The following is a 98417-nucleotide window of genomic DNA, read 5'->3' as shown; positions in this document are numbered from 1 at the left end:
CTCTCCTTCGCACCGCTCTTCCCCTCCTCTCTTCCTCTGCTCGTCCCGAACCGGTTGGAGCCCCCATGACCGTCATCTCGATCGATCCCGACCCGCGCCCGGTCCCCGTCGCCGGCTCCCCCGGTGGGTCGATCTTCCGGGCGGCGCTCGGCGCGGAGTTCGAGCGCTTGCATCCGGAGTTGCGGCGGCGGTTCGGGTTTTCGAGTGCGGACGGGATCGCCTGTCTGGGGACGGGGCGGATGGAGCAGGTCGAGCGGGGGGCGCGGTTGGCGGCGCCGTTCCTGCGGGTGGCGGCGCGGCGGAACATCCTGTTTCCGGAGCACGGGCGGGACGTGCCGTTCACGATCGCGAACTACGCGTACCGGGACGGGTACGGCCGGGAGACGGTGACGTTCGTGCGGACGTTCCAGTTCGTCCGGCCGCGGCGGTTCGACGCGACGATGGTGGCGTCACCGCGGGCGGGGACGGTGGTCGACTACCTGGGGACGCACCAGCACCTGGCGGTGGACCTCCGTCTGGGGGTGTCGAAGCGGGGCGGGTTGGTGGTCTCGTCGGCGGCGCAGCGGGTGTCGGGGTGGGTGGGGGCGCCGGTGCTGCCGGAGTTGTTGGCGGGGCGGGCGGAGTTGCACGAGTGGTTCGACGAGGCGGAGGGGCGGTTCCGGATCCGGGTGCGCGTGGTCAATCCGGTGCTGGGCTTGGTGGCGGGGTACCGGGGGTGGTTCCGGGCGGAGTATCCGCGGGTCGGGGCGGAGGGGGTGCCGGGGCACGTGCGTCCGGTGCGCGAGTCGTTCCGCCGTTGAGCACGGCGGGCGGCGGCCCGGACGGCGGAGGGGCGGGAGAGCGGGGCGGACTACGCTGCGGCGCATGAGCGACACACGTGAGCGGTTGATGGACGCGGCGGTCAGCGCCCTGAAGCGGCAGGGGATCGCGGGGGTGTCGGCGCGGAGCATCGCGGCGGAGGCGGAGGCCAACCAGGCGCTGGTGTTCTACCACTTCAAGACGGTGGAGGGGCTGCTGGCGGCGGCGGCGCTGCGCGAGACGGAGCTGCGGCTGGCCCGGTACCGGGAGCGGTTCGCGGGGGTGGGTTCGCTGCGCGAGTTGCTGGCGGTGGGCCAGGAGCTGCACGCGCGGGAGCGGGCGAACGGGAACGTGCTGCTGCTGGGGCAGTTCCTGGCGGGGGCGACGGCGTACCCGCGGCTGGCGGAGGTGTCGGCGCAGGCGCTGCGGCAGTGGACGGTGGAGCTGGAGGCGGTGCTGGAGCGGCTGTTCGCCGGTCACGCGCTGGCGGAGTTCCTGGACCTGCCGGGTCTGGCGCGGGCGATGACGGCGGGGTTCGTCGGCCTGGAGCTGTACGAGGGGGTGGACCCGGAGGGCGCGACGGGGGCGTTCGCGGCGCTGGACGGGCTGGGCGCGCTGGTCGAGGTGGTGGACGGCCTCGGCCCGGTGGTGTCGCGGGCGGTACGGGCGACGGTCCGCCGCCAGGTGCACGGCGGCGCGCAGGACGCCGGGCCCCGGACCGGAACCTGAGCCGGAGCCCGAGAGGCCCGAAGCCGGAGGAACCCGAAGACGGAGCCCGAACGGCCGGAAGGCCGGCCCCCGCCAGGGGACCGGCCTTCCGTCGCGCCGGGGCGCGGTGGGCTTGTTCAGTTGTTGGTGGGGAAGCCCAGGTTGATGCCGCCGTGCGAGGGGTCGAGCCAGCGCTGGGTGACGGCCTTGCCGCGGGTGAAGAACTGGACGCCGTCGGCGCCGTAGGCGTGGGCGTCGCCGAACAGCGAGGCCTTCCAGCCGCCGAAGGAGTAGTAGGCGACGGGGACGGGGATCGGCACGTTGATGCCGACCATGCCGACCTCGACCTCGTTCTGGAAGCGCCGGGCCGCGCCGCCGTCGTTGGTGAAGATCGCGGTGCCGTTGCCGTACGGGTTGGCGTTGATGAGTTCCAGGCCCTCGTCGTAGGAGGGGACCCGGACGACCGACAGGATCGGGCCGAAGATCTCGTCGTTGTAGACGGACATGCCCGGCTTGACGTGGTCGAAGAGGGTGGGGCCGAGCCAGAAGCCGTCGGCGGTGGGGGCGCCGTTGGCGTCCTCGGCCGTGATGGCGTGCTTGCGGCCGTCGACGGCGAGCTCGGCGCCGTCGGCGACGCCGGACTCGACGTAGGAGGTGACCTTGTCGCGGTGCTGGCCGGTGACCAGCGGGCCCATCTCGGAGTCGCCGTTGCAGCCGGGGCCGACCTTGAGGGTGGCCATCCGCTCCTTGATCTTGGCGACCAGCTCGTCGCCGATCGGGTCGACGGCGACCAGGACGGAGATGGCCATGCAGCGCTCGCCGGCCGCGCCGAAGCCGGCGTTGATGGCGGCGTCGGCGGCCAGGTCGAGGTCGGCGTCGGGGAGCACCAGCATGTGGTTCTTGGCGCCGCCGAGGGCCTGCACGCGCTTGCCGTAGCGGGTGCCGTTCTCGTACACGTAGCGGGCGATCGGGGTGGAGCCGACGAAGGAGACCGACTTGATGTCGGGGTGCTCCAGCAGACGGTCGACGGAGACCTTGTCGCCGTGGACGACGTTGAAGACGCCGTCGGGGAGGCCGGCCTCCTTCCACAGCTCGGCGATGAAGTTGGCGGCGGACGGGTCCTTCTCGGAGGGCTTGAGGACGACCGTGTTGCCGGCCGCGATCGCGATCGGGAAGAACCACATCGGCACCATGGCCGGGAAGTTGAACGGCGAGATGATGGCGACCGGGCCGAGCGGCTGGCGGATCGAGTAGACGTCGACGCCGGTGGAGGCCTGCTCGGTGAAGCCGCCCTTGATCAGCTGCGGGATGCCGCAGGCGTACTCGACGACCTCCTGGCCGCGGGCGAGCTCGCCGAGGGCGTCGGAGTGCACCTTGCCGTGCTCGGCGACGATGATCGCGGCGAGTTCGTCCTTGCGGGCGTTGAACAGCTCGCGGAAGTTGAACAGCACCTGGGTGCGCTTGGCGATCGAGGCCTTGCGCCAGCTGGTGAAGGCCTGGGCGGCGGCGGCGACGGCCTGGTCCACCTCGGCGATCTCGGCGAAGTCGACCTGGCCGGTGACCTGGCCGGTGGCCGGGTCGTGGATGTCGCCCCGGCGGGGCGCGGTTCCGGCGGTGGCGACGTACTGGCCGCCGATCCAGTGGGTGATGTGCTTGCTGCTCAAGGGTCTCTGCCTCCGGGCTGTCCACGGATGTCCCGCGCTGGTCTTCCGGTTCCAGTCTGCGCGGGCGGACGGGCCCGCTCAACGAGCACCCTGACGGGGAACCGCGATTCACCCTTACAGGTCGTCGGGAGCTCCCGCCGCGGCGTCCGGGCCCGGCCGGTGCGGTGCGCGCCGGTGGGCGGCGGCGTCGTGCAGGGCGAGTTCGAGGGCGCGCGGGTCGACGAGTCGTCCGTCGGGGTGCGGGGGGCTCAGCCAGTGCGGGCCGCGGCCGGCCGGACGGGCGGGGTGCGGGACGACGATCCAGGTGCCGCGGCCGGAGGCGCGGACGCCGGTGGCGGTCCAGCGTTCGGCGGTGCCGGCGGGGACGAGGAAGCCGACGGTGTCGCCGTCGGGGTCGGCCAGGACGGGTCCGCCGCCGAGCCGTTCGAGCAGCGCGGCGGCGGGGCGGCCGAGCGGGCCGGGGGCGTGCAGGACGTCCCACTGGCGGCCGGCGGGGAGCAGGGCGAGGCCGGAGGGGGTGCGTTCCCAGCTGCGGCGGCAGGCGTCGGGGTCGGGGGCGGCGGCGGCGAGCCAGTGCAGGGCGCTGGGGTGGCGGGTGGTGCTCACGGCGGGTTCCTCGTCTCTCCCGGGGGACGGGCGGCGGGCGGGGTGCCTGCTGCCGTCACCCGGGAGAGCGGGGTACCGGGGTTCTCTTACACGCAATCGCGGGCGGGCCGCAGCCGGCGGCCCCGGTCCCGGGCGGCCGCCGGGGTCAGCGGTCGCCGAAGATCGTCCGGTGCCAGTCCTTGCGGGCGGTCGCGGTGGTGTCGAACATGACGTGCTTGACCTGGGTGTACTCGTCGAGCGAGTACTGCGACATGTCCTTGCCGTAGCCGGAGGCCTTGTAGCCGCCGTGCGGCATCTCGCTGATGATCGGGATGTGGTCGTTCACCCAGACGCAGCCGGCCGCGATCTCGCGGGTGGCGCGCAGCGAGCGGTGGATGTCGCGGGTCCAGGCGGAGGCGGCCAGGCCGTAGGGGGTGTCGTTGGCGAGTCGCAGGCCCTCCTCGTCGCTGTCGAAGGGCAGGACGACGAGCACCGGGCCGAAGATCTCGCCCTGGACGACCTCGCTGTCCTGGGCGGCGCCGGTGATCAGGGTGGGGCGGTGGTAGGCGCCGAGCGCGAGGTCGGTGCCGTCGTGGCCCTTGCCGGTGGCGGCGCCGCCGGTGACGACGGTGGCGTAGGAGCGGGCGCGCTCGACGAAGCCGGCGACCCGGTCGCGGTGGGTGAAGGAGACCAGCGGGCCCATGTCGGTGCGCGGGTCCAGCGGGTCGCCGAGCCGGATGCCCTCGTACAGGTCGGCGACGCCGGCCACGAAGGCGTCGTACAGCGGGCGCTGGACGTAGGCGCGGGTGGCGGCGGTGCAGTCCTGGCCGCTGTTGATCAGGGACGCGGCGACCGCGCCGTGCACGGCGGCTTCCAGGTCGGCGTCGTCGAAGACCACGAAGGGGGCCTTGCCGCCGAGTTCGAGGTGGGTGCGCTTGACGGTGGCGGTGGCGATCTCGGCGACCCGCTTGCCGACGGCGGTGGAGCCGGTGAAGGACACCATGGCGACGTCGGGGTGGCCGATCAGGTGCTCGCCGGCGGTGCGGCCGGCGCCGGTGACGACGTTGACGACGCCGTCGGGGATGCCGGCGGCGGTGCAGGCGCGGGCGAACATCAGCGAGGTCAGCGGGGTGATCTCGGCGGGCTTGAGGACGATGGTGTTGCCGGCCGCGATGGCCGGGAGGATCTTCCAGGCGGCCATCTGCAGCGGGTAGTTCCAGGGCGCGATGCTGCCGATCACGCCGATCGCCTCGCGGCGGACGTACGAGGTGTGGTCGCCGCTGTACTCGCCGGCGGCCTTGCCCTCCAGGTTGCGGGCGGCGCCGGCGAAGAACGCGGTGTTGTCGACGGTGCCGGGGACGTCGAACTCGGTGGAGAGCTTGATCGGCTTGCCGGTCTGCGCGGTCTCGACCCGGGCGAAGTCCTCGGCGTGCTCGGCGAGGAGGCCGGCCAGCCGGTTCAGCGTGTCGGAGCGGGCGCCGGGGGTGGCGCCGGACCACTCGGGGAGGGCGGCGCGGGCGGCGGCGACGGCGGTGTCGACGTCGGCGGCGGTGGCCAGTTCGACCTGCTGGACGGTGGCGCCGTTCGCGGGGTTGACCACGGCGAAGGGTTCGCCGCCTGGGCTCCGGGTCGGGCGGCCCGCGATGTACTGCGCGCCGTCGTTGAAGCTGGTCAGGTCCATGAGTTGCCTCCATTGCCTACTCGACCCGGCCGACGATGCCTCGGTTCGGGTGCCCGGGGCAAGCGTCACTCAGCAACGGCCCGGGCGCAGGGCCTTACAGGCTGCAAGGCTACGTCGGGGCGACAGGGCGTCGCGGCGGAGCATGATTGACTTGACACCTTGAGAAGCCCCCAGGAGGTATCAGCGATGCTCCCCACCGTCGCCCGCGTGCTCGACCTCGACGTGATGCGGCGCGGCCTGCCCCAGGTGGTGGCCGGCTCCGGCGCGCTGGAGCGCCCGGTGCGCTGGGTGCACGTCAGCGAGCTGCCGGACGTGGCGGGGGTGCTGCGCGGCGGCGAGCTGGTGCTGTCGACCGGCATCGCGCTCCCGGAGGACCGGGACGGGCTGGCCCGGTACGTGCGGGAGCTGGCCGAGGTCGGGGTGGCCGGGCTGGTGATCGAGTTCGGCCGGCGGTACTTCGACTCGCTGCCGCGGGCGCTGGTCGCGGCGGCGGAGCGGCACGACCTGCCGCTGGTGGTGCTGCGCCGGGAGCTGAAGTTCGTCGCGGTGACCGAGGCGGTGCACGCGCTGGTGGTGAACGCGCAGCTGGAGCAGCTGCGGGTGTCCGAGGCGGTGCACCAGGTGTTCAACGAGCTGGCGACGGAGGGCGCGGAGCCCGCCGAGGTGGTCCGGCAGGTGGCCCGGATGGCGGGCGCGCCGGTGGTGCTGGAGAACCTGGCGCACCAGGTGCTGGCGCACGACACGGCGGGGCGCGGCGAGCAGGAGCTGCTGGAGAACTGGGAGCACCGCTCGCGCGGCGTCCACCCGCCGGGCCGGACCGGCTACGACCCGCGGTCGGGCTGGCTGGTGACCACGGTCGGGGCGCGCGGCCAGGACTGGGGGCGGCTGGTGCTGGTGGACGAGCCGGTGCCGCTCCCCCGGGACGTGCCGCACCCGCACGCGATGCTGCTGGAGCGCGGCGCGGCGACGCTGGCGCTGAACCGGCTGGTGGTGCGCGACCGGGAGTCGCTGGAGCGGCAGACCCACCGCACCCTGCTGTCGGGCATCCTGACGCACGCGCTGACGGTCTCCGAGGTGGCGCTGCGCGCGCAGGCGCTGGGCGTGCCGCTGGAGGGCCGCCGGCTGGTGGGCGTGGTGCTGCGCCAGCGGCAGGGTCCGCTGCCGGCGGCGCTGGAGGCGCAGGCCCGGCTGCGGGACTTCACCGAGCTGGCGGCCACCGCGATCCGCACCGCCCGGCTGTCGGCGCTGGTCGGCGCGCTGGACGACGAGGGTGTGGGCCTGCTGGTGGCGCTGGGCTCGCAGCAGGACGAGCACTCCTCGCTGGAGGCGTTCGCGGCGGCACTGCGCCGGCTGTCGGCGGAGGCGGGCCGGGACGGCGTGGCGGCCGAGCCGGTGATAGCGGTCGGCTCCTCGGTGGGCTCGGTCCGCGACGCCCGCCGCACCCTGCTGGAGGCCACCCAGGTCGCGGACGCGGCGCTGCACGACGCGCCGGGCGGCCGGGCCGCGTACTACCGGCTGCCGGACGTCCGGCTGCGCGGCCTGCTGCACCTGCTGCGCGACGACGAGCGCCTGCAGACGTACGTGGAGCGCGAGTTGGGCCCGCTGCTGGCCTACGACGCGGAGCACGGCGGCCAGTTGGTGCAGATGCTGCGGATCTACCTGGAGCAGGGCCGCAACAAGTCGGCGGCGGCGGACGCCGCGCACCTGTCCCGCCCGTCGTTCTACGACCGGCTGCACAAGGTCGAGCGGATCCTCGGCGTCGACCTGGACCAGGTGGAGTCCTGCCTGTCCCTGCACGTGGCGCTGCTGGCGCTGGACGCGGTGCGCCGCTGACGGCGCGGTCGGCGGGCGCACCGCGTCCGGGCTCAGGGCGCACCGCGTCCGGGCTCAGCGCGGGCCGAGGGCGACCAGCGCGGGGAGTTCCTTCCCGTCGACCTCCAGCGCGAGCCGCGAGCCGTCCGCGAAGTGCAGGTCGACCCGGGAGGAGATCCAGGTGTGCCGGGGCTCGACCCGGACCAGGTCCGGGTAGGGCAGCTCGCCGAGGACGCGCACGGCCCGCCGGTCGGCGGCGGTCCGGCCGGGGGTGTTGCTGCCGCTGCCGGCCAGCAGGATCCGCCGGTCGGTGAAGAGCAGCAGCACGTCGTCGTTGTCGTGGTCGTTGTCGGCGCCGCGCACCGCGCGGGCGAACCGTCCGGCCCGGCTCTCCCAGCCGCGGGTGAGGCCGCGGCCGCGGCAGAGCCGGCGCAGGCTGCGGATCAGCCCCCAGGTGCAGTCCTCCAGCAGGTCGGCGACGTAGTCCCCGAAGTAGAAGACCACGGACAGGCAGCCGAGGCCGGCCTCGGCGACCCGGCCGAAGCGCTCCTTGCGGTAGCGCCGCGGCGGCCTGCGGACCAGGTCGCACAGGTCGGCGTCGACGACGCCGCGCGGCTGCTCGCCGTACGGCACCAGGTGCCCGACCTCGGGCAGGTGGTGGGCACCGGGCAGCGGCGGGGCGCCGTACGGGGGGTGCTGGGGGTGGCTCATCCGAAGGCTTCCTCGATGCGGTTGTTCGGCACCCGGTAGGGGGCGCCCTGCGGCGGGCCGTCGAGCGCGCCGGCGACGGTGCCCAGACCCTGGTCGCTGAGCAGGTTGTCGGTGAGCACGCCGGCGAAGTCCCCGGCGCCGGTGACGGCACCCAGGCCGCCCTTCACGGCGCCCTTGACCGGGCTGTAGACCGCCCCGACGGCCCGCGCGGTGGCGAACTCGCCGAGGTTCTCCATCGACGGGTCGGTGATCGCCTTCCACAGCGTCTTGCGCTGGCTGCCCCGGCCGCCGATCTTGCGGACGGCCTTGGCGGCCTTGCGGGCCTTGTTGAAGGTGCCCAGGCTGCGGGCCGCCTTCATCGCCTTGACCGCCTCGTGCAGTTCCTTGAGCGCCTTCTCCAGCTTGAGCGAGACCTGGCCGACCCGGGCGATGTAGATGGCGATCTCGCCCTCGACGATGAGCGCCTCGGCGGCGGTGGCCAGGCCCAGGGTGAGGATGTCGACGACCAGGCCGGCGGCCAGCGTGATGATCAGGGTCTCGATGGCCTCGCGGATGATCCCGATGATCAGGGTCTCGGCGAGCTGGCACTCGGCGGCGGCCTGGCTGATGATCTGCGCGACCTGCGCCATGTCCTCGGCGGTGGCGTCGATCGCCTCGACCACGACGGCCATGTGGGCGCCGAACGCGGCGGAGGCCGCGCCGTCCCAGGCTTCGTCGACCCGGGTGCCGGCCGACCGCAGTTCGGCGGCGACCTCCCGCATGGCCTGGGCCTGGGTCTGCCACTCGTGCGCGGCGGCGGTCAGCGCCTGGAGGTCGCCGGTGACCTTCTCCAGCACGTCCATCAGCCCGGTGGCGTCGAGGGCCGCCTTGACCACGGAGTCGAGGCCGGCGTCGAGGCCCTCGCTGACCGGGTTCTCGAAGCTGGGCAGCGGCGGCAGTTGGTCGGTGACCCGGTCGCGGGTCCACTGGTACGCGTCGCCGAACGAGCCGGGGGCCAGGGTGCTCATCGGCCGCCCCCGTAGACCTCGGCGGTGTCCTGCTCGTTGGTCCGGTAGTTGTCGACGGTGGCCCGGACGCCCTCGCCGGTCGCGTCGAGCAGGTCGATCAGGTCGGCGAAGTTCTCCTGCTCGGCCTCGGCGTGCTCCTGGTAGGAGTCGTACAGCTCGCCGGAGCCCGGCAGTTTGCCGAAGGCCTCGGACGAGAGTCGGACGCCGGTCAGGGCCGAGCGGATCCGGGCGATCCGTTCGGCCTGGGCGTCGAGCACGGCGGCGTACGCCGTGAGTGCTTCGGGTTCGACCCGAAATCCCGTGTCCCCCATGGTCATTCCTTTGCTCTCCCAGTCAGGCGGATCATCGTACTGATGGGATTGGCAAAGACATCACGGGGCCCCGGAAGGATCATCCGGAGCCCCGTGAGGAAAATGTGAAGAATCGTCAGACAGTGTGTGCGTCGGTGAGGGTCAGCACCTCGTCCAGCACGGCCAGGCCGGTCTTGGCCTCCTCCGCGCTGACGTTGCACGGGGGCACCACGTGGAAGCGGTTCATGTTGGTGAACGGCCACAGGCCGCGCTGCTTGCAGGCCGCCGCGAGCTGCGCCATCGGCGCGTTGTCGGCACCGGCCGCGTTGTACGGCACCAGCGGCTCGCGGGTCTCCCGGTTCTTCACCAGGTCCAGCGCCCAGAACACGCCCAGGCCGCGCACCTCGCCGATCGAGGGGTGGCGCTCGGCCAGCTCGCGCAGGCCGGGGCCGATCACGGTCTCGCCGATGTGCTTGGCGTTCTCCACGATGCCCTCCTCGGCCATCGTGTTGATCGTCGCCACCGCGGAGGCGCAGGCCAGCGGGTGGCCCGAGTAGGTCAGGCCGCCCGGGAACGCCTTCTGCGCGAAGGTCTCCGCGATCGCCCCGGAGATCGCCACGCCGCCCAGCGGCAGGTAGCCGGAGTTGACGCCCTTGGCGAAGGTCAGCAGGTCGGGGGTGATCCCCCAGTGGTCGGCGGCGAACCACTCGCCGGTGCGGCCGAACCCGGCCATCACCTCGTCCAGGATGAACACGATCCCGTACCGGTCGCAGATCTCCCGCACGCCCGCCAGGTAGCCGGCCGGCGGCACCAGGATGCCCGCGGTGCCGACCACGGTCTCCAGGATGATCGCCGCGACGGTGCCCGGACCCTCGAACGCGAGGGTCTGCTCCAGGTGCGCCAGCGCGCGCTCGCACTCCTGCGCCTCGTTCTCGGCGTGGAAGTTCGAGCGGTACGGGTACGGGCCCCAGAAGTGCACGATGCCCGACACGCCGGTCTCGTTCGCCCAGCGGCGCGGGTCGCCGGTCAGCGTGATCGCGTTGGCGGTGGCGCCGTGGTACGAGCGGTAGGTGGAGAGCACCTTGTGCCGGCCGGTGTGCAGCCGGGCCATCCGGATCGCGTTCTCGTTCGCCTCGGCGCCGCCGTTGGTGAAGAAGATCTTGTCCAGGTCGCCCGGCGTGCGCTCGGCGATCAGCCGCGCGGCCTCGCTGCGCGACTCCTCGGCGAAGCCCGGGGCGATGGTGCACAGCTGGGCGGCCTTCGCCTGGATCGCCGCGACCACCTTCGGGTGCTGGTGCCCGATGTTGGTGTTCACCAGCTGCGAGGAGAAGTCCAGGTAGCGGTTGCCGTCGTAGTCCCAGAAGTAGGAGCCCTCGGCACCGGCCACCGCGAGGGGGTCGATCAGTGCCTGGGCGGACCACGAGTGGAAGACGTGCGCGCGGTCGGCGGCCTTGACGGCCCGCCCGGCGGCCGGATCAGCGGTGGGAGTGCTCATGCGACCAGCGTAGGGAGCCCTCCCGACCGGGGGCAGCTCCATCCTGTCACGCGCGTCGCGCTCCTCCCTGACAAGGTGCAAAGCCGGGGGCGCGAGGAGGGTCTCCCCGCGCCCCCGGCGAGCGTCCTACCGGCCTCAGATGGCCGTCATGCTGCGCCCCACGATCACGACCCGCTAGATCGCGGTCATGACGTGCTTGATCCGGGTGTAGTCCTCGAACCCGTACGACGACAGGTCCTTGCCGTAGCCGGACTTCTTGAACCCGCCGTGCGGCATCTCGGCGACCAGCGGGATGTGGGTGTTGATCCACACGCAGCCGAAGTCCAGCCGGCGGGACATCCGCATCGCGCGGGCGTGGTCCTTGGTCCACACCGAGGAGGCGAGGGCGTACTCGACGCCGTTCGCGTACGCGACGGCCTGCTCCTCGTCGGTGAACTTCTGCACGGTGATGACCGGGCCGAAGACCTCGTTCTGGATGATCTCGTCGTCCTGTCGGAGGCCGGAGACCACGGTGGGCGCCCAGAAGTAGCCGATCTCGCCGACCCGGTGGCCGCCGGCCTCGACCTTGGCGTGCGCGGGCAGCCGCTCGATGAAGCCGGCCACCTGCTTGAGCTGGTTGGCGTTGTTGAGCGGGCCGTAGAGGACGTCCTCGTCGTCGACGCCGCCGGTCTTGGTGTCGGCGGCGGCCTTGGCGAGGGCCTCGACGAAGGCGTCGTGGATCGACTCGTGCACCAGCACCCGGGTGGCGGCGGTGCAGTCCTGGCCGGCGTTGAAGAAGCCGGCCACCGAGATGCCCTCGACGGCCTCGGCGATGTCGGCGTCCTCGAAGACCACGACCGGGGCCTTGCCGCCGAGCTCCAGGTGGACCCGCTTGACGTCCTTCGCGGCGGACTCGGCGACCTGCATGCCGGCCCGGACCGAGCCGGTGATGGAGGCCATCGCCGGGGTGCGGTGCTCGACCATCAGCCGGCCGGTCTCGCGGTCGCCGCAGATCACGTTGAAGACGCCGGCCGGGAGGTCGAGGTCCTTCAGCACGCCGCCGATGATCTCGGCGAGCAGCACGGTGGAGGCGGGGGTGGTGTCGGACGGCTTGAGCACCACGGCGTTGCCGGCCGCGATCGCCGGGGCGAACTTCCAGACCGCCATCATCATCGGGTAGTTCCACGGCGCGACCTGCGCGCAGACGCCGACCGGCTCGCGGCGGACGATCGAGGTCATCCCGTCCATGTACTCGCCCGCGGCCTTGCCCTCCAGCAGGCGGGCGGCGCCGGCGAAGAAGCGCAGCTGGTCGACCATCGGGCCGATCTCCTCGGAGAGGGTCAGCGCGCGCGGCTTGCCGGTGTTGCGCACCTCGGCGTCGACGATCTCGTCGGCCCGGGCCTCGACCGCGTCGGCGACCTTGAGCAGCAGCTTCTGCCGGGTGGACGGGGTGGAGTCCCGCCAGAGGGGGAACGCGGCGGCCGCGGCGGCCATCGCGGCGTCCACGTCGGCCGCGCCGGAGAGCGGGGAGGTCGCGTAGACCTCGCCCGTGGTCGGGTCGACGACGTCGAGCGTGCGGCCGTCCGCAGCGTCGACGAACTCGCCGTTGATGTAGTTGCGCAGCGTACGAAGCTCGCTCACGGTCTCTCCTCGGTCTGGGCCTGCGTCGTTGCAGCCCCGGGCGTCAGGTTACTCCGGGGTCCGGGTCGTCACGGCATGTCTTTGACAAGCCACGATCGGCGGCGTGCAGGCTCGCGCGTGTACGTGGCCAGCGTACCCATGCCACTGCCGTTATCGACAGATCGCCGCATCGGCAGCCACGCTTTCCGTTCCCGATCTTCTGATCGGCGACGAAATCAGCAGCAGCGCAGCTTGCGATTCGGCGGCCGGTCAGGCACAGTGGCGGCGTGGCCAACCGCGACCGGAACGCCAGCGTTCCCCTCGACGCCGCCTCCAAGGCGATCATCGAGCAGCTCCAGGAGGACGGGCGCCGTCCGTACGCCGCCATCGGCAAGGCCGTGGGCCTGTCCGAGGCGGCCGTAAGGCAGCGCGTCCAGAAGCTGCTCGACCAGGGCGTGATGCAGATCGTCGCCGTGACCGACCCGCTCACCGTCGGGTTCACCCGCCAGGCGATGGTGGGGATCCGGGTGGAGGGCGACATCGAGCCGGTCGCCGACGCACTGGCCGCCTTCGACGAGGTCGACTACGTGGTGTGCACCGCGGGTTCGTTCGACCTCCTCGCCGAGCTGGTGTGCGAGGACGACGAGCACCTTCTCGAACTGATCAACAAGCGCATCCGCTCGCTTCCCGGCGTGCGGAGCACCGAGAGCTTCGTTTACCTGAAGCTCCGGAAACAGACCTACACCTGGGGCACCCGATGACAGCCGACCCGGCCCAGAAGGACCTTTCCAAGACCGCCTACGACCACCTGTGGATGCACTTCACCCGCATGTCGTCGTACGAGAACTCCCCCGTGCCGACGATCGTCAAGGGCGAGGGCACCTACGTCTGGGACGACAAGGGCCGCAAGTACCTCGACGGCCTGGCCGGCCTGTTCGTGGTCCAGGCGGGCCACGGCCGCGAGGAGCTCGCCGAGGCCGCCGCCAAGCAGGCCAAGGAGCTCGCCTTCTTCCCGGTGTGGAGCTACGCCCACCCGAAGGCCGTCGAGCTGGCCGAGCGCCTGGCGAACTACGCTCCGGGCGACCTGAACAAGGTCTTCTTCTCCACCGGTGGCGGCGAGGCCGTCGAGACCGCCTGGAAGCTGGCCAAGCAGTACTTCAAGCTGACCGGCAAGCCGACCAAGTACAAGGTCATCTCGCGCGCCGTCGCCTACCACGGCACCCCGCAGGGCGCGCTGTCGATCACCGGCCTGCCGGGCCTGAAGGCCCCGTTCGAGCCGCTGGTGCCGGGCACCCACAAGGCCCCGAACACCAACATCTACCGCGCCCCGGCCTTCCTGGCCGGCCCCGACGGCACGGTCGACCCGGAGGCCTACGGCCGCTGGGCCGCCGACGAGATCGAGCAGGCCATCCTCTTCGAGGGCCCCGAGACCGTCGCCGCCGTCTTCGTCGAGCCGGTGCAGAACGCCGGCGGCTGCTTCCCGCCGCCGCCCGGGTACTTCCAGCGCCTGCGCGAGATCTGCGACCGCCACGACGTGCTGCTGGTCTCGGACGAGGTCATCTGCGCCTTCGGCCGCCTCGGCACCATGTTCGGCGCCGACAAGTTCGGCTACGTGCCGGACATGATCACCTGCGCCAAGGGCATGACCTCGGGCTACTCCCCGATCGGCGCCACGATCATCTCCGACCGCATCGCCGAGCCGTTCTACAAGGGCGACAACACCTTCCTGCACGGCTACACCTTCGGCGGCCACCCGGTGTCCTCCGCGGTGGCGCTGGCCAACCTCGACATCTTCGAGCGCGAGGGCCTGAACCAGCACGTCCTCGACAACGAGTCGAAGTTCCTGGCCACCCTGAACAAGCTGCGCGACCTGCCGATCGTCGGCGACGTCCGCGGCAACGGGTACTTCTACGGCATCGAGCTCGTCAAGGACAAGGTCACCAAGGAGTCGTTCAACGACGACGAGGTCGAGCGCGTCCTGTACGGCTTCCTGTCCAAGGCCCTGTTCGACAACGGCCTGTACTGCCGCGCCGACGACCGCGGCGACCCGGTCGTCCAGCTGGCCCCGCCGCTGATCTCCGACCAGTCGACCTTCGACGAGATCGAGCAGATCCTGCGGACCAGCCTCTCCGACGCGTGGCAGAAGATCTGATCCTCCTTCCCCACCCTCCACCGAAGGGCGGCCCCGGCACCTCACCGCCGGGACCGCCCTTCGGCGCGTCCGCCACCGGTCCGAACCTCCAGCAGGGTGAATCCGCGCCCCGACACGCCGCTTTCGCAACGGTTCGTCCCTGTTCGGAGCAGTGCGGCGCACCCGCGCCACCGCCCGATCGTTCTAATCTGACGACTGTCATATCCCCGTCGGCACCTGGATGGATCTCATGTCAGCGGCCCCGCCCGACAGCGACGTGCTCTGGGCCCGAGGGATCGTCAAGTCCCACCACGGCACCCCCGCCCTGCGCGGCGTCTCGCTGGGCGTCCGCGAGGGCGAGATGCTCGCCGTCACCGGCCCGCGCGGCTCCGGCAAGTCCACCCTGCTGGGCTGCCTCTCCGCGCAGCTCCCGGTCGACGAGGGCGAGGTCTGGTTCCACGGCGCCCCCGTGCACACCCTCGGCCGCTCCGGACGCGAGAAGCTCCGCCGCGAGCGCTTCGGCTACGTCGGCCCCGAGCCACAGCTCGTCCCGGAACTGACCGCCCGCGAGAACGTCGCCCTCCCGCTGCTGCTGGCCGGCGCCGGCCACCGCGCCGCCCACCGCGCCGCCGGCGACTGGCTGGAGCGCCTCGACGTCGCCGCCCTCGCCAAGCTCCGCCCGGCCGAACTGCGGCAGGACCTGCGCCAGCGGATCGCCGTCGCCCGCGCGCTCGCCGCCGAACCGCCGGTGGTCTTCGCCGACGACCCCACCGCGCCGCTGCACCGCGACGACCGCGAACAGGTCCTGCGGATACTGGCCAGCGCCGCCCGCTCGCACCGGCTCACCCTCGTCCTGGCCACCCACGACCCGGCGCTCGCCCGGTTCGCCGACCGCACCGTCCGGCTGGTCGACGGCCGGCTCGCGGCCGACGAGGCCGACGAGGCCGACGAGTCCGCCGAGTCCGCCGAGCCCGCTGAGCCCGCCGAGCCAGCCGCCGACGTCGCCGTCGCCGGGAACTGAGGGGCCGCCGTGTACTACCTCAGACTCGCCCGCGGCTACCGCTCGCTCGACCTGGCCCGCTGGCTGCTCACCGCGACCGCCGCCGCCGTGGTCGCCGCCTTCCTGCTGCGCGCCCTCGGCCGCGCCCTGCACGGCACCGGCGGCAACCTCGAACGGCTGCTGTGGTGCCTGCCGCCGCTCGCCGCCGTCGGCTGGTTCGCCGCCGTCGCCGCCCGCGCCGTCCCCGCCCAGCACCCCGAGCGGGTCGCCGGCCTGACCGCGGCCGGCGCCGGACCGGCCCGGATCCGCGCGCTGGTGGCCGGCGAGACCGCGGTCGCCTGCGCGCTCGGCTCGGCGCTGACCCTGCTGCTGTTCCTGATCCTGCGCAACGACATCGCCGGCCCCGGCCTCGCCGCCGACATCGGCATGGGCGTCCCGCTGCCCGCCGCCGCGCCGGTCGCCCTGCTCGCGGTCCTCCCGCTGGTCGCCGGCGTCTCCGCGGCCGCCGCGATCCGCTTCCCCGAGAGCCTCCCGGGCCGCCCCGCCGAACCCGGCCGCCACCGCTACGGCGCCCTACGGCTGCTGCTGCCCGCCCCCGTCCTGCTGGCCGGCGCCGGCCTCGAACTGTACGGGCTGCGCCCCGACGCCACCGACGCCGAACGCACCCTCGCCCTCCCCGGCGGGCTCCCCGCCACCAGCCCGGCGCTGCTCGTCGGCTGGGCGCTCGCCGCCCTCGCGCTCGCCCTGTGGACCGGCCCGCTGCTCGCCCTGGCCGGCCTGCTGCTCGCACTGCGCCGCCCCGCGCCGCTGCGCCTGCTGGCCGGCCGGACGCTCGCCGCCCAGGCCCGCCGGCTCGGCGCCCCGCTGGCCGTGCTCACGGCGGTCGTCGCGCTGCTGCTGGTCGCCTGGCGCGACGGGGCCCGCACCGGCGCCGACGTGCCCGCGCTCAACCTGGTCGAGAGCCTCCTCGTCCTGGCCTGCGCCATCGCCGCCCTCGCCGCCCGCCTGCACGAGCTGCGCGCCGACCGCCGCCCCGCCCTGGACGCTCTCGACCGGCTCGGCACCCCGCCCGCCCTGCTCACCGGCGCCGCCGCGCTGCGCGTCCTCGCGGCGGGCAGCGTCCTGCTGCTGACCGGCGGACTGACCGTGCTGCTCTGCCCGCTGCGGTAGCGGCCGCCCGCTCCGACCGGCTCGACCGGGACGCCGAGGGGCCCGGGAGGAACGCTTCCTCCCGGGCCCCTTCGCCGCTGTTCCTCAGCCCGCCGCGGCCAGCTGGCCGCAGGCGCCGTCGATCTCCTGGCCGCGGGTGTCGCGGACGGTGGTCGGCACGCCGTGGGCCTGCAGGCGGCGGACGAACTCGCGCTCGTCCTCGGGCCGGGAGGCCGTCCACTTCGAGCCCGGGGTCGGGTTGAGCGGGATCAGGTTCACGTGCACCCGGCGGTTCCGGATCAGCCGGCCGAGCAGGTCGGCGCGCCACGCCTGGTCGTTGATGTCCTTGATCAGCGCGTACTCGATGGACACCCGGCGGCCGGACTTCTCCGCGTAGTTCCACGCGGCGTCCAGCACCTCGTCGACCTTCCAGCGGGTGTTGACCGGCACCAGCTCGTCGCGCAGCTCGTCGTCCGGGGCGTGCAGCGACAGCGCGAGGCGGCAGCTCAGGCCCTCGTCGGCGAAGCGGTGCATGGCCGGGACCAGGCCGACGGTGGAGACGGTGATGCCGCGCTGCGAGAGGCCGAAGCCGTCCGGCGACGGGTCGGTCAGCCGGCGGATCGCCGACAGCACCCGGTTGTAGTTGGCGAGCGGCTCGCCCATGCCCATGAACACCACGTTGGACAGCCGGGCCTCGCCGCCGGGGACCGCCCCGGTCCGGAGGTCGCGCATCCCGGACGCGATCTGCTCGACGATCTCCGCGGTCGACAGGTTCCGGGTCAGCCCGGCCTGGCCGGTCGCGCAGAACGGGCAGTTCATGCCGCAGCCGGCCTGCGAGCTGATGCACATCGTGACCCGGTCCGGGTAGCGCATCAGCACCGACTCGACCAGCGTGCCGTCGAACAGCTTCCACAGCGTCTTGCGGGTGGCGTCGTCGTCGCAGGAGACGTGCCGCACCACGGACATCAGCTCGGGCAGCAGCGCCTCGGTCAGCTTCGTCCGGCTGGCCGCCGGGATGTCCGTCCAGCTCTCCGGGTCGGCCGACATCCGCCCGAAGTAGTGGTTCGACAGCTGCTTCGCGCGGAACGGCTGTTCGCCCAGCTCGGCGACGGCCTCCTTGCGCTCGGCAGGGCTGAGGTCGGCGAGGTGTCGCGGGGGCTTGGCGCCGCGCGGCGCGACAAAGGTCAGTTCTCCGGGCTTAGGCATGGTTGTTCCAGTGTCGCAGATGCCGGACGGCCCCCGGACGGGGTGGCGTCCGGGGGCCGTTCGGGGGCCGGGCGGGGCCGTTCGGGGGCCGGGCGGCTCAGCTGCCGACGAAGGCGGCGAGCAGCAGCCAGACCACGGGGGCGGTGGGCAGCAGCGAGTCCAGCCGGTCCATGATGCCGCCGTGGCCGGGGAGCAGGGTGCCCATGTCCTTGATGCCGAGGTCGCGCTTGATCATCGACTCGGCGAGGTCGCCGAGAGTGGCGGTGACCGCCGCGCAGCCGCCCAGGATCAGGCCCTGCCACCAGGTGCCGCCGTCGATCAGGAAGTGCATCAGCAGCGCGCCGGCGATCATCGACAGGCCGATGCCGCCGGCCAGGCCCTCGCGGGTCTTGCCGGGGCTGATCGTCGGCGCGAGCTTGGTGCGGCCGAACTTGTAGCCGACGGCGTACGCGCCGGTGTCCGAGCAGATCGTGACGACCAGGAAGAGCAGGATCCGCCAGGCGCCGTCGTCCGCGGCCAGGATCAGCGCGACGAAGGTGGCCAGGAACGGCACGTAGAAGGCGGTGAAGACGCCGGCCGTTATGTCGCGCAGGTAGTTCTCCGGCGGGGTGGCCATCCGGGCCACCATCATCGCCAGGCCGGTCACGGCGAGGATCGCGGCGGCCCACTGGCCGCCCGCGAAGTAGCCGGTGACGACCATGCCGACGCCGCCGACCAGCAGCGGGACCTGCGGGACGTGGACGTCCTTGCGCTCGGCGAGCCGGCTGGTGAGCTCCCGGATGCCGACGGCCACGGCGGCCGCGACGACCACCATGAAGACCGCCTTGACCACGAACAGCGAGGCCGCGACCACCGCCCCGAGGCCGACGCCCACGCCTATCGCGGCGGGCAGGTTGCGGCCGCCGCGCGGCTTGCGGGGCTGCTGGTCGGTCTGGGCCACGGAGGTCTCCTGGACGGGGGGCATGAACTGAGTCTGTGCCGCGCCGCCCCCTCGCCATGCCGGGGGCCGCCGCGCGTGACCCGTTTGGGGTCGGCCGGGTCGGGCCGCCGGGCGCCGATCCGGCCGCAGCGGCGGGTTCGGTCCCGGGTGGAGCCGCGCCCCGGGCCGGGCGGTCGGGCCGCCGGTCCGGGGCGCTGCGGGCGGGGTCCGGGTCAGACCTCCAGCAGCTCGGCTTCCTTGTGCTTGAGCAGCTCGTCGATCTGCGCCACGAACTTGGCGGTCAGGTCGTCGAGCTCCTTCTCGCCGCGGCGGCCGTCGTCCTCGCCGATCTCCTTGTCCTTGACCAGCTTGTCGATCGCGTCCTTGGCCTTGCGGCGGATCGAGCGGACCGAGACCTTGGCGTCCTCGCCCTTGCCGCGGGCCTGCTTGATGTACTCGCGGCGGCGCTCCTCGGTGAGCTGGGGCAGCACCACCCGGATGACGGAGCCGTCGTTCGACGGGTTGACGCCCAGGTCCGAGTCGCGGATCGCGGTCTCGATGGCCTTCAGCGCGGTCTTGTCGAACGGGGTGACCATGGCCATCCGCGGCTCCGGCACCGAGAACGAGGCCAGCTGGTTGATCGGCGTCAGGGCGCCGTAGTACTCCGCGACGATCTTGGCGAACATCGCCGGGTGCGCGCGCCCGGTGCGGATGGCGGCGAGGTCGTCCTTCGCGACGCCGACGGCCTTCTCCATCTTCTCCTCGGCTTCGAGGAGGGTCTCATCGATCACTGTGTGCTCCCTGTCCGGTTCATCTGCTGTTGTCCCGTCCCGGTGCTCCGGACGGCTGGTGCTGCTCAGGGCCGCCGGCGGCTAGGCCCGGGCGGAGTCCTCGCTGATGAGTGTGCCGATCTTCTCACCCTTGACCGCGCGGGCGATATTGCCCTCGGCCAGCAGCTCGAAGACCAGGATCGGCAGCCCGTTGTCCTTGCACAGGGTGATCGCGGTGAGGTCGGCGACCTTGAGGTCGCGGGAGATCACCTCGGTGTAGTCCAGCGCGTCGAACCGGACCGCGGCGGGGTTGGTGCGCGGGTCGGCGTCGTACACGCCGTCGACGCCGTTCTTGCCCATCAGCAGGACGTCGGCGTGGATCTCCAGGGCGCGCTGCACGGCGGTGGTGTCGGTGGAGAAGTAGGGCATGCCCATGCCCGCGCCGAAGATCACCACGCGGCCCTTCTCCAGGTGCCGGATGGCGCGCAGCGGCAGGTACGGCTCGGCGACCTGGCCCATCGTGATGGCGGTCTGCACCCGGGTCTCCATGCCCTCCTTGATCAGGAAGTCCTGGAGCGCCAGGCAGTTCATCACGGTGCCGAGCATGCCCATGTAGTCGGAGCGGGCCCGGTCCATGCCGCGCTGCTGCAACTCGGCGCCGCGGAAGAAGTTGCCGCCGCCGATGACGACCGCGACCTCGGTGCCGGAACGGACCACCGTGGCGATCTCACGGGCGATGGCGTGCACCACGTCCGGGTCGACGCCGAGGCCGCCTCCGCCGGCGAACGCCTCGCCGGACAGCTTGAGCAGTACCCGGCGGCGTGCACCGCCCGGCGCGGTCTCCTGCGTCTCCTGCATGGACTTTCTCCTTCTCCGCCTGCTGGTCAGCAGATCTGCAAAGTGCTGTTCACGGGGCCGGGTGTGCGGACCCGGCGCCGCTTACACGAGAGGAGGCCACTGCCGCGGGAACCGGTACGGTCTCCTGCACGGCAATGGCCTCCTCGTCGTTCATGGTGCCGACGCCGCCCCCGCGGGGTGCTGGAGGGCTGGGTCGGCGCGCTCCGCCGTCCTCGCGGACGGGGCGGTCCCTCCTACTTTATGTCCGGCACGGGGCCGGGAGGGGCGGGACGGACCGCGGGAACGGGTCTCAGGCGCCGACGCGGAAGCGGACGAAGCGCTTGAGGGTGACGCCGGCCTCGTCGAGGACCTTGGCGACGGTCTTCTTGTTGTCCTTGGCGAACGCCTGCTCCAGGACGGCGTTCTCCTTGACGAAGCCGGTGACCCGACCCTCGACGATCTTCGGCAGGGCGGCCTCGGGCTTGCCCTCCTCGCGAGCGGTGGCCTCGGCGACGCGGCGCTCGTTCTCCAGGTCCTCGGCCGGGATCTCCTCGCGGGAGAGGTACTTCGGCGCGAAGGCGGCGATGTGCTGCGCGACGTCCTTGGCGGTCTCGGCGTTCTCCTGGTCGAGCTCGACCAGGACACCGATGGTCGGCGGCAGGTCCGGGTCCGACTTGTGCAGGTAGAGGCCGACGAAGCCGGCGTCGTCGAACTGCGCGAAGCGGCGGAACACGATCTTCTCGCCGAGGGTCGCGTTGGCCTCGTCCACGAACTGCTGGACGGTCTGGCCCGGGTTGATCTCGGAGGCCAGGGCGGTCTCCAGGTCGGCCGGGGAGGTGGCGGCCACGTGCGCGGCGATCGCGTCGGCGACCTCGACGAACTTGCCTCCCTTGGCGACGAAGTCGGTCTCGCAGTTCAGCTCGACCAGGACGCCGGACTTCTTGTCCTCGGCGATCAGCGCGGCGACGGCGCCGTTGGAGGCGTCGCGGCCCTCGCGCTTGGCAACGCCCTTCTGGCCCTTGATGCGCAGGAGCTCGACGGCCTTCTGGACGTCGCCCTCGGCCTCGTCCAGGGCCTTCTTGCAGTCCATCATGCCGGCGCCGGTGAGCTCACGGAGCTTCTTGACGTCCGCGGCGGTGAAGTTCGCCATGGTTGTGATCTCTTCTCACGTCTCGCGTGTCTGCGTGGGACAGTGCCGGGGCCCGGGGTGCGGGCCCCCGGCACGGGAGAGAGGGGCACCCACCGGCTCAGCCCGGCCGGTGCCCCTCACCCTGGTGCTGCGTCAGGCCTGCTCGGCCTCGGCGGCCGGAGCCTCGACGACCTCGGCGGCGGCCTCGGCCGGAGCCTCGGCAGCGGCCTCGGCGGGGGCCTCGGTGACGGCCTCGGCGGCGGGGGCCTCGGCGGCCTTCTCGCCCTCGAGGATCTCCTTCTCCCAGGCGGCCAGCGGCTGGTCGGCACCCGGCTCGGCCTTCGCGTCGCCCTTGGCGACACCGGCGCGGGACTTCAGGCCCTCGGCGACGGCGTCGGCGATCACGCGGGTCAGCAGGGTGACCGAGCGGATGGCGTCGTCGTTGCCCGGGATCTTGTAGTCGACCTCGTCGGGGTCACAGTTGGTGTCGAGGATCGCGACGACCGGGATGTTGAGCTTCCGGGCCTCGCCGACCGCGATGTGCTCCTTCTTGGTGTCCACGATCCAGACGGCGCTGGGCACGCGCTGCATGTCGCGGATACCGCCGAGGGTCTTCTCCAGCTTGTCGTACTCGCGCTGGAGGACCAGGAGCTCCTTCTTGGTGAGGCCGGAGCCGGCCACGTCCGTGAAGTCGATCTCGCCGAGCTCCTTGAGGCGCTGCAGGCGCTTGTAGACGGTCGAGAAGTTGGTCAGCATGCCGCCCAGCCAGCGCTGGTTGACGTACGGCATGCCCACGCGGGTCGCCTGCTCGGCGATGGCCTCCTGGGCCTGCTTCTTGGTGCCGACGAAGAGGACGCTGCCGCCGTGGGCAACGGTCTCCTTGACGAACTCGAAGGCGCGGTCGATGTAGTTCAGCGACTGCAGGAGGTCGATGATGTAGATGCCGTTGCGCTCCGTGAAGATGAAGCGCTTCATCTTCGGGTTCCAACGACGGGTCTGGTGACCGAAGTGGACGCCGCTCTCCAGCAGCTCCCGCATCGTGACGACGGCCATGTGCCGTGCTCCTCTGTGTTGCCCGGCGCGCCGTTTGACGGGCTTGCGGCCCTATCGGGGTGCCGGGGTACTCGGTTTTGTCCGTGCCGGTCGGGCGACCGTCACGCCTGACGCCCCGACGTGCCAAGCCGCCCGGCCTGCGTGAGGCTTGCGGCCTCGGCAGGCTCGGCGGACCGAGCGGCACTCGCACCGTCGCGGCCGCTCCCCGAGGGGTCGGACCGCCGGTGGCGGGGCGTGCGAAGTCGACCCGGCAGACCGGGTCGCGTGTGAAGTGTACGGGAAGGCCCGAGCGACGGGCGACTCCCCGCGTGCCCGCCACCCCAGCCGACGGCGCTCCGGCCGCCCGTCGGCATCGCCCCGGCAACCTCGCCGATCACCGTTCACCCCTGCGGGGGACGGCGGTTGTCCACACCCCCCGGTCTGTCCACAGCCCCCGCGCCCCTCCCGCACGACGCACCCCGCCGGGCCCACCCTGGGGGCGGCGCGCACGGGACGCGTGCGCCGGACGCGTAGGTGGAGGTGCGGGAGGTGCGGGAGGTGCGGGAGGTGCGGACGTCGGTGCGCGCGCTGGTGCTGGCACTGGTGCAGGGGGTGGCGCTGCTGCCGGCGGGCGGGGGCGCGGCGGCTGGGGCGACGGCTGGGGTGATGGCTGCTGAGGCGGCGGCGGGCCCGGGGGTCTCCGCCTCCGCGCCTTCCCCCTCTCCCCCTCCTTCCTCCCTCCCCTCCCGCGCGGGCGCGGCGCGCGGGCGGGAGCGGGCCTGGCCGGTGGGTGGGCGTTCCGGCGTGCTGCGGCGGTTCGAACCCCCGCCGGCGCGCTGGGCCGCGGGGCACCGGGGGGTGGACCTGGCGGCGGCGCCGGGCACCGTGGTGCGGGCGGCGGCGCCCGGCGTGGTGGCCTTCGCGGGGCGGGTGGCCGGACGGCCGGTGGTCGTGGTGACCCATCCCGGATCGGGCACTCCCCCGCTGCGGACCACGTACCTGCCGGTGGCGGGCTCCGCGCCGGTCGGCGCGGCCGTCGCGGCGGGCGAACCGATCGGCACGGTGACCGCGGACCCCGGCCACTGCCCGACCGCCTGCCTGCACTGGGGACTGCTGCGCGGCGACCGCTACCTCGACCCGCTCGCCCTGTTCGGTTCCGGCCGGGCCCGACTGCTGCCGCTCACCCCCGGCTGACCGGCCCGGTCAGCTCCCGGCGGCCGCTTCCGGCCCGCACGCCGCCCCGGGGGCGGGCGGGCCGACCGGGCGCAGGCCGTCGAGGGCGAAGCGCACCGCGGCGTCGGCGATCTCCCGGACGGCTTCGGCCGCCGCGGCGTCCTCGCCGCGGACGCGCTCGGTCTGGCGGACCGCCGCCTCCACCACGCCCTGGAGCAGTGCGGCCGCGACCCCGGGCCGGTCGTGGCCGAGGTCCTCCAGGGTGCTCACCACCATCGCGGTCAGCCCGACGTGCGCCGCCCGGATCCTGCCCCGCGCGGCGTCGTCGAGTTCGTACTCGGCGACGGCCACCACGGCCCGGTGGACCGGGTCGGTGGCCAGCGCCACCTGGCCGCGGACGTACGCCTCGACCCGCTCGACCGCGCTGTCGCGGACCGCCATGCCGGCCTCGACCTCGGCGGCCCAGAGCGGCAGGTCGACCGTGCAGAGCGCTTCCACCAGTTCGGACTTGGAGCGGAAGTACTCGTACACCGAGGACCTGGCCAGGCCGGCGCGCGCCGCGAGCGCGCCGAAGCCCAGCGCCTCCCGGCCGCCTTCCGCCAACAGGGCGCGCGCGGCGTCCAGTAGCGCTGCCCGCTGCAACTGTCGATGCTCGGCCACCGTGGCCGCCCGGATTTTCGGCACTCCCCAACTGTACGGACGCCGACGACCGGTGGACACGACATCCCGCACCCACCAGCCACCACGCGCCGCCCGGCACCGACCCTGCGTACGCCCCCGGTCCGCGGCCGCAGGCCCCTGGCCCCGCCCGCAGGCCGCAGGGCCTCGGGCCTCGGGCCTCGCTCAGCGGGCGTCGGACATCTTCGCCCGCAGTTGCAGCACCGACTTGGTGTGGATCTGGCTGACCCGGCTCTCCGTCACACCGAGCACCTGGCCGATCTCCGCCAGGGTGAGGCCCTCGTAGTAGTAGAGCGTGACCACGGTCTTCTCCCGTTCGGGCAGGGTGTTGACCGCGGAGGCGAGCAGTCGCCGCAGCTCCCGGTCCTCGGCGATCTCGACCGGGTTGTCCGCGCCGCTGTCGGGCAGCGTCTCCATCAGGGTGAGCCGGTCGCCGCCCTCGCCCGCGGAGTGCAGCAGCTCGTCCAGCGCCACCACGTTGGCCAGCGACAACTGGCTGAAAATGGTGTGCAGGTCGTCGAGCGAGATGCCCATCTCCGCCGCGACCTCGGGGTCGTACGGGGTGCGCCGCAGCCGGGCCTCCAGCGTGGCGTAGGCCCGCTCGACCGCCTTGGCCTTCTGCCGGACCGACCTGGGGATCCAGTCCAGCGCCCGCAGTTCGTCGATGATCGCACCGCGGATCCGGCTGATCGCATAGGTCTCGAACTTGATCGCCCGGTCGATGTCGAACTTCTCGATCGCGTCGATCAGCCCGAAGACGCCGGAGGACACGAAGTCCGCCTGCTCCACGTTCGCGGGCAGCCCGACCCCGACCCGGCCCGCCACGTACTTCACCAACGGCGAGTAGTGCAGGATCAGCTGGTCCCGCAGCCGGTGGTCACCGCTCTCCTTGTACGAGCGCCACAGCGCCTGCAGCGCCGACTGGTCGGCTCCCTTCGCCCGGTCCTCGCCCTTCCCCTCCTCGCCCGCCCCGGGCGCGGCCGCCGGCGCGGGCACCGTCGCCCCGGTCGGAACGGCCGGCCCGGCCTTGCGCCCACCGCCTTGCGCCGCAGCCTCCGGCTTGGGCGACGGCACGGCCGTCCCCGCCTCGGGTGCGGACGGAGCGACCGCGCCAGTCGCATCGGCCGCCGCCGCCGGCCCGGGGCGCGGCACCGCCGACCCGGCCGGAGAGGGGGGCACCGGCACCCCGGGGCCGGGCCCGGGCCGGGGCACCGGCGGGAGCGGCGGAGTGCCCCGGGTACCGCTCGGACTCTCCGCCGGACCCCGCCCCGGCAACTCGGGTGAGCGCGCGGGTGGCGGCCCGCCCGCCTGGCGGCGGACCTGGGCGCTCCGGGTGGACGACTCCTTCGTCTTCACCCGCGTTCCCCGCTTCTCCTGGCCGCGCCCCGGCCGCCCGGCCGGGGACGCCGCCGGGGCCGCCGACTCGGACCGCCGCCCGTCGGCGCCCTGCTCACCGGTGCTCCGGTCGCCGACCGTTCGGCCCGCGCCGCCCGTACCGGCCCGACCGCCCGCCCCTGGTTGCGCCCCCACTCCCGGCCCGGCGGTGGCGCCGGTGTCCTCGTCTCCGCCTCCGCGCGGGCGCGGCTTCGCTACCGCGCCGGGGGGTGCGGCCTGCGGGCAGGGCAGCACCTGTCCGGCCCGGTCGACCGGTGGAGGCGCCGGGTTCGGTCGGGGCGCGAGCCCCGGCAGGGCCGGTGGGCGCGGGAGGGGAGCGGGCGGGGCGGGACGGACCTGGGGCTGCGGGGTCGCGGCCGGGCCGGTGCCCGGCCTCGTCATTCCCACGACTCCCGCGGACCTGGCCCGCAGTTCCGCGGTGTTGTGGGTCTCGGCCCCCGTCCCGTCCGGGGACCGACCGTCACCGGTCACCCTGTGTCCGGGAATGTGAGTGGGCATGCGTTGGTCTGCGCCGTTCTGCCGAGTCATGTGCTGATAGGGACGCCATGAGCGAGCGTAGCGTGACCGAGTCGCTGCGGAGCGCTACCGCCACTCGGGCGTCGCCCGATCCGGTGGCAGCAAAGGGCGGTACCGGCGCGTCGCGATCGGGCGACCGACCCGCCGGGGCCGTCCCTCCCCGGCCCGGCGGCGGACCCGTGCGGACGTCGCCAACACTGCCGCGCAGCCCGGGCCCGGGCACTCCGCGCGACCTCCCGGCCGAGTCGACCGGTGCGCCATCATCCCTCAACTCGCCTCCTGACAAATCCTGTTGACCGTTTGACCCGATCGGATCCCCGTATCCTGTCCGGCTCCGCCCGGAGGCGATCACTTGCGACGCACCAGCCTCCAATGCGCTCCGTGTCGCTCGACGAAGCCGAGCGAGCTCAGTTCGTGGAGGTGTTGGACGGTCGCCGCTTCGGAGAGCGCGGCGTAGTGGGCGAGTCGTTGCACCGGCGCGCCGTCCGCGCTCGCCGGCACCGCTTCCAGGACTCGGGCCACCGGCGGTTCCAACGCGTCCCTCGGCAGCATCGGGCCGACCCGTTCCGGGGCCAGGTCGGCACCGATCGAGCCGATCAGCTCGCCGACCTCGGCACCGCTGGTGACCATGGTGGCCGCCCCGTTCCGGATCAACGCATGGACTCCGACCGAGAGTTCGGAGGTGATCGGGCCCGGGACGCCCATGGTGTGCCGGTTGAGGTCCAGCGCCCGCCGCGCGGTGCTGAGCGCGCCACTACGCGGTGCGGCCTCGACCACCACGGTGCCGCGGGTGAGCGCCGCTATCACCCGGTTCCGCAGCACGAACCTGAACCTGGTCGGGTTCATCCCGAGCGCCAATTCGCTCACCAGCAGCCCGTCCTGTCCGATCCGCTCGATCAGCCTCTCGTTTCCGCGCGGATAGCAGATGTCGACCCCGTTGGCGAGCACGGCGATCGTCATCCCGTTGACCGCCAGCGCCCCGAGGTGCGCGGCGGTGTCCACTCCGTAGGCCGCGCCGGACACCACCACCCAGCCGCGCTCGGCCAGTTCGGAGCCGAGCTGCCCGGCGACGTGCCGCCCGTACGCGGTACAGGCCCGCGAGCCCACGATGGCCACCGACCGCAGGGCGAGCAGCCGCAGCGAGGGCAGTCGGCCCGCGGGCAGGCCGCGGACCCACAGCCCGATCGGGCGACTGTCGCCGAGGTCGTCGAGTTGGGAGGGCCACTCGCTGTCGCCCGGAATGATGAACTTCCCTCCGAGCTTGGCGATGCGTTCCAGGTCGGCGGCCGGGTTGAACTTCCGCAGTCTCTGCTGGTAGGCGGCGATCCGGTCGGCGCCCAGCCCCAGCCGCTCCGCGGGAGCCCCTTCGTGGAACCCCTGCAACAGCCTCACCACGCCGAGTCGTTGGACGGCCCGGCCGATCGCGGCGTCGCCCGGCTCGATCAGCCTGGTGAGCGCCGCCCGCGAGACCCGCTCAGGCTCGGGCGGGTCGGGCGGCGGCAGCGGCGCGGCCCAACCCGTGGGCCGGATGACGCGCGGCTCTCCCCGCGCCGTCCCTGCGCGGACGGCCCGGCCGGTGACCGCGGCCCCGACCGCTCGGCGTGCCGGCCCCGGTCGTTCCGCGTCCGCCCAGCCCATGGGCGCCGGATCCGCCGCACCGTGGCCGTCCGCCCCCGTCGCCGTCGGCTCCGACTCCGACGGCCCGTGGCGCGAGCGGTGTGCCGAGGACGGCCCGGCACCGCACGGCAGACATCGGGGCCGCTCTCCTGTCCCCTCGCACGCCGTACGGACGCCGGGCGGGTCAGCGCCCGCCGACGGGCGCGGCAGACCGGAGCCGTCAGGTGCACCGGTCGCCCCCGGACCGTCCGGGGGACGGCAGCCCTCGGCCCCGCCCCCGGCCGAGCGCATCGCGCCGAACGCGCGGACGGTGGCTCCGCACGGCCCCGACAGGGGGACGGGCGCGGGTGCGGAGGCGGCTGCGGATCGCCCTGCGGTCGGGGCGACCGAAGGGGCGACTGGACGGCCGGCCGGCCCCCGGGACGCTTCGCGCGGGACGGGGTGTGCGGTCATGGGTGTTCCTCCTGCAGTGCGATGCGATGCGATGCGGTGTGGTCGGTGGCGGATGGTGCGGCGCGCCCGCCGAACGAGGGTGGTCCACTTGAGCGTTGACCTTCCGACAAGTGAGCTGCGGTCAGAACTCACTGGACGAATCGGTGTCGGCGTAGGGATGGGCGTGATCACTCCGGCGGTCCGTCGGGCGGGTGACCCGCTGAACGCCGGTACGGAGGGTGAGGGCGGTCTGGACGTCGGTCCGGTTCGGCCGGTCCCGGCCCGCGAGGTCGGAGACCGTCCAAGCCACCCGCAGGACGCGGTCGAGACCGCGTGCGGTGAGCAGGCCCCGGTCGAGGTCGCGTTCGGCGTCGGTCAACGAGCCGGGTTCGAGCTGCCAGCGCGTGCGCAGTTCGTGCCCGGGCACTTCGGCGTTGGTCCGCCACGGGGTGTCGACGAGGCGAGCGGCGGCCCGGGCCCGGGCCTCCCGCACACGTGCGGCGACCGTCGCCGTGCTCTCGGCCTTTGCGCCTCGCTGCATCAGCTCGGCCCTGGTGACTCCGGCGACCTGCACCTGGAGGTCGACCCGGTCCAGCAACGGACCGGACAGCCGCGCTTGGTAGCGGTTGACCATGACGGGTGTGCATTCGCACCCTTCTCCTCTCAGTGAATAGCGGCCGCAGGGACAGGGGTTGGCGGCCAGGCAGAGCAGGAAGCGGGCGGGCAGCCGCATCGAGCCGGCGGCCCTGGCGATCATCACCTCCCCCGATTCCAGGGGTTGGCGCAGCGCGTCGAGGACCCGGACCGGGAACTCGGGCGCCTCCTCCACGGAAGGAACGTGCACCCCCGAGAAGCCGACCTGTTACCGCAGGTCAGCGCACCAATGAGGTCTTCCCAAAGGGCGTCCCAGATGTTCCACTGGGAGAGACCCCATGTCCCTACTATCCGTTTCGTCCCCGACCCTCGTTCCGCACCAGCGGCTCTGCGACACCGCTATCTACGCCCGGCTGTCCCGGGACCGGCAGCGGCTCAGCGAGAACGTCAACATCCAGATCGCCGAGTGCCAGGCCTTCGCCGATGAGCAGGGCTGGCCGGTTGTCGGTGTGTTCCCCGACGACGACGTGTCGGCAAGCAAGTTCAGCAAGAAGCCCCGCGACCAGTACGAGCTGATGCTCGCTGCCGTCCGGCGCGGCGAGATCAACATCATCCTCATCACCGAGATGCCCCGGCTCTACCGGCGCATGGAGGAACTGCTCGACGTCATCCGGCTCGCCGAGACGACCAAGCTCCGCCTGCTGATCACCACCGACGGCATCTCGTACGACCTCAGCACCGCTGAGGGCATCCACGCGGCCATCAACGCGGTGAACAACGCGATGCTGGAGTCCGCCCGCACCTCCAAGCGGATCAAGCGGAAGCAGGCCGTCCGGGCCAAGCAGGGCAAGGTTCACGGCGGCGGCCGACCGTACGGCTACGAGGCGGACGGCCTCACCATCCGGGAATCGGAAGCCGAGGTCATCCGCGAAGCGGCGGAACGTTTCATCATCGGCGAGAGCTGCCGTGATCTGGTCTGTGACTTCAACGCCCGCGGCATCCGCACGGCCACCGGCAAGCTCTGGCGGATCGAGAACCTCCAGCGCACCCTGCTGAAGAAGCGCTACATCGGCGTCCGTGAGTACGACGGCCAGGAGTACCCAGCCGAGTGGCCGGCCATCCTCACCCGCGAGCAGTGGGAGCAGATGGAGGCCCGGCGGCTCAGCCGCTCGCACGGCTGGCCGAAGGGCAAGACCGGCACGCGCAAGTACCTGCTCAGCGGCGGCCTGATCTACTGCGGTCGGTGCGGCGGCGAGATGGTCGGCAACGGCCGGACCGCCGAGAGCGGCCGATCCGCGGTACTCCGGTACCGCTGCCGGCGGACGGACAACCACGGCAACACCATCGGGTGCGGCAAGACCTTCCGGATCGCGGCGCCGGTCGAGTTGCTGGTGAAGGAAGCCGTCCTCACCGCCTTCGATGACCCGAAGATCGCCGTACTGCTGGCCCCGAAGGGCGACGAAGACCAGATCCGCGAACTGGTGAAGACCTACGAGGCCCGCAAGGCCAAGGTCGACCAGCTGGTCACCGACTACGCCACTGGCGTGCTCACCAGGGAGCAGTTCATCCTGGCCAAGCAGGTCGCCGAGGCGGCCATCCAGGAGATCCGCGAACTGCTCGCCCAGGCCCAGCAGCAGACCGCCCTCGCACAGGTGCCGGCGAACCAGAGCATCCGGGAGGCCTGGGACACCGCTGGCCTCGCCTGGCGCCAGAAGATCGTGGGCCTGGTGGTCGAGAAGGTCGTCATAGTGCCCGGCGGGCGGCCCGGCTCGAAGACCTGGCGCGGCTTCCGGTTCGACCCCGAGTTCGTGCGGATCGAGTGGAAGGCGTAGATCAGCAACACCTGCTCAAGCAGGAACCACCGACCTCACGCAGACCTGACCCTGAGCAGCTCGCCCTCGATGAGCTGGTTGAGCTTCCTCTCCAGTTCGCTGAAACTCACCCGAATGCCGTCCTGGGCGAGCAGCATGATCACGCGGTCGATGGCGTCGGTGCGCGACCGCCCGTGCGCTATGCCGTACAGCAGGAGGGAGGCATGGTCGACCAGCATGGCGCCCCGGCCGTGGCGGTGGTGAATGCGGGTACTCGTCTTCGCTGGCGCGACGGCGGAGTACGGGTCACGCGCAAACTCCCCGGGTGAAACGAACCGTTGGAGCGGGTAGTCGTAGCCTGTCAAAGCCTGCACAAGTAGATCCTGATGGATCGCAAGACTGTCGACGAAGGCCCGGGGGTGAGCGGTCATCTCCCTGGACGGAACCTGAGGGAACGGGCTGCTGAACGTCCGGTCCCAGCGCGCCCTGAGCCACGCAGTGCCGGGATAGAGATCTCCTCGGGAAGTGACCAGCGCATCCGCCGCCGCAAGGACCGCGCTTTCGGCCGCCCACTGCGCCGAGGCCTCGTCGCCACAAGCGAGCAGGTCGAAGGCCTCGGATGCTCGCATCCTGGTTCGAGCCGCCAGCGGTGCGACATAGGCCCCAACCACCGCATCCGCGTTCCGGTGCAGGTTGTCGATCAGCACTCGCAACGCCCCATCGTCCAGAACCAGCCGCCCAAGCAGCAGATGGGCGAGAAGCCGCGCCTCATCGGCCTGGAGGCTGGGCGCCAGGTTCGGTGTGCATGCGCGCTCCACCGAACCCCTGAGTTCGTTGAACTCCAGGTACGAGGCCGTGACCGTCCGGCCAGCGACCTGCCAGGACTGCCACGCCTGCATGTGCACCCGCTCATGAACCACCAGGTTGACATGCAGGTCCGATGCGGCGGGCCCCAGCCCGGCAGCGGACGGCCCGCTGAGGTACGCCATCGGCAAACCCTCCGCCGCTGCCCGTGGTGCCAGGTAGGCCTGTAGCCGGTCGAGGTCGGTGTCGGCAACGGGTGGGTACCACGCGATCTTGACCATGTCTCTCCCCAAGACTGAGGCGGAACACTCACGGTTGCCATCATAGTACCGGCCTCTTGGCAACCAATTGCCAAGGATCTGGCACTGAGATACCTTCGGTCTCGCCGAGGCGGAGTGATCACCTCCGTCGCGCCCGACAGCCCCGCTTCGGGCCGGACGCGCCCACCTGTCTCTCCAGCGCTGGCGCGCCCTTTTACGTGTCCCAAGGAGACTCAATGAAGCTCGCGCACCGCATCATGATTGGACTGGTGGTGGTCCTGGGTGTAGCCGCTGGGCTGTCCCACACGGACGGTCTCGGACCGCAGCCGCGCTCGGTACTGGCGAACACCGAGATCACCTGGCCGTAGCGGCATCCGCCGACCACGGGAATTCGGAAGACGTCCGCGCACGGGCTCGGGTCGACCTGTTCAAGTCGTTATGCTTCCGCGCATGGAGGCAACGATCAGCCAACCCGAGTTCGGCCGGCGGTTGCGCCTGCTCAGAGAGGCTCGCGGCCTGACGCAGGCTCAGCTGGCGGGCGATGGGATGTCCAAGCCCTATGTCTCCCGACTGGAGTCAGGAACCCGGCCGCCCACGGATCGTGCAATCGCGTACCTGGCAGAACGTCTTGGCGTCGATGTCTCTGAACTGAAGCCCGGTGGCACCCCTACATTGGCTGAGGCACTGGCGATGGCCGCTTCCACTGCCGACCCAGCCCGTGCAGTCGAGCAAGTCAAGGATGCCCTCGACCGCGAACCTGGAGCAGACCCCACCCTGCGCTGGCAGGCACTGTGGATGCTGGCCGACCTGAACACCCCCGACCACGGAGACTTGCTCAACTGCCTCGTCGCACTCGCCGAAGAGGTGGGGCAGCCCGTCCTGCGCGCACAGGCCCTGGCCCGCCTCGCCCGATATCTACGCACGACGGGCGATGCAGAGCGCGCCTATGACATCGCACAGAGTGCATTGCCGCTCATGCCAGATGTCTCGCCAGCCGACCAGGCTTCCATCCTGTTGGCACTCGTCTCCATCGAGACGGAGACAGGTCGCTTCTCTGCCGCTGCTCAGCACTCTGGCGAACTTCAAGATCTCCTGCCGCACCTCCCGGTCAAGCTTCGCGTCGAAACGCTCTGGACGACGGCGGTCGAACGGAGCTACCAGGGGCACTTCACCGAGAGCGCACAGGCACTCAGCCAGGCAATAAAGCTACTCAACAGCGGCGACGACCTCCACACCTGGATGCGCCTACGACTGGCAGCGTCCCGCCTGTACCTGATGAACCCCCCGGAAGGCCTGGACAGCGCCGGCCTTCTCCTTGGCGAAGCCGAGGCCGCGGTAGCACTCATCGGCCTGCCTCGGCACCGCAGCGAACTCGGCTCTCTGAAGGCCCGACACGCTTTCCTCCAAGGCGACTACGAGACCGCCGCCGCGCTGTGCCGGGAAGTCCAGCCCCACATCGACGATCTAGCGTTCCGCGACCGCATGCGTCACTGCTCGTTGGAACTCCAACTGCGGCTCCTCAACGGCGACGCAACAGCCGCAACCGAGCTTGAGCAGCTCGCCACCCAGGCGCGCCAGTCCGGCAACTTCGAGCTGTCCAGCGAGATCTGGAAGGACCTGGCCACGGCCCGGGCCTCCGCTGCGAAGATCGAGCACGCCGAGTAACCGTCTCGGCATGAAGTTCATCTGTCCAATGACGACGCTGTCGGGTGCCGGCTCGCCGGCCAAGGGTTGATCGACCTATCGCGTCGAACGGCCGCTCCGGGCTCGTCAGCCCGCCAAGAGGCTGCTCCTGCATGGCCTCAGCCCGGCTGCTGCTGGTGCCAGAAGCTCATGGGCCGACGGCTGAGAAGGTCGTCATCGTGCCCCGGGTCGAAGAGCTGGCGTGGCTTCCGCATCGCCCCCCGAGTTCGTCCAGATCGAGTAGAAGCACTGACCCAGTTGGCCCAGGTGGTAGCAGTTTGGATCACGGCGTAGCGTCGGAAGATGGAGCAGTTGGCCGCCCAAGGAGGCTCGCTGATGTCGCCATTCCATGGTGTTGTGAAGTGGTTTGAACCTGCCCACGAACGGGGCTTCATTAGGTCAAATCTTCCAGATGGCGAAGAGTTCGATGCAATCGTTTATCGATCCTCCATCGCGGACCCGAGATATGAGACTCTTGTCCCAACAGAGAGAGTCGAATTTGAAATACAGGAAACCCCCAGCGGCCTCCGAAAAGCCATACAAGTCCAGTCGCTCATTCCCAGCAATGGACGCGAACGCGGCGAAGTAGTAGATTTCAGTCACCTTGAGGGAAATGGCTATATTCTGGCGGATGGAAGCACTGATCCTGTTATGGTCGAGCGGGACAGCATAATGGGCGCAAAGATGCACGAGAAAACCCTAGAGGCAGGGGAGCGCGTCGAGTTCAAGCGTAAATCAAACTTCGCCACAGCGGTAAAACGCCTGCACGCGACAAGTCGACTTTACCGATGGGCCGTGATGGGAAAAGAATCCGATTGGCTCGCAGCACTTAGAAGGATAGCCGCGCAAGAGGAGGGCGACTGGAATTACTCAGTCCACCCGAGCCATCAAAAATACCCGGTCCTGAAGAGCTATCTCAAGTACACTTTCAAACAGCTAGAAGAAGAAGCGGCCTACGGTGCGCATACATTCGCAATTTCCGGTCAGGGCGAGAATCAACTAGCCGCCTTCAATACCGGCCTTGAGACGGAGTACTACACACCCATCTATGCAATGTTCAGGCTGAACGATTCGCCTGCAGCTCCCAGCTTGGATGTACACAGGCCAGACTGGAAACTAGAGGGATTCTTTCAAGAGTCCGATGGGCCTTTCCGTCGCGCGTTCGGCGGCTCTCCTCCCATACAGGCCACCTACTACACCGACCTAACCGATCTTCTCTTTTATCCAGATCGCCGACGATCGCTAGACAAAGAACACATAGTAAAGGACAACCTGAAGCGATTCCCGGAGTACATCTGGAGAGATAAGCCTCTCCAGCAGGCGCGCGAAGAGGCCGTCTCCTACTTGGAAGCCATGTGGGTCAAGACGATGAGGAGGGTGGAGCGGAACTACAAGGTTGCCGTACCGCAATACTATTGCGGACAACTTCAACTACTACTCCCCCTATATCTACTGGACGGAAAGAGTGCCGACCTAGCAGCGGTCGCTAGCCACTGCTTCGATGATTCCGGAAATCCGTACTATGACGTAGCCACCGCACTCACTCTCGATCAGGCATATAATAATGCGCGCCTATTGACAAAGCCGGACAAGGATTGGCTTAGGCCCTAACCCGGAAAAGTAGGAAGCCCACACCCCGGAGGGTGTGGGCTTGGTGCTCTTGCGAGCATAAGTAAACGCCACAGACCACTTCAACTGCCCGCCTCGACACGGTATTGCAGCTAGCCATGGAGGTGACGGACAGCCAATGCCGTCTTCAATTTTCCGCCAGGACTGACCGCCTAGGCCAGCCCCAATGTAGTTTGTCGAGATATCCGAAAGGGATAGGGCTTTTATATCAAAAAATTCCTACGTCGTCAAGGGTTTTATTCCCGCGCCATGGGCTACGACTTTACAAATCTCGCGCGGCCAAAGTTTAGCCATACAGTCATCGATTGACCCGCGGGCCCGCAGGGCGGCCAGACCCGAAAAGATCTTGAGGCCACCCCTTGCCCCAGCCGTGTCATTCGTCTACGGTTTCAGTCCGCCCTGATGGGCGCCTCTTAACAAGATCGCTTTCCCCTCCTATCTCACTTGAAGTTCACCAGGTGCCCTCGTGGGCTGCCTGCTTCCTGGTGGGAGAAGGAGGGCATTTTCATGTCCGCAGACCGTCTGCCTCAGCTTCGAGGCAATACCCCTTCGCCGTTCAGCCGAGCGGGCTGGGGTCTGGCCCGCCACCTGAAGGAGCTGCGGGCCGAAACTGCTGCCTCTATGGCTGAGGCACGCGCGCAAGCCACCGCATCAGCTGCCTGGGTCGAAGAGGCGAGCTTTGTGGCCCAGACCGCCATGCGGCACGTCGGCATGGCGGCTGACACCGAGGAGCATCTGCTCCGAAGGCACCCTCACCCCGCGCAGGCCGCTCGGCTCGGTCGGATCGTGGATGCCTTGGCTGACCTGGCAGCAGACGAAGTCGCCCTCATGGCACTGCGGACCCGCCGCAGCTCGGGTCGGTGAGCGGTATGGGGATGTTCTTCCTCGGACTGTCGATCGGCCTCATGCTGGGAGTGGCCGGCTGTTGCGTGGTCCTCGCATGGTTGCGGGCATTGTTGAGCGACGCAACCGCCTCCGAACGTCTCCGCGTTCGGGAGGAAGGCCTTGATGCCGCCAGCCGAATCACGGCTGCGAGTCACCAAGCCCAGCTCGCCATGCTGCGTGTCCTCATGCACGGGAGCGAGAAGTGAGTTCCCCCATGAGCAACCACGACGCATCGAGTGAGACTCCTTGGGATCACTGGTTCCGCAGCGCTGCCCAGCAGTTCATGACGCAGCTTCAGGAGAGCCTGCGGTTCTGCGAAGTCATCGGGGAGAACGACCCGGACTTCGTACGCGCGCTGCGGCAGGTGGGAGCAGACATCGCTTGGGCCTTCCATGAACGAGCCCAGCAAGCCCGACCGGCCAAGGGGGCCGCGTGATCAGCCCCAGCAAGTGGACGCGCAACCTGGTCCTGGCCCTGCTGGTGCTGGTCGCCGCTCAGGGCCTCGTGAACGCGATCCGACCGGTGATCGGCTGGCTGATCGGCTTGACCGCCGGGGCCGTGGTGCTCGCGGTGGTCGTCTTCCTGGTCCTTCAGAAGGGCCGGCGCTGGTGAGCGCTCCGGACGACTTGGCTGAGTGGGTGGCCCGATCTCGTGCCACCCAAGGCTTGCCGCAGCGCGTCGAAGACCCGGACGCCGTCAGCAGCCTTGTGGATTTGGTCCAGACCGCCCGCGCCACCGAGAAGCGCCGGCGAACTGAGCGGACCGAGCAGAGCAGCGAGCCGGAAGCCGACACCGCTGCGTAACCCGAGCCGGGGCCATCTGCCCCGGCTCTTTTTCAACCCCCCATCTTCCAGGAGCAGTTATGTCGTTTCGAGCCCCCTGGGCTACGCCGGACCAGCCTCGCCAGTCCTTCGAGGTGGCCTTCCCGCGCGAGCTGAGCACCGAGCTGGCCTTGAACTTCCTCCGGTCGCTCAGCGGCCCGTTGCGCCGAGGCGTGAGTCCGCCGTGCTCCGTCGCCTTCGAGCTGTCCTCAACCGGGTTGTCCGGCCTGACGTACGTGGTCAACATGCCGAAGTCCACGGTGGCCGAGGTGCAGCAGCTGCTGCTCGCACACCTGCCGGGCGCGGTGGTGACGCCGGTGGCGCCCACCGCGGACCCGGTGCTCACCACCCGGTGGGCGAAGGTCATCGAGATTGGCGTCAACCAGACCACCGAGCCGTTGAACGCGACGGGGCCGGCGGCAACCATGGCCACGCTGCTGAGTGCCCTGGGCGGGCTCAAGCCCAAGGAAGCGATCTTGACCCAGTGGGTGATCTACGACGCGCGCCCGCTGAGCACGGACACCAGCAGCAGGAAGACCGTCGAACCGCGATGGCGGGCGGTCGGCCGGATCGCGGTCGCCGGCACGACGCCGGATCTGCTGCTCAGCCGTCTCAAGAGCGCGTACAGCACGCTCGCCACCGAGGACGGCTCGCCGGTTGGAGGCGTACGGGTCTACCGGCGACTGGTCTCGCCTGGCCTGGCTGAGCGCCGACTGCGCCGCCGAGCCGGTGCGCTGCTCTGGCCATCGGTGGTCAACGCCGCCGAGCTGCTGGTCCTCACCGCCTTGCCGGTTGGCACCCCGCAGGTTGCCGGTCTGAAATCCGGCAGCTCGCGCCGTCTGGCCGCCCATCACCTCATCCCGCGCACCGGCGGCGTACTGCTCGGACGGTCGAACTTCCCCGGCGACAACCGCCTGCTGGCCATCCCCGAACAGGACCGCGCCGCTCACTGCCTGGTCGTCGGACCGACTGGCACCGGCAAGACCACCCTGCTCGAAAACATGATCAACTGCGACCTGGTGGCCGGCCGCGGTCTGCTGTACGTCGATCCCAAGGGTGACTCGGTGCAGCGGGTGCTCGACCTGGTGCCGCCGGAGCGCCTGGGCGACGTGTTGCTGTGGGACGTGACGGACAACGAGCAGGTCGTGTCGTTCAACCCGCTGGCCGGTCCGAGGCCCGACCGGATCGCCGGCCACCTGATGCCCATGTTCGACCAGCTCTTCGGCTTCAGCACCAGCACGCCCCGGGCGTACGACGTGCTGCGCAACGTCCTGATGGCCTTGGCCACCTGCGGCTACACCCTCGTAGAAGTGCCCTTGGCCTTGCTCCCTGGTCCCCGCGGTGAGTTCTTCCGCCGCCATGTGCTCGGCCGTCTCGACAACCCCGAGCTGCTGGACTTCTGGCGTTGGCTCCAGGGCTTGAGTCCCCGCGAGCTGGCCGAGACGGCAGCGCCCATCGTGCGTCGGCTCCGACCGTTCCTGGTCTACCCCGAGCTGCGGGTCACCTTCGGCCAGACCACCTCGGCGCTGGATCTGCGCGAGGTGCTGGCCAACCGCCGGATCGTGCTGGTGCCGCTCTACAGCGACGACCTAGGCGAGGAGGCCACCGTCGTCGGCTCCCTCGTCTTCCATTCTCTCTGGCGCGCCATCCAGAACATCTCGCTGCTGGAGAACTACAACGTGTACGCGGACGAGTTCGGAGACCTCGCCAGCATCGGGGCGCCGTTCGGCGACATGCTCGCCAAAGCGCGGAGCCGGCGATTGCCGCTCACCTTGGCGACCCAGGACGTCGGCCGCCTCACCGAGGCGATCCGCAAGGACGTCATGAACGGCACCAGGACGAAGGTGCTGTTCCAACCTGCCGACTCGGACTTGAAGTACCTGCGCTCCGGCTTGGGTGACTGGGCCACCGAGCACGACCTCGCCAGCCTCGGCCCCCGCGAGTTCATCGCCCGCATCAACGTCGGCGGCTCGACCACGCCGCCGGCCTCCGGCGTCACCTTGCCGCCTCCGCCGCCTGTCGGGCTGGGACAGGCTGCTCACGCAGCCTCGCGCACCCGGTATGGCAAGCCGTGGGCCGAGGCCGCCGCGGCCATCCAACACCGACTCGACCGGCTGTCCGGCTGCGCGTCGAACACCGACTTCGCCAACAGCCAGACCGCCCCCGAACCGTCTGATCCGGCGGACTGGCAAGAGTGGGGCCAGTGGGAGGACTGGGCATGAACGTCACCCGCCGCTACCTCGACCAGCTCGCCCCGCAGCTGTCGCCCCGCGATCTGGAGATCGTCCGGCAGCTGAGCCGCTTCAAGCTGATGACCGGCCCGCAGCTGGAGCGCCTGTTCTTCGCCGACTGCTCGGACACCAGCCGGGCCCGCAACCGGCAGGCCGTGCTGAAGCGGCTCACCCAGCACCAAGTGCTCGCCCACGTTGGCCAGCGGCGCGTCGGCGGCTTCGCCTACGGGTCGGGCTCATACGTCTACACGCTCGACATCGCCGGCCAGCTGCTGGCCGCCACGACCAGCGCCCGCCCGCGCCGGGCGTTCTCCTGGTACGAGCCCACGATCAACCACTTCCTCGCCACCGCGGAGGTCTACGTCCTGCTGATCGAGGCGGAGCGATCCGGCGCCCTGACGCTGCTCGATTTCCAGGCCGAGCCGGTGTGCTGGCGGAAGTTCGACCAGCACACCCTGAAGCCGGACGCCTTCGCCGAGATCGGGCTCGTCCTGCCGGACGGCCGCCGGGTGAAGGGCAGCTTCTTCATCGAGGTCGACCGGGCCAACCAGTTCGGTGCCAAGATCTCAGGCAAGATCCCGCAGTACCTCGCGTACTACCAGCACCAGCTGCTGGCCGGCACCAATGCAGGCCTGCCCCGGAAGGTGGTCTTCCTGGCGCCCGATACGTCTCGCGCGACCTACCTGCACCGCCTGATCGCCCGGCATCAGGACGGCCGTCAGCTGTTCACCGTCGGGCTGCTGGACCACGCGGTAAGCGTCCTTGTCAACACGTAGCTCACGGCCATGCGCTCCGCGAGTAGCATCAGGCGGAACACCAGCCGTGGGGAGGGCGCAATGGGCGCGAGGGAAATTGCGGGTCGCGTGGCTTATGAGGCGAGGGACATCGCAAGGGGAGCGATCGAGCAGACTCGCCAAAACATCTATGTGGAGGGCTACCAGAAGGCTGCCGACATCAGCATCGGCGTACTGGACGAGCAGATCGCTGTCCTGATGGACCGAATGACCTCAGACAACCCTTTGACTGGGCAGGAGCAGTTTCTCCTGGGCAGCCTGAATAAGCTGAGGGAAGAAATGGCACAGGCGCTGGACGGCTTCTGGGAGCAGGACGATCCGACCAGTGCTCTCGCCGACGAGCGCCCGCAGCTGCCCCGGTAGAAGCAGGCCCCGATTCTCAGGCCAGTACAATCGGGGCAGCGGCGAGACTCATGCACGCTCCCACCGCCATCCGTTGTTCTCCTGGCAGGTAATGGGGTCGCCAGCACCATCGATCCCGTTCGTCCCGTGGTCGGAAGCGCGGCAGTACTCGCCGGGGGAATAGCACTTTCCGCCATTGGTGTGTGGGTAGCAGCTGCCTCCCTCGCTGGAACTGGTGGCCGTGGTGCTGCTGGAACCGCCTCCATTCGCCTTGATCAGCTCAGCCTTGACAGTATCCAGGTGCGTATCGCACTGCACGAGACTCCCAGTCGCTGGAAGGTCGGCATCGAGCTGGTGCATGACGGCATAGATGTCCTGGTCAGCACCCGTTGCCCCAACAACGTCGAGGCCGGTGTTCGTGGCCGTGAACGCCAGGACCAGCATGTTGTCGTTGCACTTGTGGAGCAGGGCATCGACAACGGCCTGGTCGTCCGTGCGCGGGTGCTTGCCGTTGTCGACCTCGTTGAGGTACTGAACGGCCTTGGCCGTGTCATCGGCAGATGTCCCGTTAACCGGAGCCGGACTGGCCGAGGAGGGTGCCGGCTGTGGGCTCGCCGAAGAAATGGTCGGTTGCGGGGCGCTGCGAGATGCCGCCACCGCAGGCTTCGGGTGTGAGGTCGACGTACCATTCGTGCTTCCCTGCGGGTGCGGGTCGACAATCGCGCCGATGATTCCAATGACCAGGAAAAGACCGAACAGCCCTCCACAACCCATGCCTGCGATCTGCCATGGCTTGAACCGCGTCGGCCGCCGCGCAGGAGGCCAACCCAGAGGAGGCATGGCACCAGGTGGCACCGACGCCGGAGTGGGTGTCTGGGGCTGAGCCCAGCTCGGACGGGGTGGCTGCTCTGGGCCGCTCATTGAAGCCTCTGCTGTTGTCCGGTTGAGATCAGCAGCCTTGCAGCAGCCCTCGGCGTACTCCCAGGTTGTGTTGCACCCGTTACGCTCTCGCGTTGCTCTCGTGAGCACTGAGCCGAGTTGGGTGTGCAGAAGATGGTGCTCGCCATCCACGGCCAGGTGTCGACGCTTCAGCAGCCCAAAGCCGACTGCGCATCGCAGCGTACGTATCGGGCTACGGGTCGGCCTACGCCGATCGACAGCGCGCTACGACTGCGACCTGCGGAAAGGCCCGATTCTGCCGCGGATACCTCCTGCTACCTCCGCAGGGATCGTCAGCCAGTCGTCGCCTAGTGCCGTCAAGGTCGTACGTCCTCCCTCGCTGCTCTTCGGTGTGGGCGCTCCACCCTGACGACGGCTCCTCCCGGCCTGTCTCGCCTGCGTAGGTAGCAGGAGGCAGCAGCCAGTGAGACAAGTCGCAGACAAGCAGACCGGAGAGATCCTGAACGCCGTTGTGATCACCGATCTGGACCGGTTCCGCAGGGCCCAGCAGCGACTGGTGGTCCAGAGCCGGCCAGCACGACGAACCACCCGGACTCGGTACCGGAGTCAGTCCTCAGCTCGGTGGTGGCTGAAGCTGATCAGTCATCTCACCCCGATCATCGCCTTCGGCGCCATTGCGATTGCCCTGCTGCTGAACAACTAAGCCGACCTGAAAGGAGGTCCAGCATGACGAACATCAACGAACAACCGATGTATTGCTTACATCCCAAAATGGAGAAGGGATCGGAACCGTCCCGCTTATGCCCGAACTGTCACCAGAAGTTCCAGTGCTCCATCCGGGAAGCCCTGATCCGTATTGACGCCGCACTACCGACGGATAACTTTGGTGAAGCAGACCTGAGCCGCGTCACCGAGGTGTATTCGGTTCCGGATGATCCCTACTACTGCAAGTCCTGCGAGGAGGAGTTTCGGGACTGGAGCGCCGTGGTCTCACACGTCCTTCGGGGAACGGTCCAATAAGGCCGCCCCGCAGGACACAGCTGGAGCAGATCAACGAGCGCCAAGGCCAGCTCTACGCCGAGCTGGAAGACCTGCCGAACGTGACCCTCGCCCGGCGTCGACGGATCAACATCGAGCTGGACCGATTGGCCGGCGAGGAGCGCCAGCTGCTGTCCGCCGTGGCGAAGCGCAACGATCATGTGTGAGGCCATCGACATCAAGGGCAACCAGGACGAGAACCTGTACGTCTCCGTCGCCGGGTCGAACGAGGTGGCAATCATCGCGGTGTGGGACGTCCTGGACCTGCCTGCGCTGTGGTGCAGCGAGTGCAGCACCACCTTTGAGTACGCCGCCGAAGCAGCTGCCCACGTCGGGCTGACGCCAGCAGAGATCGAGGTGTAGGTCTGGCCGCCTACACCTCATCTCCCAACTCGTCAGGAGTCGAGGTTCCAGCAGGACATCGCCACCAGACCGTACTGCTGAACGAGGCACGCGACATGCAGAACCGATCCGGCAGTCGGACTCTGGAACCACGTCCCACCCTACGGAGCCCGCCATGCACCGGTTCACCATCGCCGTCCTCGGCAGCGCCCTTCTCCTCACCGCGGCATGCTCCAGCAGCCCTGAGAGTAACCAGGCCGGTACGTCCTCGGGCTCCCCCTCACCAAGGTCATCGCTGAACCTTCACGCTGCGCTGCTCACTCCAGCAGACCTGCCCGGCTGGTACATGGCCGCCACCCAACCGACCCCGGGCGGAGAGAACAGCGATTGTCCGTCGCTGGCCGGCCTGACTCACGACCTCGGCCAGCCCGTCCTCGCCGAACTCGACCAGGGCACCAAACCGTTCCCGCCCTCGGTGACGGAGTACCTGTCCTCCGGCTCCATCGACACGGCGAAAGCCACGTTTGCCCGTGCCAAGCAGCAAGCGACGAGTTGCCAAGCAGGGCTACCGGGTGCCAGCAGTTCCATGACGGCCGTACCGATCACGACCAAGGGCGACGACAGCTTCGCGGTCGGTGCGGACATGGGCGTCGTCCAGTCGACACAGGTTGCCGTTCGTGTCGGCGGCACCATCATGCTGATCATCTACGGTGTGCCGTCTTCCAACGGGACGACGGACATGGGGACGCTGCAAGGCGTGGTCGACAAGGCCGCACAGAAGCTCCAGCAATAGGCCGGGAAGCCGAGCCCTTCTCCGCCGACCACACCTCCTCGCTCAACTCGTCACGAGTCGAGGTTCCAGCAGGACACCGCCGCCTACGGTGAACACTCCCGATCCGCACTCGCCCCAGCAGGGCAGGCGGCGGATCAGCGAGCTTGCCGAGGTTCACCGTGTGGCGCCCACCCGCAGATGATCTGTACGCCCGACTCGGCGTCCAGCCGGATGCCGACGTGGCGGCCATCCGCCAGGCCTGGAAGACGAAGATCCGCCAGCTGCACCCGGACGGCCGCCCGGACCACGAGCAGCAGGACGCCCACCACCAGGCCGTGCTGCTCAACGAGGCGCGCGACGTGCTGACCGACCCGTCGAAGCGGCTGGAGTACGACCTCGGCCGGCGAACAGCCAGCCGTGCACAACCACGGCCCGAACCGCCAGCTGCACCAGAGCCGCCGACACCGCCGCCGGAAGTCGTGGTCAAGCCCGAGACGATCAGGATCAGCGTGGTGCTCGGCGGCCAGACACCGCGCTCCCAGCTCGTACGCCTCAGCTACAGCGACGGCTCCACCGTTGGCCGGGTCGAGCTGGTGACGGTCGCCGGCACCTTCTGGCAGGCCGAGCTGGTCGAGGTCGAGAACGACCACGCCACGCTACGGGTGGAGTGGCAGCCCGAAGGCGGAGCGCTATCCACAGGGCTGTGGATGGACCGGCTCGAAGTCACCGTGAACGGCATCGTGGTCCAGGTACCGATGCTCGTCCTGGTCGAACAGCCAGCGAGGCCGCCAAGGCCAGCAGCTCCGAGCCCACCACCGCGAGCAGCAGCTGCTCCTCCGCAGCCGGAAGTCCGGCGACCGGACAACCCTCGCTCCAGCAGGAGGCCGCGGCGGGCCGTCTTCGCCGTCGTGCTGCTGGTCCTGCTGGTGATCGGCGCGCTGTACTTGCTCGGGAAGAAGTACCAGAACGGCCCGGCCGCCCCGCCGGCGACGCCCAGCCCGTACTGCTCGGTGACCAGCAAGGACGGGGTGATGAGCTTCTACCAGGCCGATCCGAGCACCGGCCGGGCTGCTGGCGACATGCTCTGGGCCTCAATGAAGGCACGCGCCTCGGACGAGTGGATCAGCTGGTGGACGCCGGGGTTCCCGTATTGGGAGCGGGCGAACCAGGCGGGCGGGTTCAAGGAGGACGGCCGCACCTACGCCCAGCACCAGGACGTGCAGGTGTCGGTGGTCTGGGCGCAGGGGTTCGAGTCGCTGGACTTCGCGTTCAAGTACAACCCCGGCTTGGACCAGGCCGCCGAGGAGCAGGCGCGGCAACGGTTCCTCGGCGAGTGGATCGGGTACCTGGACTCACCAACCTGCCCTTAGGGCATGCACCTGCCAAAAGGGCAGAATGAACCTTGATAGTCCTCTGTCGGACTATCAAGGTTCATTCGCTTATGGCGATTGCATTACATCATCGAACGAAGCTATCGAGCGGTCAGCATCAAACGCTCGAACCTTCATCGTGGCAGCCCTACCTGGCGTGGCATCGAGAATCCCTCGAACCACAACAGGACGCCGTTCACCGTGATAGATCGCAGCCTTGCGATACGTCTCAAGGTCTAGATCGAAGTTGACGATGCGCGACTTGCCGTCAATGACGGTTTCCATCGCAACTCGCCCACTCGTCTCATGTTTCTTCAGCGAGAGACGTCGAATGATTCCGTAGAGAATGCGCTCCGCTGGTGTTCTTGCTTCCTTGAGCTCAAACTCAACGTGCTCGATTAGCTCTGCTGCCTCATGGTGGAACACAACTCGATCGGTTACCCAGGATGGCGCTGGAGAGGTCAACGCCCAGTTGAACTGGACGTCAAAGACCGAAACGCCTCCACCACCCTTGCCAACCACATCAAGTACAGCAGCGCATAGCTCGCTTGAAACACCCTCGTCTACAGCACTTCGCATCTCGTCACGAGTAGGCGCGCGGCCACTGACCACTGTCATCTCAGCGAGTGTTTCTAGTGCATGAGAAAGCGTTGTCAGCATCCGTCGTTCGAAGTAGGACTCATCAGCCCCAACCTCCAACTGTGGTTCCTCGATGCCCTCGCTTACCAGCCGACCAAATCGAGCATTGCTGATAACCGGAACGATGTAAGAACCAGGTCGGGTCTGACCAAGGCGTAGCCTTCGAGCATGCTTGTGAGCAGCACGTGGAATCGAGTTACCGTAATACCCTTGCCGGTGAATCGTTGCAGCAGCGGCAGAGACCATTAGCCGCTGAGCCGAGGTGAATAGGCCGATACCAGCAGCAAGGGGAATGGTTCCCTCGGTGATATCGTCGTCTTCAGCCCTAAGATCAGTCACGTCGATGAACTGTCGTGAAATCTCTAGAGTGATTTGATCAACCGGCCTGTTCTCATGCCGCGAGATCTCTGCGGTCAACATCTCGACGGCCTTGCTAAAGTCTGGAGCCGTCGAGATTCGCGGAACGAGAACAGAACTTTCTGGGTCATAATCGGGGTGCCAGACTTCAGCAAGCGCCCCGCTCATCATCCTGCGCCAACCAGAGCGGCTCAGGTAGCTTGTCAGCTCATCGAATCCGATATCAGAGGCAGGCATCACTCAACCTCCTCCGGCATCGGGCCAAACAGGCGCTCGTGAGCATACTTGAAGATCGCGTTCAGACCTGGGAGGTCGATCCGCTGGCTCTTGGGCAGATGGATCGTCCTGGTGCTCTGCCCCTTGGCCGGCGGGAGGTCCTGGATCTGGGCGTAGTACCCCGAGCAGTTCATCAGCAGCGACTCGTCGTCATGGACAAGCCACGAGTCGACGTCGCGGGTCACCACGACCAACCCAAGGAAGCCCGCGCTGCTCCGGTGCTGGGCGCGCAGGGCATCGTAGGTAGGAATGTCCAAGTCGTACGTGTATGTCTCGCCATCGGCGAGCATGGTGGGCGCGAAGGTGCACTTCATCTGGAACTCGACAGAGATGTGCCGCCGCTTCAAAGTGGCGTCCACTCCGTCCTTGTCCACGTTCCAGACGGCGGAGGTCGCGCCAGCTCGGGTCGCCACGGCAGACAGGTAAGCGAGGCTGATCTGCTCCTGCTGCCAGCTGGCAGGGTCCCCCACTCGACCTCCTCGAAATGCCCCCAGAGAACGGTAGCGTAGCGGGCGCTTCGTGGTCGAGCGTCTGGGGAGCCTGGGCGGCCGGCGACGGTGGCGTGCCGAGGCAACGCGACGCGCCATCAGCGACATCACGCCCGCCCCCTCCCCATACCACCCCACCCAGTGGTTGCCAGGCCGCGACACTCGCACATGCGTACGACAGCCGTCGAGGCCCGCGGGCCTCTCGGCTCGGGCAGCCCTGCTTGAGTAACTACCCGCGGCGCCCGGGTTGTACCGCCCGCCGTTGCACGCGACTCCACCGATAGGGAGGCTCCTTGCACGGGTGCTTGGTCTACTTGAGATGATCCCACTTCAGGGTGACAGGCGCGAGGAATTTCCAATAGCGATACCCTGGCGTTTGACATAATCCATATGTCCCAGCAGGAATTTGGAAGGCAGACGCACAGTGGTTCAGAAAGTGACTGTCCAGCTCTTCGATGATCTGGACGGCGGCGAGGCGGCGGAGACCGTCGGCTTCGGGCTCGACGGCATCGCGTACGAGATCGACCTGAGCGAGGCCAACGCGGCCAACCTCCGCGACGCCCTTGCCAAGTTCGTGAAGGCCGGGCGGCGCCAGGACTCCCGTCGCCGCGGCAAGTCCAAGCCGACCGCCGCTCGGCCCAGCAACAACGGCCCTGCTATCCGGGAGTGGGCAGCGTCGCAGGGCATCGAGGTGGCGACCCGCGGTCGGGTGCCGGCGGAGATCGTGGAGAAGTACGAGAAGGCCCATAGCTAAGGCTTATCCGACAAAGATCACTTGGCAGGCTCGTGTAGCCAGAGGATCAGGAAGGCCGGGACAACTCCGGCATGGTGGCAGTGGGGAGGCATCGCTCGACCACGTTGCGGTCTCGGTAGATGGCCCGGTCGAACGCAGGCGGCCGACCGCCGAGGATTCCGCGTCGTCGGCGGTTGGCTATGGCCCAGACCACTCCGGCAGGTCACGCCACAGAGGGGCACGCCTGGCCGCCTGCGGTAACAAGGGCTCTATCCACTCCCACGCCATGTCCGTCGACTCACCTTGCCCTGCCACAAGATCGATTATCTGACAGGCCTTAGGCTGGTCCGCGCGCCAATCCGGCGCCGAGCAGAGGGGGCATCAGGGCATGCGCAAACGACCTGGAGGTGAGGCCACCGCCGGGTGGCTTCTGACCTGCAACCCCAAGACCTTCGACCTGGAGTCGTTTCGCCGTTCCGGGCGCAAGTTGGACTCGTGGAGGGTCTCGCAGTTGTGGGGGGAGTTGGCCACAGGCGATCCGTTCGTCCTCTGGCTCTCCGGGCCGCGCGGCGGTGTGGTGGCCTGCGGCAGCCTCACCGGCCCCGCTCGCTGGGAGGGAACCCCGAACCCCGCGTTCTGGGCCGAGCCGCCCGCGCCCGCCCACTTCGTCCCGCTGACCGTCGACCGCTGGCTGCCCACCCCTCTTCCGGCCCGCACCATACGGGCCGTGCCGGCGTTCGCCACCGCGACCATCGTCACGATGCCCGGCGGACGCAATCCGCACCGGCTGTCCGTCACGCAGTGGGACCACCTCACGAGCATGATCGACGCCATCGACTGAAACGGCCCACCTGGGCTCCGGCGTCGGCTGACCGTTGCCATACCCGTTGGCCAAGTCATTGCAAGATCACGTAGGCAGACCGGGGTGCTTAGGCTCTCTACTGGCACGGCACAAGAGCGAGGGGGAGCCCGCATGTACGAGCAGAAGCCTGTGTTCCACCCGGTGTTCGGCACCGACACTGGAATCGCCGGCCTGGCGGACGTCGTCGAGCACTACCGGCGGATCTTCCTGCCCTGCGAGAAGGAGGACTGCAAGCACTACCGGGAGCTCTCCCGGGAGGACGCCGCCCGCTCGGCCGGGCTGCTGCTGCGGCACGACGGGCGGCGACACTCCCACGGCGAGAGCTGGGTGGAGGGACCTAAGACGGAGGGCGACAAGCCGGAGCGCAAGGGGCGGCGCGAAGCCTCGCTCACCGCGTTCGCGGACGAGCTGGTGAGCCTCACCGGACAGCTGTACGAGGGCATGCCCTTCGCCCGGGTCCACGCGATTGTCGAAGAGGCCGCAGAAGCCGTCGACAAGAGCCGTCCGGGCGGGGTCCGTCTGTTCAAGCCGCCTGTACTGCTGCGATACGACGCCGCCCTGATGCTGGCCTGGCATCTCGGGGTCGAGCCCGCGGAGGTGTGGCTGCACTCAGGCGCTGAGCGCGGGTTCCGCTCTCTCGGCTTCAGTGGGCGCAGGAAGACCGCCACCCCCAACGAACTGCCGCTCCCCTTCAGAGAACTGTGCGCATGGCAGGTCGAGGACATCCTGTGCGTCTACCGATCGCTGTTCGAAGCCGTGGTCAGTGGGAAGCCTGTGGACGAGGCGATGTTCGCCAGGATCGAGACCAAGCGGCAGAAGATGGGCTGCGGACACCGCCACTGTGCAGTGACCTGTTGATCCCAGCGATCATGTCCCCGCGCAGGCTGTTGACCTGTTCAGAGTGGCACAGACGCCACCAGGCCACAGCTCGCGGGCACTTCTCCTTCAACTGATCAGACACCCGATAATTCCCGCCGCTAATCGGGAAGGGTGATTCCGTAGCGCTGCTCCAGCATCCGGTTGACCACAGCCCGGCTGGTGATCAGCTGGTACACCCGGGACCAGGTGCCAGCCTGGTAGGCCCCGGCGACTCGCTCTCGGGCCCAGGTGTACTCGCCGAACTGGATGGCCACGATGCCGGCCTCCAGGCACTCGCGCAGGTACCTCGGGTCGTCATCGACATGGGCGGAGATCTGGTTCGCGCGGAAGATCGCCGTCTTCGGGGTGAACTCCGGGTCGGTGCGGAAGTTGCCGACGACGTGGATCTGGTCGTCCGAGAACAGGCCGTCGAGGTGGCGCTGAACGACTCGCCGGGTCAGCTCGGCGTGGGCGGTCGGGCGGGCGGACGTGATGCAGTGCTGGAAGCCGTCCTGCCGCAGTCGGCCGATGTACTCGCGGGCGCCGCGCAGCAGCTGCCCGCCGTCGCCGTGATGCACCGCGATGAAGTGCTCGACCTCGCTGCGGGTGCAGCCCCACAGGTCTTGCAGTTCCCGGCCGGCGAGGTCGTCCGGCTTCAGCTCGGTGCCGAACCGCTGGTTGCCCAGCTCCAGCACCGGAGCCAGCCACGGCGACACCGTCTCGTCCCAGTCGTACGAGATGGTGAGCGGGTACTCCCGCAGGACGGCGCGGTGGTCGAAGGCGGACGGCCGTCTCCTCTGCGGCTGCCGGCTCACGGTTCCCTCAGCGCGTCGAGCAGTTCCAGTGCCACGCCCCGGCGGATCAAGGCGTCCGACACGGCCTCGGCGGTGACCGGCACGACAGACTCCAGCAGTTCCCGCAGCGCTTGCTCCACCGCCACAGCGCAGGCCAACCGGTTGGTGGTGTGCTGGCTCGTGTCGCTGCGGACGGCGCGTCGGGCGCTGGCCAACTCGGCGGCGGCCTTGGCCCACCTGGTGACGACCTGCTCGGCGAACGGCTGGTCCAGCAGCGCCGCGACGGCTTCGCTGGCGAGCAGCTGCTGCTCGGAGCTGCTGGCCGTCAGGGGCTCAGTAGCCACGGAGGCCCACCAGCACCCGGCCCATGAGTTGGGGGTCTTGGGCCGGCAACTGCTCGTCGGTCATCGGCTTGAACGGCCTGGGACGGCCAGCCCGGTTGGCCGGCGGCGACTCCGCGGTTGCCGGGCGCAGCTTCGGCGCGGTGCTCGGGCGCACTTCGGCCCAGACGATCTTGCCGCCGGTCGGCGGGTGGTAGTAGCCCCACTGGCTGCTCATGTGTTCGGCCAGGAACAGGCCGCGTCCGCCCTCGGCGTCGGTGTCGACGTTCTGCGGCACCGGCGGTCGCTTGTCGTGGTCGGCGACCTGCACCAGCACGGCCTGGCCGCGCAGCTGGAGGTCGAGGCCGATCAGCTTCACCTTGGCCAGCTCGGCGGAGGTCAGCCGCTCGGGCTGCTTGGCGTCGTTCGGGTGCTGGACGGCGTTGCCGATCAGCTCCGAGACGATCAGCAGCGCGGTGTCGATCAGGTCGGGAGGCGCCTGCCAGCGGCCCAGCACGTCACGGGTGTGACGCCTTGCCCAGCCGGCCGCGTTGGGGGTGTCGGCCAGCAGCAGGTGGTTGTGCGCGGTGGGGACTTGCGACATTGCGGACGCCTCCCGGCGAGGCGGTGGCCCGGTTGGAGCTGGGCCGCCGCTCTGGTTGGGGCCGAGCGCCTACGTGGTGCGAGAGAGCGCAGGCGCAGCGCTTCAGCGCGTGCTGGTAGTTGCCCTGGACCGCCCAGCAACAGACGAGTTCGGTTGCGTTGGCGCAGGGTGAAGGTGCGCTCCGTTCCCAATTGCGGCCGGGAGCAGGCGGTGGCGTAGAAGGATGAGGTCAGACCGTGGTGCCGAGCAGGAACGAGGCCCGCTCGCGCAGCGGCTTCTCCAGGTCGAGGTTGTCGCCGCGCTGGACGGTCTGGAGCAGCATGGTGATGACGGCCAGCTCGGAGAAGCGGCCAGCCGGGGTGTCGAGCACGCGGCTGAGGTGGTGCCGTACCTGGGCAGCAACCTCGGGCACCAGCAGCGAGTAGGTGTGCAGCATGGCGGCGTCGAAGCCGACCGGCGCCACACCCCAGCCTTCCCAGTCGAGGAGCGCCAAGGAGGGGGCCGTCAGGTTGGCCCAGTGCAGGTCACCGTGGGCGGTGCTCCAGGCCGGCACCGTTGTGTCGACCGGTACGCCGAGGAACTGCGGCATGGCCCGGTCCAGATACTCCTGCCGGACGGCCACCCGGCTGGTCCAGACGCTGGCCACGCTGTCGAGCGCACTGGCCAACGCCTGCCACCAGGCCTCATCGAGGGCGGGCTCGGCACGAAGCACCGGTCCGTCCACCGTGACCGTCCGGTTCAGCACCGGGTCGTACAGCTCGGCGAGGTAGCCGTGATCACCGTCGGTCCAGGTCAGCCTGCGACGCAGACGGGGCCGCGGCAGGCCGGGCGGCATCGACAGCTCGGCGGCCATCGGTCCTTCCCAGAGCTTGCCGGTGGCCTTGTCGGCCGGCGCGCAGACCAACCGGAGCCAGCCGTCACCGACCGGGGTGACCACCAGACGACTCAACGTCCGCCCGCGCCAGCCCCAGGACTCGCTGCCGCCGACGGCCTGGCCCTGGAGCTGGGTCGCCACTGCGGCGTGCGCCTGGCGCATCCGGTCGGCGACTTCCGGTTCAGGTACCGAGTACATCGACAACCCTCCGCATCACGGCTTCGGACAGCGGCTGCTCGGCCATGGTGGCAGCAGCGTCGGTCCAGTGTCCCGCGCGATCGGTCGACAGAAGTACACGCCGCACTCCCGGAGCCGATGCCACGACCGCCAGGCCGGCCTGAGCCGGTGAACTGCCGGGGCGGATCAACTCGGCCAGCTCCGGGGTGACCAGCTTCGGCACCTCACCACCGTGCAGTGGCGCCGAGGCGAACACGTCCAGCCCGGCGGCCTGGGCCTCGGCCAGCACGCCGCCACCGTCGAGCGCTTCCGCGACGGCACCCAGCTTCACCAACGACAGCGGGAGCTGGACAGCCCGGAGGTGGTGGTGCGGACCGCCGGCCTTGGTCGCCAGGTCGAGCAGCAGCGGCACGTTGAACGCGCCGTTGGAAAACCCGTTCCAGGTGGCCACGCCGTACCCGTGGATGTGCTGGTGGGCACAGGCCTCCTCCAGCGCGGCGAACGCGGTGTACAAGCGCTCCCGGATCTGGTGGGGCTCACAGTGATGCTCCGGGTTGTGCAGGAACACCAGGTCGGGCGTGCGGCCCAGCGCGCGCCGACTTCGCTCGACCTGCCAAGCGACATACTCCGGGGCCAGGCTGTAGCCGCTCTGGGCCTCGGCCTCGGTGAGCACGCCGTCCTTCACCGACGCGCCACGCAGCAGGCGCGGCACGAACCCGACCTTGGTCGACACCTTGATCTGCGGGTTGTGGCCCAACACCCAGAACAGGGCTGCCTCGGCCAGGCCACGGTCGTAGTTGGGCGCCGTGTCGATCCAGTCGGCCGCGTGGGCCGCCGCCATGGCGGCGGCCCGTTCAACATCGGTGCAGCGGTAGGTACCCAGGCCGAGCTGCGCCGTCACGATGTGGCTCCCACCGCAGCGACCTGGCCGCTGACGAGTTCGTTCACCACGCCAGCCGCCTGCTCGACGGAGAGGCCTGCCACGGCCGCTAGCTCGCCCAGGCTGTGCGACGAACCGTCCAGCAGGAGCTGGAGCAGCGGCAGCGCCTTGGCGCTGAACGTCCACTCCTCGCCACCGGCGATCAGCTGGGCCGTGCCGTCCGGCATGGTCACCAAGTGGGGCCGCGCGACGACCAGGCGGGCCCGCAGCTGTTGCTGCGGCGGGATGCCGTTGACGTACGGCAGCGACGGCGCGAGCCGGGCCGGCTCCGTGGCATCGCGGGTCAGCCCGAACCGGGTGATCAGGTCGGAGCTGGCCAATTCGTCAACGAGCAGCTTGGCGATCTGGTCCAGGAACTCGCGTTGCTCGGACTCGGTGCCGAACCGCGGCACGTCGGTCCGAACGATCTCGTGGCCGCGCAGCGTCTCGGACAGCCAGGTGATCAGGTCGGCCCCGGTGGTCGTCTGGAGCCCACAGGTCAGGTGTAGCGAGTACTGGCCTTCCGACGCAGCGACGGCGTGCCACCAGCCACGGGGCAGGTAGAGCACGTCGCCGGCGCTCAGCACCAGGTCGGCAATCGGCTGCTCTGGCGGTTGCTCGGGCGCAGCCACATCGCGGTTCATCGGGGCGGTACGGGTCGGCCCGTACAGCTTCCAGCGCTTCGTGCCGTCGAGCTGGACCACGATCACGTCGTGGTCGTCCCAGTGGGTGCCGAAGCCCTCGGTACCGGTCCAGGAGCCGTACAGGTTGACCTGCACGGCGGTGCGGAGCCAGTTCTCCAGGTGCTTGGCCAGCAGGCCGACGCCGGGGTGCAGCTCGTCCACGGCGTCGATCACCAGCGTGGCGCCGTCGGCCAGCTGTTCGTGCAGCGAGGAGGTCTGGAGCCGCTGCCAGGTGGTGCTGCGGCGGGTCACCACCGGCCGGGAGTAGCGGAAGGCCGGCACCGGCTCGCCGTCCAAGGCCAGCCGGAACCGAGGAGCTTCGAGCCGGTGGTGCGTGAGGATGGCGTTGAGGTCATCCCAACTCACCAGACCGGCAACCGACGCGGCATCGCCGCGCGCAACGTAGTAGCTGCGGCCGAACGCCTGGGCGAGGAACTTGTCCCCGCCCAGGCGCTGGGCCACCGAAAGGGTCTCGGTGGTCACGGTGCTCTCAGCCGTCAGTCGTTGCTGTCGGAGACGCCGGTCGAGCCGCCGTCGGACGGCACCTCGAAGCGGGACCGCGCCGCGGTGACCTGGCGACGGGCGACGAGCAGGCCGTCCTCGTCCAGCTCGGTGGAGGTCGTGAGGTTCTCGGGCATGAGCTGTACCCCTCTCGTTGGTGGAACCACTCCCGAACCGGCTGATGCCGGTCGAGTTGGAGCTTCCGGTTCTGGACTGCCCCAGCAGCCCAGAACCGGAAGCCAGTGCCGGATCAGCAGCGCGTTGTCCGGCATGGCTCTACGAAACCGCCGTCAGAAAGCCTGGAACAGTGGAGAATTGGCGCATCAACGTGGCATCCATGTGGCATAGGTGGGCATGACCTGGGCGGATGCCGAGCGGGTGAACCGGCTCGTGATGAACAGGGGGACCTGAGTGGCGGCGAAACGGGATAGGTTCGTCCAGCGTCGCCGCGCCATGGGCTTCACCCAGGAAGGGCTGGCCGAGGCACTTGGCGTTGACCGGTCCACCGTGATCCGTTGGGAGCGCGGCCGGGGTGATCCTCAGCCGTTCCAGATGCCGCGTCTAGCCGCGTTGCTCCAAGTCAACCCGATAGAGCTCGGCGGTCTTCTGGCTCCAACACCAGTCAGCGCACCGGTCCTCCCCCAGCAGGCTCAGGGCAGCTCGAACGCCGTCGGCGCTCGACGGCTGAAGACGGCCCCCGATCCAGCTGAGATCGGCTCGGCGATGACGCTCGCTGACGGTGAGGTCCGGGTCGGTTGCCGGACCTCGGACGGAAGGATCATCTTCGTGACGATGCCGCGCCGCGCCTTGCTCCGCTCAGCTGCCGGCCTCGCTGGAGCGGCAGTTCTCCCCGGAGTAACAGCTGCACCTGCGCCCCGGCCTCAGCTGGTGCTGTCGCCCGACCTGCACCCGGTCGAGAACCTTCGGCAGCTGCGCAAGTCGCTGGTCGAGTGCGACAACGTACTCGGCCCGCGCCAGGTCGTGGTGAGCGCCCAGGAGCACGTCCGACTGATCCAACAGCTCAGGCGTGAGGCCTCCGGCCGTGACCGTCTCGACCTCATGCAGGTCCAGGCCGAGTACGCCGAGTTCTGTAGCTGGCTGTTCCAGGACAGTGGTGATCACCGCGCCGCGCAGTACTGGGCCAACCGGGCCGTCGACTGGTCGAACGCGGCTGGCGACCATGACCTCACCATCTACATCACCGCCCGCAAGGCGCAGCTGGCTGGCGACATGAGGGAATCGCTCGACGCCGTTGACCTGGCCGAATCCGCCCAGCGGATCGCTCCTCCGAGAAGCCGACTGACGGCGCTCGGAGCGGTCTACGGGGCGCACGGCCACGCCCTGCTCGGCGACGAGCTGGCCTGCCAGCAGGCGTACGACCAAGCTCTGGAACTGGTCAGCGTGCCGACCGAGACCGGAGCCAACCGCGGACACTGGCTCGATGCGGCCTACGTCGAAGCCCAGCGTGCCCGGTCATTGGCCGCGCTGGGCCAGTACGACGCCGCTGTAGTCGGCTTCGACCAGGCGATTCGAGCGCTGCCGGCCTCGTTCCGCCGCGACCGTGGCGTCTACCTGGCTCGGTCCGCTGGCGCCCAGCTCCATGCCATCGGACCGGAGCGAGCAGCAACTACTGCATCTGAAGCCCTATCAATTGCGACCAGCACCGGATCGGCTCGGATCTTCGCCGAACTGGCCTCCCTGGATGGCAAGTTGTCACCCTGGTCCACGGTGGCCGAGGTGGCAGAGTTCCGCGAAGCCCTCGACAGCGTGATGCTCCATGAAGTGTGATCATCCTGGCGGTGCCCAGACCGCCCCTTGCGAGATCGGAGCCACGATGGCCGAGCGCCCCTTCGTCCTGCTGAGCGTCGCCACGTCGGTGGACGGGTACATCGACGACACCTCGTCGCAGCGGCTCCTGCTGTCGAATGCGGACGACTTCGACCGGGTTGACCAGGTCAGGGCCGAGTCGGACGCCATCCTCATCGGCGGCAACACCCTGCGCAGCGACAACCCGCGGCTCCTGGTCAACAGCGACGACCGTCGGGCCGCGCGAGTCGCGGCCGGCAAGCCGGAGTACCCGCTCAAGGTCACCATCACGGCCAGCGGCGACCTGGACCGCGACCTCAAGTTCTGGCACTTCGGTGACAAGAAGGTCGTCTACACCCAATACCGGTGATTTAGGTTGATTTCCGGCGGGTTGGGCTGGTCTTGGTCGGCCCGACAAGCCGGACGGTGGGGGCCGCGGGTGGGGGTGGGCTGTAGTGCTCGGCTCGTTTGAGTGCCCAGTTCGACATCTTGCGTTTGACGACGCGGGGATTGGAACGTGACCGCCTTGCGGGCAGCAGCCGTTCGGTGATCTCACGCAGGCTCTGAGTGAGTGCCCGGGCCAGTCGGGAGGGGGGAAAGGGCCGCCTGCCCGGTGACGTGGCGGCGGACGACTCGAAGGGTGCGGGCGAAGGAGATCCGGTCGGGATCGTGCCCGCCTCGCATGGCGGCCTGGTGCATCAGGTCGCGCAGGGCGTGGTGGACGAGCAGGAACGCGAAGATCTCCTGCTCGACTCCGCGCGGGTGCTGGGAACGCAGCACGAGCCCGGGTGCGCCCTGGTGGTTCTTGAGCTCGTCGAGGGTGTTCTCGATCTCCCACCTCTGGGCGTAGAGGGCGGCGAGCTCGCCCGCCGGGGCGTCGGCCGGGTCAAGGATGCTGGTGATCAGCCGGTAGACGGTGCCGTCGCCACCGCGCGAGCCGATCGTGTACTCGATGACCCGCACCCGCTCCGGGTCCTCCCGCCGGTTCCTGTCGCGGGCGGCGACGATCTCGGACAGGTAGGAGCCGTCGTGGAGCGGGGCAATGACCGGCAGCACGGCGACGCTCCTGACCCGCCACAGCAGGTCGGCCCCGCCGGCCCGGGCGGACCGCCACAGGTCCAGGCCGCAAAAGCCCCGGTCGGCGAGCACGAGCATGTCCTCGGCCAGGGCGGGGAACAGCCGCTCGGCCAGGGCGGTCTCGTGGACGGACAGCGAGGCGACTTCCGCTGCGAAGATCGCGTGGGTGCCGCATTCGGCCAGCGCCGCGACTCTCGCTTGCGGATAGGCGCTTCGGCCCTGCCCTCGGCTGGTGCCGGGCCGTCCGAAGAACTCGGCGTTCGCCGCCGTGTCCGGCAGATCGAACGTCGTGCCGTCCACCGCGACCAGCCGCCACCGCCGGTACCAGGCGCCCTGCGTATGCTCGGCCGCCACCGGCCGGCAGACCCGGGCGAACAGGGCCCGTAGCGGCTCCGGGCCCAGCCGCAGGCGGGCCCGTCCGATCGCCGCCGTCGTCGGCACCCGCCAACCGTTCGCCCAGCGGCTCTCCCGCTCCAGCCCCTGGACGAGAAGCCGGGCCACCTCCTCGTATCCCTGGCCGAAGAAGAGGCACATCGCCAGGACGAAGTAGACCACCACCCGAGCGGGCAGCAGTCGACTCCGCTGCTCGGTCCGACCGCACGCGGCAACGACCTCGTCGATCAACTCCGGCGGATAGGCGCGCGTCAGCACCCCCAACGCGATCCGATCCGAGAACCGGTCACCCACCGACGACTTCAGCTGTCCAGGCCTTGGCATACCCAGCCCAACGACCCAACTGGACCAAAGTCACCGGTATTGCGTCTACACCACCGACTCTGGCGCGCTGAAGCTGCGCGACACCCTGGATGGCCTGGCCGACGTGGTCAGCACCGGCGACACGGTCGACTTCGGCCTGATGCTCGAAGACCTGGCTGCTCGCGGCGTGCAGCGGCTCATGGTCGAGGGCGGCGGCCAGATCCACACTCAGTTCCTGAGCCTCGGCCTGGCCGACGAGATCCACTTGGCCGTGGCACCCCTGTTGGTGGGTGACGCTGGCGCACCGCGCTTCGTCTACCCGGCTGAGTTCCCCGGCGGCAGCACGCACCGGATGAAGCTGCTGGGCACCGAGACGGTGGGCGACGTGGTGCTGCTGCGCTACGCCCCGAAGGAACCCACAGCGTGAGTACGAAACCGGGCATCGCCGCCGCCATCGTGGTCCAGGACGACCGCGTTCTGATGGTCCAGCGGCGGGTCAAAGAAGGTGAGCTGTCGTGGCAGTTCCCGGCCGGTGAGGTCGAGGCCGGCGAATCGCCGGAAGCAGCTGCTGTCCGCGAGACCGCCGAGGAGGTCGGCCTGACGGTGAAGGCCGTCCGCCCGCTCGGCGAGCGCGTTCACCCGAAGACCGGTCGGCAGATGTCGTACACCGCCTGCGAGGTGGTCAGCGGCACGGCCACGGTGGTCGACACCGAGGAGCTGGCCGAGCTGGCATGGATCACGCACGAGCAGATCTCCGAGTTCGTGCCGTACGGGCTGTTCGAGCCGGTGCAGGCGTACCTGGACGAACAGCTGCTGCACGAGTAGTACCTCCCAGCTGCGGGACACCGGCCAGCTGCTCACGATGAATTTATGACCCCTGTGAGCCTTCCGTGTCCAAGATGCCGCCGAGTGGCCAGCTGGGAGCCAGGTCGTCCAGGGGGTTCACCGCGAAACCTCCGCCATCACCCGCCCAACTGGGACTGCGAGCTGGAGACCGAGCCGACTCCTGATGCACCTCCCCCTGATGAATCGCCGCAGCAGACCTGAATTGAGCCGTTATTGGTGGATTCGCCGACTTCCAAGATCCCGCTACCAGCCTTAAGCTCTGAAACTGCTCAAGTTGAGCATACAAAGCCAGCCCCCGCGGTACGCATTAGGTTGAATGCCTCTCTTACCGAAGGAGCAGCATGGCTAGCGACCTCACGCCCGGCTTGGTAGCGAGTATCACCATGATCGGAACTCTTGGCGCAACACTAGCGGCACATTTCTTCACTCTGCGATCTCGCCGCCTGGAGCTAGAATCCCAGCGAACAGAGAAGTCAGAGGAAGCAAAAAGAATTTCCTACGCTGGACTGAACGCCACCGCGCGTCAATTCCGATCCACCGCCTATGACCAGCTGATATCTGTAATCCACGCAGAGGGCGGAGTATCTCTGAGCGAAGTGGAAGAAGCTCGAAAGCAGTACAAAGATCAGTATGCTCGGACCCAAATGCTAATGCCCGAGCGGACCATGAAAGTCGCAGCCGAGCTAAATAGAGGAATCAGCAGCGCATACCGTGCACTCGTCATGCTCAATCAGAAATACGATCCCACCACAGCGAGCATACTTCAACGGTGGTTCTCCGATGGGCTTTCAGATGGAGTTTGGCTACTGCGACTTGCGCTTCGTGAAGACCTCGGCGTAGTGGAGCGAATCTCCCACTTGGACGATAGCCTAAAGCACCTAGAGAACGAACGGCGCTACGGTGTCGACACTCTCCCCGGGGCGCGCAGTCGGCCACGAGAAAGCAACGGCTCCACGCCTACTCTTCAAATTCCTGGCCAGCCCACCACTCCGTAATACACACCAAACCTGGACGGCAACCTTCGAGCCGATTTCCCATTTACGCGCACCCTCACCCCAAATTCCCTCCACCAAAGCAAGCATGATAATAACCTTCGCAAATATCATGGCGAGACCAGGCCCCATCCGCCACTGAACTGCATATCAGGCACCCCTGTACCACAAGAGTACAATCCGAAGATTCATCCGACGCGGCCCGCCGTCTCTTTCTGTAATTTTATTGATCACGGCATGTCGATAAAACGTAGACTTTTTCACGAAAGGTCGGCCCGCCTCTAATCAGACCCACCAGATAGGAGCCTTGAGAAGCAGGCCAGAAATGGCTTACCGAAGCCATAGAAGTGTTGACTTTTTCACACATAAATGATATACTGGATGCACAAGGTTGATAGCAATCAGCTTTCGCCTTGAGAAAACAAGAGCCGCCAAACTAGCGGCTCTTTCAAAATTCTGGGGAGTGGGCCCGCGCCAATCCGGCGCCCGTCCGCCCGAATCGTGTTCGATTGACGTATGCGGCTCATCCGCGGACCTCAAGCTACTTGAAGGATTCCGCGATCATGAGAGACATACCTCAGATCGTCGGCTCAATCGCTCTGCTAGGTGCCGCAATTGCAATTTTTATTCTCCTACGCAACCGAGACCAGCTGACACGAGACAACACTCGCCTTATCTACCGACTCGAATTTCCACGCGACTTGACCATCGAGCAAGTCACGGCTTTCATGCGTTCCCTTGGACGGTTACGCCTCAGCCGTGGCTGGCTGTACGGCCGGGACAGCGTGGTGTTCGAGGGCATCGGGCAACGCGGTCGGATTGAACACCGGCTGCGGTTGCCCCGCTACGAGGCCGACGTGCTGCTGAGGCAGCTGCGCGGCGTCGTTCCGGGACTTCGGACAACCCTCATCCCTGAGCCGGCCTTACCCAAGGCCAACTGGCTCCGTCGGATTCACCTGACCACCACCGCTCGCCCTGTGCGGACGGACGTGGCCGGCGACTTCGCCGTGAGCCTGCTCAACACACTCCAGCCCTTGCTACAGGGCGAGACGCTGGCCTACCAGCTGGTCGTCTTCCCCGTCGCCACACCCTCGTGGCGACCGCCCGACGGCCCAGCTCCTCAGCTGCTGCCGCCGTGGCTTCAGCACCTGGTGCAGCTGCTCTTGGCAGCACCGCCACCACCCAGCGGACCGCGTGCCCTGGCCGGCCTCCAAGCGAAGACGGCCGAGCCCTGGTTCGGCGTGGTGGGCACCGTTGGTGCTGCTGCTGTTCCTCGCTCCCGCGCGCACCTGCTCGCCGGGCGGGTGATGGCAGCCCTCCACCTTCTCGACCAAGACGGCGCCGCGCTGGTACCGCGCTGGCTGCCCGCCCGAGCACATCGGTGGTTGGCCCGCGCAGCGACTTCGCCGCCGCTCGGTCGACCGGCCTACGTCAACGCGAAGGAAGCCGCGACGTTGGTGGCCTGGCCCGTCTCGGCTCCAACCGTTCCTGGCTTGGAACTGACGGGCAGCCGACTGTTCCCGCCGGTTCGGTCGCTCCCGACCACCGGCCGGGTCATCGGCAACGCCCTCTACGACGGCCAACCCGGGCGCCCGGTAGCGATCTCCGCCACCGACAGCCTGATGCACCACCTCATCACCGGGTCTACCGGGACCGGCAAGAGCACCCTGCTGCTCAACCTGCTCACGCAAGACATGCGGGCGGGAAGGGCGGTCGTGCTCATCGACCCCGGCGGAGACCTGGCGCGCGACGTGGTGGACCAAGTGCCGGCCGAGCGCCTGGACGACCTGATCGTCCTCGACGCCGCCGACGCTCGTCCGGTGGGACTCAACCCGCTGGACTGCGAACCGGCCGACGCCGAGCTGGTCGCCGACCAGGTACTGGAGATCCTGCGCGCCCATGCCGAGAGCTGGGGCCCCAGGCTCGAAGAGATCCTGAAGTCCTCGCTCGTCCTGCTGGCTGCCACCCCGGGCATGACTCTGGTCGAGCTGCCGCTGCTGCTGACCGACGGACGTTTCCGCCGCCAGCTGCTGGCCGGTCTCGACCCGGTGTTCCAGCCGACCGTCGGGCGGTTCTTCGCCCGCTTCGAGTCCTGGACCGACGGCGAGCGCGACCAGGCCGTCTCGGCCGTCCTCAACAAGGTGTCGCCGCTGACCGATCGCCGGCAGCTGCGCGCCATCCTGGGGCAGTCGAAGCCGTGGTGGTCCATCCAAGAGGTGATCGACAACCACAAGATCCTCGTGGTGTCGCTGCCCTCGGGCCAGATCGGATCGCTGGCCGCCGACCTGCTCGGCAGTCTGGTGGTCCAGATGCTCTGGAACGCGGCCCAGCGGCGCAGCGCCGTTGCCCGTGAGCAGCGGCAGCTGGCCCTGCTGTATGTGGACGAGGCGGCCCGGTTCCTGCGCAACGGCGTGAATCTGGCCGACATGCTGGCCCGCGCTCGCGGTAGCTACCTCGGCATCGTGGCAGTGCTCCAGCACCTGGGCCAAGTGCCCGCCTGGCTGCGCGCCGCGCTCTTGAGCGAGGCCAGAACGAAGACGGCCTTCCAGCCCGGTCCCGACGACGCTGCGACGTTGGCCAAGACGTTCGGTCCGCCGGTGAAGCCGGAAGACCTGCTGAACCTCGACGCCCGCACCGCGCTCGCCGCGGTGGTCGTGGGCGGCCACGCCAGCCCGGTCGTCACCATCTCAACCAGTCCACCGCCGCACGCTATGGGGAGGGGGCCTGCTGTCCTCGAAGCCTCCCGCCAGCAGTACGGCCGCACCGTGGCCGACGTGGAGCAGGAGATCGCCAGCCGCCAGTCAGCCGGCGACCCCGGCCCGCGTGGCCATGCGCTGGTTCCCTGATGGGGACCGTAAGTGGAACCGAAGTCGTCCGCCCGTCGGCTCCAGTGCTATCTGGAAATCCACCGATGGCCTGTACGACATATCTGCTTCCGCAGCCTTTTCATTAACCTGCGAGAACCGTGCCATCGAAACTCTAGGCTTCCGCTCAATTCTGCCGACCCACCCGATGTACCACTCTGACAACCTGCTGCCGCCGGAACGAGCCCTTGTCTCGACGCTGGCCAGAGTCCGGGTTGCCACCGTGAACCAGCTGTCCCAGGTGGTGAGTGGCGGTGCCGACTGGAGGACCGGCGTTCGCCGTACTCGCATCCGCCTTGACCGGCTCGTCCGGTTCGGCGTGATCCGCCGGTTCCCGAACACCTCCGAGGAGCGCAGCGCTGGCCCTGCTGGCTACGTCTACGCCCTCACCGCGGCTGGCCTGCGTCTCGCTGGCGCCCAGACTCCTACCGCCCAGCGCCGAGCCTGGCAGCCGAAGCCGCTAACGCTGAGCCACTGGCTGGCGATCTCCGAGCTGTACGTCCAGCTCACCGCGGCCGTGCGGTCGACCAGCACCGAGCTGACCGACTTCGAGGTCGAGGCGGACGCCCGTCGCACCTTCCACGACTTCGCCGGCCGCCACGTTCTCCGCCCGGACGCCTTGGTTCGGCTGGCCAACCCGACGCTTCGCTGGTCGTACTTCATCGAGGTCGACCGCAGCACCGAGAGCCCCCGCCGGCTCGCCGAGAAGTGCCAGGCCTACCGGGCCTACGAGCTGGTCGGCGACGAGCAGCTGCTGCACGGCGTCTTCCCCCTGGTCGTCTTCGTCGTGCCCGACGAGCACCGCGCCCAGGCCGTCCGCCGCGTCACCCAAGCTCAGCCGGCCGACGCCCGCGACCTCTTCCTGGTCGTCACCCAGACCGAGGCCATCCGCCTGTTGGCCAGCCCCACAACCGAATAGATCCTCGAAAGACAACCCTAAAAGGACCTACCGTGTGAAGACCCTCACGCCATCCCCCGAAGAAAAAGGAATTAACGGAGCTGACGTCCGCGCCACCGACATTGGCGCCTACGTGTACAACGAGAAGACGTTATGCGCCCGATGCGTCAGGGACATCGTAGTTCCGCTCTACCGCATTGCTGACACCCGCATCTCGACCGAGCAGATCCTCAACGAGGCTGCCGCCAAGGCCGGCATCGACCGCCTGAAGGAGCAGACGTTCACCAGTGCGGAGTTCCCGCACGTCATCTACTCGACCGACCTGATCCCCGGGTACGACTACTGCTACGTCAACCCCAAGCACCGCCTCGGCTGACCGCCGACGGGTGCCTCCTCGGCAGGCTCGCGCCACTCCCCCGAGCCTGCCGGGCGGACACCTGAACTTCCCGCGTGGAGGCCTCCACCTGACCAGCTGTGGCAACGACGGCTGGTCGGGCGGGCGCCTGCCCGGGGCTTCACCAAGAGCGCTTGAGCCCGATCCTGAATCAGCGCTTGCACCTTGTTAGTTGGGAGGGTCAGCCATGTCCGAGCTGACCGTGAACAGCCTGCGTACCTGCCCGCCCGAGAGCCTGGCCGACGCGCTGCCGGCCGCCGTCCAGATCGGCAACCGGGCCTGCGTCATCCTGCGGTTCGTGGAACCCAGCGTGGTGGAGGTCTACACCCGCGCTCACATCGACCGCGTGCCCGTCTCCGACCTGGAGTTCGAGCCCATCACCGACGAGACCGCCCGCGCCAACGCGCTGGCGGAAGCCGTCGAAGTCCTGACCATCTGCCGCGGCATCGGCTTCGACGTCCACGCCGAGCAGCGCCAGGCCCACGCCGAGCAGCTGGAGGAGATCCGGCTCTACGCCATCCTGGCGATGGAGCAGGGCATCATCACCCAGACCGACCTGGATGACTTCCTCGCCGCCTTCGACCTGGAGCCGTACACCAACCGGTCCAGGGTCACCTTCACCATCACCGGCAGCTACGAGGTCAGCACCAGCGCCGCCGCCAGCAAGCGGGACGCCGAAGCCAACCTCGGCCCCGACCTGATGTTCCTCCGCGAGGTGCCCGACCAGACGACCAGCTACCGCGTCGCCGTGGCCACCGAAGCCGTCTAACCGCCCCTCCCACCAGCGCCAGCCCCCACCACACCGGGGGGCTGGCGCCCGACTTCCCGTCGAACGCCTACCTGGCCGGCCCAGTCGCCTAAAGCGATCTTGAGCTGGCCGGGCGGGCGTTTGCCCGGGGCCACCCAAAGTGCTTGAGCCTCACCCCGAAATCAGCACTTGCACCTTCACTCGAAGGAGGGTCAGCCATGTCTGACCTGACCGTTGAGATGCTGCGCGACATCGCGCCCCAAGACCTGTTCGCCCTGCTGCCGGCGGTCGTCCGCACGAGCGGCGGCCAGATCGGCGTGGTCCTGCGCCTGGTCGACGCCGCCACCGGCGAAGTCGAGCTGTACCGCGACCACGAGGTCACCCGCACCACCACCCAGGCAATGCAGGCCGAGTTCGTTCTCGACCACGCCGTGCAGGCCGAGTACCTGCGCGACGCGCTGAAGGAAGTGCAGTCCACCGCGGCCCGCGACCGTGCCCAGCAGACGCTGCTGCACGACCGGAAGCTGGAGGACATCCGGGAGTACGCCATCGAGCGCCACGAGGCCGGCGACATCTGCCGCGAAGGCCTCAACAACTTCCTGGAGCACTTCGACTTCGACCCGTACGTCACCCGCGTCAAGGTCAAGTTCACCATGACCGGCAGCTTCGTGGTCGACAGCGACAGCGCCGGCGCCACCGAGGACGACGTCAACGACTACCTCAAGCCGGACCTCAGCTCGGTGGACAACGTGGACGACCAGACCGTCGACTACGAGGTCACCGTCGACGAAGCCTACGAGCTGTAGGCGGTCGTCGTGGACATCCTGCTGCGCATCACCTTCGCCTCGGGCTGCCGGAGCGTCGACCTGGAACTGGCCCGCTGCTGGCTGGTCGAACAGCTCCACTTCCTCGCCGCCTTGGCGGTGATAGGCCACGCGGACGCGATCCAGCCCACCAGCACCTTCCGGGTCGCTGCGCTGGACTACGCGAATGCCGAGTAGGCGGCCGATCATGATCAAGATCGAGGCGGCCCGAGCTGCCGTCGAGGCCTACGTCTCCCGCTTCCCGCTTGGGGACTGGGAGTACACCGAGCCGATCGAGACGCAGATCAGCGATCTGCTGGCCGACCTGTTCCACCTGGCGTCCGCGGAAGGCCTCAGCCACGAGCTGCTGACCGACCGCGCGTTGATGAACTACCTGGCCGAGCAGGCCGGCGAACCGTGATGGGCACGTACACCGTGACCGTCGCCGGCACCGAGCGCTACGACGGCGAGAAGCCGTACACGTACGTCATCGACTACTGCTGCGCGCTCGACGCCGTGCTGCACGTACTGGCTCACCATCGCTGGGAGAACGAGACCGCCGACGTGATCCCCGTCGAAGTCCTGCTCGGCGAGCCCAGCTCCAACTGCGGCTACGTCTGGAACGACCTCCGTGGTCGCCAGCGGTAGCCCTTCCTTCAACCGGCAGTCCGTCGCGTCGCGCGGCGGGCTGCCCTTCTCACAGACCCTTGATGTCTACTGAAGTCACGCCAATTGAACCGTCTGCCTGTTTTTCGAGTTTAATGGTGATGGCGAATTCCCGAGAATTGCCTCGCTCATCGAATACCTCGACCGACTGTTCCTCCCCCCGAGACGAAGGAGTGACCAACGGCCAATCAGTTGCACCGCCACGGTAACGCTCCCGTACGGCCGCCGTATACTCTGCCGAGATTTCCTCGTCAGCTTGCGCCAGAACCCTGATCGAATCAGCAGGAGTAATCCGCCGAAGCCACTGGCCAACCGACTCGAATAGTTTAACCGACCCATCCAACGGCAGAAGTTCGTCCGCATGGCCAGTCAAACCTATGGCGCGGACCATGAGAGCTTTGTCGCGGCGCCTAAAAAGCCGGTCCGTCATTCGGGTGCGCTTCAGTATATCTGCACTAGCTGCCCCAAGCATTGCATCGGTCCACGTTGACTCCTCGGTCACATCGCGTGCCCAGGCGCTTCCCAACACCTTCGTTCTACGCGAGCGAACTGGCACGTCATCTTCCGCAGCTACCGCCAACCGCGCCTGTTCAAGAGCACGCTCCAACTCCTGCGGGGCCATCGCATCGACCAAACGCTCCGCCAGCCTCTGACGCCTGGCAACCAACGGGGTAGTTCTCGCCAGTTCCTCATGGCCCGACAACTGTGCAGCCCGCTCAAGCATGAGCACGCTACCAACTGTCGGCGAAGTAACTAAATAAGAAACCGCGAGTTTTTTGCCTTCAGGCGTCCAGACCGAAGGGTCTGCTAGCGCCGTTTTCCATTGCGGCTGTTTACCCCGCCTTCTTGATTCCATTCTTTAATTTTGGACCCTTTGCGAATTTCAGTCAATGGAATCCTGAAGATTCGATCGCCTCCAATTCACGTACCTACAATGCTCAAGGGAGGCAGCCATGCCTGCCAACGTTGACTCGATGTTCTCCGTCCGCGAGATGCCCTGGCACCGCGAGGGAACCGTTTTGGACCAGCACCCCACCACCTGGGAGGAGGCCCGGCCCTTGGCCGGCCTCGACTGGGACGTCATCACCGAGACCGTCTACGAGCTGGTCACGGTGGACGCCCACGGCCAGCCGCACTACGCGCCGGTCGAGGGCTGGCAGCGCTTCGCCCACTCCAAGACGGGCAAGACGCTGTGGATCTCCCGCGACAGCTACGAGCTGATCGGCATGGCCGAGATGGGCGAGATCATGCACGTCGTGCTGAAGCAGCCCAACCTGCTCTGGGAGACCGGCGGCTCCATTGACGGCGGTCGCCAGGTCTGGTGCCTGGTCCTGCTGGACGAGCCGATCCAGCTGCCCGGTGACAGCTCGTTCACTCTGCCGTACATGGCCCTGACCAACCGGTTCGGCCAGGCCGGCGGCTGCACCCTGCGAGCCACTGCGGTTCGCATCGTCTGTGGCAACACCTTCCGCGCCGCCGAGCTGGAGGGCGAGCGCACCGGCGCCACCTACTCCTTCATTCACAAGCGCAACTGGCGCGAGCACCTGGAAGACGCCCGCCTGGCCGTCACCGGCGCGCGCCAGGAGTTCAAGGACTACCAGGAGTGGGCCACCGAACTGCTCGGTATCCGGGTCACCCCGCCGCAGCGCGAGCTGTTCGTCCGGGAGTTCATCCCGATGCCGCCCGAGGGCCTGGTGACCGACCGCGTCGCCCGCAACGTCGAGGAGGCCCGCAAGGCCGTCCGCGGCATTCTCGCGTCGCCGACCACCGAGCCCGTCGCGCACACCGCCTACGGCCTCGTGCAGGCCGCCGGCGAGTACCTCGACCACGTCCGGAGGTCCAGGAGCTGGGAGACCAAACTCAACCGGACACTCATCAAGCCCGAGCCGCTGAAGGCTCAGGCGCTGAAGCTGGTGCGAGAAGTCGTACTGGCGTAACCAACCACACCGACCAGGGTGCGAGGCGTTATCGCCTCGCACCCTTTTCTACGTTAACCATAGGAGAAATGATGCATGACTTTCGACAGCGAAGACATCCAGAAATATCAGCAACTCAACAAGGACTACTTCAACGAGGAGATTGATTCGGCAACAGCCATCGAAGAGATGAACAGTCTAATGTTCCTCGTGAGTCTGATTTATCACCCTCAACTCAAGCAACGACTCAAGGAGGAAAGCGAAATCGACACTGGACAGAAGGGGAAATTAGAGCAATCATCAAAATAAATGGAGGACCCAATGGATGCCACATGACTATATCGCCGCCCGAGCTGCCGCTGAGGCCAAAGCAGCTCTACCGCTTAAGGCGGATATTTGGGTCAAGTACGCGCGCAAGTCGAGTGAGGGAACAGAGCGCCAATCTCTCTCAATCCCTTCTCAGCTCCAACAGATAGACTCCCTGTTTCCCGCCCTCGACTACCTTGATGAACCGGTTACCGAGAGCAAGAGCGCCTTCCATCCCGGACGCAAGAAGTTCGGCTGGATCATTGAGCAGGTAGAGGCCGGCGAGATCACTGGCATTGTGTCCTGGCATCCGAACCGGCTGTCAAGGAACCCGCATGATGCCGCCACTATCGTCCGACTCATCGCAGAAGACAAGCTGGATCTAAAGTTCGTCACTTTCTCGTTTGAGAAAACCCCTGAGGGACTTCTGCTGCTTGAGCAGATCTTGTCTCAAGGCCGGTACGAGTCCCTGCGGCTTGCTCGGGACGTCGCACGCGGAACCACTACCAAGGTTGAACAAGGCTGGTACCCAGGGCCAGTGCCACTGGGATACAAGACGGACGGCGACCGCAAGCGCAAAGGCGAGCGCACCATCGTAGTTGATGAATTTCGGATGCCGATCATCGAGCGCGGCCTGAAACATGCCCTGACCGGAAACTACACCGTTGCCGAGCTTCATGGCCTCATGGCCAGCGACTGGGGTCTCACAACTCGTAAGACAGAGAAACGTGGTAGCCAGCCAATCGGCTACCTGGGAGTTTGGGGCATGCTCCGTAACGTCTTCTACACAGGTCACTTTTTATGGAAAGGAGAGTTACGCAGAGGAAAGCACAAGGCAGTCATCACGCTTCAGCAGTACGAGCGGTTACAAGAAATCTTCCGCCATACCTCGTATGGCGACTCCAGACGCAAGCCGTCTAAACGTGGATACATCAAGTACTCCGGCCTTCTGACTTGCCTGCCATGCGGACGAGCTATTACCGCGACAGAGAAACGCAAGTACTACCCGAACACGCAGCGCGAGGCTTCCTATATCTACTACCACTGCTCGCGCGGCACTCGCAGGACCTGCACCGAGCACCCGATTAGTGAGCCGAAGCTCACGGACAAGATCCTGTCAGACATCACCGGCTATCGCTTCATGGCCGAATACCGCGATCTGGCATTCGATCTTCTCATCAAAGACTTCCAGGCCAAGAATCAGGATCGCCTCAAAGAGGTTGAGGGGCACAAGCGCGAGGTATCGAAACTGGAGGACGAGGCGCGCACCCTTACTAAAATGCGCACGGCCGGCGAACTAGATGCCGAAGGATTCAAGATCTACTACACCGAGTGCCAGCAGCGGATCTTGGCCTTGAAGAAAATCATCAGTCGAGAGCCAGAGTTGGACTGGGATAAGCTCGTCGGGTCGATCAAAGCTATCCACTTCGCGCTAGGCCTCGAAGAGGCGTACACCGCCGCAGATCCTGCGGCGCAACGGCGCCTGCTGATCGAACTAGCTAGCACGGCATCCCTCGATCGCGGAAAAGTGCATATTGAAGCCAAAAAATGGCTGCGCCCACTTCACGCCGCATACATTCCCGCCGAAGCATCCTACGAGCTTGATCGAACCAGTGATTTCGGCTCCCCCAAAGCAAAAAGCGACAGCTTTCGCCATCGCTCCTTGCTCTGGTGCGCGAGAGCAAAGACTGTCGCATACCTCGTCGAAGAGGAGCTGCGAGCAGGAAGATCAGTGCACCCGGATCTCGAACTGCCAGATGATCTGATATGCAGAATCTCTAAAATTAGACCTGAGCAGACAGCGCGAGGCTCCGCATGATTCAGTCTTCCCGAATATGAGGCTGCCTGATGTTTAATTCTCGAACCTTCCATCCTACGGCTTCCAGGGGCCAAAACTACCCGTATCCTCATAACTCTCCATCACCCATGGCAGACGGTCGAAATCTGCGTATGCAACACCTCCAAGATGCCTTATGGTGTATCTCTCGACCTTGGGAGGGACGCGCAGTGGACGCAAGCCTGACGGCATTGATGGTCTCAGTCGTTGGCGTGGTTGGCACTCTTGGTGGCACCGTTCTGACTCAGACTCGGGCCGACCGACTCAAGCGCCTGGAGTTGGAGCATGCGGGCAACCAGCGAGCGGAAGACCTTCGCCGTGCTGACCTCCTGCGCGAGATCGAGAAAGTTGAGACCCGCGAGCGCGAGGCCAGTGCCCTGCGCCGCCAGTGCTACATAACCCTGAACACAGCCGGCCGCCAGTACATGACGGCTCTGGTCAATCACCTGCACGCGCTACGCCGCGGCGACGTGTCCGCGACCAGTGAAGCCTTGGAAATCCATCGGGCCGCGTTCCGCGACAACTACGCTGAGGCGCAGATGATCGTTCCTACCACCGTACTGGAATCATCAAGCCGGGCAAGCCGACGTCTCAATACCCTCTTTGGTCAGCTGAAGGGGATCGAGGCCTCCCCAGCTGGCAAGAGTCAGGAGCTCGAAGTCATCGAGCACGGACTGGATGAAGTGTGGGTGTGCCTTCGGCAGCTTCGGGCAGAAATGCGTAAGGACCTCGGTATCGATCAAGATGAGCTCGGCACGGCTTGAAGGCGTTGACCTCACCACCGACTCTATCTGGAGCGGGGCTATGCGGGAGCCCGGAAAGCGGGTAGGTTGCCGCCATGGGGATGGCCAAGAATCAGCAGATTGCAGAGTGGGAGCAGGGGTGGAGCTTCTCCGATGGGTACGTGTGTGCGAATTGCGTCAATGACGATGCCCTGAAGGCTACCATCAAGGCTAAAGAGCAGCCGGACGAGCAATGCAACTTCTGCGAAAGCTCGCCAGCCGCCGAGCTGGACGTCCTCGTAGCCGCGTTCGTTGCCGGCATCAATACCGAATACGGCGACGCCGATAACGAGGGTGTCTGGTACGACGGCCGGGAAGGTGGATATCAGGCGCCAACCATTGACACCTGGGATCTTGTCGGCAACTTCAGCGATGTATTCTGCGACAACGAAGACCTCATTGAGGCTATGCGCGGCGCTGTCGAAGACCGCACGTGGGTTGATCTCTACTACGCCCACGACAGCCCTGACGAGGCACTAAGTGCCGCCTGGGAAAGCTTCTGTCACGAGGTCCAGTACAAGACACGCTACGTCTTCTGGCTTCGGGACGATATCAACGAGGAGAAGCTGTGGGCCGGCGAGGTTCCTGCAGGCGTCATCCTCGACCACATCGGTGCCCTGATTCAGAAGCTAGATCTACTTAGAGAGCTGCCTGCCGGACGCGAATTCTGGCGCGCTTTGCCCCATGAGGATCGCGAGGTCACCTGGGGAGCAGGCAGGCTCGGCACCGTGCCGCAGAAGCTTGCCAATCAGGCCAACCGTATGAGTCCTGCGGGAATTCCGATGTTCTACGGGTCCGATGATGCTGAGACTGCAGTTCAAGAGGCCATAGTCCGTACGACTTCACGGTGGGCGACCTCGGGCAGCTTTGCCCTCTCACAGCCATGCACCGTTGTGGATTTCACTAAGCTCCCAGACATTCCCTCCATGTTCGACATGGAGCGCAGTGATATCCGCCGCCCGCTCATGTTCCTCTATGACTTCGTGGAAATACTGCGAAAGCCGGTTCGACAGGCTTACGAGCAAGTCGACTACGTGCCGACTCAGGTTGTGACGGAGTACCTGCTGAGGATCTTTGGCGGAGGTACGCTGGTGTCGGGCCTGATGTACAACTCGGCACTCACCAAGCGCCCCTGCGTGGTTCTTGATGTCCCGAACGAGAACTGTGTCGAGCAGTCTGACGGGTGGAACCTGAAGCCGCTGACTCTCGGCCTAGTCGCCAACTCGATGCAAACCTGGCAGATCGGCAAGGTAGCCAGCCCCGCCGCAGAGGAATAGTGCTAGTGCAGCCAGCTGGCTGGGAGACTCTCCCGGCCAGCTGGCGTGACGGATCTGGTGGGGGACGCACGGCGCGTGTCGCCGATGGCTCAGGAAGCTCTGCGGATGCGGGCAGTGGCGGCGCTTCGGCCGGGCCGCGAGCGGTGTGAGGTGGCCGAACTCCTGGGCGTGAGCGTGGAGTCGGTGACCGACTGGTGGGCCGCGTGGCAGGTTGGCGGCCAGGAGGCGCTGGTGTCCAGGACCCGCGGCCGGAGAGTGATCGAGCACCAGGCGCTCGATCCCGACCGGCAGCAGTGCGTCCGGCAGACCCTGATCGACCACCGTCCCGAAGATCTCCGCCTGGGCCGGCAGTTGTGGACCCGCGCGATCGTCGGCAACCTGATCGCCCTGCTCTACCGGGTGCGGCTGACCGACCAGGGGGTCGGCAAATACTCCACAGGCGCTGGTGACTGATCAAGCCCCGGTTCGGCCTCGGCGACTACCTGCGGAACCAGACTGAGCACCTGCTGTCGGCATCCGCGGCCGAGCGCCGGTCCAGTTCAAGGGCCAAGGATCCTGGCTCTACGCCCCGATCCAGGAGCACAGCCACAAGCCGGAGGAGCAGTGCGCCGTCATCGAGCGGTGCTCCCCCAGCCCGTTCCTGGAGCTGTTCGCCCGGCGGGAACGACCGGGGTGGGATGTCTGGGGCAAGGAGATCACCTGTGACGTAGCCCTTTAGGTGCGGCTCGGATCTAGCTTCTTGTCGGCAGCCGCCGTCTCGTACCCAGGCCAAGGCGGCCAGCGTCGCTACACTCGCTGCAGTCCTCTTCCTTTCGAGGGATCTGGGAGCGGACTCGATCCAAAGGCGCTGGCGCGGCCGGGTGAAACTCTCGCCATCGCGGCTCGTACGTGACCGGCAGGAGACCCGTGACCCTCAGCAGGTAGTCATCTACTGCATGAGCTACCGCAACCGCGTTAAGGCTGATGACGCTGGGCGCGTGCACGTTCTCGTCCTGGACATAGCGCTGCCGCCGGAGCTGCTCGGCCGTCAGGGCCTCCTCCTGCAGCTTGGCTGGGTTAACCAGCTGGTTGCACCAAAGGCATCCAAACCCTGGGGCAACTGGGCGCACGACGCTGAAGATGTCCGTGACACTGCCATCGCGGCTGACCTGAACCTTCGCACCGACCTGAACGCCCGGGATCAAGTACTGGTGCACCAGCGCGTTGAACACCAACCGTGCCTGCATCGAATCGGCGGCGAGGAACAAGTAGTCGCAGTCGATCAGACGCAGTGCCACATCGTCCCGGGTCACATCGTCCTGGAGCGTTTCGATCTTGATCTTCGGATTAGCTTGCCGCGCAACCCGCCGAGACACCCGAACCTTCGGGGTGGCCAACCGTGTGCCGAGCGCACGCAGAAGCTCAGGTCGCGCGGGATCGGTCAACCACGGGCGGGCGTCCGAGAGTCGGCTACCTACTACCCGCGGCAGGTTGGTGCGGTCGATCCGGTCGGGGTCGATGATGACCAAGTGCCCCACGCCAAGGCGGGCCAGGTACTCGACAATCAGCGACCCGGCTCCGCCGACGCCGATCACGCCGACCTTCTGGCCGGCCAAGATCGCCTGCCCTCGATCTCCGAAGAGCCGGCTCTGCCGGTCGTAGGTCAAGTCGGTGGTGGGTGCCGGCAGCGGCGCCGCCCGCATGGCATGAAGAGGCCAACTGGCTACCAGGGCGTGGTCGAGTTCTACCCGTCCTTCGCCCGGAAGCCAGAGATCACCCGCAACGGCCTGCGGGGTGAAGACCAGACCGCCAACGACACCATCTCCCAGGATGTCCCGCAGGGCCGGGTACCCGCGTTCGTGAGACGCGAGGTCAGCTGGCGAGAACCCGACCGACGTCGTTCCACCGTGGCAATGCACCGCCAGGTAAGCCAGCCCTTCATTGCGGCACTGGAGGACCCGGTCCCGAACGAACGTGGGGGTCAGCATGCGGTACCCGCGCTGGCCCGCAACGTAGTCGATACCGTCGCGTGCCAGGTACAACCGCCGCGCCAGCAGCCGGCTCCCACGGTCCGTCTGCACCACGGTCGCCCCGATGACGGCGCCATGCTCGTCACCATCGCCTGGGAAGAGGTGTGTCATCAGCTGTCTGGCTAGATCGGCCGGCAGCCGCAGTGTCCAGGTACTCATCGGGCTCGAAGCCATGCCAGCACCTTGTGGAGCTTGATCACCGCAGTGTCGTGAGCGGGATTGAGCTTGTTCGAGCGGCGGGAGATCTGAACGGCCTGTCGGTCCTCGAACGTCGTGACCGTCATGCCTTCGCCGAGCCCTGCGCCGTCGACACGGGCCAGGTCGTCCCGCACGAAGTGCGGATACACATCCGAGTATGGGTACTGGAAGGTGATCCGGAAGCCGATCCAGGTGGACCGCTGCTGGTACTGCTCACCTGGGTCGACGGACTCTACGAAGACCACGGCGCCACCATCGGGCTCTTCCCGAACGTTGATCACAACGCCCGGGAAGGCCGCGCGCACCTCCTCCACTGCCTGGGCCACCTCTGGGGTCACCGTCATCACTCCTAGGAGTTGTCGTCGCCGGCGACTGCGGTGAACTTCGAGTGCTTGTTGACCGTGACCTCGTCGGCGTCCCCGACGATGCGCGTCTCGCCGGACGGCAGTTCCTCCGAGAGCAGGAAGTCCAACTCGATCTGCACCCCCTGGGCGATGGCGGCTTCCTTGATCTGAAGGCCGGTGAGCCGAGGTCCCGTCACCGTGACCGCCTTGGTGTTGACGGTGATGGTGACCTGGTGGCCTGCCCCTACCTGCGTGGCTTGCTCTACTGTGCTGGTCATGTCCGTTACCCCTTGATCGTCATTGCGCGGCAGGGCCGCGATTGCTAGAGTCGAATCATAACAAGGTAGATGCTCGATTGCAAGTTCGCAATCGGCGGGAGATGAAATGTCCAAAAAGGGATGGTTCGATACTGAGGGCTTCTATGCAGCCCTAGACGGCGCACGGCAGGCCCGTGGGCTCAACTGGAAGCAGGTTGCCGCTGGCTCAGGTGTTAGCGCCTCCACACTCACCCGCATGTCGCAGGGCAAGCGGCCGGACGTCGATGGGCTTGCCGCCCTGTGCGCCTGGTCGGGCCTGGATGCCGACGATTTCGTTCGGTCGGACGACGACGCCCGTCCGGAGGCGGAGCCTCTGGCGATGATCTCTACCTACCTTCGCAGCGACCGCAACCTCTCACCGGAAGCGGCCGGCGCCCTTGAAGAACTGATCAAGATCACCTATGAACGGCTGCGCACGAAGGACTAGTACGGATGGCGTTTCGGCGGGGCTTCAAGACTGAGGCCAGCACCCTGGCTCTCGATGTACGTGCAGAACTCGGTCTGCACGTACTCGACCGCTTGGATCCGTTGGCACTGGCGGAACACCTCGCGATCCCAGTCATCAACCTGTCGGAGTTCGCCGGCTCGTCCGCTGCTCGCTATCTACTGACGGCCGAGCCCGAGGCCTTCTCGGCCGTAACCGTGTTCCGGGGAAGCAAGCGGACAGTTGTCCACAACGACGGCCACAGCCCAGGACGCATCAGCAGCAACATCACCCATGAAGCAGCCCACGGGCTGCTGATGCACCCTGCTACTCCTGCCCTCGATGACCGCGGGTGTCGGCTCTGGGATCAAGATGTCGAAGATGAGGCCCAATATCTGGCTGGTGCCCTCCTGGTCACAGAGGACGCCGCCCTGGCAGTCGCGCGCGGCCGTTTCTCCATCCCCGAAGCCGCAGTCCGCCTCGGCGTGAGCGAAAGAATGGTCCAGTACCGCGTCAACATCACCGGGGCAGTTGCGCGTGTTGCCCGGGCCCGCAGGTCTCGCGGCTGAGTGTCGGTTCGCAGGAGATCCAGCGGGCCCCCCTGGTTTCCCTGGAGGGCCCCCGCCCGGCCCTGGGGCTACGCTGGCCCCAGAAAGCCCCGTAGACGCCTGTCTGGGAGCCTTCTGGCCCCGAGGGTGCATAGCCCTTCCGTCGCCTCGTCGAGGAACAGCACGCCGCGGTGGGCGAGGGAGACGGCCCCCGGCCTGGGTAGGCCCGTTCCGCCGCCGACGATGGCGGGCATGGTCGTCGAGTGGTGCGGGGCGCAGTAGGGCGGGGTGTCGATCAGGGGGCGGTCGGGTGGGAGCAGGCCGGCCACGGAGTGGATCGCGGTCACTTCGAGGGCTTCGGCCTGGGTGAGCGGTGGGAGCAGGGCGGGGAGCCGTTCGGCCAGCATCGTCTTGCCGGCTCCGGGCGGGCCCTTCAGGTACAGGTGGTGGCCGCCCGCCGCGGCGATCTCCAGGGCTTGGCGTGCCTCGTGCTGCCCGGCCACGTCGGCGAGGTCGGGGCGGCCGGCCTGTTCGGCGGCCAGGTCGCGGACGCCGAGGCCGGGCAGCAGCAGTCCGGCGAACGAAGAGTCGGGGCGGCCGGTGGCGGGGTCGGGCGGTTCGTCGGGAACGGGGGCGTTGGTGAGGATCGCGATGAGCTGGCGCAGGCTGCGCACGCCCAGGACGGAGACGCCGGGCACCAGCCTCGCCTCGGCGGCGGTCTGCTCGGCGACCACGATCTGCCGGTAGCCGGCGTCGACCGCCGCCAGCACCGCGGGAAGGACTCCGCGGACCGGGCGCACGCGGCCGTCCAGCCCGAGCTCTCCGATGATCAGCAGGCCGTCGATCGATGCGGGGTCGAGCCGTTCGGCGGCGGCGAGGACGGCGCAGGCCACCGCCAGGTCGTATCCGCTGCCGCTCTTGGGGACGGAGGCCGGGGTGAGGCCCACGGTGAGTTTTCGCAGCGGCCACTTCTCTCCGCTGTTGGAGACGGCGGCGCGCACCCGGTCGCGGGCTTCCAGGAGGGCCTTGTCGGCGAGGCCCACCAGGCTGAACGCCGCGAGTCCGGGTTCGAGGTCGGCTTGGACCTCGACCACGACGCCGTCCACTCCGACCAGGGCGACCGAGCAGGTGCGGGCGAAGGCCATCTCAGACCGCCCCGCGCAGGTGCTCGACCGCGGCGGCGCCCCGGCGGGGGTTGACCACGGCGACCAGGTCGATGCGGACTCCGCCGGGCGGCGGCGGGGCCGGCCCGCCGCTCTCCGCGTCGGGTCGCGGTTCGACTCCCCACGCCTGTTCGGCGGCGAGCACGAGCCGGGAGAAGTGGATCGGCCAGCGTTCGACGAGCCACCGTTCGGCGAGGTGGCGCAGCCGGTCGGCCTTGGTCCGGTCGATGGCTTCGGCGGGCTGCTGGAAGCCCCGCTCGGAGCGGGTCTTCACCTCGCAGATCGCGAGGGTGTCCCCGTCGAGCGCGACGATGTCGAGCTCTCCCTCGGCGCAGCGCCAGTTGCGCTCCAGGATGCACAGCCCGCCCTCCGCGAGCCGGCGGGCGGCGACCTCCTCGCCGTAGCGTCCGAGGCCGTTGGTGGAAATCTTGTTGGGATTCTGCACGGCAATCACCTCCGGCCCGAAGGTTGCCGTCACGCGCCGGGGGCGGGCCAGCGAAATCGCTCAGCCTGTGGATAACCCGGGCCTGTGGATAACTCGACTCACCCGTTCGAGGGACAAATCGAAAAAGGCGCTGGACACCGTTCGACCCGCGCGGTCAATCTCGGTTCCCCGGGCACGGCGCAACTCGCGAACATGCGGCGGCCCCGGCGGGAGGGCACGGTCGGCCGTGCCGTTCCCGCCGGGGCACCCAGCACCGGATCTTCCCGGGGACGACCGCACGTCGGCGGTGCGATCGGCTCCCGGGCTCCGTCAGCCCTCGAACGCGGTCAGTTCCCGAACCCTGAATCGTCCGAGGGCAGCTCAAGGTCGCTCTTGGCCAGTTCCTCGATGTTCACGTCCTTGAACGTCAGCACACGGACCTTCCGGACGAACCGGGCCGGTCGGTACATGTCCCAGACCCACGCATCCGCCATCGACACCTCGAAGAACACTTCGCCCTGCACCGAGTGCACCTGGAGGTCGTAGTCATTCGTCAGGTAGAAACGCCGTTCGGTCTCGATCACGTACTTGAACAGGCCGACGACATCCCGGTACTCCCGGTAGAGCTTGAGCTCCATCTCGGTCTCGTACTTCTCGAGGTCTTCGGCACTCATTCCAAGCGTCCCCTCACTCGTCACGTCCACCCCATTGTGGACCACCGGACCCGTGCTCAGAGCCTTACTGGCGGTTCTGGCGGCCCTTCGGTCAGAACCCGCTCCACCAGTGCGGCCAGCCCGCGGGGGTGGACGGTCTCCTCCGTGCCCCTCAACTCCCCCGCCGTCCACCAGCGGACGGCCAGTAGCAGCGCGTGCTCGTCCGCTCCGCTCCCCGCCAGTGACACCGAGGTCCGCGTGGTGCGGGCCAGTCGGAACCACTGCTCCTGTCGGTACTCCCTGCCCCGGAAGGAGAACTCCACCGTGCCGTACGCGACCAGCGGTCCCCAGTCCACGTCCGTCAGCCCGACCTCCTCGGCCAGCTCCCGACGGGCCGCCTCGGCCGGGCTCTCGCCCGGCTCGATGCCGCCGCCGGGCGTGATCCACCAGGTGGTCCCGGGCTCGGCCGGATCCGTCCCGCGCAGCAGCAGCACGCGAACGGCCCTGCGGTGCTCCACTGCCACCTGGTTCGGCTCCGTCCTGAGGCGCTGGGCGCGCCTCCTCGCCGGTACGGGTGTCCTCCGGTCCGGCGTGTCGCCGGCCGAGGGGTCAGGAGGTCAGGCGCCGTCCGCGCAGCCGTCGGGCCAGCGAGACCGTCCAGCCCGCCGCGGAGGCGGCCACGATCAGCACCGCCCCGCCGGCCGACGTCCAGGCCGCAGGCAGCAGCGGGCCGGGCTGGTGGGCGCCGGGCGTACCCAGCCCGTCGAAGGCCGGAGTGCGCCGCTCCAGCCCGGCCCGGGACAGCGGCTGGATCACCGCCTCGACCCGTGCCTTCACCCCGGAGACCGGCACCGAGCCGGACGCCACGTCGAGGTGGCTGCGCGAGTCCAGGGAGTTCTCCCGGAAGTCGCCGAGCAGGAACAGCCGCCCCTCGGGCACGGTGACCGAGAAGGCGGTCGCGCCCAGCTCGACCGGGGCGAGGTAGGGCTCGGGCACCCGCTGCCCGTTGACGGTGATCCGCCCGCCGCTGTCGCCGGAGACGGTGTCGCCGCCGACCGCGACCACCCGCTTGACCAGGGTCGAGTTGCCCCAGTCCCGGTCCTGGAAGACCACGATGTCGCCGCGCCCGACCGTCCCGCCGGTGCGGGCCAGGACGGTGTCACCGGACGCCAGGGTCGGGCTCATCGAACCGGTCGGGATCTTGTACGGCCGGTACTGGAGGGCCAGCACCGCGAAGCCGCCGATCAGCATCACCAGGCCGAGTCCGATCACCGCGCCCTGCACGACCGACGCGGTGCTCCGGCGGCGGGCCTGGCCGGCCTCGGCGCGCGGGGTCCGTTCCGCGAGGCTGCTCATCGGCTCCGCCCTCTCCTGGCGCTCAGGCGCTCGTGCCGAGCGCTCGCTGTCGATCCGCGGGCCGCCGCCGCCCTGGTCCGGACAGCAGTGCGGGCCGTGGCACGTGCGAGCAGATTACTCGCGAGTACCACGGCCCGCGCAAGAGGCGTTCCCGGTCCGCCGGCGCCCGGTCAGCGGCGGCGCTTGCGCAGCCACCAGACGGCGGGCAGGGCGAGCGCCGTACCGGCCAGCGTCGGGGCGAGCGGGCCGGCCGCGAGCCCCTTCTGGTCGAAGGTGTCCGGGACGGGCAGCGTCGCCCAGTCGCCGATCGGCCAGGCCACCACGAACGCGCGGCCGACCACGTTGTCGACCGGCACGGTTCCGCCGCCGGGCTGGTCCATGTGGTACCGCGAGTCCAGCGAGTTGCCGCGGTGGTCGCCCATCACCCAGATGGTGCCCTTGGGCACGTTCACCGGGCCGAACGGCTTCTCCCCGCACGGGGTGTTGCCGGGGAAGATGTACGGCTCGTCGAGCGCGACGCCGTTCACCTTGACCGGGCCGGAGCCCTGGCACTCGACGGTGTCGCCGCCGACCGCGATGACGCGCTTGATCAGGTCCTTCTCGTCGCTGGACGGCATCAGCCCGATGAAGCTGAACACGTCCTGCACGCCGCGCACGAAGGAGTTGTCGCTGCGCTGGGTCGGCTCGTCGTTCAGCCAGCCGCCCGGGTCCTTGAAGACCACGACCTCGCCGCGCTCCGGCTCGGAGCCGAACCACGGGGTGAGCTTGTCCACCAGGACCCGGTCACCGACCTGGAGCGTGTTCTCCATCGACCCCGAGGGGATCGAGAACGCCTGGACGAAGAAGGTCTTGATCACCAGGGCCAGTACCAGCGCGATGCCGACCAGAATCGGCAGTTCCTTCCAGAAGGAACGCTGCTTGGGCGCCCGCCTCGGCGGGTTCTCCTCGTCCCCGTCGGCCTCCGCGCCGGCCTCGCCGTCCCGTAGTTCCTCGCCGTCACCGGCCCGCAGCCCCTCCTGGTTGCCGACGGGCTCACCGTCGGGCTCCGGAGCACCTGAACGGGCACCGATCACCAGATCCCCCACGACATCTCCTCCCTGCTGTGCGGACGCCTGCGCGTCCGCGCTCACCAGTGCCGCACAGCGGGCACCACACTCTGCGATCGGTCGGGAACCCGCCTCTGGCTTGCCCTGCCGGGGCAGGCTCGACACCGGGCCGGAACCGAGCACTTCACACTTCTCTATCACTCCTGGTCGACGTGCCCGTGCTCCCACGCGCCGACCGGGGCGTCAGTCGGCCACCGGCCCGCCCCTCCGGTGCGTCGCGCGGTACCGGGTCAGGAGCGGAAGGACGCCCAACACACCCATAACGAGTGGGGGTTCCGCAGGAACCGGCCCGATGGGCTCTGATCCTGTCACCCGCCCCGGTAGTGAGGAGAGTGAATCGGGGACATCCAGTTGACCGAAGTGGGAGAGCGGCCAGGCGACCACGAAGGCGCGCCCGACCACGTTCTCCACCGGGATGCTCCCGGACCCCGGATTGCCCATGTGGTAGCGGGAGTCGGCGGACAGGTCGCGGTGGTCGCCCATCACCCAGAGCCGGCCCTGGGGCACCGTCACCTTGAAGGTGATCCGGGAGGGCGCGTTGCCGGGCGAGACGTACGGCTCGTTCAGCGGGGTGCCGTTCACGCTCACCCGGCCCTGCTGGTCGCAGCACTCGACGGTGTCGCCGCCGACGCCGATCACCCGCTTGATCAGGTCCCGTTCGTCGTCGGAGGGGAGCAGGCCCACCGCGGAGAAGAGCGCCTTCACGTTCCGCAGCACGGGTCCGTCCGCGGACGGCTTGTGGTCGTTCTCCAGCCAGCCGCCCGGGTCCTTGAAGACCACCACCTGGCCGCGCTGCGGCTCGGAGCCGAACCACGGGGTGAGCTTGTCCACCACGACCCGGTCACCGACCTGCAGGGTCTGTTCCATCGAACCGGAGGGGATCACGAACACCTGGATCAGGAAGGTCTTCATCACCAGTGCGATGACCAGGGCCACGACCATGATCACCGGCAGCTCGCGCAGGAGGGAGCGCCTGCGGCGGCGCGCGGCGCGCTTGGCGGCCCGGCGCCGCTCGGCACGGCCCCTGAGCGGACGCTCGCCCGGAGCGTCCCCGTCGCCGTCACCACCCTCCGCGCCGTCACCGCCGAAGTCGTCCGCACCGGCCTCCGCCAGGTACACGGACTCGACCTCCGCCTCGGGGCCGGAGTCGGTGCCGGGCGCGGCACCGGTGCGGCTGCCCCGGCCGGGGTCGGTGGAGCCGGACGGGCCGTCAGCGGCGGTCCTGGGTCTACCTCTGCTCCCCATGGCCACCGGTCCCCTCAATCGCGGCGAACGCCGCCGGTCGGTCGAGGGAGGTCGCGCGGCCGAGGGGGAACATCACCCAGTCGGCGCGGCCGATCACCTTGTCCTCGGGCACGGCGCCGCCACCGGGCTCGCCGAGGTGGTCACGGGAGTCGCGGGAGGCGCTGCGGTGGTCGCCCATCATCCACAACTTGCCGTCGGGGACCACGATGTCGAACGGCACCGCCGACGGCGCGTCACCGGGGAGCAGGTACGCGCTCTCGTCCAGCGGCACCCCGTTGATCCGGAGCCTGCCGTCGGTGCCGCAACAGGTGATCCGGTCACCCCCGACGCCGATCACCCGCTTCACGTACACCGTGTCGCCGGCCGGAGCCAGGCCCGCGCCGACCAACAGCCGCTTCACGCCGGACGGTTCGTCCTGGTACGGCAGGAAGGAGCCGATGCCGTCGAAGACCACCACGTCGCCCCGCTGGGGGTGCCCGCCGAAGGCGTACGCGAGCTGGTTGACCAGCACCCGGTCACCCGGCTGCAGCGTCCCCTCCATCGAGCCGGACGGCACCGCGAACGGCCGCGCCACGAAGGCGTTCACCAGCAGCAGCGCGGTCACGCAGATCGCGGCGATCCACAGCAGGTCCCGCGACCACCGCCGCCCGCCTCCGTCGGCATCGCCGTCGGCGTCGGCATCGCCCTCGGAACCGCTGTCGTCGGTGCCGGAGGCGCTGCTGGAGTCGGCGCCGGAGCCCGCGCCGCCTCGGGGCTCCGGGTCAGGGCCGGGTCCGGGCCCGGGGGCCGTGGTGGTGCCGGTACCGACGCCGGAAGGCGTTCCGGGGGCGGAAACGGCGGCGGACCGCGACGGCCTGTCCGCACCCGTGGATGCGGGACTGCCGTCGCGGTCCGTCGGTGGCTCGTGCGTGCTCATCGGGGGTGAGCTTATCCCCCCGGTCTACCCCGGTTGGAGGGCCGACCCCCGTTGAGCGTGCGCGATCACGCGTCGCGCTTCTCCTTGATCTTCGCGGCCTTGCCGCGCAGGTCACGCAGGTAGTACAGCTTGGCGCGGCGAACGGCACCGCGGGTCACGACCTCGATCTTCTCGACGACCGGGGTGTGCACCGGGAAGGTGCGCTCGACGCCGACGTTGAAGCTGACCTTGCGGACGGTGAAGGTCTCACCGATGCCGGCGCCGTGGCGACGGATGACGACGCCCTGGAAGACCTGGACGCGCGAGCGGCTGCCTTCGATGACTCGGACGTGCACCTTGAGGGTGTCGCCGGGGCGGAAGGCGGGGATGTCGGTACGCAGCGAGGCCGCGTCGACAGCAGCGAGCTTGTTGCTCATCGTTGCTCTCCATCGCGGGCGCCACGGGCCGCCCACGGATATTCGTGTCAACTGATGGGGTGCTGCGGGCCGCTTCGGCTGGCGGTGATCCCCCCGTGGCGGGGGCACCGGTCCACTGACCCCCGCGAAGGGAGCCCGGCGACAGACAACAGTCGCCTATTGTTCCACAGGCTCGGCCACGGACCGAAATCGGCCGGCGGTCTCGTCCCAGGCCAGGCCGAGGACGCTGAGCGCCTCCCGCTCCTTCTTGGTGAACGCCTCACGCTGCCAGCGGGCCACCAGGTCGGGCCGGTTGGCGAGGGTGCGGGCGAAGGCCTGCTCGCGGCGCCACTGGGCGATCTTCCCGTGGTGGCCGCTGAGCAGGATCTCCGGCACCTCCCGACCGCGCCACTCGGCGGGCTTGGTGTACACCGGGCCCTCCAGCAGGTCGGCCATCGCGCCGGGCGCGAAGGAGTCGTCGCGGTGCGACTCCGCGTTGCCCAACACGCCGGGCAGCAGCCGGGCGATCGCTTCGACCATCACCAGTACGGCGACCTCGCCGCCGGCCAGCACGTAGTCGCCGATCGATGCCTCGACCACCGGCATCCGGGTCGCGGCCTCCTCGATGACCCGCCGGTCGATGCCCTCGTAGCGCGCGGGCGCGAAGGCCAGCCAGGGGCGGGCGGCGAGGTCCTGGGCGAGGTCCTGGGTGAAGGGCCGACCGCTGGGAGTGGGCATCACCAGTGTCGGCACCTCGCCCTCGGGCCCGGCGGCCAGGACGGCGTCCAGCGCGGCGCCCCACGGCTCGGGCTTCATCACCATGCCGGGGCCGCCGCCGTAGGGCGTGTCGTCCACGGTCCGGTGGATGTCGGTGGTCCACGACCGCAGGTCGTGCAGGTGCACGTCCAGCTGCCCGCGGGCCCGCGCCTTGCCGACCAGCGAGACGTTCAGCGGCTCCAGGTACTCGGGGAAGATCGTGACGACGTCGATCCGCATGTCGCTCACGCGTCGCCGCCCTTCACGTCCCCGTCCAGGTCCGGTTCCGCGCTCGCGCCGGCATCCGCACCAGCACCAGCCCCCGCGTCGGCCCCCGCGTCCTCGCGGGCGGAGGCGACGACCGCGTCGACGGGGTCGATCAGGCCGGGCGGCGGGGTGAGGACGACGCGCTGCTCGTCCAGGTCGATGACGGGGACGATCTGCTCGACGAACGGGACGAGCACCTCGGTGCCGTCCGGGCGCTGGACGGTGAGCAGGTCCTGGTACGGGAGGTGGATCACCTCGGTGAGCTCGCCGACCGGCGTGCCGTCGGCCAGCACCACGTCCAGGCCGATGAGTTGGTGGTCGTAGTACTCGTCCGGGTCGTCCGGAGTCTCTTCCGGGTCGATCTCGGCGATCAGCATGGTGCCGCGCAGGGCCTCGGCGGCGGTGCGGTCCTTGACGCCGGCGAAGCGCAGCAGCAGGCGGCCGCTGTGCACCCGGCCGGACTCGATGGTCAGCGGTCCGATGGCGGCGGGGTCGGTGAGGAGGACCGCGCCGGGCCCGAGCCGCAGCTCCGGCTCGTCGGTGCGGACCTCGACGCTGACGTCCCCCCGGATGCCGTGGGCGCGGCCGATCTTGCCGACGACGAGCTGCACGGTGATCGTTCTCCTGAGAGGTGATGGCGCTGGAAGGTGCGTACGTGCGAGGCACGCGCGGAGGCGGGTGCTCGCGGGAACAGCGGGGAACAGCGAGGGACAGCGAAGACTGCGGGAACAGCAGGGGACCGCGGGGAACCCACGGCCGCGAAAAACGGCCGGCGGCGCCCGGAAACGGGAAGGACCGGCCGGGACGGATGCGTCCCGGCCGGTCCTGAAGCCCGGTGGCCGACCTGGCGGTCGGCGCCCTCGGCGGTCGAGCGTGGGGTCAGCGGAGGCTGTCCACGTCGACCAGGTCGACCCGGACGTTGCGGCCGCCCAGGGCGCCGACCACGGTGCGCAGCGCGCGAGCCGTGCGGCCGCCCCGGCCGATCACCTTGCCGAGGTCGTCAGGGTGCACTCGCACCTCGATGGTGTGGCCGCGACGCAGGTTGCGCGAGCGGACCTGCACCTCGTCGGGGTGCTCGACGATGCCCTTCACCAGGTGGTCGAGGGCTTCCTCGATCACGCTCAGGCCTCGGTGGAAGCGGCCTCGGCCTCGTCAGCCTTGTCCGACTTCTTGGCCTTCGGGGTGATGGCGACACCGGTGGTGGCGTCCTCGAAGCCGGCGACGGCCTTGGCGAACAGGTGCGAGAAGTCCTCGACCTTGGGCTCGGCCACCTTCAGCGGCTCCGGAGCCGGCAGGCCCTTGAACTTCTGCCAGTCGCCGGTGAGCTTCAGGATGGCGAGGACCGGCTCGGTCGGCTGGGCGCCGACGGACAGCCAGTACTGGGCGCGCTCGCCGTCGACCTCGATCTTCGAGGGGTTGTAGGTCGGCTGGTAGATGCCGATCTCCTCGATCGCGCGGCCGTCACGCTTGGTGCGCGAGTCGGCGACGACGATGCGGTAGTGCGGGGAGCGGATCTTGCCCAGACGCTTCAGCTTGATCTTGACAGCCACGGGTGTGGATTCTCCTGTGTTGACGTGGGTGAGCAGCGCTCCGCCGCGTGGGGCTGCGGCGCGAGGTGCCGTTCAAGGGACACGCCAGCCTTTGGGAGAGAGGGTCCTGATGGGCAAGCGAGTACTCAGCCATCCATTCTGCCACAACGCGAAGGTCCCCCCGCACCGCGCCCCCGCGCGGTCCGTGGGGACCTCGGACGTCATCGAAGGACGTCATCGAACCGATCGGCCGGTCGGTCGGCGGCGCTTCCGAGCCCCACGGCCGACCGGGAGGCGGGCACCCCGCCCGCACCCCGCTCGGACATCACTCGGAACCGCGTCCGCCCGACCCCCGTCCGTCCGGGAGCCGCGTCCCTCCCACCCGGACCCCTCCGGACGGTTCGGACGGCCCCGGCGGATCAGGCGATCTTGAACGGCTGCTGGCAGGCGCCGCAGACGATCGCGGCCTGGGCCAGCACGGACGGGACCACGCGGACGTTGCGGCCGCAGCCGCAGACCGCCTTGACCCGGACGCCGCCGCCCGAGGAGCCGTGCCGCGCGGCCGGGCCGCGGAAGGCGCGGTGGTTGCCCTCGCCGGCGACGGCCAGCTGGTGCGCCCCGAGCGCGCGGTCGAGCCGCTCGATGGTCTCGGCGTAGCGGTCGCGGGTCTCGTGCCCCATCGTGACCTGGGAGAAGCCGCTGCTGGCGTGCGGCTCGACCGGGTGGGCCAGGCCCAGCTCGGAGGCGAGCAGCAGGAAGCGGCGGTTGTGGTAGCGGCCGGCCCGCGAGGTGTCGCGGATCTCCCGGGCGGCGGCCAGGCCGTGGGCGGCCTCGTGCAGCAGCCGCTCGAAGTTGAGCTGGGTGCCGCAGGCCGAGGAGGACTCGCCGATCAGCGCCTCGGGCGACGCCAGGTCGGGCAGGTCCCGGTGGTGGGCCTGGATGTCGCTCCAGGCGGCGGCCAGTTCGGCCGCGAGGACGAGGGGCTGTGTCGTGCTCACGCTGTACCAACGATGAGGAGAGAGCCGATGTTCCGCCGGGCACCCGTGTTCGGGAATTCCCAGCGGACTCTCAGGAACGCACTTCCGCGCGCGAATTGCGCGGCTCCGGACTGACGCAAGACCAACCCCCTGCACGTATGGAGCCGGCGGGTTTCGCCGGGCTCTCGGCACCCGCCGCGGAGCCCAACATCCCCGCGACGGACGGCCCGCGACCTGCCTGAAAAATTGACAGGGCCACGGGCCGTATACCGTACCGCTTGCGGGGTACCTCGGGGAGTTGACTGGTCAGTAGTCTCAACTGCCAGCATCCGCCCCGGGTTTCCGGAATACTCCGGCCGCTCTCCCGACCTCGGCCCGGGGCTGCCGCCGCACCGAACCGAGACGCCGAGGCGCCGAGCCGTACCGAGGCGCCGGGCCGATGACGCCGGAGCGCGGTGCGGGATCACGACCCCGCACCGCGCCGCGCCGGGCTCAGTACGCGCGGGCGACCAGCGCGAGGTTGCCGGGCTGGTCGTCGGCGGCCGGCACCGAGCCGTCCTCGGCGATCAGGCAGCGCACCGACACGCCCTGCTCGGCCAGCTTGGCCTCGCCCTCGGGGCCGAGGTCGGCCCAGGAGATCCGGCCCCAGCCGGTGGTCGCGGCCTCGGCGGCCTCGTCGAGGGTCTTGACGTCCACGGTGCGGGCCTCGCGGCGCTCGCGGGACTCGCGCAGCAGCTGCGCCTGGTCCTCCTCCAGGATGCCGGGGACGATCGCGGCCAGGGAGTCGACCGAGACCGGCTCCTTGCCGCCGGCGATCCGGCGGACCAGCATCGCGGTACCGGCCTCCAGGTCGCGCGGGCCGACCTCGATGCGCAGCGGGACGCCCTTGAGCTCCCAGTCGACGGCGCGGCGGCCGAACGGGGTGTCGGTGCGGTCGTCGACGACCACCCGCACGCCCGCCGCCTCCAGCTGGGCGCCGATCTCGCGGACCTTCGCCAGCACCGCGTCCTCGCCCTTGATCGCGAGCACCACGGCCTGCACGGCGGCCAGCCGCGGCGGCACCCGCAGGCCGTTGTCGTCGCCGTGCGACATGATCAGGCCGCCGACCATGCGGGTGGAGACGCCCCAGGAGGTCTGCCAGACGTGCTCGCGCTCGGCGCCCTGCAGCTGGTAGGTGGTGTTGAAGGCCTTGGCGAAGTTCTGGCCCAGCTCGTGGCTGGTGCCCATCTGCAGCGCCTTGCCGTCGCCCATCATCCCTTCCAGGGTGAGGGTGTTGATCGCGCCGGCGAAGCGCTCCTTGGCGGTCTTCCGGCCGAGCACCACGTCGATGCCCAGCACGTTGGTCATGAAGTCGCCGTAGACGTCGGTGTGGATCCGCGAGGCGTACGCGCGGGCGTCCTCGTAGGTGGCGTGGGCGGTGTGGCCCTCCTGCCAGAGGAACTCGGTGGTGCGCAGGAAGACGCGCGGGCGCAGCTCCCAGCGGACCACGTTGGCCCACTGGTTGATCAGCAGCGGCAGGTCGCGGTGGCTCTGCACCCACTTGGAGAAGTACTCGTTGATGATCGTCTCGGAGGTGGGCCGGACGACGACCGGCTCCTCCAGCTCCTTGCCGCCGCCGTGGGTGACCACCGCGAGCTCGGGGGCGAAGCCCTCGACGTGCTCGGCCTCCTTGGTCAGGTAGGACTGCGGGATGAACATCGGGAAGTAGGCGTTCTGGGCGCCCGCCTTCTTGATCCGCGCGTCCATCTCCTGCTGCATCCGCTCCCACAGGCCGTAGCCGTACGGTCGGATGACCATGGTGCCGCGCACCGGACCGTTGTCGGCCAGCTCGGCCTTGTTGATGAGGTCCTGGTACCAGCGGGGGAAGTCTTCCGCCTGGGGGGTGAGAACGGGTGCCTTAGCCATGGGCCGAATGGTACGGAAAACCGGGCCCGGACCGTGAATCCGGCTCACCCCGCCCGCTCACCACCGCCGCCCGCTCCCCCGCCCCGCCCGCTGACCGCCGCCCCCGCCGCCGCCGCCCGCTCCCCCGCCCCGCGGACCCGGAGCCGCCGCCCGCAAACCCGGAACGGCCGACCGGTCGGACCGCACCGCGCCCGCGCACACCCCGGGGCGCACACCCGCGGCGCACGGATACCTGCTCGCACCCCTCTGGACGGCCGGGGCGGCCCGCTGTTCGCTGGGAGAGGGGCCGGGGGGCCGGGCTGCGGGTGCCGCAGCCGATTCCGAGGACCGATTGGGAGGCCGCGATGGCTTCAGCGCAGGTGACCGGCAGCACCGTGGACCGGGTCCGGACGGGCCCGCCGGCGGGGCGGAGCGGTCGGGCGCGGGACTGGGCGGAGATCCAGGAGCGCATGCTCGTCCCCCTCTACCAGGACGTTTACCGCCGGCTCGACGTCGGCGCGGCGACCAGCCTGCTGGGCGTGGGCTGCCGGTCGGGGCTGGCGCTGCTGCTCGCCGAGGGGCGCGGCGCGCAGGTCGCGGGGGTGGAGCCGGACGGCGGGCTGCGGGAGCTCGCGGCGGCCCGCGGACTGCAGGTGGCGCCCGGCGGGGGCGCGGGGGCCCTCGCCCGTTCGGCGCACCCCGTCCCCCGCCCGGCGCACTCCCTGGTGACGGTTTTCGAGCGGCCGCCGACGCCCGCGCTGATCGCCTGGTCGGCGGAGCGCACCCTGCCGGGCGGGCAGTTGGTGGTGGCCTCCTGGGGTCCGGCGGAGCGCTGCGAGAGCGCCGCCGTGCTGGAGGTCGCCCGCCGGCACGCCCCGCTCGCCGCGCCGGACCCGTTCGCGGCGGCCGGCCCGGGCGTGCTGGGCGCGCTGCTGGCCTCGGCGGGGGTGCGCCCGTCCGAGAGCGGCCGGGTGAGCTGCCCGTTCGCCTACGCGGGCCTGGACTCGGCGGTCCGCGGCCTGCTGTCCACCGGCCTGTTCGACCCGGCCGAGGAGGCCGCGGGCGACGCGCCGGTGGCCGCCGAGCTGGCGGAGGCGCTGCGCCCGTACCTGCGGCCGGACGGTTCGGTGCGGATGGTCAACGAGTTCCGCTGGGCGGCGGGCACCCGCCCCCGCACCTGACGACCGGCCCCGCCCGGCCCCGGCCCCCACCCGCCCCCACTCGCCCCCACCCCGGCCCCGCCCCGATCGGCCCCGGAACCGGAACCGGCCTCGGAACCGACCCCGGGCGGAAGCTCAGGACCGGCTGAGCCCGGCCGCGGCGTACGCCGCCTCCTCGTCCAGGGTCTCGGCCTCCAGCAGCGCGGCGGCCAGCGCGTCGAGCCGGTCGCGGTGCCGGTGCAGCAGGGCGACGGCCTCCTCCCAGCATTCGGCGACGATCCGCCGGGCCTCCTCGTCGACCGCGTCCAGCGTGGTGGGGGCGGCGGCCAGGCCGTACGGGGACTGGCTGTCGTTGGGGATGGCGGTGACCCGGCCGACCCGGTCGCTCATGCCCCAGCGGCCGGCCATCGAGCGGGCGATGGTGGTGAGCTGTTCGAGGTCGCTCTCGGCGCCGGTGGTGACGACCCCGTAGACGACCTGTTCGGCGGCCATGCCGCCGAGCGCGCCGATGATCCGGCCGCGCAGGTAGGGCTCGGTGTAGGAGTAGCGGTCGGTGTCGGGGGTGGAGAGGGTGACGCCGAGGGCGCGGCCGCGCGGCACGATGGTGATCTTGCGGACCGGGTCGGCGCCGGGCTGCAGCATGCCGAGCAGGGCGTGTCCGGACTCGTGGAAGGCGGTCCGTTCGCGTTCCTGCTGGGGCATCACCAGCGGGCGGACGGCGCCGAGCTGGACCTTCTCCAGCGCCTCGGAGAGGTTCTCCTGGTCGACGGCGTCCTGCTTGCGCTTGACCGCGATCAGCGCGGCCTCGTTGACCAGGTTGGCCAGGTCGGCGCCGGTCATGCCGGGCGTGGTGCGGGCGACGGTGTCCAGGTCGGTGCCCTCGGCGAGCGGCACCTCGCGGGTGTGGATCCGCAGGATCTGCTCGCGGCCGGTCCGGTCGGGCGGGCTGACGGTGATCCGGCGGTCGAAGCGGCCGGGGCGGAGCAGCGCCGGGTCGAGGATCTCGGCCCGGTTGGTCGCGGCGATCACGATGACGCCCTCGGAGCCGGAGAACCCGTCCATCTCGGTGAGGATCTGGTTGAGGGTCTGCTCGCGCTCGTCGTGGCCGCCCATGCCGCCCCCGCCGCCGCGCTGCCGGCCGATGGTGTCGATCTCGTCGATGAACACGATGGCGGGGGCGACCTTGCGGGCCTCGGAGAACAGTTCGCGGACCCGGCTGGCGCCGACGCCGACGATCATCTCGATGAACTCGGAGGCGGAGGCGGAGAAGAACGGCACGTCGGCCTCGCCGGCGACGGCGCGGGCCAGCAGGGTCTTGCCGGTGCCGGGCGGGCCGGAGAGCAGGACGCCGCGCGGCATCTTGGCGCCGAGCTTCCGGTAGGCCTGCGGGTTCTTCAGGAAGTCGACCACCTCGCTGAGCTCGTCGCGCACCTCGTCGATGCCGGCCACGTCCTTGAAGGTGGTGCGCTTGCCCTGGCTGGTGTCCACCGGCTTCGGCGGGGCCTTGCGGCCGAGCGCGCCGCCGCCGATCCCGCCGGACATCCGGCGGGCGATCAGCACCCAGACGCCGATCAGCAGCAGCATCGGGGCCAGCGAGATCAGCAGGTTCGCCAGGAAGCTGCGCTGCTGCACCACCGGGCGGGCGGTCACCTCGACGTTCTGCGACTGCAGGATGCCCCAGAGGTTGTCGGTGGCGAACGCCGGGCGCTGGGTGGTGAAGTCGGTGTAGTCGCCCTTGCCGTCGTCCGGCTTGGGCTGCTTGTTCTTGAGCGTGCCCTCGATGGCGTCGCCCTTGGCGTAGATCTTGGTGATGTTCCCGCTGTTCAGCTGCTTGTTGAACTCGGTGTACGAGATCGTGGTCGAGCCGCCGTTGCCGAAGAAGCTCAGCAGGATGTCGGACAGCAGGAACACCACCAGGGCGGTGAGGATCAGGCCCGTCCAGCCGCCCGGCATCTTCTTCTTCGGCGGCGGCGGGGGCGGGGCCCCCTCGGACCGCCAGGGCTGGTCGGGGGTCTGGCGCGGCGGCACGGGGTTGCTCACCCATCGGACGATACGGACATCCCGGACGCCGGGCGGTGCGCAACGCCGCGCGGCCGCGCGGCCCCGCCGGGTCAGCGCACCGGGGTCGGCCACTCCTCCGCGGTCAGCGCGAACCGCTCGTGGTCGCGCCAGGCGTCCTGCAGGAACAGCATCCGCGGCGTGAAGCCCTCGTGCCGGAAGCCCAGCCGGCGGGCCAGCGCGATCGACCGCTCGTTGTCCGGCTGCACGTTGATCTCCAGCCGGTGCAGTCCCAGGCCGCCCCGGTCGGCGGGGGTGAAGCAGCGTTCGACGACCAGCCGCATGCCCTCGGTCATCCGTCCGGTCCCGGCGAACGGCTGGTACGAGTCGTAGCCGATCACGCCGTTGCAGAAGCGGGCCATCACGATGTTCGCCACGTTGCACTTGCCGACCAGGCCGCCGGTCTCGGTGTCGACGATCAGGAAGGTGCGCAGCCCGGTGCCCTGTCGGCTGAGCAGGTCCGGCATGCCGTCCGGCTCGACCGGGTTCCACCTCCCGATGTGCGCGGCGGAGCGCCGCACCGCCTCGGCGTAGGGGACGACGTCATCGGGGCGGGGGGATCGGATCGTCACGCGCATACGGGACATCATGGCGCAACGGGACGGCGGAACAGGGGCATGCGAACCGTCCGCACGCGCCTGTCCCGCCGTCGCTGTTCCGCCGTCCCGGGCCCGGCACCCCCGTCGGGGTTGCCGGGGCGGAGGACCTACAGCAGGTCCTTGAACTCCTTGGGGAGGTCGAAGTCGGCCGGGCCCTTGCCGGGCTGGAGGCCGAACGCGCCGCCCGGCGCGGTGCCCTGGCCGGGGCCGAGGGCCTTGCGCTCGGCGGCGGCGGCCTCCTCCTGGGCGCGCTTGAGCGGGTTGCCGCTCTTGCGCTTGCCCTTGGCGACCGGGGCCTTCTTGCCGGAGCGCTTGGCGCCGCCGCCCATCCCGGGGATGCCGGGCATGCCGGGGATGCCCTTGCCGGAGGCCATCGCGGACATCATCTTGCGGGCCTCGAAGAACCGCTCGACCAGGCCGGAGACCTCGCCGACCTGGACGCCGGAGCCCTTGGCGATGCGCAGCCGGCGCGAGCCGTTGATCAGCTTCGGGTCGGAGCGCTCGGCCGGGGTCATCGACTTGATGATCGCGCCGACCCGGTTGACGTCCTTGTCGTCCAGGTTGTTGATCTGGTCGCGGATCTGGCCCATGCCGGGGAGCATGCCGAGCAGCTTGGAGATCGAGCCCATCTTCTGGACCTGCTCCAGCTGCGACAGGAAGTCGTCGAGCGTGAAGTCCTTGCCGCCGCCCTGGAGCTTGGCGGCCATCTTCTCGGCCTCGGCCTGCGAGAAGGTCTGCTCGGCCTTCTCGATCAGCGAGAGGACGTCGCCCATGCCGAGGATGCGCGAGGCCATCCGGTCGGGGTGGAAGGCGTCGAAGTCGTCGACCTTCTCGCCGTTGGAGGCGAACATGATCTGGCGGCCGGTGACGTGCGCGACCGAGAGCGCGGCACCGCCGCGCGCGTCGCCGTCGAGCTTGGAGAGCACGACGCCGGTGAAGTCGACGCCCTCCAGGAAGGCCTGGGCGGTGGTGACCGCGTCCTGGCCGACCATGGCGTCGACCACGAACAGGACCTCGTCCGGGTCGATCGCGGCCCGGATGTCGGCGGCCTGCCGCATCAGTTCGGCGTCGATGCCGAGGCGGCCGGCGGTGTCGACGATGACGACGTCGTACTGCTTCTGCTTGGCGTACTCGATCGAGTCGCGGGCGACCTGCACCGGGTCGCCGACGCCGTTGCCGGGCTGCGGGCCGTAGAAGGCGACGCCGGCCCGCTCGGCGACCACGCCGAGCTGGGTGACGGCGTTGGGGCGCTGGAGGTCGCAGGCGACCAGCAGCGGGGTGTGCTTCTGGCTCTTCAGCCAGTGGCCGAGCTTTCCGGCCAGCGTGGTCTTGCCGGCGCCCTGGAGGCCGGCCAGCATGATCACGGTCGGGCCGGTCTTGGCGAACCGCAGGCGGCGGGTCTCGCCGCCGAGGATGCTGATCAGCTCCTCGTTGACGATCTTGATGATCTGCTGGGCCGGGTTCAGCGCGCCGGAGACCTCGGAGCCCAGGGCCCGGTCCTTGACCTGCTTGATGAAGGCGCGGACCACGGGGAGCGCGACGTCCGCCTCCAGCAGGGCGATCCGGATCTCGCGCGCGGTGGCGTCGATGTCCGCCTCGCTGAGACGGCCCTTGCCCCGGAGGTTCTTGAACGTCGCTGCGAGGCGGTCGGAGAGAGTGTCGAACACGTCGGTCGCGGGTCCCTTGCGGCATCGAGTACGGGTACTGTCGTCGCCCCCAAGGGTAGCCGTACCCCCGGCGGGCGGTCCGCGCCCCTGCGCGAACAGCGGGTCAGCGCTCCTCCAGGGCCTCCCGGACGGCCCGCGCGACCTGCTCGGCGCGGTCCGCCGCCAGCGGCCGGCCGTCCGGCGAGGTGAGGTAGAACGCGTCGACGGCCTCCGCCCCGAGGGTGGAGACGTGCGCGGTGCGGACCCGGACGCCGGCGGCGTCCAGGGCCCGGCCGATCCGGTGCAGCAGGCCGGGCGCGTCGTGCGCCCGGACCTCCAGCACGGTGGCGGAGCGCGAGGCGTCGTGCGGGGCGACGGTGACCACCGGCGGCGGGGTGCTGATGCCGCGCCGGCGGGGCGCGGCGGCGTCGCGCTCGGCGAGCCTGCGGGTGACGTCGAGCGAGCCGTCCAGGGCGCGGCGCAGGTCGGCGCGGAGCCGGGCCGCCTCGGGCAGGTCGCCGTACTCGGCGGCGACCGTCCAGGACAGCAGCAGGACCGGCCCGGCGCCGACCGGGTCGAGCTCGCGCAGCCCGGCCTTGCGGACGGCGAGCCGGTGCACGGCGAGCACGCCGGCCACGGTGCCGAGCAGGCCGGGGCGGTCCGGGATGGCCAGGGTCAGTTCGACGCCCATCGGCTCGCCGCCGTCCGCCGCCGGTTCGGCGTGGGCGGTCAGGGCGAGCGCGGGCCCGCCGGTGCGGGCGGCCTCGACGGCGAGCCGCTCCTGGTCGGCGGTGACCTCGGGGTCGGCGGCGGGCGGCCGGGTGTCGCCGGCCAGCCGGGCGGCGGTGCGCTCGACCAGGGTGGCGACCAGCGAGGCCCGCCAGCTCGACCAGGCGGCCGGGCCGGTGGCGGTGGCGTCGGCCTCGGTGAGGGCGTGCAGCAGTTCCAGGTGGGCCTGGGTGCCGACGGTCTTGGCGATCAGGTCGGCGGTGGCGGGGTCGTCGGGGTCGCGCCGGGTGGCGGTGTCGACCAGCGTCAGGTGGTGGCGCACCAGCAGCGCGAGGGTGTCGGTGTCGCGCTTGCCGAAGCCCATCCGGACGGCCACGTCGCGGACGATCACCTCGCCGGCCTCGGAGTGGTCGCCGGGCCAGCCCTTGCCGAGGTCGTGCAGCAGGGCGGCGACCAGCAGCAGGTCGGGGCGGGCGGTGCGGCGGGTCATCGCGGCGGCCCGGACGGCGGTCTCGATCAGGTGCCGGTCGACGGTCCAGCGGTGCACGGCGTTGCGCTGCGGCCGACAGCGGACCCGCTCCCAGTCCGGCAGCATCCGGCTGATCAGGCCCTCGGCCTCCAGCGCCTCCCAGACCGGCAGGCACGCCTCGCCCGCGCCGAGCAGGGTGACCAGCTGCTCGCGGGCCTCGTCCGGCCAGGGCACCGGCAGCGGGGCGGCCTCGGCGGCCAGCCGGCGGACGGTGGCGTAGCCGACGGCCAGCCCGGCCTGGGCGGCCGCGGCGGCGGCCCGCAGCGGCAGCACCGGGTCGGCGGCCGGCCGGGCGGCCTGGGCGAGCACCGCCTCGCCGTCCTGCTCGACCACGCCCTCGGCGAGCGGGCGGCGCTCCGGCGCGGCCGGGCCCGCCGGGGCGCGCCGGGCGCCGTTGAACGGGAAGCCGAACCGGACGGCGCGGCGGGGCGCGGCCCGGCGCCGCTCGGCCAGCACCCGGTCGACGGTGCGCCAGGTGACGTCGGAGGCGTACGCGACGGTGCGGGCGGCCTGGTAGACCTGCCGCAGCAGGGTGTCGGCGTCGAGCACGCCGAGCCGTTCGGCGACCTGGTCCTGGTCCTGCAGCGAGAGCCGCTCGGTGGCCCGGCCGGTGGCCAGGTGCAGCGCGTCGCGGACGTCGGCGAGGGTGCGGGCGGCGGCGTCCAGGCCGTCCCGGGGGGCGTCGGCGAGCCAGGTGGCGGCGACGGCGTTCAGCGCGACCAGGTCGCGCAGGCCGCCGCGGGCCTCCTTGAGGTCGGGTTCGAGCAGGAAGGACAGCTCGCCGTGCCGCTCGGCCCGGGCCCGGCCGAGTTCGCGCAGCTCGGGCAGCCGCTCGGGGGCGGCGGCCCGCCAGTCGGCCAGCACGGCGGAGCGCAGCTCGGCGGTGAGCTGCGGGTCGCCGGCCAGGTGGCGGGCGTCGAGCAGGCCGAGCTGGGCCTTGAGGTCCTCGGCGGCGACCTTGCGGGCCTCGGCGGGGGTGCGGACGGCGTGGTCGAGGGCGACGCCGCTGTCCCAGACCGGGTACCAGACGCGTTCGGCCAGGTCGGCGGCGAGCGGCCCCTCGTGCAGCAGCAGCACGTCCAGGTCGCTGCGCGGGGAGAGCTCGCCGCGGCCGTAGCCGCCGACGGCGACCAGGGCGGTGCGGGCGGGGGCGCCGGCCGTCCGGTAGAGGCCGGCCAGCCAGTCGTCGGTGAGCCGGGCCAGCGCGGCGCGCCGCCGCGGGCCGGCCGCGGCGGGGTCGGCCAGCAGGCGGGCGCGTTCGGCCGGGTAGCCGTACTCGGCGGGGTCGGTGCTGCTCACGTCTGCTCCCGTGCGTGCTGGTGCCGGATACGCCTTCGGCGGACCTGCCGCGTGGGCAGGTCCGCCAGGAGGGTTTTCAGCGGTGGTTCTCAGCGCTGGTGATCAGAGGGCGTCGGGTCCGCGCTCGCCGGTGCGGACCCGGACGGCGGTCTCGACCGGGACGGACCAGACCTTGCCGTCGCCGATCTTGCCGGTGCGGGCCGCCTTGACGACCACGTCGATCAGCTGCTCGGCGTCCTCGTCGTCGACCAGTATCTCGATCCGGACCTTGGGGACCAGGTCGACGGTGTACTCGGCGCCCCGGTAGACCTCGGTGTGGCCGCGCTGCCGGCCGTACCCGCTGGCCTCGGTGACGGTCAGGCCGTGCACCCCGAAGGCCTGCAGGGCGTCCTTGACCTCGTCCAGCCGGTGCGGCTTGATGACGGCGGTGATCAGCTTCATCGGGCGTCGACCTCGGTCTTCTCGGCGGGGACGGCCACCGGAGCGGCCTGGGTGCGGGCCAGGCTGGCGCCGACGGCGGTGAAGTCGTAGGCGGACTCGGCGTGCTCGGCCTGGTCGATGCCGGAGACCTCGACGTCCTCGGCGACCCGGAACCCGATGGTCTTCTGGATCGCCTGGCCCAGCAGCCAGGAGAGCACGAACGAGTAGACCAGGACGACGACCACGCCGAGCGCCTGCTTGCCGAGCTGCTCCAGGCCGCCGCCGTAGAACAGGCCGGACGCGGTCTGGCCGACGTGGCCGGTGGCGAAGAGGCCGATCAGCAGCGAGCCGACGACGCCGCCGACCAGGTGGACGCCGACCACGTCGAGCGAGTCGTCGAAGCCGAACCGGTACTTCAGGCTGATCGCCGCGGCGCACAGCGCGCCGGCGATCAGGCCGATCGCGATCGAGCCGAGCGGGGAGACCGAGCCGCAGGCCGGGGTGATCGCGACCAGGCCGGCCACCGCGCCGGAGGCGGCGCCGAGGGTGGTGAACGCGCCGTGCCGGATCTTCTCGTACGCCAGCCAGCCGAGGACGGCGGCGGCGGTGGCGACCTGGGTGTTGACGAAGGCCATGCCCGCGACGCCGTTGGCGGCCAGCGCCGAGCCCGCGTTGAAGCCGAACCAGCCGAACCACAGCAGGCCGGAGCCGAGCATCACCAGCGGCAGGCTGTGCGGGCGCATCGGGTCCTTCTTGAAGCCGATCCGCTTGCCCAGCACCAGCGCCAGGGCCAGGCCCGCCGCGCCGGCGTTGATGTGCACCGCGGTGCCGCCGGCGAAGTCGATCACGCCGTTGCGGTCGCCGAGCCAGCCGCCGTTGCCGCCGTCGAAGAAGAACACCCAGTGCGCGACCGGGAAGTACACGATGGTCACCCAGAGCGCCACGAACAGGCTCCAGGCGGCGAACTTCGCCCGGTCCGCGATGGCGCCGCTGATCAGCGCCGGGGTGATGATCGCGAACATCAGCTGGAAGGCCGCGAAGCCGGTCACCGGGATCGTCCCGGTCAGCGCGTTCAGGTCGATGCCGCGCATGCCCAGGTAGTCGAGGTTGCCGATCAGGCCCGCCCCGGCGTCCGGCCCGAAGGCCAGCGTGTAGCCGTACAGGACCCAGAGCACCGTGACGATGGCCAGTGAGATGAAGCTCATCACCAGCATGTTGAGGGTGCTCTTGACCCTGACCATGCCTCCGTAGAAGAAGGCCAGGCCCGGGGTCATCAACATGACCAGGGCCGCACAGATGAACACAAAGGCGGTATCGCCCGCGCTGAAGCCGTCCGGCATCGGCGTCTCCTCCGAAATGAGAGCCGCACCACGCCGGGATACCTGTCCCGTGCCGTCCCGGCGTGTCGGCGATGAGAGGAGAGTGCCGAAGGCGGGTTTCCGCCGATGCGGCCAGGTGTTTCGCCGCAGTGACGCGGGCGACGGGCCCGTTACGGGCGCGTGAACCACGGCTGGTGACGCGTACTGGACAGCCCGTGCCATACTGCCGCGGCCGTCCGTACGGGGGGGAGCGGACGGCCGCGGCGACGGGCGGCGGAGGGGGCGCGCTGGGGTCAGACCACCGAGACGAACTCCGGGATGTCCTGCACCACGCGGTCGGCCAGCCGGTCCACCCCGGGCGCGCCGCGGAAGTCCCGACTGGCGGCCTCGGAGGTCTTCCGGACCCGGGTGTTCAGCCGCTCGGAACGCACCTTCTTGGCGATGTCGACCGCCTCCTCGCAGTACTTCGCCGCGTCCTCCGGCTCGTTCTGCAGCAGCCGCACCGAGCCCATCCCGACCAGGTTGAACGCGTAGGTGCGGACGT

101 protein-coding genes and 3 pseudogenes (1 of these 104 only partly in view) are annotated in these 98417 nt (G+C 69.3%); 47 read left to right on the top strand and 57 right to left on the bottom strand.

The features are described from left to right. Positions 1-65 precede the first annotated feature (65 nt). A complete protein-coding gene (locus tag KSE_RS26060; RefSeq protein WP_014138350.1) occupies positions 66-800 on the top strand; it encodes a DUF4166 domain-containing protein in 735 nt (244 codons plus the stop codon). 64 nt (positions 801-864) lie between these two features. Next, positions 865-1527 (top strand): TetR/AcrR family transcriptional regulator, encoded by a 663-nt coding sequence (locus KSE_RS26055; RefSeq protein WP_014138349.1) that lies wholly within the window; start codon positions 865-867, stop codon positions 1525-1527. A 116-nt stretch (positions 1528-1643) separates the two neighbouring features. On the opposite strand, the gene KSE_RS26050 is transcribed toward KSE_RS26055, so the two are convergent. The 3 genes from KSE_RS26050 to KSE_RS26040 all read right to left on the bottom strand — a co-directional run bounded on the left by KSE_RS26050 (position 1644) and on the right by KSE_RS26040 (position 5436). Further along, positions 1644-3170 (bottom strand): CoA-acylating methylmalonate-semialdehyde dehydrogenase, encoded by a 1527-nt coding sequence (locus KSE_RS26050; RefSeq protein WP_014138348.1) that lies wholly within the window; start codon positions 3168-3170, stop codon positions 1644-1646. 114 nt (positions 3171-3284) lie between these two features. Continuing rightward, the gene (locus KSE_RS26045) at positions 3285-3776 is read right to left on the bottom strand and encodes a bifunctional DNA primase/polymerase (protein WP_014138347.1); all 492 of its coding nucleotides are present in this window, start codon (positions 3774-3776) and stop codon (positions 3285-3287) included. 145 nt (positions 3777-3921) lie between these two features. Then, a complete protein-coding gene (locus KSE_RS26040) occupies positions 3922-5436 on the bottom strand; it encodes a gamma-aminobutyraldehyde dehydrogenase (protein ID WP_014138346.1) in 1515 nt (504 codons plus the stop codon). A gap of 186 nt (positions 5437-5622) precedes the next feature. Here KSE_RS26040 and KSE_RS26035 point away from each other — a divergent pair, with 186 nt between their 5' ends. Beyond that, positions 5623-7269, top strand: a complete 1647-nt coding sequence (locus KSE_RS26035; RefSeq protein ID WP_014138345.1) for a PucR family transcriptional regulator — start codon at positions 5623-5625, stop codon at positions 7267-7269. Positions 7270-7323: 54 nt separating this feature from the next. Here the strand turns inward: KSE_RS26035 and KSE_RS26030 are convergent, their stop codons facing one another. From KSE_RS26030 to KSE_RS26010, 5 genes are all read right to left on the bottom strand, one after another. Then, the gene (locus KSE_RS26030) at positions 7324-7959 is read right to left on the bottom strand and encodes a hypothetical protein (RefSeq protein ID WP_014138344.1); all 636 of its coding nucleotides are present in this window, start codon (positions 7957-7959) and stop codon (positions 7324-7326) included. After that, entirely contained in the window at positions 7956-8966 is a 1011-nt protein-coding gene (locus KSE_RS26025) for a WXG100 family type VII secretion target (RefSeq protein WP_014138343.1), read from the bottom strand. Before KSE_RS26025 ends, KSE_RS26030 begins: the two co-directional genes overlap by 4 nt. Beyond that, the gene (locus tag KSE_RS26020; RefSeq protein ID WP_033258659.1) at positions 8963-9277 is read right to left on the bottom strand and encodes a WXG100 family type VII secretion target; all 315 of its coding nucleotides are present in this window, start codon (positions 9275-9277) and stop codon (positions 8963-8965) included. The genes KSE_RS26025 and KSE_RS26020 overlap by 4 nt, the downstream gene beginning before the upstream one ends. Before the next feature lie 115 nt (positions 9278-9392). After that, a complete protein-coding gene (locus KSE_RS26015; protein ID WP_014138341.1) occupies positions 9393-10751 on the bottom strand; it encodes an aspartate aminotransferase family protein in 1359 nt (452 codons plus the stop codon). Between the two features lie 174 nt (positions 10752-10925). After that, a complete protein-coding gene (locus tag KSE_RS26010) occupies positions 10926-12371 on the bottom strand; it encodes a gamma-aminobutyraldehyde dehydrogenase (RefSeq protein ID WP_014138340.1) in 1446 nt (481 codons plus the stop codon). 266 nt (positions 12372-12637) lie between these two features. On the opposite strand from KSE_RS26010, the gene KSE_RS26005 reads away from it, so the two are divergent. The 4 genes from KSE_RS26005 (at position 12638) to KSE_RS25990 (ending at position 16651) form a co-directional block, all read left to right on the top strand. Then, positions 12638-13111 carry an Lrp/AsnC family transcriptional regulator gene (locus KSE_RS26005; RefSeq protein ID WP_014138339.1) on the top strand — a complete coding sequence of 158 codons (474 nt, stop codon included), beginning with the start codon at positions 12638-12640 and terminating at the stop codon, positions 13109-13111. Continuing rightward, positions 13108-14502: an aspartate aminotransferase family protein gene (locus tag KSE_RS26000; RefSeq protein WP_014138338.1), complete on the top strand. Its 1395-nt coding sequence runs from the start codon at positions 13108-13110 to the stop codon at positions 14500-14502. The genes KSE_RS26005 and KSE_RS26000 overlap by 4 nt, the downstream gene beginning before the upstream one ends. A 229-nt stretch (positions 14503-14731) precedes the next feature. Beyond that, positions 14732-15502: an ABC transporter ATP-binding protein gene (locus KSE_RS25995; protein ID WP_014138337.1), complete on the top strand. Its 771-nt coding sequence runs from the start codon at positions 14732-14734 to the stop codon at positions 15500-15502. Between the two features lie 9 nt (positions 15503-15511). Continuing rightward, positions 15512-16651: a hypothetical protein gene (locus tag KSE_RS25990; RefSeq protein ID WP_014138336.1), complete on the top strand. Its 1140-nt coding sequence runs from the start codon at positions 15512-15514 to the stop codon at positions 16649-16651. Between the two features lie 84 nt (positions 16652-16735). On the opposite strand, the gene rlmN is transcribed toward KSE_RS25990, so the two are convergent. The 6 genes from rlmN to rpsB all read right to left on the bottom strand — a co-directional run bounded on the left by rlmN (position 16736) and on the right by rpsB (position 22544). Next, positions 16736-17836: a 23S rRNA (adenine(2503)-C(2))-methyltransferase RlmN gene (gene rlmN, locus KSE_RS25985; protein WP_014138335.1), complete on the bottom strand. Its 1101-nt coding sequence runs from the start codon at positions 17834-17836 to the stop codon at positions 16736-16738. A 97-nt stretch (positions 17837-17933) separates the two neighbouring features. Continuing rightward, positions 17934-18992, bottom strand: coding sequence for a phosphatidate cytidylyltransferase (locus KSE_RS25980; protein ID WP_407927474.1), 1059 nt, complete (start codon positions 18990-18992; stop codon positions 17934-17936). Then, entirely contained in the window at positions 18989-19546 is a 558-nt protein-coding gene (gene frr, locus KSE_RS25975; RefSeq protein WP_014138333.1) for a ribosome recycling factor, read from the bottom strand. The genes KSE_RS25980 and frr overlap by 4 nt, the downstream gene beginning before the upstream one ends. 81 nt (positions 19547-19627) lie before the next feature. Then, positions 19628-20383, bottom strand: a complete 756-nt coding sequence (pyrH, locus tag KSE_RS25970) for a UMP kinase (RefSeq protein ID WP_014138332.1) — start codon at positions 20381-20383, stop codon at positions 19628-19630. A 289-nt stretch (positions 20384-20672) separates the two neighbouring features. After that, a complete protein-coding gene (gene tsf / locus KSE_RS25965; RefSeq protein ID WP_014138331.1) occupies positions 20673-21512 on the bottom strand; it encodes a translation elongation factor Ts in 840 nt (279 codons plus the stop codon). 132 nt (positions 21513-21644) lie between these two features. Further along, positions 21645-22544, bottom strand: a complete 900-nt coding sequence (gene rpsB, locus KSE_RS25960; RefSeq protein ID WP_014138330.1) for a 30S ribosomal protein S2 — start codon at positions 22542-22544, stop codon at positions 21645-21647. A 528-nt stretch (positions 22545-23072) separates the two neighbouring features. On the opposite strand from rpsB, the gene KSE_RS25955 reads away from it, so the two are divergent. Continuing rightward, positions 23073-23717, top strand: coding sequence for a murein hydrolase activator EnvC family protein (locus KSE_RS25955; protein WP_231873228.1), 645 nt, complete (start codon positions 23073-23075; stop codon positions 23715-23717). Positions 23718-23726: 9 nt separating this feature from the next. Here the strand turns inward: KSE_RS25955 and KSE_RS25950 are convergent, their stop codons facing one another. The 4 genes and pseudogenes from KSE_RS25950 to KSE_RS25935 form a co-directional block, all read right to left on the bottom strand. After that, positions 23727-24356 carry a TetR/AcrR family transcriptional regulator gene (locus KSE_RS25950; RefSeq protein WP_051055381.1) on the bottom strand — a complete coding sequence of 210 codons (630 nt, stop codon included), beginning with the start codon at positions 24354-24356 and terminating at the stop codon, positions 23727-23729. A gap of 183 nt (positions 24357-24539) precedes the next feature. Then, a complete protein-coding gene (whiG, locus tag KSE_RS25945; RefSeq protein ID WP_014138327.1) occupies positions 24540-25370 on the bottom strand; it encodes an RNA polymerase sigma factor WhiG in 831 nt (276 codons plus the stop codon). Between the two features lie 1263 nt (positions 25371-26633). Beyond that, positions 26634-27923 (bottom strand): DNA-processing protein DprA, encoded by a 1290-nt coding sequence (gene dprA / locus KSE_RS25940; protein WP_014138326.1) that lies wholly within the window; start codon positions 27921-27923, stop codon positions 26634-26636. A 553-nt stretch (positions 27924-28476) separates the two neighbouring features. After that, positions 28477-29163: pseudogene (locus KSE_RS25935) on the bottom strand (ATP-binding protein); the annotation flags it as partial. Between the two features lie 103 nt (positions 29164-29266). Here KSE_RS25935 and KSE_RS25930 point away from each other — a divergent pair. Next, entirely contained in the window at positions 29267-30760 is a 1494-nt protein-coding gene (locus tag KSE_RS25930; RefSeq protein ID WP_014138324.1) for a recombinase family protein, read from the top strand. 35 nt (positions 30761-30795) lie between these two features. Here the strand turns inward: KSE_RS25930 and KSE_RS25925 are convergent, their stop codons facing one another. Continuing rightward, complete coding sequence (locus tag KSE_RS25925) at positions 30796-31824, bottom strand: hypothetical protein (protein ID WP_033258656.1); 1029 nt, start codon at positions 31822-31824, stop codon at positions 30796-30798. A gap of 215 nt (positions 31825-32039) precedes the next feature. Here KSE_RS25925 and KSE_RS45920 point away from each other — a divergent pair, with 215 nt between their 5' ends. From KSE_RS45920 to KSE_RS25880, 9 genes are all read left to right on the top strand, one after another. Continuing rightward, positions 32040-32171, top strand: a complete 132-nt coding sequence (locus tag KSE_RS45920; RefSeq protein WP_255518990.1) for a hypothetical protein — start codon at positions 32040-32042, stop codon at positions 32169-32171. 82 nt (positions 32172-32253) lie between these two features. Then, positions 32254-33468 (top strand): helix-turn-helix domain-containing protein, encoded by a 1215-nt coding sequence (locus KSE_RS25920; RefSeq protein ID WP_033258668.1) that lies wholly within the window; start codon positions 32254-32256, stop codon positions 33466-33468. Between the two features lie 321 nt (positions 33469-33789). Beyond that, on the top strand, positions 33790-35097 hold the full coding sequence (locus tag KSE_RS40345; RefSeq protein WP_081539625.1) for a DUF3825 domain-containing protein: 1308 nt from the start codon (positions 33790-33792) through the stop codon (positions 35095-35097). A 525-nt stretch (positions 35098-35622) separates the two neighbouring features. Beyond that, positions 35623-35979, top strand: a complete 357-nt coding sequence (locus tag KSE_RS25915) for a hypothetical protein (RefSeq protein ID WP_148283160.1) — start codon at positions 35623-35625, stop codon at positions 35977-35979. Positions 35980-36214: 235 nt separating this feature from the next. Then, the gene (locus KSE_RS25905; protein ID WP_014138317.1) at positions 36215-36436 is read left to right on the top strand and encodes a hypothetical protein; all 222 of its coding nucleotides are present in this window, start codon (positions 36215-36217) and stop codon (positions 36434-36436) included. Then, positions 36433-36612: a hypothetical protein gene (locus tag KSE_RS25900; protein WP_014138316.1), complete on the top strand. Its 180-nt coding sequence runs from the start codon at positions 36433-36435 to the stop codon at positions 36610-36612. Before KSE_RS25905 ends, KSE_RS25900 begins: the two co-directional genes overlap by 4 nt. A gap of 250 nt (positions 36613-36862) precedes the next feature. After that, positions 36863-39043 (top strand): type IV secretory system conjugative DNA transfer family protein, encoded by a 2181-nt coding sequence (locus KSE_RS25890; protein WP_033258652.1) that lies wholly within the window; start codon positions 36863-36865, stop codon positions 39041-39043. Beyond that, complete coding sequence (locus KSE_RS38775) at positions 39040-39828, top strand: replication-relaxation family protein (RefSeq protein ID WP_014138314.1); 789 nt, start codon at positions 39040-39042, stop codon at positions 39826-39828. The genes KSE_RS25890 and KSE_RS38775 overlap by 4 nt, the downstream gene beginning before the upstream one ends. A 60-nt stretch (positions 39829-39888) precedes the next feature. Beyond that, positions 39889-40209 (top strand): hypothetical protein, encoded by a 321-nt coding sequence (locus tag KSE_RS25880; protein ID WP_014138313.1) that lies wholly within the window; start codon positions 39889-39891, stop codon positions 40207-40209. A 48-nt stretch (positions 40210-40257) separates the two neighbouring features. On the opposite strand, the gene KSE_RS42350 is transcribed toward KSE_RS25880, so the two are convergent. Beyond that, positions 40258-41028: a hypothetical protein gene (locus KSE_RS42350; RefSeq protein WP_148283159.1), complete on the bottom strand. Its 771-nt coding sequence runs from the start codon at positions 41026-41028 to the stop codon at positions 40258-40260. A gap of 786 nt (positions 41029-41814) precedes the next feature. Here KSE_RS42350 and KSE_RS42345 point away from each other — a divergent pair. The 4 genes from KSE_RS42345 to KSE_RS25855 all read left to right on the top strand — a co-directional run bounded on the left by KSE_RS42345 (position 41815) and on the right by KSE_RS25855 (position 44610). Further along, positions 41815-42108: a hypothetical protein gene (locus tag KSE_RS42345; RefSeq protein ID WP_148283158.1), complete on the top strand. Its 294-nt coding sequence runs from the start codon at positions 41815-41817 to the stop codon at positions 42106-42108. Between the two features lie 177 nt (positions 42109-42285). Next, positions 42286-42489 carry a hypothetical protein gene (locus KSE_RS25865; protein ID WP_014138311.1) on the top strand — a complete coding sequence of 68 codons (204 nt, stop codon included), beginning with the start codon at positions 42286-42288 and terminating at the stop codon, positions 42487-42489. A gap of 154 nt (positions 42490-42643) precedes the next feature. Next, complete coding sequence (locus KSE_RS25860) at positions 42644-43261, top strand: hypothetical protein (RefSeq protein WP_014138310.1); 618 nt, start codon at positions 42644-42646, stop codon at positions 43259-43261. A gap of 158 nt (positions 43262-43419) precedes the next feature. Next, on the top strand, positions 43420-44610 hold the full coding sequence (locus tag KSE_RS25855) for a J domain-containing protein (protein WP_014138309.1): 1191 nt from the start codon (positions 43420-43422) through the stop codon (positions 44608-44610). Between the two features lie 69 nt (positions 44611-44679). Here the strand turns inward: KSE_RS25855 and KSE_RS42340 are convergent, their stop codons facing one another. After that, a complete protein-coding gene (locus tag KSE_RS42340; protein WP_148283157.1) occupies positions 44680-45843 on the bottom strand; it encodes a hypothetical protein in 1164 nt (387 codons plus the stop codon). Then, positions 45843-46352 (bottom strand): DUF4365 domain-containing protein, encoded by a 510-nt coding sequence (locus tag KSE_RS25850; RefSeq protein ID WP_014138307.1) that lies wholly within the window; start codon positions 46350-46352, stop codon positions 45843-45845. The genes KSE_RS42340 and KSE_RS25850 overlap by 1 nt, the downstream gene beginning before the upstream one ends. Positions 46353-46806: 454 nt before the next feature. Between KSE_RS25850 and KSE_RS25845 the strand changes: the two genes are divergently transcribed. Continuing rightward, positions 46807-47124 (top strand): histone-like nucleoid-structuring protein Lsr2, encoded by a 318-nt coding sequence (locus KSE_RS25845; RefSeq protein ID WP_428829968.1) that lies wholly within the window; start codon positions 46807-46809, stop codon positions 47122-47124. A gap of 17 nt (positions 47125-47141) precedes the next feature. On the opposite strand, the pseudogene KSE_RS44965 reads toward KSE_RS25845, so the two are convergent. Continuing rightward, positions 47142-47302, bottom strand: a pseudogene (locus KSE_RS44965) (IS5/IS1182 family transposase); the annotation flags it as partial. Positions 47303-47626: 324 nt separating this feature from the next. On the opposite strand from KSE_RS44965, the gene KSE_RS25840 reads away from it, so the two are divergent. Together KSE_RS25840 and KSE_RS25835 are read left to right on the top strand one after the other, a co-directional pair. Further along, a complete protein-coding gene (locus tag KSE_RS25840; RefSeq protein ID WP_033258648.1) occupies positions 47627-47944 on the top strand; it encodes a hypothetical protein in 318 nt (105 codons plus the stop codon). A 132-nt stretch (positions 47945-48076) separates the two neighbouring features. Beyond that, positions 48077-48823 (top strand): hypothetical protein, encoded by a 747-nt coding sequence (locus KSE_RS25835; RefSeq protein WP_014138304.1) that lies wholly within the window; start codon positions 48077-48079, stop codon positions 48821-48823. Positions 48824-48942: 119 nt separating this feature from the next. Here the strand turns inward: KSE_RS25835 and KSE_RS25830 are convergent, their stop codons facing one another. The 7 genes from KSE_RS25830 to KSE_RS43445 form a co-directional block, all read right to left on the bottom strand. Then, complete coding sequence (locus KSE_RS25830) at positions 48943-49638, bottom strand: hypothetical protein (RefSeq protein WP_014138303.1); 696 nt, start codon at positions 49636-49638, stop codon at positions 48943-48945. After that, entirely contained in the window at positions 49635-49961 is a 327-nt protein-coding gene (locus tag KSE_RS25825) for a hypothetical protein (protein WP_014138302.1), read from the bottom strand. The genes KSE_RS25830 and KSE_RS25825 overlap by 4 nt, the downstream gene beginning before the upstream one ends. Beyond that, positions 49951-50541 (bottom strand): ATP-binding protein, encoded by a 591-nt coding sequence (locus KSE_RS25820; RefSeq protein ID WP_014138301.1) that lies wholly within the window; start codon positions 50539-50541, stop codon positions 49951-49953. The genes KSE_RS25825 and KSE_RS25820 overlap by 11 nt, the downstream gene beginning before the upstream one ends. A 229-nt stretch (positions 50542-50770) precedes the next feature. Next, a complete protein-coding gene (locus KSE_RS25815) occupies positions 50771-51613 on the bottom strand; it encodes a hypothetical protein (RefSeq protein WP_014138300.1) in 843 nt (280 codons plus the stop codon). Continuing rightward, positions 51597-52493, bottom strand: a complete 897-nt coding sequence (locus tag KSE_RS25810) for an aldo/keto reductase (RefSeq protein WP_014138299.1) — start codon at positions 52491-52493, stop codon at positions 51597-51599. Before KSE_RS25810 ends, KSE_RS25815 begins: the two co-directional genes overlap by 17 nt. Continuing rightward, positions 52490-53677, bottom strand: coding sequence for a cupin domain-containing protein (locus KSE_RS25805; protein WP_014138298.1), 1188 nt, complete (start codon positions 53675-53677; stop codon positions 52490-52492). Before KSE_RS25805 ends, KSE_RS25810 begins: the two co-directional genes overlap by 4 nt. 14 nt (positions 53678-53691) lie before the next feature. Beyond that, on the bottom strand, positions 53692-53832 hold the full coding sequence (locus KSE_RS43445; protein ID WP_167544102.1) for a hypothetical protein: 141 nt from the start codon (positions 53830-53832) through the stop codon (positions 53692-53694). Between the two features lie 274 nt (positions 53833-54106). Between KSE_RS43445 and KSE_RS25800 the strand changes: the two genes are divergently transcribed. Then, positions 54107-55483: a helix-turn-helix domain-containing protein gene (locus tag KSE_RS25800; RefSeq protein ID WP_081539621.1), complete on the top strand. Its 1377-nt coding sequence runs from the start codon at positions 54107-54109 to the stop codon at positions 55481-55483. Between the two features lie 46 nt (positions 55484-55529). Beyond that, complete coding sequence (locus tag KSE_RS25795; protein WP_014138296.1) at positions 55530-55871, top strand: RibD family protein; 342 nt, start codon at positions 55530-55532, stop codon at positions 55869-55871. Positions 55872-56053: 182 nt separating this feature from the next. On the opposite strand, the gene KSE_RS25790 is transcribed toward KSE_RS25795, so the two are convergent. Next, the gene (locus tag KSE_RS25790; RefSeq protein WP_014133439.1) at positions 56054-57295 is read right to left on the bottom strand and encodes an IS4 family transposase; all 1242 of its coding nucleotides are present in this window, start codon (positions 57293-57295) and stop codon (positions 56054-56056) included. On the opposite strand from KSE_RS25790, the gene KSE_RS25785 reads away from it, so the two are divergent. The 10 genes from KSE_RS25785 (at position 57240) to KSE_RS25740 (ending at position 65467) form a co-directional block, all read left to right on the top strand. Further along, the gene (locus tag KSE_RS25785; protein ID WP_081539619.1) at positions 57240-57701 is read left to right on the top strand and encodes a RibD family protein; all 462 of its coding nucleotides are present in this window, start codon (positions 57240-57242) and stop codon (positions 57699-57701) included. The genes KSE_RS25790 and KSE_RS25785 overlap by 56 nt on opposite strands. Beyond that, complete coding sequence (locus KSE_RS25780; RefSeq protein WP_014138294.1) at positions 57698-58099, top strand: NUDIX hydrolase; 402 nt, start codon at positions 57698-57700, stop codon at positions 58097-58099. Before KSE_RS25785 ends, KSE_RS25780 begins: the two co-directional genes overlap by 4 nt. A gap of 1714 nt (positions 58100-59813) precedes the next feature. Beyond that, positions 59814-61958, top strand: a complete 2145-nt coding sequence (locus tag KSE_RS25775; protein WP_033258646.1) for a type IV secretory system conjugative DNA transfer family protein — start codon at positions 59814-59816, stop codon at positions 61956-61958. Beyond that, positions 61942-62895 carry a replication-relaxation family protein gene (locus KSE_RS25770; RefSeq protein WP_248782570.1) on the top strand — a complete coding sequence of 318 codons (954 nt, stop codon included), beginning with the start codon at positions 61942-61944 and terminating at the stop codon, positions 62893-62895. The genes KSE_RS25775 and KSE_RS25770 overlap by 17 nt, the downstream gene beginning before the upstream one ends. Before the next feature lie 34 nt (positions 62896-62929). Continuing rightward, positions 62930-63250, top strand: coding sequence for a hypothetical protein (locus tag KSE_RS25765; RefSeq protein WP_014138291.1), 321 nt, complete (start codon positions 62930-62932; stop codon positions 63248-63250). Between the two features lie 205 nt (positions 63251-63455). Then, positions 63456-64037: a hypothetical protein gene (locus KSE_RS25760; RefSeq protein WP_014138290.1), complete on the top strand. Its 582-nt coding sequence runs from the start codon at positions 63456-63458 to the stop codon at positions 64035-64037. A 197-nt stretch (positions 64038-64234) separates the two neighbouring features. Continuing rightward, a complete protein-coding gene (locus tag KSE_RS25755; RefSeq protein ID WP_148283156.1) occupies positions 64235-64822 on the top strand; it encodes a hypothetical protein in 588 nt (195 codons plus the stop codon). 9 nt (positions 64823-64831) lie between these two features. Further along, positions 64832-65017 (top strand): hypothetical protein, encoded by a 186-nt coding sequence (locus KSE_RS25750; RefSeq protein WP_014138288.1) that lies wholly within the window; start codon positions 64832-64834, stop codon positions 65015-65017. Positions 65018-65027: 10 nt separating this feature from the next. Further along, a complete protein-coding gene (locus KSE_RS25745; RefSeq protein WP_033258644.1) occupies positions 65028-65240 on the top strand; it encodes a hypothetical protein in 213 nt (70 codons plus the stop codon). Next, entirely contained in the window at positions 65240-65467 is a 228-nt protein-coding gene (locus tag KSE_RS25740) for a hypothetical protein (protein WP_014138286.1), read from the top strand. Before KSE_RS25745 ends, KSE_RS25740 begins: the two co-directional genes overlap by 1 nt. 49 nt (positions 65468-65516) lie before the next feature. Here the strand turns inward: KSE_RS25740 and KSE_RS42335 are convergent, their stop codons facing one another. Further along, positions 65517-66341, bottom strand: coding sequence for a hypothetical protein (locus tag KSE_RS42335; protein ID WP_148283155.1), 825 nt, complete (start codon positions 66339-66341; stop codon positions 65517-65519). 97 nt (positions 66342-66438) lie between these two features. Between KSE_RS42335 and KSE_RS25735 the strand changes: the two genes are divergently transcribed. The 7 genes from KSE_RS25735 (at position 66439) to KSE_RS44960 (ending at position 72321) form a co-directional block, all read left to right on the top strand. After that, entirely contained in the window at positions 66439-67422 is a 984-nt protein-coding gene (locus KSE_RS25735; RefSeq protein WP_014138285.1) for a DUF932 domain-containing protein, read from the top strand. A 75-nt stretch (positions 67423-67497) separates the two neighbouring features. Further along, positions 67498-67710 (top strand): hypothetical protein, encoded by a 213-nt coding sequence (locus tag KSE_RS25730; RefSeq protein WP_033258642.1) that lies wholly within the window; start codon positions 67498-67500, stop codon positions 67708-67710. A gap of 16 nt (positions 67711-67726) precedes the next feature. Then, positions 67727-69526 carry a recombinase family protein gene (locus KSE_RS40335; protein ID WP_014138284.1) on the top strand — a complete coding sequence of 600 codons (1800 nt, stop codon included), beginning with the start codon at positions 67727-67729 and terminating at the stop codon, positions 69524-69526. Between the two features lie 188 nt (positions 69527-69714). Then, positions 69715-70308 carry a hypothetical protein gene (locus tag KSE_RS25725; protein ID WP_051055376.1) on the top strand — a complete coding sequence of 198 codons (594 nt, stop codon included), beginning with the start codon at positions 69715-69717 and terminating at the stop codon, positions 70306-70308. 74 nt (positions 70309-70382) lie between these two features. Then, positions 70383-71603, top strand: coding sequence for a HEPN-associated N-terminal domain-containing protein (locus KSE_RS25720; RefSeq protein WP_014138282.1), 1221 nt, complete (start codon positions 70383-70385; stop codon positions 71601-71603). 45 nt (positions 71604-71648) lie between these two features. Then, positions 71649-72056 carry a helix-turn-helix domain-containing protein gene (locus tag KSE_RS25715; RefSeq protein ID WP_014138281.1) on the top strand — a complete coding sequence of 136 codons (408 nt, stop codon included), beginning with the start codon at positions 71649-71651 and terminating at the stop codon, positions 72054-72056. A 61-nt stretch (positions 72057-72117) separates the two neighbouring features. Continuing rightward, positions 72118-72321, top strand: a complete 204-nt coding sequence (locus tag KSE_RS44960; RefSeq protein ID WP_331457851.1) for an MT-A70 family methyltransferase — start codon at positions 72118-72120, stop codon at positions 72319-72321. Between the two features lie 13 nt (positions 72322-72334). On the opposite strand, the gene KSE_RS25710 is transcribed toward KSE_RS44960, so the two are convergent. From KSE_RS25710 to KSE_RS25700, 3 genes are read right to left on the bottom strand one after another with little or no spacing between them, the layout of a single operon-like run. Continuing rightward, positions 72335-73786: a ThiF family adenylyltransferase gene (locus KSE_RS25710; protein WP_197540718.1), complete on the bottom strand. Its 1452-nt coding sequence runs from the start codon at positions 73784-73786 to the stop codon at positions 72335-72337. Next, positions 73768-74148 carry a hypothetical protein gene (locus tag KSE_RS25705; RefSeq protein WP_033258664.1) on the bottom strand — a complete coding sequence of 127 codons (381 nt, stop codon included), beginning with the start codon at positions 74146-74148 and terminating at the stop codon, positions 73768-73770. Before KSE_RS25705 ends, KSE_RS25710 begins: the two co-directional genes overlap by 19 nt. An 11-nt stretch (positions 74149-74159) precedes the next feature. Continuing rightward, positions 74160-74432, bottom strand: coding sequence for a multiubiquitin domain-containing protein (locus KSE_RS25700; RefSeq protein WP_014138278.1), 273 nt, complete (start codon positions 74430-74432; stop codon positions 74160-74162). Between the two features lie 106 nt (positions 74433-74538). On the opposite strand from KSE_RS25700, the gene KSE_RS25695 reads away from it, so the two are divergent. After that, the gene (locus tag KSE_RS25695) at positions 74539-74898 is read left to right on the top strand and encodes a helix-turn-helix domain-containing protein (RefSeq protein ID WP_014138277.1); all 360 of its coding nucleotides are present in this window, start codon (positions 74539-74541) and stop codon (positions 74896-74898) included. Positions 74899-74903: 5 nt separating this feature from the next. Beyond that, positions 74904-75464: an ImmA/IrrE family metallo-endopeptidase gene (locus KSE_RS25690; RefSeq protein ID WP_033258641.1), complete on the top strand. Its 561-nt coding sequence runs from the start codon at positions 74904-74906 to the stop codon at positions 75462-75464. A 137-nt stretch (positions 75465-75601) separates the two neighbouring features. On the opposite strand, the pseudogene KSE_RS25685 reads toward KSE_RS25690, so the two are convergent. The 15 genes and pseudogenes from KSE_RS25685 to proS form a co-directional block, all read right to left on the bottom strand. Further along, a pseudogene (locus KSE_RS25685) lies at positions 75602-76588 on the bottom strand (YifB family Mg chelatase-like AAA ATPase); the annotation flags it as partial. 1 nt (position 76589) lies between these two features. Further along, complete coding sequence (locus tag KSE_RS25680; protein ID WP_014138275.1) at positions 76590-77060, bottom strand: YraN family protein; 471 nt, start codon at positions 77058-77060, stop codon at positions 76590-76592. A gap of 317 nt (positions 77061-77377) precedes the next feature. Next, positions 77378-77704, bottom strand: a complete 327-nt coding sequence (locus KSE_RS25675; protein ID WP_014138274.1) for a DUF2469 domain-containing protein — start codon at positions 77702-77704, stop codon at positions 77378-77380. A gap of 56 nt (positions 77705-77760) precedes the next feature. Further along, positions 77761-78207: an NUDIX hydrolase gene (locus KSE_RS25670; protein WP_033258640.1), complete on the bottom strand. Its 447-nt coding sequence runs from the start codon at positions 78205-78207 to the stop codon at positions 77761-77763. A gap of 85 nt (positions 78208-78292) precedes the next feature. Next, complete coding sequence (gene lepB, locus KSE_RS25665) at positions 78293-79039, bottom strand: signal peptidase I (protein WP_014138272.1); 747 nt, start codon at positions 79037-79039, stop codon at positions 78293-78295. Positions 79040-79209: 170 nt separating this feature from the next. Then, entirely contained in the window at positions 79210-80115 is a 906-nt protein-coding gene (gene lepB / locus KSE_RS25660) for a signal peptidase I (RefSeq protein ID WP_033258661.1), read from the bottom strand. A gap of 213 nt (positions 80116-80328) precedes the next feature. Continuing rightward, on the bottom strand, positions 80329-81390 hold the full coding sequence (gene lepB / locus KSE_RS25655) for a signal peptidase I (protein ID WP_014138270.1): 1062 nt from the start codon (positions 81388-81390) through the stop codon (positions 80329-80331). Continuing rightward, a complete protein-coding gene (gene lepB / locus KSE_RS40325; RefSeq protein WP_014138269.1) occupies positions 81374-82306 on the bottom strand; it encodes a signal peptidase I in 933 nt (310 codons plus the stop codon). Before lepB (KSE_RS40325) ends, lepB (KSE_RS25655) begins: the two co-directional genes overlap by 17 nt. A 65-nt stretch (positions 82307-82371) precedes the next feature. Continuing rightward, positions 82372-82722: a 50S ribosomal protein L19 gene (gene rplS / locus KSE_RS25645; protein ID WP_014138268.1), complete on the bottom strand. Its 351-nt coding sequence runs from the start codon at positions 82720-82722 to the stop codon at positions 82372-82374. A gap of 156 nt (positions 82723-82878) precedes the next feature. After that, positions 82879-83697: a tRNA (guanosine(37)-N1)-methyltransferase TrmD gene (gene trmD, locus KSE_RS25640; protein ID WP_033258660.1), complete on the bottom strand. Its 819-nt coding sequence runs from the start codon at positions 83695-83697 to the stop codon at positions 82879-82881. A gap of 5 nt (positions 83698-83702) precedes the next feature. Next, positions 83703-84335 carry a ribosome maturation factor RimM gene (gene rimM, locus KSE_RS25635; protein WP_014138266.1) on the bottom strand — a complete coding sequence of 211 codons (633 nt, stop codon included), beginning with the start codon at positions 84333-84335 and terminating at the stop codon, positions 83703-83705. Positions 84336-84603: 268 nt separating this feature from the next. Next, positions 84604-84843 carry an RNA-binding protein gene (locus tag KSE_RS25630; protein ID WP_014138265.1) on the bottom strand — a complete coding sequence of 80 codons (240 nt, stop codon included), beginning with the start codon at positions 84841-84843 and terminating at the stop codon, positions 84604-84606. A gap of 2 nt (positions 84844-84845) precedes the next feature. Beyond that, positions 84846-85274 (bottom strand): 30S ribosomal protein S16, encoded by a 429-nt coding sequence (gene rpsP / locus KSE_RS25625; RefSeq protein WP_014138264.1) that lies wholly within the window; start codon positions 85272-85274, stop codon positions 84846-84848. Positions 85275-85672: 398 nt separating this feature from the next. After that, a complete protein-coding gene (locus KSE_RS25620) occupies positions 85673-86251 on the bottom strand; it encodes a hypothetical protein (protein ID WP_014138263.1) in 579 nt (192 codons plus the stop codon). A 471-nt stretch (positions 86252-86722) separates the two neighbouring features. Further along, a complete protein-coding gene (proS, locus tag KSE_RS25615) occupies positions 86723-88135 on the bottom strand; it encodes a proline--tRNA ligase (protein WP_014138262.1) in 1413 nt (470 codons plus the stop codon). A gap of 344 nt (positions 88136-88479) precedes the next feature. Between proS and KSE_RS25610 the strand changes: the two genes are divergently transcribed. Beyond that, positions 88480-89295 (top strand): class I SAM-dependent methyltransferase, encoded by an 816-nt coding sequence (locus tag KSE_RS25610; RefSeq protein ID WP_014138261.1) that lies wholly within the window; start codon positions 88480-88482, stop codon positions 89293-89295. Positions 89296-89409: 114 nt separating this feature from the next. On the opposite strand, the gene ftsH is transcribed toward KSE_RS25610, so the two are convergent. From ftsH to nsdA, 7 genes are all read right to left on the bottom strand, one after another. Then, the gene (ftsH, locus tag KSE_RS25605; protein ID WP_033259293.1) at positions 89410-91314 is read right to left on the bottom strand and encodes an ATP-dependent zinc metalloprotease FtsH; all 1905 of its coding nucleotides are present in this window, start codon (positions 91312-91314) and stop codon (positions 89410-89412) included. A gap of 71 nt (positions 91315-91385) precedes the next feature. Further along, a complete protein-coding gene (locus KSE_RS25600; RefSeq protein ID WP_106437726.1) occupies positions 91386-91910 on the bottom strand; it encodes a GNAT family N-acetyltransferase in 525 nt (174 codons plus the stop codon). Positions 91911-92038: 128 nt separating this feature from the next. After that, complete coding sequence (gene ffh / locus KSE_RS25595) at positions 92039-93598, bottom strand: signal recognition particle protein (RefSeq protein ID WP_014138258.1); 1560 nt, start codon at positions 93596-93598, stop codon at positions 92039-92041. Between the two features lie 103 nt (positions 93599-93701). Continuing rightward, a complete protein-coding gene (locus tag KSE_RS25590; RefSeq protein ID WP_014138257.1) occupies positions 93702-96134 on the bottom strand; it encodes a [protein-PII] uridylyltransferase in 2433 nt (810 codons plus the stop codon). Between the two features lie 102 nt (positions 96135-96236). Further along, complete coding sequence (locus KSE_RS25585) at positions 96237-96575, bottom strand: P-II family nitrogen regulator (RefSeq protein ID WP_014138256.1); 339 nt, start codon at positions 96573-96575, stop codon at positions 96237-96239. Further along, the gene (locus tag KSE_RS25580; RefSeq protein ID WP_014138255.1) at positions 96572-97894 is read right to left on the bottom strand and encodes an ammonium transporter; all 1323 of its coding nucleotides are present in this window, start codon (positions 97892-97894) and stop codon (positions 96572-96574) included. The genes KSE_RS25585 and KSE_RS25580 overlap by 4 nt, the downstream gene beginning before the upstream one ends. Before the next feature lie 272 nt (positions 97895-98166). Then, positions 98167-98417, bottom strand: the final stretch of a protein-coding gene (nsdA, locus tag KSE_RS25575; RefSeq protein WP_014138254.1) for a transcriptional repressor NsdA. 1207 nt of this gene lie beyond the right edge of the window; 251 of the gene's 1458 nt are visible here — the last part of the coding sequence; its start codon lies off the right edge, out of view; the stop codon is at positions 98167-98169.

Origin of the sequence: Kitasatospora setae KM-6054 (assembly GCF_000269985.1) — a bacterium.
Taxonomy (GTDB): Bacteria; Actinomycetota; Actinomycetes; order Streptomycetales; family Streptomycetaceae; genus Kitasatospora; species Kitasatospora setae.
The sequence above is the reverse complement of the archived record's forward strand: the minus strand, read 5'-3'. Positions and strand labels throughout refer to the sequence as shown.

Bases quoted from the DNA above. Each gene is read 5' to 3' on its own strand.
- KSE_RS26060 (WP_014138350.1), top strand. From the start codon at position 66: ATGACCGTCATCTCGATCGATCCCGACCCGCGCCCGGTCCCCGTCGCC.
- KSE_RS26055 (WP_014138349.1), top strand. From the start codon at position 865: ATGAGCGACACACGTGAGCGGTTGATGGACGCGGCGGTCAGCGCCCTG.
- KSE_RS26040 (WP_014138346.1), bottom strand. From the start codon at position 5,436: ATGGACCTGACCAGCTTCAACGACGGCGCGCAGTACATCGCGGGCCGC.
- KSE_RS26035 (WP_014138345.1), top strand. From the start codon at position 5,623: ATGCTCCCCACCGTCGCCCGCGTGCTCGACCTCGACGTGATGCGGCGC.
- KSE_RS26030 (WP_014138344.1), bottom strand. From the start codon at position 7,959: ATGAGCCACCCCCAGCACCCCCCGTACGGCGCCCCGCCGCTGCCCGGT.
- KSE_RS26025 (WP_014138343.1), bottom strand. From the start codon at position 8,966: ATGAGCACCCTGGCCCCCGGCTCGTTCGGCGACGCGTACCAGTGGACC.
- KSE_RS26020 (WP_033258659.1), bottom strand. From the start codon at position 9,277: ATGGGGGACACGGGATTTCGGGTCGAACCCGAAGCACTCACGGCGTAC.
- KSE_RS26015 (WP_014138341.1), bottom strand. From the start codon at position 10,751: ATGAGCACTCCCACCGCTGATCCGGCCGCCGGGCGGGCCGTCAAGGCC.
- KSE_RS26000 (WP_014138338.1), top strand. From the start codon at position 13,108: ATGACAGCCGACCCGGCCCAGAAGGACCTTTCCAAGACCGCCTACGAC.
- KSE_RS25995 (WP_014138337.1), top strand. From the start codon at position 14,732: ATGTCAGCGGCCCCGCCCGACAGCGACGTGCTCTGGGCCCGAGGGATC.
- rlmN (WP_014138335.1), bottom strand. From the start codon at position 17,836: ATGCCTAAGCCCGGAGAACTGACCTTTGTCGCGCCGCGCGGCGCCAAG.
- pyrH (WP_014138332.1), bottom strand. From the start codon at position 20,383: ATGCAGGAGACGCAGGAGACCGCGCCGGGCGGTGCACGCCGCCGGGTA.
- tsf (WP_014138331.1), bottom strand. From the start codon at position 21,512: ATGGCGAACTTCACCGCCGCGGACGTCAAGAAGCTCCGTGAGCTCACC.
- rpsB (WP_014138330.1), bottom strand. From the start codon at position 22,544: ATGGCCGTCGTCACGATGCGGGAGCTGCTGGAGAGCGGCGTCCACTTC.
- dprA (WP_014138326.1), bottom strand. From the start codon at position 27,923: ATGGGCTGGGCGGACGCGGAACGACCGGGGCCGGCACGCCGAGCGGTC.
- KSE_RS25930 (WP_014138324.1), top strand. From the start codon at position 29,267: ATGTCCCTACTATCCGTTTCGTCCCCGACCCTCGTTCCGCACCAGCGG.
- KSE_RS25925 (WP_033258656.1), bottom strand. From the start codon at position 31,824: ATGGTCAAGATCGCGTGGTACCCACCCGTTGCCGACACCGACCTCGAC.
- KSE_RS45920 (WP_255518990.1), top strand. From the start codon at position 32,040: ATGAAGCTCGCGCACCGCATCATGATTGGACTGGTGGTGGTCCTGGGT.
- KSE_RS25920 (WP_033258668.1), top strand. From the start codon at position 32,254: ATGGAGGCAACGATCAGCCAACCCGAGTTCGGCCGGCGGTTGCGCCTG.
- KSE_RS40345 (WP_081539625.1), top strand. From the start codon at position 33,790: ATGGAGCAGTTGGCCGCCCAAGGAGGCTCGCTGATGTCGCCATTCCAT.
- KSE_RS25915 (WP_148283160.1), top strand. From the start codon at position 35,623: ATGTCCGCAGACCGTCTGCCTCAGCTTCGAGGCAATACCCCTTCGCCG.
- KSE_RS25905 (WP_014138317.1), top strand. From the start codon at position 36,215: ATGAGCAACCACGACGCATCGAGTGAGACTCCTTGGGATCACTGGTTC.
- KSE_RS25890 (WP_033258652.1), top strand. From the start codon at position 36,863: ATGTCGTTTCGAGCCCCCTGGGCTACGCCGGACCAGCCTCGCCAGTCC.
- KSE_RS38775 (WP_014138314.1), top strand. From the start codon at position 39,040: ATGAACGTCACCCGCCGCTACCTCGACCAGCTCGCCCCGCAGCTGTCG.
- KSE_RS25880 (WP_014138313.1), top strand. From the start codon at position 39,889: ATGGGCGCGAGGGAAATTGCGGGTCGCGTGGCTTATGAGGCGAGGGAC.
- KSE_RS42350 (WP_148283159.1), bottom strand. From the start codon at position 41,028: ATGCCTCCTCTGGGTTGGCCTCCTGCGCGGCGGCCGACGCGGTTCAAG.
- KSE_RS42345 (WP_148283158.1), top strand. From the start codon at position 41,815: ATGACGAACATCAACGAACAACCGATGTATTGCTTACATCCCAAAATG.
- KSE_RS25865 (WP_014138311.1), top strand. From the start codon at position 42,286: ATGTGTGAGGCCATCGACATCAAGGGCAACCAGGACGAGAACCTGTAC.
- KSE_RS25860 (WP_014138310.1), top strand. From the start codon at position 42,644: ATGCACCGGTTCACCATCGCCGTCCTCGGCAGCGCCCTTCTCCTCACC.
- KSE_RS42340 (WP_148283157.1), bottom strand. From the start codon at position 45,843: ATGCCTGCCTCTGATATCGGATTCGATGAGCTGACAAGCTACCTGAGC.
- KSE_RS25835 (WP_014138304.1), top strand. From the start codon at position 48,077: ATGTACGAGCAGAAGCCTGTGTTCCACCCGGTGTTCGGCACCGACACT.
- KSE_RS25820 (WP_014138301.1), bottom strand. From the start codon at position 50,541: ATGTCGCAAGTCCCCACCGCGCACAACCACCTGCTGCTGGCCGACACC.
- KSE_RS25815 (WP_014138300.1), bottom strand. From the start codon at position 51,613: ATGTACTCGGTACCTGAACCGGAAGTCGCCGACCGGATGCGCCAGGCG.
- KSE_RS43445 (WP_167544102.1), bottom strand. From the start codon at position 53,832: ATGCCCGAGAACCTCACGACCTCCACCGAGCTGGACGAGGACGGCCTG.
- KSE_RS25795 (WP_014138296.1), top strand. From the start codon at position 55,530: ATGGCCGAGCGCCCCTTCGTCCTGCTGAGCGTCGCCACGTCGGTGGAC.
- KSE_RS25790 (WP_014133439.1), bottom strand. From the start codon at position 57,295: ATGCCAAGGCCTGGACAGCTGAAGTCGTCGGTGGGTGACCGGTTCTCG.
- KSE_RS25770 (WP_248782570.1), top strand. From the start codon at position 61,942: ATGCGCTGGTTCCCTGATGGGGACCGTAAGTGGAACCGAAGTCGTCCG.
- KSE_RS25760 (WP_014138290.1), top strand. From the start codon at position 63,456: ATGTCCGAGCTGACCGTGAACAGCCTGCGTACCTGCCCGCCCGAGAGC.
- KSE_RS25755 (WP_148283156.1), top strand. From the start codon at position 64,235: ATGTCTGACCTGACCGTTGAGATGCTGCGCGACATCGCGCCCCAAGAC.
- KSE_RS25745 (WP_033258644.1), top strand. From the start codon at position 65,028: ATGATCAAGATCGAGGCGGCCCGAGCTGCCGTCGAGGCCTACGTCTCC.
- KSE_RS25740 (WP_014138286.1), top strand. From the start codon at position 65,240: ATGGGCACGTACACCGTGACCGTCGCCGGCACCGAGCGCTACGACGGC.
- KSE_RS42335 (WP_148283155.1), bottom strand. From the start codon at position 66,341: ATGGAATCAAGAAGGCGGGGTAAACAGCCGCAATGGAAAACGGCGCTA.
- KSE_RS25735 (WP_014138285.1), top strand. From the start codon at position 66,439: ATGCCTGCCAACGTTGACTCGATGTTCTCCGTCCGCGAGATGCCCTGG.
- KSE_RS25730 (WP_033258642.1), top strand. From the start codon at position 67,498: ATGACTTTCGACAGCGAAGACATCCAGAAATATCAGCAACTCAACAAG.
- KSE_RS40335 (WP_014138284.1), top strand. From the start codon at position 67,727: ATGCCACATGACTATATCGCCGCCCGAGCTGCCGCTGAGGCCAAAGCA.
- KSE_RS25720 (WP_014138282.1), top strand. From the start codon at position 70,383: ATGGGGATGGCCAAGAATCAGCAGATTGCAGAGTGGGAGCAGGGGTGG.
- KSE_RS25710 (WP_197540718.1), bottom strand. From the start codon at position 73,786: ATGGCTTCGAGCCCGATGAGTACCTGGACACTGCGGCTGCCGGCCGAT.
- KSE_RS25700 (WP_014138278.1), bottom strand. From the start codon at position 74,432: ATGACCAGCACAGTAGAGCAAGCCACGCAGGTAGGGGCAGGCCACCAG.
- KSE_RS25695 (WP_014138277.1), top strand. From the start codon at position 74,539: ATGTCCAAAAAGGGATGGTTCGATACTGAGGGCTTCTATGCAGCCCTA.
- KSE_RS25690 (WP_033258641.1), top strand. From the start codon at position 74,904: ATGGCGTTTCGGCGGGGCTTCAAGACTGAGGCCAGCACCCTGGCTCTC.
- KSE_RS25675 (WP_014138274.1), bottom strand. From the start codon at position 77,704: ATGAGTGCCGAAGACCTCGAGAAGTACGAGACCGAGATGGAGCTCAAG.
- lepB (WP_014138272.1), bottom strand. From the start codon at position 79,039: ATGAGCAGCCTCGCGGAACGGACCCCGCGCGCCGAGGCCGGCCAGGCC.
- lepB (WP_014138270.1), bottom strand. From the start codon at position 81,390: ATGGGGAGCAGAGGTAGACCCAGGACCGCCGCTGACGGCCCGTCCGGC.
- lepB (WP_014138269.1), bottom strand. From the start codon at position 82,306: ATGAGCACGCACGAGCCACCGACGGACCGCGACGGCAGTCCCGCATCC.
- rplS (WP_014138268.1), bottom strand. From the start codon at position 82,722: ATGAGCAACAAGCTCGCTGCTGTCGACGCGGCCTCGCTGCGTACCGAC.
- trmD (WP_033258660.1), bottom strand. From the start codon at position 83,697: ATGCGGATCGACGTCGTCACGATCTTCCCCGAGTACCTGGAGCCGCTG.
- proS (WP_014138262.1), bottom strand. From the start codon at position 88,135: ATGGCTAAGGCACCCGTTCTCACCCCCCAGGCGGAAGACTTCCCCCGC.
- KSE_RS25610 (WP_014138261.1), top strand. From the start codon at position 88,480: ATGGCTTCAGCGCAGGTGACCGGCAGCACCGTGGACCGGGTCCGGACG.
- KSE_RS25600 (WP_106437726.1), bottom strand. From the start codon at position 91,910: ATGCGCGTGACGATCCGATCCCCCCGCCCCGATGACGTCGTCCCCTAC.
- KSE_RS25585 (WP_014138256.1), bottom strand. From the start codon at position 96,575: ATGAAGCTGATCACCGCCGTCATCAAGCCGCACCGGCTGGACGAGGTC.
- KSE_RS25580 (WP_014138255.1), bottom strand. From the start codon at position 97,894: ATGCCGGACGGCTTCAGCGCGGGCGATACCGCCTTTGTGTTCATCTGT.